81 protein-coding genes and 2 pseudogenes are annotated in these 106368 nt (G+C 38.1%); 20 read left to right on the top strand and 63 right to left on the bottom strand.

What is annotated here, in order from left to right:
* Positions 1-86 precede the first annotated feature (86 nt).
* The 16 genes from L3V42_RS13845 to L3V42_RS13920 all read right to left on the bottom strand — a co-directional run bounded on the left by L3V42_RS13845 (position 87) and on the right by L3V42_RS13920 (position 11667).
* Positions 87-581, bottom strand: coding sequence for a hypothetical protein (locus L3V42_RS13845; RefSeq protein WP_238472226.1), 495 nt, complete (start codon positions 579-581; stop codon positions 87-89).
* A complete protein-coding gene (locus tag L3V42_RS13850) occupies positions 571-762 on the bottom strand; it encodes a hypothetical protein (RefSeq protein ID WP_238472227.1) in 192 nt (63 codons plus the stop codon). Before L3V42_RS13850 ends, L3V42_RS13845 begins: the two co-directional genes overlap by 11 nt.
* A 71-nt stretch (positions 763-833) precedes the next feature.
* Entirely contained in the window at positions 834-1103 is a 270-nt protein-coding gene (locus L3V42_RS13855) for a hypothetical protein (protein ID WP_238472228.1), read from the bottom strand.
* A 55-nt stretch (positions 1104-1158) separates the two neighbouring features.
* The gene (locus L3V42_RS13860) at positions 1159-3516 is read right to left on the bottom strand and encodes an ATP-binding protein (RefSeq protein ID WP_305082626.1); all 2358 of its coding nucleotides are present in this window, start codon (positions 3514-3516) and stop codon (positions 1159-1161) included.
* A gap of 55 nt (positions 3517-3571) precedes the next feature.
* On the bottom strand, positions 3572-4093 hold the full coding sequence (locus L3V42_RS13865; protein ID WP_238472230.1) for a conjugal transfer protein: 522 nt from the start codon (positions 4091-4093) through the stop codon (positions 3572-3574).
* Between the two features lie 12 nt (positions 4094-4105).
* Entirely contained in the window at positions 4106-4357 is a 252-nt protein-coding gene (locus tag L3V42_RS13870; protein ID WP_238472231.1) for a TcpD family membrane protein, read from the bottom strand.
* A 13-nt stretch (positions 4358-4370) separates the two neighbouring features.
* Entirely contained in the window at positions 4371-5417 is a 1047-nt protein-coding gene (locus L3V42_RS13875) for a conjugal transfer protein (RefSeq protein WP_238472232.1), read from the bottom strand.
* A complete protein-coding gene (locus L3V42_RS13880) occupies positions 5417-5719 on the bottom strand; it encodes a hypothetical protein (RefSeq protein ID WP_238472233.1) in 303 nt (100 codons plus the stop codon). Before L3V42_RS13880 ends, L3V42_RS13875 begins: the two co-directional genes overlap by 1 nt.
* Positions 5720-6139: 420 nt before the next feature.
* Positions 6140-7186 (bottom strand): replication initiation factor domain-containing protein, encoded by a 1047-nt coding sequence (locus tag L3V42_RS13885; RefSeq protein WP_238472234.1) that lies wholly within the window; start codon positions 7184-7186, stop codon positions 6140-6142.
* A gap of 23 nt (positions 7187-7209) precedes the next feature.
* Positions 7210-8583: an FtsK/SpoIIIE domain-containing protein gene (locus L3V42_RS13890; RefSeq protein WP_238472235.1), complete on the bottom strand. Its 1374-nt coding sequence runs from the start codon at positions 8581-8583 to the stop codon at positions 7210-7212.
* Positions 8584-8710: 127 nt separating this feature from the next.
* Positions 8711-9103 carry a DUF961 family protein gene (locus tag L3V42_RS13895; RefSeq protein WP_238472236.1) on the bottom strand — a complete coding sequence of 131 codons (393 nt, stop codon included), beginning with the start codon at positions 9101-9103 and terminating at the stop codon, positions 8711-8713.
* Between the two features lie 80 nt (positions 9104-9183).
* A complete protein-coding gene (locus tag L3V42_RS13900) occupies positions 9184-9684 on the bottom strand; it encodes an antirestriction protein ArdA (RefSeq protein ID WP_238472237.1) in 501 nt (166 codons plus the stop codon).
* A 19-nt stretch (positions 9685-9703) separates the two neighbouring features.
* Positions 9704-10270 (bottom strand): hypothetical protein, encoded by a 567-nt coding sequence (locus L3V42_RS13905; RefSeq protein ID WP_238472238.1) that lies wholly within the window; start codon positions 10268-10270, stop codon positions 9704-9706.
* A 398-nt stretch (positions 10271-10668) separates the two neighbouring features.
* Positions 10669-10830 carry a hypothetical protein gene (locus L3V42_RS13910; protein ID WP_238472239.1) on the bottom strand — a complete coding sequence of 54 codons (162 nt, stop codon included), beginning with the start codon at positions 10828-10830 and terminating at the stop codon, positions 10669-10671.
* Positions 10831-11195: 365 nt separating this feature from the next.
* Positions 11196-11438 (bottom strand): hypothetical protein, encoded by a 243-nt coding sequence (locus L3V42_RS13915; protein WP_238472240.1) that lies wholly within the window; start codon positions 11436-11438, stop codon positions 11196-11198.
* Between the two features lie 67 nt (positions 11439-11505).
* Entirely contained in the window at positions 11506-11667 is a 162-nt protein-coding gene (locus L3V42_RS13920) for a helix-turn-helix transcriptional regulator (protein ID WP_238472241.1), read from the bottom strand.
* Positions 11668-11908: 241 nt separating this feature from the next.
* Between L3V42_RS13920 and L3V42_RS13925 the strand changes: the two genes are divergently transcribed.
* Positions 11909-12253: a helix-turn-helix domain-containing protein gene (locus L3V42_RS13925; protein WP_238472242.1), complete on the top strand. Its 345-nt coding sequence runs from the start codon at positions 11909-11911 to the stop codon at positions 12251-12253.
* A 67-nt stretch (positions 12254-12320) separates the two neighbouring features.
* Positions 12321-12803, top strand: coding sequence for an ImmA/IrrE family metallo-endopeptidase (locus L3V42_RS13930; RefSeq protein ID WP_238472243.1), 483 nt, complete (start codon positions 12321-12323; stop codon positions 12801-12803).
* Positions 12804-13079: 276 nt separating this feature from the next.
* Here the strand turns inward: L3V42_RS13930 and L3V42_RS13935 are convergent, their stop codons facing one another.
* The 8 genes from L3V42_RS13935 to sfsA form a co-directional block, all read right to left on the bottom strand.
* Positions 13080-15581, bottom strand: a complete 2502-nt coding sequence (locus L3V42_RS13935; protein ID WP_238472244.1) for an N-6 DNA methylase — start codon at positions 15579-15581, stop codon at positions 13080-13082.
* A 326-nt stretch (positions 15582-15907) separates the two neighbouring features.
* Positions 15908-16870 carry a glutamine-hydrolyzing GMP synthase gene (gene guaA, locus L3V42_RS13940; RefSeq protein ID WP_255770933.1) on the bottom strand — a complete coding sequence of 321 codons (963 nt, stop codon included), beginning with the start codon at positions 16868-16870 and terminating at the stop codon, positions 15908-15910.
* A 159-nt stretch (positions 16871-17029) separates the two neighbouring features.
* Positions 17030-19222: a transglutaminase TgpA family protein gene (locus tag L3V42_RS13945; protein ID WP_235762208.1), complete on the bottom strand. Its 2193-nt coding sequence runs from the start codon at positions 19220-19222 to the stop codon at positions 17030-17032.
* On the bottom strand, positions 19219-20478 hold the full coding sequence (locus tag L3V42_RS13950; protein WP_238472245.1) for a DUF58 domain-containing protein: 1260 nt from the start codon (positions 20476-20478) through the stop codon (positions 19219-19221). Before L3V42_RS13950 ends, L3V42_RS13945 begins: the two co-directional genes overlap by 4 nt.
* Positions 20478-21437 (bottom strand): AAA family ATPase, encoded by a 960-nt coding sequence (locus L3V42_RS13955; protein ID WP_235762210.1) that lies wholly within the window; start codon positions 21435-21437, stop codon positions 20478-20480. The genes L3V42_RS13950 and L3V42_RS13955 overlap by 1 nt, the downstream gene beginning before the upstream one ends.
* 408 nt (positions 21438-21845) lie before the next feature.
* Positions 21846-23345, bottom strand: coding sequence for an amidase (locus L3V42_RS13960; protein ID WP_238472246.1), 1500 nt, complete (start codon positions 23343-23345; stop codon positions 21846-21848).
* Between the two features lie 38 nt (positions 23346-23383).
* On the bottom strand, positions 23384-23683 hold the full coding sequence (locus L3V42_RS13965; RefSeq protein WP_235762212.1) for an AbrB/MazE/SpoVT family DNA-binding domain-containing protein: 300 nt from the start codon (positions 23681-23683) through the stop codon (positions 23384-23386).
* Positions 23684-23786: 103 nt separating this feature from the next.
* Complete coding sequence (sfsA, locus tag L3V42_RS13970; protein ID WP_238472247.1) at positions 23787-24470, bottom strand: DNA/RNA nuclease SfsA; 684 nt, start codon at positions 24468-24470, stop codon at positions 23787-23789.
* 196 nt (positions 24471-24666) lie between these two features.
* On the opposite strand from sfsA, the gene L3V42_RS13975 reads away from it, so the two are divergent.
* Positions 24667-25674: an MBL fold metallo-hydrolase gene (locus L3V42_RS13975; protein WP_238472248.1), complete on the top strand. Its 1008-nt coding sequence runs from the start codon at positions 24667-24669 to the stop codon at positions 25672-25674.
* A 1-nt stretch (position 25675) separates the two neighbouring features.
* On the top strand, positions 25676-27046 hold the full coding sequence (locus L3V42_RS13980; RefSeq protein WP_238472249.1) for an FAD-binding oxidoreductase: 1371 nt from the start codon (positions 25676-25678) through the stop codon (positions 27044-27046).
* A gap of 59 nt (positions 27047-27105) precedes the next feature.
* On the opposite strand, the gene L3V42_RS13985 is transcribed toward L3V42_RS13980, so the two are convergent.
* The 4 genes from L3V42_RS13985 to L3V42_RS14000 form a co-directional block, all read right to left on the bottom strand.
* Positions 27106-28293 (bottom strand): amidohydrolase, encoded by a 1188-nt coding sequence (locus L3V42_RS13985; protein ID WP_238472250.1) that lies wholly within the window; start codon positions 28291-28293, stop codon positions 27106-27108.
* Positions 28294-28331: 38 nt separating this feature from the next.
* Positions 28332-29753 (bottom strand): MFS transporter, encoded by a 1422-nt coding sequence (locus tag L3V42_RS13990; RefSeq protein WP_238472251.1) that lies wholly within the window; start codon positions 29751-29753, stop codon positions 28332-28334.
* A gap of 141 nt (positions 29754-29894) precedes the next feature.
* Positions 29895-30812: a chemotaxis protein gene (locus L3V42_RS13995; RefSeq protein WP_238472252.1), complete on the bottom strand. Its 918-nt coding sequence runs from the start codon at positions 30810-30812 to the stop codon at positions 29895-29897.
* Positions 30813-31471: 659 nt separating this feature from the next.
* Positions 31472-32443: a DMT family transporter gene (locus L3V42_RS14000; protein ID WP_235762219.1), complete on the bottom strand. Its 972-nt coding sequence runs from the start codon at positions 32441-32443 to the stop codon at positions 31472-31474.
* Positions 32444-32584: 141 nt separating this feature from the next.
* Here L3V42_RS14000 and L3V42_RS14005 point away from each other — a divergent pair, with 141 nt between their 5' ends.
* Positions 32585-33463, top strand: a complete 879-nt coding sequence (locus tag L3V42_RS14005; RefSeq protein WP_235762220.1) for a LysR family transcriptional regulator — start codon at positions 32585-32587, stop codon at positions 33461-33463.
* Positions 33464-33538: 75 nt separating this feature from the next.
* Here the strand turns inward: L3V42_RS14005 and pdxS are convergent, their stop codons facing one another.
* A complete protein-coding gene (pdxS, locus tag L3V42_RS14010; protein ID WP_438822751.1) occupies positions 33539-34423 on the bottom strand; it encodes a pyridoxal 5'-phosphate synthase lyase subunit PdxS in 885 nt (294 codons plus the stop codon).
* A 115-nt stretch (positions 34424-34538) separates the two neighbouring features.
* On the opposite strand from pdxS, the gene pdxR reads away from it, so the two are divergent.
* The 4 genes from pdxR to L3V42_RS14030 all read left to right on the top strand — a co-directional run bounded on the left by pdxR (position 34539) and on the right by L3V42_RS14030 (position 38260).
* Positions 34539-35933: a MocR-like pyridoxine biosynthesis transcription factor PdxR gene (pdxR, locus tag L3V42_RS14015; protein ID WP_238472253.1), complete on the top strand. Its 1395-nt coding sequence runs from the start codon at positions 34539-34541 to the stop codon at positions 35931-35933.
* 217 nt (positions 35934-36150) lie between these two features.
* A complete protein-coding gene (locus tag L3V42_RS14020; RefSeq protein WP_235762222.1) occupies positions 36151-36303 on the top strand; it encodes a hypothetical protein in 153 nt (50 codons plus the stop codon).
* A 270-nt stretch (positions 36304-36573) separates the two neighbouring features.
* On the top strand, positions 36574-36957 hold the full coding sequence (locus L3V42_RS14025) for a hypothetical protein (protein ID WP_238472254.1): 384 nt from the start codon (positions 36574-36576) through the stop codon (positions 36955-36957).
* Between the two features lie 19 nt (positions 36958-36976).
* Entirely contained in the window at positions 36977-38260 is a 1284-nt protein-coding gene (locus L3V42_RS14030; RefSeq protein WP_238472255.1) for a glycosyltransferase family 2 protein, read from the top strand.
* Between the two features lies 1 nt (position 38261).
* Here the strand turns inward: L3V42_RS14030 and L3V42_RS14035 are convergent, their stop codons facing one another.
* The 3 genes from L3V42_RS14035 to L3V42_RS18540 form a co-directional block, all read right to left on the bottom strand.
* Complete coding sequence (locus tag L3V42_RS14035) at positions 38262-39392, bottom strand: DegT/DnrJ/EryC1/StrS family aminotransferase (RefSeq protein WP_238472256.1); 1131 nt, start codon at positions 39390-39392, stop codon at positions 38262-38264.
* Positions 39355-40707 carry a nucleotide sugar dehydrogenase gene (locus tag L3V42_RS14040; RefSeq protein ID WP_235762226.1) on the bottom strand — a complete coding sequence of 451 codons (1353 nt, stop codon included), beginning with the start codon at positions 40705-40707 and terminating at the stop codon, positions 39355-39357. Before L3V42_RS14040 ends, L3V42_RS14035 begins: the two co-directional genes overlap by 38 nt.
* A 142-nt stretch (positions 40708-40849) precedes the next feature.
* Positions 40850-42079 carry a glycosyltransferase gene (locus L3V42_RS18540; protein WP_235762227.1) on the bottom strand — a complete coding sequence of 410 codons (1230 nt, stop codon included), beginning with the start codon at positions 42077-42079 and terminating at the stop codon, positions 40850-40852.
* A gap of 87 nt (positions 42080-42166) precedes the next feature.
* On the opposite strand from L3V42_RS18540, the gene wecB reads away from it, so the two are divergent.
* On the top strand, positions 42167-43249 hold the full coding sequence (wecB, locus tag L3V42_RS14050; protein ID WP_235762228.1) for a non-hydrolyzing UDP-N-acetylglucosamine 2-epimerase: 1083 nt from the start codon (positions 42167-42169) through the stop codon (positions 43247-43249).
* A 339-nt stretch (positions 43250-43588) separates the two neighbouring features.
* On the opposite strand, the gene L3V42_RS14055 is transcribed toward wecB, so the two are convergent.
* Genes L3V42_RS14055 through L3V42_RS14070 form a run of 4 tightly spaced genes read right to left on the bottom strand, consistent with a single transcriptional unit; the run spans position 43589 to position 47567 of the window.
* Positions 43589-44593: a glycosyltransferase family 4 protein gene (locus L3V42_RS14055; RefSeq protein WP_235762229.1), complete on the bottom strand. Its 1005-nt coding sequence runs from the start codon at positions 44591-44593 to the stop codon at positions 43589-43591.
* Between the two features lie 23 nt (positions 44594-44616).
* Positions 44617-45843, bottom strand: coding sequence for a glycosyltransferase (locus L3V42_RS14060; protein ID WP_238472257.1), 1227 nt, complete (start codon positions 45841-45843; stop codon positions 44617-44619).
* A 38-nt stretch (positions 45844-45881) separates the two neighbouring features.
* On the bottom strand, positions 45882-46553 hold the full coding sequence (locus tag L3V42_RS14065; RefSeq protein ID WP_235762302.1) for an N-acetyltransferase: 672 nt from the start codon (positions 46551-46553) through the stop codon (positions 45882-45884).
* Between the two features lie 27 nt (positions 46554-46580).
* Complete coding sequence (locus L3V42_RS14070; protein WP_235762231.1) at positions 46581-47567, bottom strand: glycosyltransferase; 987 nt, start codon at positions 47565-47567, stop codon at positions 46581-46583.
* A 197-nt stretch (positions 47568-47764) separates the two neighbouring features.
* On the opposite strand from L3V42_RS14070, the gene L3V42_RS14075 reads away from it, so the two are divergent.
* Complete coding sequence (locus L3V42_RS14075) at positions 47765-48724, top strand: Gfo/Idh/MocA family protein (RefSeq protein WP_255770958.1); 960 nt, start codon at positions 47765-47767, stop codon at positions 48722-48724.
* A gap of 417 nt (positions 48725-49141) precedes the next feature.
* Here L3V42_RS14075 and L3V42_RS14080 read toward each other — a convergent pair whose 3' ends face one another.
* The 9 genes from L3V42_RS14080 to L3V42_RS14120 all read right to left on the bottom strand — a co-directional run bounded on the left by L3V42_RS14080 (position 49142) and on the right by L3V42_RS14120 (position 53310).
* The gene (locus tag L3V42_RS14080) at positions 49142-49351 is read right to left on the bottom strand and encodes a hypothetical protein (protein ID WP_235762233.1); all 210 of its coding nucleotides are present in this window, start codon (positions 49349-49351) and stop codon (positions 49142-49144) included.
* A 13-nt stretch (positions 49352-49364) separates the two neighbouring features.
* A complete protein-coding gene (locus L3V42_RS18545; protein ID WP_235762234.1) occupies positions 49365-49634 on the bottom strand; it encodes a DUF2642 domain-containing protein in 270 nt (89 codons plus the stop codon).
* A gap of 146 nt (positions 49635-49780) precedes the next feature.
* Positions 49781-50215 (bottom strand): spore coat protein, encoded by a 435-nt coding sequence (locus L3V42_RS14090; RefSeq protein ID WP_235762235.1) that lies wholly within the window; start codon positions 50213-50215, stop codon positions 49781-49783.
* Positions 50216-50235: 20 nt separating this feature from the next.
* A complete protein-coding gene (locus tag L3V42_RS14095; RefSeq protein WP_235762236.1) occupies positions 50236-50799 on the bottom strand; it encodes a spore coat protein in 564 nt (187 codons plus the stop codon).
* A 122-nt stretch (positions 50800-50921) separates the two neighbouring features.
* Complete coding sequence (locus L3V42_RS14100; protein WP_235762237.1) at positions 50922-51128, bottom strand: spore coat protein; 207 nt, start codon at positions 51126-51128, stop codon at positions 50922-50924.
* Between the two features lie 301 nt (positions 51129-51429).
* Entirely contained in the window at positions 51430-51579 is a 150-nt protein-coding gene (locus L3V42_RS14105; RefSeq protein ID WP_238472258.1) for a hypothetical protein, read from the bottom strand.
* Positions 51580-51855: 276 nt separating this feature from the next.
* Entirely contained in the window at positions 51856-52134 is a 279-nt protein-coding gene (locus L3V42_RS14110) for a CD3324 family protein (protein ID WP_235762239.1), read from the bottom strand.
* 517 nt (positions 52135-52651) lie between these two features.
* Positions 52652-52885, bottom strand: coding sequence for a hypothetical protein (locus L3V42_RS14115; RefSeq protein ID WP_238472259.1), 234 nt, complete (start codon positions 52883-52885; stop codon positions 52652-52654).
* A gap of 32 nt (positions 52886-52917) precedes the next feature.
* Positions 52918-53310: a sensor histidine kinase gene (locus tag L3V42_RS14120; RefSeq protein ID WP_235762241.1), complete on the bottom strand. Its 393-nt coding sequence runs from the start codon at positions 53308-53310 to the stop codon at positions 52918-52920.
* Positions 53311-53366: 56 nt separating this feature from the next.
* On the opposite strand from L3V42_RS14120, the gene L3V42_RS14125 reads away from it, so the two are divergent.
* Complete coding sequence (locus L3V42_RS14125; RefSeq protein WP_238472260.1) at positions 53367-53654, top strand: nucleotidyltransferase family protein; 288 nt, start codon at positions 53367-53369, stop codon at positions 53652-53654.
* Between the two features lie 214 nt (positions 53655-53868).
* Here L3V42_RS14125 and L3V42_RS14130 read toward each other — a convergent pair whose 3' ends face one another.
* A complete protein-coding gene (locus L3V42_RS14130) occupies positions 53869-55554 on the bottom strand; it encodes a methyl-accepting chemotaxis protein (protein WP_235762243.1) in 1686 nt (561 codons plus the stop codon).
* A gap of 492 nt (positions 55555-56046) precedes the next feature.
* Between L3V42_RS14130 and L3V42_RS14135 the strand changes: the two genes are divergently transcribed.
* Positions 56047-57390, top strand: a complete 1344-nt coding sequence (locus L3V42_RS14135; RefSeq protein ID WP_238472261.1) for a right-handed parallel beta-helix repeat-containing protein — start codon at positions 56047-56049, stop codon at positions 57388-57390.
* Positions 57391-57858: 468 nt separating this feature from the next.
* On the opposite strand, the gene L3V42_RS14140 is transcribed toward L3V42_RS14135, so the two are convergent.
* From L3V42_RS14140 to proB, 4 genes are all read right to left on the bottom strand, one after another.
* The gene (locus tag L3V42_RS14140; protein WP_238472262.1) at positions 57859-58791 is read right to left on the bottom strand and encodes a bile acid:sodium symporter family protein; all 933 of its coding nucleotides are present in this window, start codon (positions 58789-58791) and stop codon (positions 57859-57861) included.
* Between the two features lie 286 nt (positions 58792-59077).
* Positions 59078-60073 carry a YeiH family protein gene (locus L3V42_RS14145; protein ID WP_369412907.1) on the bottom strand — a complete coding sequence of 332 codons (996 nt, stop codon included), beginning with the start codon at positions 60071-60073 and terminating at the stop codon, positions 59078-59080.
* Positions 60074-60169: 96 nt separating this feature from the next.
* Positions 60170-61417 carry a glutamate-5-semialdehyde dehydrogenase gene (locus tag L3V42_RS14150; RefSeq protein WP_235762252.1) on the bottom strand — a complete coding sequence of 416 codons (1248 nt, stop codon included), beginning with the start codon at positions 61415-61417 and terminating at the stop codon, positions 60170-60172.
* Complete coding sequence (gene proB, locus L3V42_RS14155) at positions 61414-62529, bottom strand: glutamate 5-kinase (RefSeq protein ID WP_238472264.1); 1116 nt, start codon at positions 62527-62529, stop codon at positions 61414-61416. Before proB ends, L3V42_RS14150 begins: the two co-directional genes overlap by 4 nt.
* 1134 nt (positions 62530-63663) lie before the next feature.
* Here proB and ahpC point away from each other — a divergent pair.
* Positions 63664-64230, top strand: a complete 567-nt coding sequence (gene ahpC / locus L3V42_RS14160) for an alkyl hydroperoxide reductase subunit C (RefSeq protein ID WP_235762254.1) — start codon at positions 63664-63666, stop codon at positions 64228-64230.
* 38 nt (positions 64231-64268) lie between these two features.
* Positions 64269-65801 carry an alkyl hydroperoxide reductase subunit F gene (gene ahpF, locus L3V42_RS14165; RefSeq protein WP_255783476.1) on the top strand — a complete coding sequence of 511 codons (1533 nt, stop codon included), beginning with the start codon at positions 64269-64271 and terminating at the stop codon, positions 65799-65801.
* A 74-nt stretch (positions 65802-65875) separates the two neighbouring features.
* On the opposite strand, the gene L3V42_RS14170 is transcribed toward ahpF, so the two are convergent.
* Positions 65876-67357 carry a methyl-accepting chemotaxis protein gene (locus tag L3V42_RS14170; RefSeq protein ID WP_235762255.1) on the bottom strand — a complete coding sequence of 494 codons (1482 nt, stop codon included), beginning with the start codon at positions 67355-67357 and terminating at the stop codon, positions 65876-65878.
* 173 nt (positions 67358-67530) lie between these two features.
* Here L3V42_RS14170 and L3V42_RS14175 point away from each other — a divergent pair, with 173 nt between their 5' ends.
* The 3 genes from L3V42_RS14175 to L3V42_RS14185 all read left to right on the top strand — a co-directional run bounded on the left by L3V42_RS14175 (position 67531) and on the right by L3V42_RS14185 (position 71120).
* Positions 67531-68559 (top strand): ketopantoate reductase family protein, encoded by a 1029-nt coding sequence (locus L3V42_RS14175; protein WP_238472265.1) that lies wholly within the window; start codon positions 67531-67533, stop codon positions 68557-68559.
* 145 nt (positions 68560-68704) lie between these two features.
* On the top strand, positions 68705-69496 hold the full coding sequence (locus L3V42_RS14180; protein WP_235762257.1) for an ABC transporter ATP-binding protein: 792 nt from the start codon (positions 68705-68707) through the stop codon (positions 69494-69496).
* Positions 69489-71120, top strand: a complete 1632-nt coding sequence (locus L3V42_RS14185) for a hypothetical protein (protein WP_235762258.1) — start codon at positions 69489-69491, stop codon at positions 71118-71120. Before L3V42_RS14180 ends, L3V42_RS14185 begins: the two co-directional genes overlap by 8 nt.
* A gap of 63 nt (positions 71121-71183) precedes the next feature.
* Here the strand turns inward: L3V42_RS14185 and L3V42_RS14190 are convergent, their stop codons facing one another.
* From L3V42_RS14190 to L3V42_RS14230, 9 genes are all read right to left on the bottom strand, one after another.
* A complete protein-coding gene (locus L3V42_RS14190; RefSeq protein ID WP_235762259.1) occupies positions 71184-72263 on the bottom strand; it encodes a M20 family metallopeptidase in 1080 nt (359 codons plus the stop codon).
* Positions 72264-72311: 48 nt separating this feature from the next.
* Positions 72312-73361 carry an ATP-grasp domain-containing protein gene (locus L3V42_RS14195; protein ID WP_235762260.1) on the bottom strand — a complete coding sequence of 350 codons (1050 nt, stop codon included), beginning with the start codon at positions 73359-73361 and terminating at the stop codon, positions 72312-72314.
* Between the two features lie 393 nt (positions 73362-73754).
* On the bottom strand, positions 73755-74456 hold the full coding sequence (locus L3V42_RS14200; RefSeq protein ID WP_235762261.1) for a 4'-phosphopantetheinyl transferase family protein: 702 nt from the start codon (positions 74454-74456) through the stop codon (positions 73755-73757).
* Positions 74457-74465: 9 nt separating this feature from the next.
* The gene (locus tag L3V42_RS14205) at positions 74466-75704 is read right to left on the bottom strand and encodes an MFS transporter (protein WP_235762262.1); all 1239 of its coding nucleotides are present in this window, start codon (positions 75702-75704) and stop codon (positions 74466-74468) included.
* A gap of 131 nt (positions 75705-75835) precedes the next feature.
* Positions 75836-84085 carry a non-ribosomal peptide synthetase gene (locus L3V42_RS14210; protein ID WP_238472266.1) on the bottom strand — a complete coding sequence of 2750 codons (8250 nt, stop codon included), beginning with the start codon at positions 84083-84085 and terminating at the stop codon, positions 75836-75838.
* A gap of 22 nt (positions 84086-84107) precedes the next feature.
* Positions 84108-87980 (bottom strand): non-ribosomal peptide synthetase, encoded by a 3873-nt coding sequence (locus tag L3V42_RS14215; protein WP_238472267.1) that lies wholly within the window; start codon positions 87978-87980, stop codon positions 84108-84110.
* A gap of 143 nt (positions 87981-88123) precedes the next feature.
* Positions 88124-98854: a non-ribosomal peptide synthetase gene (locus L3V42_RS14220; RefSeq protein WP_238472268.1), complete on the bottom strand. Its 10731-nt coding sequence runs from the start codon at positions 98852-98854 to the stop codon at positions 88124-88126.
* Between the two features lie 46 nt (positions 98855-98900).
* Positions 98901-99632 carry a thioesterase II family protein gene (locus tag L3V42_RS14225; protein WP_235762266.1) on the bottom strand — a complete coding sequence of 244 codons (732 nt, stop codon included), beginning with the start codon at positions 99630-99632 and terminating at the stop codon, positions 98901-98903.
* A gap of 20 nt (positions 99633-99652) precedes the next feature.
* Complete coding sequence (locus L3V42_RS14230) at positions 99653-100495, bottom strand: alpha/beta fold hydrolase (protein WP_235762267.1); 843 nt, start codon at positions 100493-100495, stop codon at positions 99653-99655.
* A 415-nt stretch (positions 100496-100910) separates the two neighbouring features.
* Between L3V42_RS14230 and L3V42_RS14235 the strand changes: the two genes are divergently transcribed.
* Complete coding sequence (locus L3V42_RS14235; protein WP_235762268.1) at positions 100911-101615, top strand: ABC transporter ATP-binding protein; 705 nt, start codon at positions 100911-100913, stop codon at positions 101613-101615.
* Position 101616: 1 nt separating this feature from the next.
* Complete coding sequence (locus tag L3V42_RS14240; RefSeq protein WP_238472269.1) at positions 101617-103920, top strand: ABC transporter permease family protein; 2304 nt, start codon at positions 101617-101619, stop codon at positions 103918-103920.
* A 55-nt stretch (positions 103921-103975) separates the two neighbouring features.
* Here the strand turns inward: L3V42_RS14240 and L3V42_RS14245 are convergent, their stop codons facing one another.
* The 3 genes and pseudogenes from L3V42_RS14245 to L3V42_RS18660 form a co-directional block, all read right to left on the bottom strand.
* Positions 103976-104350 carry a cell wall-binding repeat-containing protein gene (locus tag L3V42_RS14245; protein WP_238472270.1) on the bottom strand — a complete coding sequence of 125 codons (375 nt, stop codon included), beginning with the start codon at positions 104348-104350 and terminating at the stop codon, positions 103976-103978.
* 116 nt (positions 104351-104466) lie between these two features.
* Positions 104467-104604: pseudogene (locus L3V42_RS14250) on the bottom strand (RNA-guided endonuclease TnpB family protein); the annotation flags it as partial.
* A 355-nt stretch (positions 104605-104959) separates the two neighbouring features.
* Positions 104960-105194 (bottom strand): annotated as a pseudogene (locus L3V42_RS18660) (UPF0236 family transposase-like protein); the annotation flags it as partial.
* Between the last annotated feature and the right edge of the window lie 1174 nt (positions 105195-106368).

Below are 106368 nucleotides of genomic sequence, written 5' to 3' on the forward strand. Positions count from 1 at the left end.
CCTTCGACATACTCCGATTTAAGTATACCGAAAGGGATATGGAATTAGTAAACCGTTTAGTCTTAATTGGTGAAAACTGTTTACTCTTATTTGTGGAAAACTGTTGAGTCTAGTTTAGCAGTTACAATGCTACTTGAAATACTTTCTACATCATCCGCAAACTCATCCAATTTATCCAAAGTAAATAATTGTAAAGCACTATCCGTCACTTGAACCATATTTTGAATAATACCCATAAAAAAGTTATTGATAGCATATAAATTAAATCCAAAAATTCCACTTGTATCTTCATTATTCACCATATAGCGTTCCACTGGATACTTCTCTTTTTCTAATTGAACACCACCCTCATATCTTTCCTCTGGATCACTCATATACTCATACGGTTCATATTCCAAATCAAATATTTTTCCAAATAGTCTAAGAATAAACTCTCCTACCGGAAAATCCTCATCAATCAAATCGGAAAGATTTCCACTTGTATCAACTTCTTCATTATCTTCTGCAAAGACTGAGGATGATGTCATGAAACATAAGAACAATGTCACTAATACAACTAACAGCCATTTTTTATTTTTCATTGGCGTTCAAATCCTTTACAAAATTTAATATTTTTTCACAAGAATTAATACCACCTCTACAATAAGCTAAAAATTCCGTGTCCAATTCTCCTATTTCTCTGCTCTCTTCAAGTTTTTTCAACATCTTAAAGTTAGCTTTAACTCCACTAACATAAGTCATTAGAAAAGTTTCATTATCCATTTATTCTCACCAACCTTTCAAAAATAAAAGAGTGACTATCTTTTGATAGCCACCCTTGTTTCTTAAAATATTTAAACCTCCATGCAATAGTCATAGTAGAGATAACTATCGTCTTTTTCTTCTACTCGAAATAAAGTAAATAAAAAATCATAGGTTACATCATCTTTTTCTAAATGGTGTTTTCTAATTCCAAACGTTCCACTTCCATCACCCTTCAAATTATCATTCACATAATCTATTGCTTCTTGAATAATCTTTTCTTTTTCATTAGACAAATCTAATTCCACCAATTTTTCTTCCAACTCCACATAATTCTCTACTATTGAAACAATGTTACTCATTCTAACAACTCCCTTTTATATATTAAAAATGGCTACCATTTGATAGCTATTCCTTTTACAAATATTTTTCTTCTGCATATGCTACAGCCGATTTATTAATGGTTTCCAATGCTCCTTCCCATTCTTCAAAGAGGTTTTCAACCGTAATTTTTGAAGTTCTACCGAACATATCTTTCATTAAGCACTGACCTTGTAACATGTTATCCAACATTTCTTTATTTTCATCACTCGATTCCATGTTCATCCACTTTAATATATCATTACGTTCATTTTCTTCATCAAAGGCAAACGCTACACCAAAGTTCCCTGTTTCATTCTCTTTTTCTCGCAAAGCGTCCTTGGTAGATTGGGAGATAAAATATAAAGCATTATTATAACTACGCCCCACACGCTTCATTTGTTTTTCAACTTTCTTACCTTGCCGTGACGAAATGATAACCCATGCTTCATCAAAAAATTCTATCGTTTGTTCATCCTTATCCTGTTTTCCAAACAGTTCACAAAATTTACCGAGCGCCAGCATAATCGAGTTTGATTTTCGCTGACTATCTGTATACGAATCTATACTGGCAGTTGCTTCTGGTAAATCAATATTTTCAATTTCTATAATGCTTATTCTATCCGTTAATGATAATGCCGGCATAGAACCATCATGCACACAAAGCTTTAATATAGAATCGGCAACTACTTCATACAAAAAATCACCTGCTTTTTCTACCGATGGTACATTGCTATTTTGCATAATCTCAATGATATGCATAGAGCCTACTTGCTCCCCTTTTTGTTTTCTTTCCAGCACCTCTGATATTGCCCGTAAAAAAGCAGTGTGAATTTCATCTTTTCCTTTAAAATCATAGACTTCTGAAAAAATATCTTGAATCAATTCCTTTGCTTGAGAAGAAGGAAGAAACGCTACAGGGTCTAATACACCCCAATTATTCTTATCTTCAAAATCCAAGGTTACAAATTTATATTTCTCCAAGTGCTCAACAAATAATGGGAAATCACGTCTCACGGTGCTATCATTAATAACTTTATTTATCCATTTCCTTATTTCCTTTTTAGGGTCAATATAAAGTGTTTTTATATGGAGTAGTGTCACATAAATAAATATCAATTTTGCCAGATATGATTTTCCACTACCCGTATCTCCTGTAATCAATACATGCGGACTTCGATATTTACTGCCTTTAATATTTTGGTTTGCAAGCATTGGATGGAAAAATACTGGATCACGACTTGATAACTTAGCACTTTCTAAATCCTTATGTTTATGAAATCGGTCAACCCAGCCAATGAAGAAACCAATCTTATTTCCAATTTCGGAATTTACGCCAAACAAACTCTCTCCCAAGCCATCTTGTGTCGTTGACTGTAACCAATTTCTATTCGTTGCTTCTAACTTTTCACCAGGCAATGTACGGTAAAATAAGTTTAATTGGTCAGCTGTTGGAATCCGGCAAATGATATTTAATTGTTTGAAATAACGTACAACCTGTTTCGCACGAGATAAACATTCTTTTTTTGTCTTGCCTGTTACAGCTATTGTCGCAAGCCAATTCATCACAGATACATCATGACTCTTTATTTCCTGTTGTAAATTTCTCATTAAATAATGACTATCTACAACCGAATCGTCTACCGAATCACCAGTTTTTGCTTGTTCATTTGCTGATTCTTTTAACTCCCTACCTTTTAAATTTACCTTTATTTTTGATTTTCCTTTTCCTTCGGATTGAATTTTAAAATCTATCGATACCTCAAATGGCAACGATTGGGCTTCATAAAAAATATCACTCTCTGCCATATTGTCTGGAAATTCATCAATCACAACAAAACTTAAATAGCCTTCACCCTGTTCACTACTCAATTTCAAACAAGATGATTCCGTTGCGTCAATTATCGTATTGGTAATTGCCTTTATATTTCCGTTCTCTTCTTCTTCACTTACATCATGATTCAAACCAGCAATAAAATCATAGCGATTGACATAAATCAATTCATTTTCTTCTAACCTTGACCCATTTACACCTGCAACCATCTTATAAATCGTATCTTCCAATTCCTCAAATTGAGCGAAAAAAGAAGAGGGAACATTTTGTTCCCACCCCAAGTAATTCACAAACACATCTGTTACATTAGAAAAAACAGAATAGACATTGTCTTTTAGACGACCATCTACATTTACAAACGCATTCTTTAACTTAATGCCAATAATAAAATCATTCTTTGTCATATTTCCTAAACGAGAAGTTAAAATATTTCCTGTTTCTTCTAAATAATACCGTCCAACATGCTCACTATCCTTCGACAACCCTAAACTTAAATCTTCAAATCTTTCTTTTAAGCGAAACTCTTGAGGATACATTCTCAAATGAAAATCCTCATAATCTGTGATATCCTCAAAAAACATTTTCCAACTTCTTTTATAATTGGCTACCACTTTTTGATTTTGAATAGGAATCGATTCACTCTTTATACGATAATAAGCGAACACGTCTCCCATTCTCGTTAATAGCATATTGTTCTTTATTGTTTTCAACGCTGGCTTTAGTTTTACCATTCTTTTTATCCACCACCCAGACACATTCTTTAAATGTTATTTTTTTCTCATTCATCCATTCTACTTCTTTCCCATTACAATACTTTTTCTTAGGTATTTTTATTGTGAACAAATAATTTACATAATCATATATGAACCTATAAATATTTTTACCTTCTGGCTTTATTTTAGTTACCAACCATGTAAATAATAATGGAACACAAACTAAAAATATGAACCACGTATTGGAAAATGCATAGGGATAAAATTTTTTTATTATCCACCCTGTTAAAAACGTCAGGATTAGAAAGACCACAAAATTTAATGCAGGGATCAATTCGATTGTGAAAGGCAGATAATAATACTCAGTTATCTGCCTAATTTTCTTTGGCTCTCTTAAAGCCCTTCGATAGTTAAACACCACTCTACTTTCTTTTTTATCTGCCATACTATCACTCTCTTATAACGTATTCATAAAGGCTTCAATCCAACCAGCAACTGTATCCCAATTTCTCACCACAAAGTAAACAATTCCTCCAACGATACAACTCACAATAATCGCACCAAATTTAAATTTAGCTAGATGTTTTGTAACCAAGAAAATAATAATGATAACGATCGCCTGTTGAACAATTTCCAAAGCCCACTTTTCAACACCTCCAAAAGTAGGCAAACCAGCTTGAGCCAACACAAAATGATTAAAAAAATTCATTTTTCATTCCTCCCTATCGATAAATAAAATCTTCCACATAAAAATTTCTTCCATTTTTAGAAATAGTCATTTCAACTGGATTCACTTGCTCTATATTCGTCAATTCGTCTCTAAACACCACCTCCATCAATGCTTTGTAATGTTCACCATTTACATAAATCGTTAAATTCCTTATTTCTTCAAATAAAAAAGAACCATTTAACGTTTGTGGCTCATCCATCAGATAAGCCATTTCGTCAATTGATTCTGTAGCATACTTTTCAAAAAAAGTTATTAGAAATTCATTGATGTTGTCTATTTCATTTCCGTTATATTCTTCTAATTCAATCTCTGGCATTTCAACTTCTATATTTCCAGCCAAGGAAGGAACTTCTGTAAAATAAGGAACGGAGTGAACGCTAAACAAACCATTTTCATGAATAATAGGAACATTTAATAACAAAGTATTTATTTTTTCCTCTGTTTCAATTTCGAATTCAGTTTCCTTCTTTTTATTTTTCCCCTTTCCCTTCGTCACCTCTTTTTCTATCTCTGTCTCTAATTCATTTTTAAATGTCACCTTATATTGAAATAGATTTCGATTTCCTTCACCTTCTATATGGAAAAGATTAAAGGACTCTAACTGCCTTGAACCGTTTACTCCATCTAAGTTGTATAAAGGATTTTTCTCATTATTAAACGTGTCATTAAAAACCATGTATTCTTTTAGTTTATTGGCTCTTTCTTGTAAAGCTTCACTTTCATTAGGAACATTAATATATTCCTTGATAAAGTTTGATAGAAATTCATGTGCAGATTCAATAGGTATTTCTTCCTTCACTTCTTCTTTTTCATTCGCTGCTGCTAATCTATTTGTTTCATTTAAAGTAGATCGAGTGTTAATTGATAACAAGACAGATACGATAGCTAAAAAAAGCATTCCTAAAATTAATGACCAAATAAAAAAAGCTGTTCGCAGTGATGTATCTTTGCGGACATGGCTCTTCTCTTTTTTCGGTCTCTCAATTTGTTTAATTTTGCCGACAACCTTATTCTTTTTTAATTTATCTTTAATACTCATTACGAACTCCTCTCCATATAATTTATATATGATGTTACTCTTTGCAACACTTCTAGCGGTGAAGCATTTTCCAAATACACTTTCTCATTTATTTTCCTACCATTATCAATAAAAGTAGTTTTATAAAATGAGAAACGATAAGTTGAATATCCTCTTCTTCTAAATCCTTCAACAATCAAAGACGTATTTGCAGACAAATCTTTAATATACGCTTGATAATAATAATGATTTTTACCTTCAATCGTTTTTGGCACATCAGCAACAAAGCCTAGACTTCTTAATCGTTTTGTTAATCCAATCATTAATTATCATCCTTTTAAAAATTAATATTTAAAATGATAAGTTAACCTATATACGAGGTCACATGAAAGAATTTCTCCCTCATTTTCAACAATCTCAAATATTTATAACTATCCCCTTTCTGAAGTAACTAATCTACAAGCAAGGTTCGGGTAGTATTTTTTGAGAAAAAGCACTCAAAAAATCTCCACCACTTTTCCCCTTGCTTTCCGATTTTTTGTCGGTGCTTGACGGTCACCAAGTCAACTATACTCAAAAGGAAATTTGGATAAAGTTGACTTGTCTCTTGCTAGTGTACCGACAAAACCGTTTACTCTATCGTTCGTTAATATCTGCCTTTTGCAATATTTAATAACGTTAAGTTCTGTGGGGTTCCGCCCCCACACGACGTCCCAATATCACTGCCTCAAAAGGGGAAAACATCAAACAATCATTTCTTCCGGTCGTGCAAGGTAAACCATCATCATGTGTTCCTGTTTTTCATTCAGTTCTAATTCTTCCTCAAAGTTTTCTAAATCGGAAACCCCTTTTGTATCTTCCACTAGCTTTATCATTTTCCTCGTTCTTGCCGCTTGATTCATATACCACCTTTTTGACTTTTCATAAAAATCTTCTTGCGGTTTCGTGAAAATCTGCAATCTTTCCACATCATTTAAAAAAACCTCCCAAAAATGAGAAGTTTTCCAACGTGCTCTATTCAAATCATCTTCCTTTTCCACAAAGCGCAAATAGTTCTTAATTATGCCTTTACCAACATGCAACAGATTACCAGTTGACATTATCTCTGAAACAACACTATTCGCCCTATCATTTTTAAATCGCAATTCATATCGATTCCAGTCTCCAAATTCCTCTACAGGCTTATTATGTTTTTCAGCCTGTTCATAGTTTTTTTGATAAAAACAAAAATAAACTTCTGAATGCTTTTTCGAGCCAAAATAAAGTGTCGTGCCACCCTGTTCACCATCTTCTATCAACAACGAACCATTATAATCTGTCTTTTTAAATCGGGAAATTGCTTCGCCATTTCTTATCTTGTCAAAAAGCATAGGTATTTCAAAATATGTCTTCTTATCATCGATCGAAATATCTAATCTTGGAAATTTACCACCATTCTTCTTACAATCGTCAAAAAAGTCCATCCAAGTAATTTTCCTAGCTTTTAAAAAAATTTCATATTGACGGCAACCCCCTCCACTTAATTCAATAAGCGTTCCTCGAACATCTAATTCATGCGAATAAAACACTTTAATATTATCTAATTGATATGTGCCTATATAGCCATAAAAGCCACTTTCTTTATGCTCCATATATTCTTTTTTTAAATGAAGTACATCATTTAATATCAAATCGACATCATGCGTTTTAAAAGAAACCCTTAAATAGTCAACCATTGCTATTAAAGGGTTTTCGGTCTCTTTTGTATTTTGTACCCCCCTGTTAGAGTAGGGGGGGTTTTGGGTCGTCATTCGCTACGCTCACTCCTCCACGCCTACCACTCCGAGTGCTTTTCGCTGCCGCTAGCGACTGCCGTCGCTGGCGCACTCTCCACTACCGGCGTTGCTTTTCCTATTTCATGTAAAAAATCATAATCTTTTGGTACGAATGGCGTGTAAAATTCAGTAATTATTGAAGCACCGTAATCCGCATAGCCACGCCCTTTTATATGCTTATTTACAAACGTATTATCAACATCACCGAACATCATTCCATAGCCAGTTTCACTATTACGACCTAATGCTACACGGAAATTAAATTGGTCTCTTATTCCATCCGCCAAATATTTTGCATCTGGTCGTTGATTAGCCAAAATAAGAAACACACCAGCTTGACGCCCAAGCATAGTCAATTGCTTCATATTTTCTAGTACTTCTTGTTTTTCACGATGATCTAGCATTTCCATAAACGCTACATATTCATCAAAAATAATAAAATATGGCGGCAAACCTACACTTGCATAGTTTCCACCCGTTTTATAATTGGGCATTGTTTTCATCCTTTCACTACGCTTGTGCATTTCTTCAACAGCTATTCTTAAAGTCATTTCTATTCCATTTTTCTTACTAAAAACAGTCCCACGAGGCATGACATCCGCCAAATCGGCTAAATCAGCATTCTTTGGGTCTAATATACGTAATTCAGCACCAGCTTTTAATAATGCTTCAATCATGGTTAAAATGAAATACGTTTTCCCTCCACCAGTACCACCAGCAATTAACATATGAGGTAATTCATCAAACTTCCATTCAATATGTTTCATCAGTTTCATAGAACCATTTTGAACTGTTACATCATCAATAGAAATACGGTTTTGTTGAACATCATACATCAATTTATAACAGATAAAATTTTCCTCTAATTCTTTATCTGCTAAAGCACAATACAAACCGTTTTCCAATTGGTCTCCTAATCTAAGAAACCTATCTTGAAATCTACTCATATCCATTGCTACTCGAAACTCAATATAGCCTTTTTTTATTTTGTAATATGCTTTGGGAAAATAGGTTACTTTCGATTTCGTAACTGTCCTATCTGATAAACTCCATTTCGATTCAGTTGAATAGCTCTCTTTTTCCATGAATCGATTCGATATAAACATTCTTGCGATTTTTTGCCTGTGCCAAATCCGCCTATATTGTTCAAAGAAAATAAAATACGCTAACAATACAGTAATTGCACCAATTACCAAAGATATAAAAAATCCTTTTCCAATATAGCCCCAATTCCAATCCATAATATTTTTTATATAATCCCAATTGAACCATTGACTAACATTACTAATTCCAGTTTTATAGCAAATAAATAAAGACAATAAAAAAACAGGAATAAATAAACTTAATCCTGTCCTTAATACGCCATGCTCCATTTTAGGCGTTATTCGTATACCACGATATTTCCATAGCCTTTTTCTCAGAAATTCAATTTTAATTACCTCCTAAAACATTACAAGTAGCGTGCTAATTAAGCGATATAACTAGCACGCTATTAATCTATTATTTCTTTTCTCCACCTGCCCCTACTGGGTCTTTGTTAGACTCATTCTTTTTCACACCACCAGAACTTCCTACCTCAATAATATCTTCTGCTTCAACTGTCCAAATGACATTAGCAAAGTTCCCATTTGCTTGTGCCCTTGCTCGAATAACTGGATTTTTTAGGTTCACCTGTTTGTTGAAATCAATCTCTTTCAAATCGATATATTCCGGTAATGTCACCTCAATCTGTTCTTTTTGAGTAGATGAGGCAAGATTATAAATACGAGATTCTAACTGATCCGTACGTTGATTCTTCTCGCGATCATAAAACATTCTTTCACGTTTCAATCCCATAAAAAACAAATCACCAAAAGTTAGTTCATTAGGTATAATTCCTGTTTTAAATTCCATTAAAATCTCTCCCTTAATTGTTTTATCATATTTTGATTATCAATCTTTTTTTCACTATGACGAACCTGTATTCGGCAAATTTAACTCGGATATTCAAATACACCATGTGAAGTAACAAGGAAGTTTCCTTCTATTTCCATGTCACGCCCAAGTGCTTGATAGTCAATATAGTTCTGTAGATTAGTTGGTATTTCGCCAAGCTGTCCTGTTTCCTCCACATAATACCGTGCAACATCTTCCATAGAATCACAATCGGAATAACAAATAATGTCATCCACATTTTCCAGCAATTCCTCAAGGTTACTAAACCAATAACCTATCATTGCTTTTAATTCATGATAAATAGGTGTACCCTCAATTTCCTCAATCATGGCGCATAAACGATTAATTTCATTTATAGGTGTATATTCATCAATTTCAAATGGCAATTCGTAATCGTGAATCGCTATTTCCTCATAATCACCATTTAAGCTAATGCGTTCTTTTACTTCTTCCATATTAATCGGTGGCGTAAACCAATCACCAACCAGTTCACCCTCATTATACTTTCCGAGATTAGATATATAGACACGCATTTCCATCCCTTATCACCTCCACAATTCATTCAATCATTTCCAACATAATCGGATTTTCCGCAATTTGAATTCGTTCCTTTAATTCTTTCCCCATCAGATCATCATCTTTTGCATTATCAAAGCCTTTAATTGTAACCGCTGTATACAGATTACATTTTGCTATTAAATAATAAGGCAACGTACCATAAACATGTTTCCCTTTAATATCATCTGCTTTAACACGTTCTAAAACTGGTGCATCCTCTAAAAACGGAAACACACTTTTTAATACTTCAACGGTTCCCATGTGACGACTTGCAATGACAAAGTCATTTTTCATTTCCCATGGATAAATTTCTAAAGAAGTCAAACGATATTTAAATACATTTATATCAGCTTTGATAATATCTAGCCCAGTATTAAATATTTTATCTCTAGGCAATTCCAATCCATAATATTCATTTACTCCGTAACCAACTAAAAGGCTAGGTGCAAGTGTAGAGACAATAACGATGTTATCTGATTCTTTATTATCATATCGAATCAAATCTCTAACTGCCGGGAATCCAAACGCAACTATTTTATTTTCTTTTAATAGATCATTTAATCTCATTTATACCTACCTTCATATTCATATAATTTTTCATGAAGTAGCCTTTTATATAGAAGTAATCTTTGATGCCGAAAAGAATTTCTACGCTTACTTGGATGAATAGAACTATAATCAGCAACTTTTTTTGTATAATAAGCAATCCTTTTATCTAACAAAAGATCACCTCTTAACATTAATCGGACTAGGTAATAAACAACCTAAGTTATTCCTTAAATTTTTATCAATTTCATTTCCTTCACCCACAAATCTTTCGGACTTTTCAGAACCGCATATCGGACAAATTAAAACTGGCAAAACATTATTTAATGATTCTTCTACAAATGAAATGATAAATTCACTTTTGCATGAAGCACATCCAAACTTATATAGAATGTTAATCACCCTTTATCAATAATCTATCAATATTCCCCTTGAATAGTTTTAACAGCTTTAACCTGCTCATATTCTTTCAGTTCCTCTTGCTGCTTTTTTAATTTTTCATGAATCTTATAAAATTCTGGTGAACCCCACTCTACATTTTCTAAAGAAAACTTCTGAAGTTTAGTTTTTTTTAAATCCATGAAATCACCATCTTTATATTTAATAAAAGGAAATTAATCCGCTAGGCTCTGATTCCATCACGGCGCTTATCAGTCGCTCTCCCTTAGGTCATGGCAACATATAGTAGGTTATGTTTTATAACCATTAGCACCCTCATTTTGGACTGCTATAGCTTATTTAAAAGTGTTAGCTATTATCACTTAGATTACGGAAATGACAAATCTGACAAAACACGTTACAATAAAAGTGTCGAAGTTTTATTGTGGCGTGTATGATTCGTTCCGACTTATCATATGCGCTCTCTTTTTGTATAAAGTTTTCAAAGGACATCATTTCCTTTCATGCATCCGCTAACATTTCTTTAAGTGGTATAAACTCACACTTATCACATGTTCTCAAATGCCGAAATCGTCTTTCTTGGCATATCATAATTTTTGCAAATTCTACGATATGAAACATGATGCAGTAAAAGCTTTTGAATAATTTCCTTTGAAATAGGTTGTTGCATATAATAATCTGCTTTTACGGTTCGGAAAGCTAACTTCATTCTAGCCTGCCAGTCACCTTCCATTTCCTTTGCCAAGGGAACTGCCTTCTTCATTAAATCTTGCATTTCTTTAAAATTCATTTGTGTTTCACCCCCCAAAATAATATAATTTATTTACTATAATTATTTAATCACCCTTATAAATGCGTCACTTCGTGGCATTCATTTGTAAAAAAAGGTCTGGAAACAACTTCTTTTCGCTTACGCCAAAGTAGTTTGACATTTTCACCATAAGTTTAACAGTTGGATTTCGAGTACCTTTTTCAATCGCACTTAGGTATTGCCTTGATATACCAAGATCACTTGCCACAATTTGCTGAGAGCCAATTGATTTCCTAAAACCTATTAATACATGCCTTATCTGTGTAGTAACAAGTCAAACACCTCCGTCTATTTGCTTCAATTTGTAACATTGATTAATTAAATTATAATGCAACATTTTGTGTCTGTCAATACTTTTGTGACATTTTGTTGCACTTCTTTATTTGCTACATTATGTGTCGTATAATTGTAATTGCATCAATACGTCTCAATACAGATTGGAGATAAAAATGTTAGGTGAACGTTTAACAAAATTACGCAAAAATAAAAAATTGACTCAGCAAGAACTAGCAAAAGAATTACAAATCAGTCGTTCTTCCTTATCCCAATATGAAATAAACAAGAGACAACCTGATTACGAAACATTAAAATTAATTGCTGATTACTTTCATGTTTCTATTGACTACCTCATTACAGGTGATATGTATAGTGAATCTCCAGATGAAATGTGGAAAGAATTTTTAGACCCTAAAACACAAATTTTCTTTAAGGACTTACAAAACGCCCCAGAAGAAAAAATCGATGAATTAATACGTTTTTGGGAATTTATAAAAGAACGAGATAAAAAGAAATAAAACTCTAATATTAGGGCTTTTATTCATAATAAAAAGAGAACGTATATTCCTATGAGGAGGACAAGCCATGAAATACCAGACAACAATACTAGAAGATTCCGTAAAGTATCTTTATAAGGATTTAGGCATCTATTGTCCACATCAACTGGATATGATGGAAATAGCAGACTACTTAGGAATTAAGGTCTATTTTTTGGATATATCAAGTCGTGTTTATAAAAAAGAAATTATAATTGATTCTAGGTTATCCCCCGAACAACAATGGGAAGACTTTGGACATGAACTTTGCCATTTATTATTACAATACGGAAATCAAATATTGCACTTAAATAATCTCTTTCTAGAATACCAAGAACGCAAGGCAAATAACTTTGCATTACATTTTTGTGTACCAACATTTATATTACTAAAGTATGAAATCGTTAACATGAATGAAGGTATACATTTCATAACAAAAACATTTAACGTAACGGAAAGATTTGCACAAAAAAGATTGATTCATTTTAGAAATCAGTTACTGATGTCAAAATTGCAAGAACTCAATACATAATTCTATTTAGATTTTTAAAATAATTAAGAAGATACTATAAGGGCAAGTAAATTAAATGATTATTCATTTTTGTCCTTAGGAATCAAAACTAATCAACCACTTATTTGTAGACGATTATCGAGATTTGAAACTAAAAAAGAACCCGCGGATCCTTACTAACAGTTGACTTAAACCTAGATATATAAATGTTGTAAAAGACTTCTCCGACTTCTTTTAAGGACAAAAAGAAATAAGGATCATCATCTATTATCATGTGATCCTTATTTTACAAGTATCCTATAAAATAATCTCTATTTTTTGATGCGATTTGACCAACTGATCTTCTGCATCTTTTACTATTTCATAATATTCATTAAGCTCCCTCTCGAAAAGACTTGCCCTTCTATATCTTTCGCCTTCATCGGCTAAAGGAAAATCTATTTTTGCAAAGTCTTCTTCATTAAGCCTATATCTACTTGGTGTCCCTCCCCTTACTTTACTATACATATATCTCAACATTAGATCTGTTCTCAATACACCCTTGATATAATAGGAATCTTTAATATCTTTCGGACGAATCACAATAAACTCAGGAGAAGCAATAGTAAAATCAACCATTTGGTCAATTTTTGGAACCACTACAATTTTTCTATTTAACATGCTTGGTCCCAATCTAGCTAATAACACATCACCTTCCTTAACAATTTTTAAACTACCTTCAATTTCACTTCCTAAACAATAAATAATGTTATCTATTTTTACAGGGTTTTTTTGTACCTCATCCATTCTTATTAAAGCAAAATTCAGGAACTCATTAGTTTCAGATGACGGTGTTATTTTATCACTAATTAGGTCTGCTATATCAGTTATTTTACCTGTTTCATTTTTAAAAAATGGTTTCCAAATATACCTAGTTGCGTTTAAAGGGCCTTCTTCTTTTATCCGTGAAATTTTTAATGAGTAGCAATTATTTGTTCTTTTATAGTTAAATTTACTACTTTGATAAATATTCCATTGATTAAATATGGATTCAGGTTCATCAGAATAGAGTTCATTTTTTTCTTCTCTTCCTGTTGAATCTATACCTATCTGTTTAGCAACAGCCATAAATACTGGATAATCTCCAAGTACCTCATTATCATTTTTTCTTCTTAAAAATAATATCGATGATTTAATTCCTGCGCCAAAGTGGCTAAATGCTGATTCAGGTAAAGAAACAGAAGCCAGTATTTCACAATTTTCCATTATATAATCTCTAACATATTGCAAAGAATTATTTGTCATTACACCCTCTGGAACTACAATTGCAATTTTCCCACTACCTTTTTTCGCTAGTTTGACGCAACGTTCAATAAACAGTATCTCACTTTTTTGTGATTTTCTTTCCCTATTACCGGTAAATCCCAGCTCGAAATCTTTCATATAATTTACTTCTTTCGATTTTAAAGTAGATCCAAATGGAGGGTTTGAAAGGATTATATCAAATGAATTCTCTTTGAACTCATCATTAATCTTCTGCATTTCACTAAGACTTTCCAGTGCATCATGCCCAATTACATTTGTATGTCCATCATCGTGTATTATCATATTCATTTTACAAACTCTAGCTATTTGATCATTTATCTCGATTCCAAATAACTTTTTTTCTGCGAAAGAATGCCAATGGGTGAATGCTTCAAATTCGTCATAATTTCTCTCTGCAAATTGTCGCACCTCATCCATTGCATAGAGCAAGAAACCGCCACTTCCACAAGACGGATCAATAACTCTATCAGATTGTTTCGGTTTCATCATCTTCACACAAAATTCAACAACAGGGCGAGGTGTAAAATACTGACCCATCTTACCAATAAAAAAGTCCTTCATAAAGATTTCAAATGCTACACCTTTAGTATCTAGATCGGTTTTATTTAGTGATAAACTTTGTAAATGCTCAACGACATAGTATACTATTTCTGGAGATAAGTTTATACGATCTTGAAAGACCTGTGGATCATCTTGTTTAGCTTGGTCATATATATCCTGAATTCTATCGTAAACCTCCTGCGGGGTTTCATGAGAACCGACCTGAAAACTGTAATAATCATTTTTTGTAGTTCCTTTTTCATCTTTAAGCTTACAGAATAACAGCTTAGAAACCTCATCAAATGCAGTTGTAGGCGCTAATTTTCCTCCTTGCCAAACACTTCCGTGGGATTTTTTTAATGCACTTATTAAATCCTCTCTGTAAGCAACTCTTAAGTCTCTGCTGGGATCACCTTTTTTATACTTATATTTTGGTGCTTTCCCGTATTTAACAGGAATATCTGCAATTACATTTTTCTCTCTTTCACTAGACTCAAATCCAGCAACATTAAAAGCTGTTTTTGTATTACCTGCGACAACAATGGCATATTTTGCTCTTTTACTATTAGCATTACCAAATGCTTGTTCTATTGATTGCGAGAATTCTGAGTCAGTAATACCATCTCTTTTTGTTTCAACAATTAAATAAGGTGCTTTGAGTTCACTATCAGTATATACGACAATATCTGCTCGATCGTCAGGTATACGCCTTTCTACTTTCACCTCGATATCAATATTTTCTTTCGGATATCCGTAATCCATTACTAACTCTATGAAATAGGATGCACGTACTTTTTCTTCTGGATTTTTAAAGCTTGTTGAATATTTTCTAGAACAATTATAAATAATCCTATTATTAGTTTCGTCAAAACGGACAAGATTATTCTCTAATCCTCTTGTAATATTTTTATAAAAAATAGAGTCATTTATATTTTCAGTTATTATGTTACTCATGCTTATACGCCTCTTCCGTTGAAATTTCTTTTTAATCAAATGCCTTTTTAAAAAAATCAATGATTAGCTTACCTCTTATATTATCATATTTAGAATGGTATTAGTATGTAATGAATTCTGGTGACTTAATTATCCCTTAGGAGGCTGTAGCTATCAATTGATATTACAACGGATTTTGAATGCATTATTTTTTAAAAAAATCCCTACCAAAAATAAATTGGTAGGGATTTTGGTAGGGAACTATATCATTTTTAACTTATTTCATCCGTTTAGATTAGGTTAAACACTGTTCAATAGGCGTTCTCTCTTCAAATCAAGTTGTATTTTTATTCCCACTCTATCGTCGATGGCGGCTTACTCGTCACATCATAAACCACACGGTTAACCTCATCTATCTCCGTCACAATTCTACTCGAAATCTTCTCCAGCACGTCCCAAGGAATTCTCGCCCAGTCTGATGTCACACCATCAACCGAATTCACAGCGCGAATGCCGACCGTATGAACGTATGAGCGTCCACCGTCTTTCACCCCGACACTGCGGATATTAGGCAGGACGGTAAAATATTGCCAGATTTCACGGTCAAGGCCTGCTTTTGCAATTTCTTCTCTTAAGATTGCATCAGACTCCCTCACAATCTCAAGCTTCTCATCCGTCACTTCACCGAGAACACGGATACCAAGTCCTGGTCCTGGGAATGGCTGTCTCCAAACGATGTGGTCTGGGATGCCAAGGGCTGTTCCGACAGCGCGGACTTGCTGTTTGAATAATGTTTTAAGCGGTTCGATTAATTCGAATTCCATGTCTTCCGGCAGACCGCCAACGTTATGATGAGACTTGATTGTTTTCGAACCTTCCGTGCCGCTTTCCATAATATCGGTGTAAACCGTTCCTTGGGCAAGGAAACCGATATTCTTTAATTTCGCAGCTTCATCATCGAATACATAGATGAACTCATTTCCAATAATTTTTCGCTTCTGTTCAGGATCTGTGACGCCTGCTAATTTAGATAGGAAACGGTCTTTCGCATCGACTTTAATAATATTCATATGGAAATCTTCTGCGAAAACTTCCATCACTTCATCTGCTTCATTTTTACGCAATAAGCCATGATCGACGAAGATACATGTCAGCTGGTCGCCGATTGCTTTATGCACAAGTGCTGCAGCAACTGAGGAATCAACTCCGCCGCTTAAGGCACAAAGCACTCTCTGATCCCCAACTTGCTCTTTAATTTTTTGCACTTCTTGTGCGATAAACTCTTCTGCATTCAATTCATTTGGTTTCATTATGATTGCTCCTGTCTGCTATCTAATATTCTCATTTTACTAACCAATAGAATTCAGGTCAACCCATAAAGTAAAACTTCATACAGGGGGGTTCCTTCCCTCCCCCACCTTCACATTTTCGGGTTTTCCTCATATTTACAGTGGGGGATTTACAGACTGTTAATGCCTGATAATTGTTTTCAGCAACTTTTTCCAAATATTTTTCAATTTGTCCATTTTTTCCGGTTCGAATTCATTGCGGTAAAGCATCCGCTCATAATAGACTGTGAGCGTCCGCATTTCACCTGTTCCGTAATGGGCATCCACACGTTTCGCATATTCACGTAATGTCTGATCGTTTTTCCTTTCATTTCCTTCATGGTCCAGAACTTTAAGTAAGTGTAGATACGCCTCTTGAAATGCTTTCTGACTCTGATTATGATTAAGCTTCATGGCTAGGAGCTTCGTTTTTATACTGAAACGATACTTATACAGTACGTAGAAAATCAGTAAAATTACTAAAGCAATAAGTCCCCACTGCCACCAGGAAAGGTTGAAATTATTGTCGGAAGGGCTAGCCATTGCTGGAGTTGTTTCGTCTTCCTCCGGTTCCATTTCAGGTTCAGGCAGTTCTGTCTCTGGAGCATCAAGTACATCATCATAATCTTCGGTAGCTGTATCTGTACGGTCCACATGGAAATCTGTCAAGTTCGTGAACCCTTGTGTCGGTTCAAAGGGAACCCAGCCAGATTCAGGAAAGTACACTTCCACCCAAGAATGGGCATTGGAATTCGTCACTTCATAAATATGATGATTATCCCGGTTTCCTTCACCAATTATTTCTCCGCCGGTAAAACCTTTCACCCAGCGTGCTGGAATATCGAGGGTCCGCAGCAAGACGACCATAGATGTCGAGAAGTTATCACAATAGCCGACCTGTGTTTCAAAGAGAAACTGATCAACATAATCATCATCCTCTCCTGGAATGGCAACTCCTGTCGTCTGATACGTAAAGTCGTGGCTGCTGAAATAGCGTTCAATCGCACGCGCTTTCTCATACCGCGTCTCGTGACCAGCCGTTATCTCCTCCGCAAGCTCACCAACACGGTCTGGAAGTGTATCGGGAAGATGAAGATATTCCGCCATTTCCTCTCCATCGTTGCCCGGGTCTTCCCGTAATGCAGATAAAGAATAGGAAGTCCGGTCATAGGCTAGCTGATAATAATCAAGTTTCAATGTTTCCCCGTTTTCACGAGCTTCGATTGACTCGGTGATTTGGTCGAGGAATAAATCTGGTTTAGGCATTGGGGCTACGAATCGTTTTACCCCATAAGGATAAACGAACTTTTTAAAATTTTGTCCTTCTTGAAACTCAATCCGTGCTGTCGATTCTTCGGTCTCCACATTCCCATGGTACATATCCAGATGAATTTCTCCGCCCTGTTGTTCGATGTAATCATGATCAGCCGATGACTCCCAGCCCTTTCCAGTATAAATTTCCTTCGTTTCTATCCGCCAATACTGATCCCGGTCCGTTTCCACTTGGAATACCGGTATATCATCTTGAATGAAGGAGCCGCCAAGACGGGAATCATCCTCTCCGTAGCCAACTTTCTGTACAGTACTACCACCAGAACCGCCGACCTGTTCTGCAGCACTTTCAAGAAAAGGGACTGGGTCAGGCCACTGCGGATTGAGCTTCGGTGCAACAAGACCGAGCAGGACAGAGAATACAAGTGTGAGTAAAATAGGGAGTGTCCATTTCGTTTTCTGCTTTATCCGTTCAAGCGATATTTTCTCTTTTTCCAAGTCACGATTTAAATTCGTAACCGCCAAAGCAACTAATGAAATAATAAAGATTCTAATAATCGCGAAAGTCGCATCATACAAAGTGAAAGTATCTAACACCGTAATATAAACGAATGTTAAGAAGATGAATAAGAAAATCCGTTTCATCTGCACAAACCAGTAATGGAGCAGGTAGCTCATTAACCAGATTAGCAGCAGGAAGAGAAAACTCCGGAATAACGGGCTTAAATAATACCAATCCTGACTAATGAATATCTTTGTGTTCATCGTAAATTCCAACAGAAAATAATTCAGCCACTCCCTGCTCAGGAAGCTCATGTCAAAATAAAGTCCATTCAAAATGAATAATAACCCAAAGCCTTTCAATAAGAAGCTTGCCCACCATTTCAGCTGCAGAAGCGAAATGAAAAAACAAAATATAGTATAGATCACAAAAATCGAGATACTGCTTGTGTCTGTCACCTGCTCAATCGGATAAAGCCATTCCAGAAAAAGGACGAGCCCGCCAAGATAAAGGATGACATTATAAAAGTTTGATCGTGTCACTTTCTGTTGTGTGCTCATCGAATACTCACCTCAAGTGGGTTTGTAACCATTTCTTTTTCCGTTAAAACATGAATTGCTACTCCCGACTTTTTCATCTGGGCGACGATTTCCTGTTCTTTCTCCAAGATGAATTCTGAACCTTGCACATAAAAAATAACAATTTGGGCGATCCGCTGTCTCAACTCGTGAATCGTTTGCCAGAAGAAATCATCTACGGACGTCGTGATAATCACAAGTCGCTCCATTCTCTTTTTGGTCAGCAGCAATTCTCTTAAAGCTCCTGAGAATGGAATTTCCCCGTCTGGCTGAATCTTTGTCAGGTAATAACGGATATCACCTTTCCCCTGATTGGATTCACCTAGGGAAAATTCCTTCGTTTCTCTCCCGACGGTTAATAATTCAATATCTGTCGTGTTTTTTTCAAGTTTAGTAACTAAGGATAACGTTAGTTCGACACTCGCCTCAAAGGCAAGCGGGTTCTTTCTTTTAGGCAAGCAAGCATCGAGAATCACATAGAGATTGTTGCTTCTCTCCTGTTCGAATTCCTTTGTCATGACCGTTTGATTTTTTGCGGTCTGTTTCCAATGAATCCATGAAAAGCGGTCCCCCGGGGCATATTCCCGTACGCCTGTCGCAACATTCGTATTTTCCAATTGGAACAGATTAACGACTTGCTGCCCTTGTTCAAAGCTGACAGCACGGTCTGAAATTCTTATATCTCGTGTATTTGGCTGTACAATTAACTCGTCTTGTACAGGATAAATATATTCCTTTTTTACGAAGCCAAAGACATCGCTAATTAATACCCGCACGCCCTGAAGCTCATGCTCTCCCCGTGGGAGCTTGTCTAAACGGTACGAAATTTCCAGTTGCTTTTTATATCCAATCATTTTCATCTTTTTCATCGTGCGATCGATCGTTACATGATCCGGTTCATTTAAAAATGCATAATCATAATGTAATCTATTCCAAGAAGCTGGCATGATTTCTTCTACCATCCCGTAATAAAGCGGTAGCGGAAATTTTCTTTCGAGGTGAATCGTTACATCAATCGAATCACCTGCCTGTATAATTCGTTTCGAGAGCGTCCGGCTCACTTTCCAATTATTCAAAGGATAAAATAAGAGACCTAAATGATAGAGCAGGATTGGAAGGAAGCTGTAGAATAGGAACCAGCTGACGAATCCGCCTTGAAACATAGCATAGGAAAATAAAACAGCGAGCAGGATGAGAATAAATAGCAAATTACCGATGAATCTGAGTCTGATTTTCATCAGTCAAATTCCCTTCGAACCGGAATATGTGTTGCTTGTAAAATTGTTTCCATAATTTTTTCGCTGGTTTCACCGTTGAATTTCGCCTCTGACGTGATGATAATCCGGTGTCCGAGCACAAACGGGGCCAAATATTTCACGTCATCTGGAAGTACATAATCACGGTCGTGAATGAATGCATGCGCTTTCGCAGCTTTCATCAGCGCAATTGATCCACGGGGACTGACCCCGAGATAGGTCGACGGATGCTCTCTCGTTCCATTCACGATATTCACAATATACGTATGAAGCGAACGGTCGACATACACTTCATCCACTTCCGCTTGGAGGGTCGTTAGTTCTGCTTGGGACATGACGGCTTGAATCGTTTCAATCGGGTGATGCAGCGACGTTTTTTCCAACAAATCAATTTCTTCTACAAAGGTTGGGTAACCCATTTTCAACTTTAGAATGAAACGATCCAACTGGGCTTCTGGCAGCGGATACGTTCCTTCATACTCAATTGGATTCTGAGTCGCCATCACAAAGAACGGTTGGTTGAGTGTAATTGTACGCCCATCTACACTGACACTTTGCTCTTCCATTGCCTCCAGAAGTGCGGACTGGGTTTTCGGAGAGGTCCGGTTAATCTCATCCGCCAAAATAATATTCCCGAATATTGGTCCACCACGGAATTCAAATTCCATTTCTTTCGGATTATAAATGGAAATTCCAGTAACGTCAGACGGAAGTAAATCCGGGGTAAATTGAATTCGTTTAAAATCACAATCCAATGATTTTGCCAGTGTCCGGACAAGCATTGTTTTGCCAACCCCAGGCACATCTTCAAGTAACACATGACCTTTCGCCAGCAACGCAACTAAACTAAGGATAATGACTTCTTCTTTTCCAATAATAACCCGGTTCATATTCTGAATAACAGGATTAATCTTCTCATTATAAGCAACCACTTCTGCCATCTTATCCAACCCTCTCTCAACTTCTATATATCAAGCTATTGTTCTAGCATTTAGTATGTAACAGATTATTAGTAATTATACTATCACTATACAAAAAAAGGGTAGTGTTGTAAAAGGAAGATTGCTGGATTTGAAGTGGTTGCCAGGGAGATTAAAAAAACAGTAAATGACTAAATGATTGGAGGTTATGAGATGATGGGCGTTGAGAGGGCTTATAAACTACCAATAGAGCGGGGCCCGGGAAAGAACGGGCGTTGAGAAAACTTATAAACTGCCGTTCAAGTAGATTTTATCGGAAACAGGCATTTAATAGCCATTAAATTGCTAAATAGTCCCCTATCCATACCATTTTCAGTATTAACCAAGAGAAAAAGCAGTGAGCCTATCCGCGGCCCACTGCTCCCTCACTTACTTTGTAAAATACGGATTCCCATTCAACCCAATCCATTCATCCGTTTGCTCAAGATCGTAGGCAAGCTGCAATAAACGATGCTCCTCACCCTTCGAAGCAATCACTTGTACACCAAGCGGTAATCCTTTTTCCGATACGTAAACAGGCATAGACATCGCCGGCTGACCAGTTAGATTCGCGAGCATGCCAAATGGCGTATACGTCAGACTTGGCAGGAACATATCGTAAACGAGCTGCTGTTGGTCATCCTTCGTTCCTTTGTGAATATCACGCAAGAATGCTTCTTTCTTCTCTTCTGTCACTTCAAGCTGTCCAATTTCCGGAGCGACATCTGCTGTCGCTGGAGTAATATAGAAATCATACGTTTCATGCAGTGCCGCCATCTGAGCAGCTGCCGTGTCCCAGGAAGCAAGACTCGCGGAAAAGTCTGCTCCGGAAATCGACTTTCCAGCGACATGCATCATCCAGCCTTCAAGCTCAATGTCATTCTCTGTCAACTCCCGGCCGAGAGCCTGCTCTAGACCCTGGACCGTCATATTCATTTCACCGCTGTTCATAATGTAATAGTCTTTCATCAATTGGATACCATCTACTCCATTGGTACGCTCTACCACTTCATGCCCTTCCGACTCAAGCCATTTCACAACTTTCATAACGGCATTTCTTGCATCATCTGACACTGGTGTGCCAACCGGGGACTCCGTTGTAAATGCGATGCGGAGCGGCCTTTTCTGACCACCCTTTAAACTATTCAAATAACTATCAACAAAAACAGGGGCATGGAAAGCTGCTTCCGGCTGGAACGTCTGCAGCTGATCCATCATTGCTGCTGCGTCACGCACGGTTTTCGTCAGCATAAAATTGATCGATGCACCTTGCCAGTCACGTCCTGTACCAGGTCCAACCGGCATTCTTCCCCTAGTCGGCTTCAGACCAAATAACCCGGAGAAAGACGCCGGGATTCGAATCGATCCCCCACCGTCACTTGCCCCAGCAACTGGTACGACTCCAGAGGCAATTGCGGCTGCCGCTCCCCCGCTTGATCCGCCCGGAGAATATTCCGGATTCCACGGGTTACGGGTTGGTCCGTGTAATTTAGGTTCGGTAATATTTTTTAATGCAAATTCGGGTGTATTCGTATGTCCTAAAAATACAAACCCAGCTTCTCTTAGTTTTCTTACAAAATGGGATTCTACTTCCGCAACATAATTCACAAGCAATTTCGATCCGGAACTTAAAATTTCTCCTGGTAGTGATTGGGATACATTTTTAAGCATGGTCGGTACACCGGAAAAGGGCGCTTTCTCTACTTCTATCAATTCCGCCTCTCCTAACGCTTTACCTTTCCGGATGCTTGTTGCGAGATTCAAGTCTGGCTGGACTTCTTCTAAGCGATCCAGTGCTATTTCTGTTAATTCTTTCGGTGACATTTCTTTTTTCTTCAATAATTCAGCTAAGCCTACTGCATCATAATGTACATATTCTTCTGTTTTCACTTCATCACCTCAAGTAAGTATTTTTTTCATATCGTAATCTAATCTTTTTTTAATATAAAAGTCTCTTTCTCTTTGTCAATATAAAGAGAAAGGGGCGTTGGTTCCGTGATACCTAATAATCTTCTAAACTCAGCGGGTATCGTAATTGAACCTTTCGTGGAGACGTATCGCTGATTTTTCTTGTCATCGTGATTGGTTTGATAAATCCAAATTTCCTTTCCTTTCAGATGGACTTCAAGTAATGTCCCCGGTTCAAAACCGAGCTCTGTCCGTTCCTTTTTAGGCAAATTAATAATACCCAGTTTGTCGGATGCTTTCACGTTTTTTAGGAAAATCATGTTGCTCACTCCTATGCTCCTTGGATTCTCTACGATTCCAGCATGAAAAAATGTTTCTCATTTATTCCAAAAGAAGGCACAGGAAAAGAAATTTGTTAATAGATTAAATCATGGGGATTGGACGATCGAGTTGAATCGTGGATTCTGTTACATAACATTCGTAAGCTAGTATGCGTACTCCGAGATGTTCCGCCTCTTGTAAAGCTTCGTGAAAAGCAGGGTCCATGGCGTAATGAGGTGTGAATGAGTGACAGCCCTTCATTTGAATGACAAATAAAACGGTCGCTTCATATCCTGCTTGCATCGCTTCAATTAATGTTTCCACATGCTTCCTCCCTCTTATTGTCGGTGCATCGGGAAACATTGCAAGTCCATCTCGTTCCAATGTGACACCTTTCACTTCGATAAAACCACCGCGTGCACCCCGGTAATAAAAAAGATCAAACCGGCTATTCCCGAAGGTAGCCTCCCGTTTTAAATCTCTTATTCCATGAAATTCTTGGATGTTACCTGCGACGAGTGCATCGTAAACAAGCTGATTCGAGATTTGTGAATCGATATTAATCCAACGTGCACCCTTACGTGCCGCAATGATAGAATAACGGGTTTTCCGGTTTGGATTATCTGAGGTTTCTAAAGCAAGCACAGCACCAGGCTGCAAAATTTCGGTCAAGCGACCTGTATTTTTAATATGAACTTTTTCAAGTTCCCCAGCAATATATACTTCAGCGACAAAGCGGTTTAACTTCTTCGCAAAAATTCCTTCCACGACTTTCCTGTACTGCATCTTCTCACATCCAATCCACTTGTGTTCCTCTGATGCATTTCTATTCCATCAACCTTAAGCATATCATGTTCCACGCTTTATATAAATTTTCATGGAGCAAGTATTTGTATTTAGCGATTTTTACGCTTATGATAGTACTAAGTATTTTCTGTAAAACTCTGACAACTCCCGTGAGAGATTGGAGGAATCCATCTAGATGTGCTATACGATTGAAAAAACAAACACAAAAATTATTCCGCTGGAAGTGCCAGCGCCTAATATGTTAAAGAGCATTAACTTTTATTTACTTCAAAAAAATGACGGTACATTTCTAATCGATGCTGGTCTTGATAAAGATACGTATTGGGAATACTTACTACAGTCCATGCAAGCAAACGGGATCCGGCTCCGTGACCTGACAGCAATTTTATTAACGCATCATCACTTCGATCACGTTGGACTCGTCCACCGGATTTCTAAAAAATATGAGATTCCGGTCTATATCCACCCGTACGCTCTGCCAAAGATAAAAGGCGACCCGGAATTTCTATATAAAAGCTATTCATTCTTTGCTGATTTACTGAATAAATTAAATACCGGGGATTTCGGAAAAGAACAGGTGAGGGCAAAGTACAAACGGCAAATGAATAATCCGAAAACAGCTCTGAATTGGAATGTAAAAGCGATTGAATCAAATACATTATTCGGCTTTGAAGTGATTGAAATTCCCGGACATGCACCCGACCAAGTAGCTTTTTCCTTACCGGAAGAAAATATAATTTTTATCGGCGATTTATTAATCGATCATTTAAGGAGTAACGCCTTTGTCGAACCAGCCTTAGATGGAAGCCGAATTCCAGCTCTCGCGCAGCATGTAGCTTCACTTGAAAAGATTATTGAACTGAATCCGGAGATTGCCCTGTCCGGACATGGGAAGGTCATCTATGAACCTGCTAAACTAGCGAAAAGAAGACTTGAGGCGATTAAAACAAAAGCAAAAAGTATTAAGGCCGTCATCGAAGCAGGATTCACCACCGGAAGCGAGATTGTGAAAAAGCGACACCCTAACAAATATGAGGATATCTTCCTCACCCTTATGTCCGACACATTAAGCTTCCTTGACTACCTCGAAGCAAAAGACGAGCTAACCAAAAAAGAAATAAACGGAATCTGGTACTGGGACAAGGGGTCAGAGCACTTGTCCCACAAAGAGAGGAGTCCATAAATTGGAACAACTATTACAGAGGTTAAAAGAAAACTTAACGGAAGATCAAGTAACGACGAATAAAACCGTGAGAGAATTACATGGCCGCGATGAAACATATCTGGCAGAGAGTCTGCCTGATGTTGTCGTCTATCCGAAATCAACTGCCGATGTCGTACATATTATCCAGGTCGCACAAAAATTTAATACACCTGTCACCCCTTTTGGAGTCGGCTCCAGTCTAGAAGGTCATATTATTCCGTACAAAAATGGAATTACGATCGACTTCTCTTTAATGGATAAAATTTTAGAAATTAAAGCAGAAGACTTACTCGTGAAAGTGCAGCCCGGCGTGACGAGGGAGCAGCTCAATAAAGAACTAAAGAAACACGGATTGTTCTTCACGGTTGACCCAGGGGCAAATGCGACACTTGGAGGGATGGCAGCGACAAATGCAAGCGGTACAACCTCTGTTAAATATGGTGTCATGAGAGATCAAGTTAGGGATATGGAAGTCGTGCTTGCTGATGGGAGTATTATCCACACAGGAAGCTTAGCAACGAAATCATCTTCCGGTTATCATCTGAACGGACTTTTTGTTGGCTCGGAAGGTACACTTGGCTGTTTCACGGAATTAACATTGCAAGTATACGGGATTCCAGAACATACTGTGGCAGCTCGTGCAGTATTTCCAAATCTCTCCGATGCTTTCCAGGCTGTAACATCCATTTTACATGCTGGTATTCCAATGGCACGCGTAGAATTTGTTGATGAAGCTTCAATTGTTCAATTAAATAAATTTAGTGATACGGATTATCCAGCGGTCCCTACCCTTTTCCTTGAATTCCATGGGAATGAAGAAGGACTCAAAGCCGATCTCGACTTTGCAAAAGAGATTATGGAGGATCATGGCTGTCAGGAATTTATTTCTGAATCGGATACAGCAGCACGCAATCATTTATGGGAAGCTCGTCATAACTTGGCCTATGCTTTTGCTCATGACTATCCCGGCAAGAAAATGATGCTCACAGATGTAGCTGTACCTATTTCAGAACTCGCCGGCGCAGCAATTTATGCGCGAAAAGAAGTTGATAAGCTAGGTATACCAGGCGGGATTGCTGGACATGTCGGTGACGGGAATTTCCATTCCATCCTAATGGTTGATTTAAATAACGAAGAGGAGATCCAGAAAGCTAAAGCATTCAACAAAAATATCGTATTATATGCTCTTGAACGTGGCGGAACGTGTACTGGAGAACATGGTGTCGGTGTCGGAAAGAAGCCTTATCAGGAGCAGGAACACGGTGCTTCACTTGAGGTCATAAAGCAAATCAAAAAGTCACTTGATCCAAATAATATATTAAATCCAACGAAGATTGTGGACATCGATTAAGAGTTCGAAAAAAATCGCATGGCTTCAAGTCCATGTCTTAAATCCATGCGATTCCCCTCTTAATTTTCTTCAAAATAACTACACACCACATGCCCCACAGCTTTTGCTGCAACGAGGATTGCATCTTCATCAATATCAAATTTTGGATGGTGGTTGAAATATGGTTCTTTTACCCCTTTTGGCGTACAGCCGATAAAGAAATAGCAACCAGGGATTTTCTCAAGATAATAAGCAAAATCCTCAGACGGCGCTAATGGCGGGTATTCTTTCACTTCTTTAATATCCTTGTCATCTACTGCCTTTAATGCTTCTGCAACAAATGTCGTAAAGCCTGGATCATTGTAAAGTGGCGGATAATCCGGCTTATACTCCAGCGTACATCCCACACCAAATTCCACTTCAATTCCATCCGTGATCCGCTTCATTTCCCGGGCAATGACTTCCTCGGTCTCGTCGCTCATATAGCGAATATCGCCTTCAATTTCGATGCTGTCTTTAATGACGTTAAATGTCCCTTTCCCGTCGAAAGAACCAATTGTAATGACACCAACATCCATCGGGTTGATTCTCCGGCTGACGATTGTTTGAACAGCAGTTACAAAATGCGCACCTGCAACAATTGAGTCATTCGCTTTATGCGGGGAGGAACCATGGCCGCCTTGACCTTGAATTTTCAATTTGAAATACGATCTGCCATTAAAAGAATAACCGCTATGATACCCGACAACTCCTGCTTCATCGAGCGGTAAAATATGAATGCCGAAGATTGCATCTAAATCAGCCAATTTACCTGATTGCACGATACTTTTCGCCCCACCAGGCGGTAGTTCTTCTGCATGCTGATGGATTATTTTTATTGTACCGTTCAACTCATCTTTCAATTCAATCAAGCAATCCGCAAGCACGAGCATATATGCCGTATGAGCATCGTGACCACAAGCATGCATGACACCTTCATTTTTCGATTTGAACGGTACGTCCGCTTCTTCTGTAATAGGTAACGCATCAAAGTCTGCCCGGAGTCCAATTGTTTTTCCTGGCTTTCCCCCGGGAATGGTTACGATAATGCCGTATCCATTCCCGACATTCGTCTCCACCTGGACATCTTTACCTTGATAAAAGTCAGCAATATACTTAGCTGTGTTTTCTTCCTCGAAGGACAGCTCGGGATTTTCGTGCAGATAGCGACGAATCTCGATCATCTCATCTTTCCGCGCTTCCAACATTTCGACTAATTTACTTCTCATTTCTCAAATCAACTCCTTTGTTCTAACGATGATTAACCCTAACTTTGTTTTGCAGGATTAACACGCACGGAAGGCCGGACATTCGGTGACGATCCTGAATCTTTCGGAACAAAGAACATGATGGATAGCAAAGAAAGTATCGCAAAAATGACGTTTGTAATGATTCCAGCTGTTGCAGCAACTTCCACACTGAAATAAAGCATGACCGTACTGTATACAGTAGCCGATATTGCGACACCGAACGCATTCCCAAGAGAGCTCGCCATTTTATATACACCTGACGCTTCACCGACTTTATTTTCCGGTGCATGGGAAACCGCTGTGTCTGTCGATGGTGTTGCATACATTCCAAGACCAAGACCGAAAAGAATAAACCCGCCGAATACGGTAATCGTGTAAAGTAAATCCGGCAAGAAGGTGAGTCCCATTACAGCTACTCCAATCAATGTTAGCGTTGTACCCCAAAGCATCGGATTTCTTGCGCCTGTCCGTTGCATAATTTTCTCACCGACCCGAATCATCCCGAGCACGGCAGCAAGGTATCCTAATGTAAGCATACCAGATTGGAATGAACTAAAGCCACGGCCAATTTGTACATACGTATTGGCAACGATTAAGGTACCGGCAACAGCATTCAACAAAAAGTTTGATATCGTCGCACCTGTATATGGCTTGTTTTTAAACATTTTAAAATCGATAAGTGCATGCTCCCGATTATTTTCGTATTTAATGAATCCATAAATCCCAATAATAGTAACGACAGCAAGTGTAATCGTAAGCGGGCTCGTCCAACCAAAATCAGCACCTTGTGTAATGAAGACGTTAAGCGCAAGCATCGTAATAATGAATATCCCTAAACCACCATAATCAAACTTGAACTTGCCTTCTGTTTGCGCTCTGCTTTCAGGTGTGTCTTTCATGAGCCACATAGCAAGTAAGGTAAATACAATCGATATAACAAAAATCCACTTCCATCCAATCGATGTTGCGATAACTCCGCCAAAGAATGAACATAAACCGGAGCCACCCCAGGAACCGATTGACCAATAGCTAAGTGCACGTTGCCTTTCAGCCCCTTCAAAATATTCTTTCATTAATGCAATTGTTGCTGGCATAATTGCAGCAGCAGACAAGCCTTGCAGAATCCGCCCCGCTACTAAAAGGACAGATCCATTTGCTAATACGAGACATAAAGACCCAATCACACTTAAAATTAATCCGACATAGGTGACTTTTTTCCTTCCCATTCTGTCAGCGAGTCCACCTGCCACGACGATGAACATCCCGGAAAATAATGCAGTCAGACTGATTGCCACGTTTAATATACTAAGTGAAACACCTAAATCTGTTTGGACCGCTGGAACGATATTTACCATCGATTGGGCAAACAACCAGAATGTAATAACTCCAAATACAATCCCGATAATTAATTTATTTGTGCCTTTATATTCCGTTTCCATTAGACTTCCTCCTTCTTTTCCCCTTTTGTTTCTATTGTTTCCTGGAGCAGGAATAAAATAATTGGTTAATCCTGCTTATATAGGAAATAAAAAAAAGCCATTCAAGAACGAATTTATCCTTAAATGACTTTCTTCTCTAACCTATAAAATATATTGATCAATTTCTTTCACAAGATCGACAAGCTGGGGCTTACTTACTTGCGCACTTGCTCCGACCTTTTCTCCTTTATGATACAAATCATCCGTTATGAGCGAGGAGAAAATAACGACCGGAATACCTTTCAAGCGATTATTTTGCTTAATCCGGTGGGTCAGATGATGCCCGTCCATCTGGGGCATTTCAATATCTGTCAGTACGAGCTGGACGAGTTCTTCCGGATGAACCGATTTGTCATTCGCAAGTATTTCCAAGTACTCCCAAGCTTCCTTCCCGTTTTGGAAAACCGTTACATTATCATAGCCCGCTTTTTCTAATGTATCCTTCAGAAGTGCACGTAAAACACCAGAGTCTTCTGCGAGAATGATTTTTTTCGTCGTTCGCTCCCGAGGACCTAAGGCTTTAATACTTTCAGCATTCCCGCCTAGTTCGGGATTAATTTCGACAATGATCTTCTCAATATCAAGGAAGACGGCGAGTTTGCCATTATCGAGCTTAATTAGACCTGTTGCATACGGCTGATTGCCAGTGGCTAGTTCACTTGGTTTCTCAATTTGCTCCCAAGAAATCCGGTTGATACGGTTCACTTTATGTACGCGAAACGCGATCTTAATTTGGTTTAGTTCAGCGATAATAAAATGATCTTGTTCCGGATTTGCGGATTCCTTTTTATTTATAATTTCTGAAAGCTTGATGACTGGGATGATCTCTCCTCTTAAATGGATGACACCTTCCACATATTCCGGGGCTTTCGGGATACCTGTTATCGGTAGCGGAGTGATGATCTCTCTTGTTTTTAATACGTTAATGGCGAAGGTTTCATCCCCTAGTTCGAACAAAATAATTTCCAGTTCATTCGTGCCGCTTTCCAATAAAATTCCATTGTTTTTACTTTTTGTCATACCGATTCTCCTATCTCCTCAATGTGAGATACTTTAACTATAGTCTACGGTGTCTCGTCTATATTTTCAATCGATATCGGCATTTCAACTTTTTATTATGGGATAACCGTCTATAAAAATTTCACTTTTATCCAAATTCCTCACTTCAATTGGTAGCGATTGCTTCAAGGCTTCACGATGCTTTTCATATTGAGGTGGCAATTTGAGTTCCGTCCCAAGTTCGAAAGCACAATAAGTGTTTTTTTACACATTCCAATGACGAAAGAGTTCCAAAAGTTAGATCTTGCAATAACCAGATCGTTGGTGTTGATTTAGGAATTAATTTTCTTGCGACTACTTAATGATAATCAAGGGAGAACTACTGGGTAGGAATAAGCGTAATTGCACTCTATGAAGATAGAGGCACTGTAAAAATTTGACAGACGTAAGCCCCTACTTCAAACAATCCGTAAGAGTGTTCAGCGGTGGGTTGTTGACAACATCACCCATATCCTCTTTTTGGATTTAAAATAATTAAGCATCACAATTCATTGTTGTATACTTTTTCCTATCGTACCAGTACGTCAATTTCTTGACTAGCGAAATATCAATAATAATAATATAAAAGCTACTCCTATTTCAACGAATAGAAGTAGCTTTTCACATGCATTCATTTTTCATTAAGAGAGATGTTTCGCAAGACGTGAATCGGTGCTTTCTTTCATTTGCTTTTTCCGTACGGTCATTCTTAAATAAATGTTATTACCGAGTAAGGAGACGATAATGAACAATGTACCGATATAATCATAGGCAGTAAGGCTAGTGCCTTGGATAAATGAAATGACAAGTGTTGTGATTGGTACAAAGTTAATGAATAACAGCGCATTAATCGGTGACAAGATCGTTACCCCAACATTCCAGCCTACAAGTGCAATAACTCCGGGGAATATCGTCATAAACGCCAGGTGCGGACTTGTCACAGCTAGCGTCTCAACCGTTGGAACCGATACATAGCCAGTTAGTGTTAAAACGGCGACAATAACTACCGCAGTACCTGTTCCAAGCAAACAACTTAACGTCGAATAACGTAAAGCAGACCAACCAGCAAATTGCGGTCCGCCCATCGTATAGACAACCCAGCCGATCACAGCAATAAAAATCAAGAAGGATGGGAACATATTGCTCGTTGCACCGAGGAAGGATTGGATATCTCCCTTTGTAATCACCATGATTGCTCCGACAAAAGCTAGCACGACGAATCCTAAAGTAAGGCTTTTCGGTAATCTTTTATATAGTAAGGAGACAATCACGATGGAAATCATCGGCATTAATGCTTCCATGACCGATGCAACCATGATTCCAGGCTCCCCTAATAAATCTTCTCCCCAGAAAATCAGTAAATTATAAACGGTAAATGCCATTGTACCGAAGAACCATAATTGCTTTCCTTTCCCTTCCAAACGGAAAGCCTGTTTTCCTTCTCTCCATAATAAAGACGCCACTAAAATGACGCTCACACCTACATAACGAATAATCGTAAAATAAAATGGATCGATATGTCGAAACGCCGAATGGGCCACCGGGAACATCGCACCCCAGGAAGCCGCAGCGATAAAACAAAGAATCGCTCCATACCACAAACTATTTCTCATTCCTGCCCTTTCCCCTCTCTATATCTAGTCTGCTCTTAGTTTCTAATATTTTAGGTATCTTGTAAAACGAATTAAAATGATGACATCCATCATTTTTGGTGATACCATAAAATTATATATAGACATAAGGGGGGGAATGCAATGGAGCTGAAGGATTTGGAAATATTCCAAGTCGTCGCTGAAAAGGGGACGATTACAGCTGCGGCGAAAGAACTTCGCTACGTCCAATCCAATATCACATCCCGGATTCAAAAATTGGAAGAAGAATTGAATACTCCATTATTTAATCGGCACCGGCGTGGTATGACGCTGACACCAGAAGGGAAAAAGCTTTTGACATATGGTGAGGAAATTACATTACTCGCAAAGGAAATGAAGAAAGCGGTGCAAAGTAAAGAAGAGCCTGCCGGGAGACTCGAAATTGGCACCATCGAAACGGTCTTCCAACTGCCAAATATCCTTGCTGCATTCGATAAAAAATATAAAAATGTCGATTTATCTCTGTATTCCGGAGTGACTGGCCAATTGGAGAAGCAAGTATTGGAGCAACAGTTAGATGGGGCTTTTGTGACAGCAGGGAACTTTTCTCCAGAAATTGCGGCTCACGAGGTGATTGAAGAAGAACTCGTACTTATTGCCCATTATGAAGCAGATTTGACTGATGCGATCCATGAAGAACCCGTTCTTTGTTTTTCAAAAGGCTGTGGGTACCGCTCCCGTTTGGAATCTTGGTATGAGGATCAAAGCATGCATCCGAAGAAAATGATGGAGTTCGGAACATTGGAGACGATTCTACGTAGTGTCGTCGTTGGGCTCGGCATTGCTTTTGTCCCGCGGTCATCGGTTACGCACTTGGAAGAAAGCGGGCTTATCTCCTGTTATTCTTTGCCGGACGAGTACAGTAAAGTAAAAACAATGTTCATCCGGAGAAAGGATACATTTTTCACCAATACCTTGCAAAAGTTCATTGAAACAATTGAAACGAATAAAGATATGGAGATCCATTCACTTAAATATTGAAGGAAATGGAACATGGGGTCAGAGCATTTGTCCCAGTTTTGGGACAAATGCTCTGACCCCAGTGTCCCGCTTCAATTATTTGCCGCGTTCTTGCATTCTTTCGTGTTCGTTTAGTGTGGAGATGTCGATTCCTTTCATGGCGGAACCTAATTCTTTGGAAAGTTGGCCGATTAATTCATAGTCCTGGTAATTTGCTGTTGCTTGAACGATTGCTTTGGCGAATTTTTCTGGGTTTTCCGATTTGAAAATTCCTGAACCGACAAATACACCATCTGCACCGAGTTCCATCATTAATGCTGCGTCAGACGGAGTTGCAACCCCTCCTGCTGCATAGTTCGCTACCGGTAATCTGCCTGCTTCTTTTATTTGTTTTAAAATTTCATAAGGAGCACCAAGAATCTTTGCTTCAGTCATTAGTTCATCATCATTCATTACCGAAACTTTCCGCACTTGCGCTTGCACTTGGCGCATATGACGAACAGCTTCCACAATGTTTCCTGTTCCAGGTTCACCTTTCGTACGAATCATTAAAGCACCTTCCCCGATTCGGCGAGCAGCTTCCCCTAAATCTCTTGCACCACAAACAAATGGTACGGTAAAATCACTTTTCAGCAAATGGAATTCTTCATCTGCAGGTGTGAGCACTTCACTTTCATCAATGAAATCTGCTCCAAGCCCTTCCAGCACACGTGCTTCAACAATATGGCCGATCCGCGCCTTTGCCATGACCGGAATATTTACTGCTTGAATTACTTCCTCAACAATGCGTGGATCTGCCATCCGCGCTACTCCACCCGCTTTTCGGATATCTGAAGGCACACGTTCTAATGCCATGACAGCAATTGCACCACTTTCTTCCGCAATCTTTGCCTGCTCCGCATTAACGACGTCCATGATGACTCCGCCTGTTTTAATTTTCTCCAATACTTCCGCGTGTTTTGTCAGTCCCTGAATTGCCAACTGGACCACTCCTTTGATTTATTTAGATTTTAGTTTATTATAAAGATATAGTGATACCATTAAAAGAATCAGATTATCACCTTTTGACAGGGTCAGATTACAAGGAGGTCCCTAAATGGATATGTTAACTTGTCATTTAGAGCGTGAAAGCGAGATCCCGCTCTATGAGCAATTATATAATTTTATAAAAAAAGAAATTATGGAAGGAAGAATTACGTATGGCTCGAAGCTACCATCGAAACGTAAACTTGCGGATTTCTTAAAGATAAGTCAGAACACGATTGAACAAGCATACGACCAATTAGTCGCGGAAGGTTATCTTGAGGCAAAACCAAGAAGAGGCTATTTCGTCCTCGCCTCGGAAGACCTCGAATATATACAGCCAGCGCGAACGATTCAAGAATATCAAACCAAACAAAAACAATTCCGTTATGATTTCCATCCAAGCTGGATTGATACCGAGCATTTTCCCTTTGCCAAATGGCGGAAATACGCGAAAGATATTATAACGAAGGACAATCAAAAATTACTTCTCATGGGAGATCCACAGGGAGAGCTTAGTCTAAGAGAAGAAATCGCAACTTATATTTACCAAGCCCGCGGGGTACAATGCTCCCCCGACGACATTATTCTCGGAGCCGGTATTGAGACGCTATTGCAGCAATTTATCCTACTTATGGGGAATACGACGACTTATGGTGTGGAAGACCCCGGTTATCACGTCATGTCACGGATGCTCAAGCACTATCCGAATAAAGTGTATCCTTTACAAGTCGATAACGACGGCGTCAAGATTCAGAAACTAGAGCGGACACCGATTGATATCATGTACGTCACCCCGTCACGGCAATTCCCTTTTGGTTCCGTCCTTTCAGCGAACCGCAGGATTAAATTACTGAACTGGGCAACGGAGATGGATGATCGCTATATCATTGAAGATGATTATGACAGTGAATTCCGCTATACTGGAAAATCGATTCCCTCCCTGCAAAGCTTAGACCAGAATGAAAAAGTCGTCTATCTTGGCACCTTTTCCAAATCACTGATCCCGTCCATTCGAATCAGCTATATGGTGCTGCCGAAGCATTTGATGAAGCTTTACCGAAAAAAATTATCTTATTTCCAGTGCTCCGTTTCCCGAATTGACCAGCATATTCTCACGCAATTTATGCGGGAAGGCGATTTTGAAAGACATCTCAATCGGATGCGGAATGTGTACCGGAGGAAAATGGAATTGACAATAGATACACTTGCTTCTTTTAAGAACTTTGTCGAAGTGATCGGGGACTTATCCGGATTCCATGTCGTATTGAAGATAAAAAACGGCATGTCGGATGCAGAGCTTGTTGAAAAAGCTTCCGAAGCCGATTTAAAAATTTACCCACTGTCCTATTATGTGATGGAAAAGCAATTCGGTGTAGAACCGATTATTTTACTTGGATTTGCAAGTATCCCGGAAGCGGAATTGGAGGAAGCGATTCAGTTGTTGATGGGGTGTTGGGATAAGTAGAAATAAGCCTTTGTTTCACTAAAATTTATGAGTGGGAGGGATTGCTTGATGGATAAGGAATCGTGCAAACGTCTAAACCACATATTGACATCTACGTGATAATGTAAAGCACTACTAAATTGTCACGTTATTTTCTCAAAAACCATTTTCTTCACATCTCCTTCCCTTACCGGTACAATTGAAGAACCAAATAAAATAAACTTAGGAGGTATCCACCATGCGCTGCGGCGAAAAGTGTTTTCACGTAACAATCGAGAAAGAAAATGATACAAAAAATATCCCCGTTTATGCCAGAACTCAAATCGAGGCAAGGAAGGCGATCCGCCGAAAATACGGCAAAGAAGTTGAAATTCGTACCATCACAAGATAGATACTCGATCTAGCGATTAAACTTTCAGATAACGTTATCATACTTACTCCCCGCTGTTAGCTCTTTTTTCCCAGTTCATAATCTGCCCCTTCCCTATATTTGAGCATGAAGCACCTTTCAGATTCGATCGTATCATTAAAAACGAATTTATCTAGAGAAAGGGGGCTTGGATGCTGAAGTAAATACTGGCGACGTGTTTTATGGTCTAGTGAATGCTTCAGACTATGGTGATGGAGAAATTCAAGTTGTTTTTTCCATGAAGAAGACGGAATGCAGGAAGAACTGACAGAGATCGTCGAGATTGACCACGTGTATGATGAACACGATGTAACACTTGATTTGGTCAATCATCGTCTCTTTATTAAAATGGAAAATGGTACAATGGCTTACGATGCAACTACATATGAGCTTCTTTGGACAGATGCTTATGGAACAATTTCTGACAGAGAAACCGAAGAAGATAATCATACATATACAATGTATAACGTGTATACGGATGACTATATCTATGCATATACCGATGGATTAGGTAGTGTAAGTACACCTTCGAAGCATCTGTTTAGTGTCATTGATGCAGCAACTGGGGAAGTGCTCGAACACTACAATCTTAGAAGGGTTATAAAAATCCAATCCTCTCATATATATAATGGATAACCAGAATGGAGGTATCCATATGAAAGCAATCAGTGCTATTCTAATGGACTATCCGAATTCCGCACACCTGCACCGGGCATTAAACTCACTGCATAACCTTGCTTCCAAGCTGCACTCCATCACTATCCTGCAAGAAAAAAATGTACTGCTCCCGGCACCCGCGAATCCAAGTCTTTTTCCGAATATAACGATTCATATCTACCAGCCGAATGGGTTTGGAAAGCTGTTAAATAAAATAATCGCGCAACAAAAAAGCGAATACATTCTTTTTCTAAAACAATCCGAGTATCTTTCCCCTACAATTAAAGATGACTCACTCCAATTGAAGTCGTCCCAGAATGTAATGAATCATATCTATTCAGTAAAAACTCTTTCAATCCCTTCCCCCTTCTTAGCCCGGACAACTTATTTACAGAAACAGCCATTTTTACTCGATCATCAACTCCCATTCAAAGAAGCCATTTTTTCCACATGGCTTTCCACCATCGATGATACTTTGAAAACAAATAAAAAAAATCTAGTTAACCGAGCGAAAGAAAATACAAGCCGGGACCGGATGGAAAAACTTCGATTACTTGAAAAGTATCACTACAAGAAAACCTCCACAGAACACCCCAGTCTCACCATACTGATGGCAAATTATAATATGGAAAATTATGTGGAAACCGCTGTTACCTCTTGCCTTTTTCAAACCGAAAGACCAGAACAAATTTGCATTATGGATGATGGTTCTACCGACAATTCTTACAATCAACTAAAAAACTGGCAGCGTGAACCGGACATCCAATTATTCACGAAACAGAATGAAGGAAAAGCGAGGGCGTTGAATGATTTATTACCATATGTTACTTCTGATTTTATTTTGGAATTGGATGCGGATGACTGGCTCGATGCGGATGCCATCTCTGTTATCAAAAGTCATCTCCTTCATTTACCTGAGGATGTCGCCGTCTTATATGGAAATTTCCGGAGATGGAAGCAACGGGAAGGTAATATTCTTTTCCAGAACATAGCGACAGGCAGACCAGTCCATGGAAGAAAAGCTTTATTATCCTACCCCTTTCCGCTTGGTCCACGAATCTACCGGACATCCGCATTGAAAGCAGTTGGCGGGTTTCCCGTCATTCCTTTTAAAAATGGCAGATTGTTTGAGGATGTAAGTGTGTTGCACCGTTTGCTAAAAACATACCGTTTTCAATATAAAAACTTTACCGTTTATAATATCCGAAAACATGAGGAAAGTATTACAAGGAAAAATGAAAATCTCTGGAATCAATTTTTAAATCATTTATATAGACTGTAGTTTACTTGTCCTTCTCGCCTTCTAGGAACTTCTTTATCGTTGAAATAATATAGTCTTGCTGCTCGTAAGTCATCATCGGATAAATCGGGAGGGCTAGAATACGACTTGCTGCCCGTTCTGCAATTGGGAAATCGCCTTTTTTATAATTCAAATAGCGGAAAGCTTCCTGTACATGTAAGGGCTTCGGATAATAAACCCCAGAGGCAATATGATTTTTATCCAGCTCAGCTGCCAATTTATCACGCTCATCCAGTTCTATACAATATTGATGGAAAGTATGCTCCCGACTACTCGAAACGTTCGGTTTCCGCAAAAATTCAGGTAAAGATTCCGTGTATCTTCTCGCAACTTCTTTTCGCTTATGCAAGAAAATATCTAAATAATATAATTTGACGAGTAAAATAGCTGCTTGCATCTCATCTAATCTGCTGTTCATACCAATTAATGAATGATGGTATTTTTTATCGCTCCCATGATTGCGAAGCTTCAACATCGTGTCGTGGAGCGTTTTTTGATTTGTCGTAACTAGACCTGCATCCCCGAAAGCACCAAGGTTTTTCGATGGAAAAAAAGAAAAACAACCAATATCTCCAATTGCACCTACCCGTTTCCCTTCAAACTCCGTGCCAATTGCCTGACAAGCATCTTCTATGATTCGCAGATTGTATTTTCTGGCTAAAGACAGGATTTCCTTCATATTTGCTGCCTTTCCGTATAAGTGGACAACAATGATTGCTTTTGTTTTCGGGGTAATAGCTGCTTCGATTTTAGAGGGATCTAAGTTATAAGTATCTGCTTCAATATCGATAAATACAGGTCGTGCCCCTACTTCAGCAATTGCCTCCGCCGTGGCAAAAAAGGTAAATGGTGTTGTAATTACTTCATCACCAGATCCGATATCCAATGCTTTTAACGCTAGGACTAACGCATCCGTACCATTCGCTACCCCGAGAGCATGTTTCGCTCCTACATAATCTGCAACCAATTTTTCAAGCGTTTCACCTTTTTTCCCAAGTACATAGTTCCCGCTGTCCAACACTTCTGTTATCATTTCAAGGATGGGATTGCGTAATAAATTCAATTCTGCCTGTAAATCAACCATTGGAATTGGATCCATTGTTTCTTCCTTCATTGGAGTCCCTCCTGCCATTTCCGATTCCGATATGCGTCATATTTAATGTAGTTATTTTATCTTTCTTTATTTTATTTCGCCCATCCATAACAAGCTTGCAATTAGTGAATGCTTTAAAATCCAGATTTTCATACTCTTTATGAAAGGCTTGAATAATAACAGCGTCCATCTCTTCAACCAACGCATCTTCCAACTGTAAAGGACGGACAGCATATTGTTCAATTTCATTTGCTGTAAACTGAGGATCATGGACAAATATATTTGCCTTTTCTTCTTTCAGTTTTTCGATGAGCAAGAGTGTTGTGGATTTTGTAGGTTCTTTCACATTTTCCCGGTAGGAAAGTCCGAGAATTAGAATGTTTTTATTTCGAAAACTACCGAGTACGCGTTCCATCTTCATGAGGGAATAGTCTGCCATTTGGTCATTAATCGTTCGTGCTAAGGGGGTTAAACCACTTGTTAGTCCTTTATTAATAAAAAAGTAAGGATAAATCGGGATACAATGACCACCAACACCAATGCCGGGATGGTGAATATGTGAAAAAGGCTGACTATTACTTGCTGTAATCACTTCACTCATATCAACATTCTTTTCATCTGCAAACATAGCTAATTCATTTGCAAGGGCTATGTTCACATCCCGATAAACACATTCTGCAACTTTAGAAAACTCGGCTGTTTCGAGAGTACTGACAGCTATCAACTCGCAACCTAGTGCCTTTGTGTAAAATTGCTTTGCTAATGCTAGACTTTTCTCATCCAATCCGCCAACGACTTTAGGGTAGCTCTCTAGATCTTGAATAATACGATTCGAATAAACTCTTTCTGGACTATAGGCAAGAGAGAAATCTTTCCCCATTTTCAATCCGGAAACTTCTTCTATTTTTGTACCGAATCTATTGCGCGTATCGCCGGGGCTAAGTGTTGTTTCAAATATGATAAGAGAGCCTTTCTTTAATCCTTTTGCTATTTCCAGCACTGCTTGATCAATGAATTGATAGTCTGTATGATTTTCATCATCAACGAGAACGGGGACGATTACGATAATGATATTCGATTGTTTAACTGCCTCCGAAGTTTGCTTCGTTGCAGACAACATATTATTTTGATGAGCTTGCGCGACTAATTTTTCCAGACCCGGCTCATTCGTTATATGGGAGATTCCTTGATTAATCGACGATACAACTGCTTCATTAATATCTGCACCACGTACATGAAATCCATTATTAGCGAACACTGCTGCTAATGTCAGTCCAATTTTGCCAAGTCCGACTACAGCTATTGATTCGGTAGACGTCTGAGGATTGTCTGCCATACCATTCCCTCATTTCTTCATTAGTATGTGATACTTTATGTCTGATATTGTTGCATCGATTGTACGAATGATTAGAAACATGGAATATGGTTTATCCTCATCATTCAGTCGCCCTGGTTCAGCCCTTCATAATAGTGAAACTTCATTCAGTGGGAGGATTACAGACCGTTAATCCGTGATAAATAGATAGAAGCCGTTTTTCCATCTGTTCCCAACTGAACCTCTCCTCCATCACCTTCCTTGCTTGTCGACTCATCATATGAATAGATGATCGGTTTGCATGGAGCTCGCACAAGCTTTCAGCATAATCTTCCGCAGTTGCTTCACGGCCTTTCACGATATAACCGCAATCATATTTCTTAATAAATTCCTCCATATCGTCACATTGATTCACAATTACTGGAAGGCCATGATTTAAATAGCTGAAGAATTTATTCGGCATAGCATATCGATTGTTCAATGAACCGTTCGCATTTAAATCCACCCAGCCCAAATCTGCTCCTTTCATCTTTTCCGGTATTTCTTTATAATCGACCCAGCCGGTCAGGATAATCTTATCCTTTAAATGAGAAGGGATTTGGAGTGGGCTCTCTGATTTTTTATTTCCTCCAATCAAAATGGCTTGAAGCGGAAAATGTTCATTGCACAATTCTATTATCTTCATTAATTTGCGGAAGTTACCTCTTTTTTCATTCATCACGCCTTCATACACGAGAATGAGCTGTTCATTTTTTCCTTGGCCTGGATGATAATCCTTACTAAGCGGAGGTGCGTTATAAATAATCTCTACTGGCAATGTGGCGTTCATCGAGAGGAAGTCTCGTTTAATCGATTCAGATACAGTGATTACAAAGTCTGTCTCCTTTAACATTTCCTTTAACATGTCGCGCTTGATTTGCTTTCTCCGTCTTGCTTGCTGCATGAGTGGATCTGGATCGATTTCATGACTATCATATATTAATTTAATTTGCTTCCCTAATAAAGAAAGTTTCCGCTTCACTTGGACACCAGCATATAAAGAGTAAAATTCATGGGCATGGTAAATATCCGCCTGTACAGCAATTGCCAATTGGATGAATCGGTCAGGATCAGGAGCGACTTTACTTTTTCGGATTGTTGTGTATCGTTTTTTCAACTGTTTTTCATGGTGGATTTGTTCATATGTTATGATTTTGATACCTTCATAAAAGAATTGTTCCTCCCTGAAATGCTCGTTAAACCGCGTCCCGTCCACATCGAATAAATAGCCATTCCTCCGAGGCACAATCATCGTCACTTGAAATCCAGCTTTTACGAGACTCTTAGCTTCCTTTTTAAAGATTCTCGCATCTAAAAAAGGATGTTCCGACACTAATATACATATATGTTTCACGATTATCCCCCCTATTTCACGAACGCCTGAACAACTGAAAACTTCAAGAATAAACTATAGAAATTGCCTGAGAAAGGAAAATAGCTGATGAAAGTTTTGACGATTGTAGGTGCTAGACCCCAGTTTATTAAAGCATGTATGTTGTCTAAAACGTTTAAACAACATCCTTCCATCGAAGAAATTATTGTTCATACGGGACAACATTATGACTATAATATGTCTGATATTTTTTTTAAGCAGTTGAATCTTCCGGAAGCGGATTATAATCTGCATGTCGGTTCCGGACCCCATGGTGAACAAACGGCGAACATGCTGCAGAAATTGGAGAAGTTAATGATGACAATACAACCGGATATCGTGATTGTGTATGGTGACACAAACTCTACTGTTGCCGGGAGCCTCGCAGCAGCGAAACTCCATATCCCCATTGCCCATATCGAAGCCGGTCTGCGCAGTTTTAATAAAAAGATGCCGGAAGAAATCAATCGAATCATAACCGACCACTTATCTGATTATTTGTTTTGCCCGACGGATGGTGCCGTGAAGAATTTATTTAATGAAGGGATTCATAAGGGAGTTTATCAGACCGGAGATATCATGTACGACACCGTCACGCATTTTAAACCTCTTGCCATGAAGCATTCATCTATAGTAGCGGATTTAAAATTAAAGGTAAAAGATTATTATTTAGCGACGGTACACCGAGCAGAGAACACAGATGACCCAGCCCGCTTACAAGCAATATTCGAGGCCTTTCGCCAGCTGGATAAAGTTGTCGTCCTCCCCTTACACCCTAGGACAAAGAGTAAAATCAAAGCATTCCACTTGAATGATGTCACCCGTTCCCCCAATATTAAACTCGTTGACCCATTAAATTATTTTGATATGCTCGCATTAGCTGCATACGGGAGGATTATCCTTACCGATTCAGGAGGCTTGCAGAAAGAAGCTTGTATGCTCCAGGTTCCTTGCATCACGCTTCGAGAAGAAACCGAGTGGCTGGAGACAGTGGAAGGCGGTTGGAACAAACTAGCTGGTGCAGAGACACGAGCAATACTAGATGCCGTGGAAAATATACAGCCGCCTCCAGCAAATCAAACCCTCTACCAAAGCGGTACAGCCCAGCAAATCACCAATATACTCATGAAGGAAATTGCAATGGATGGTTAAAGAGGTGGCATTTCGCTCACCTCTTTTATTTTAGCATGAGAAACTATAAAGCAAAATTGCTGTGGATAACTTGAATTCCCAGCAATAGCCACATCCGGCTCTAGCGCCCTGCAATTGACAAACTTCACACTCCTCCAATGATTGGCTTCAGCCAGAGGCTTAGTCGCACTTATACCCTTGTGGTGAAAGTCAACTTCAGCTCCTTACGTCGCCGTGTTTTCTTTATCTCCCCCTCGGAGTGCTCCAGTTTGTACATTGCTACGACGCACAGGATGTGCTAGTACAGGCGTTGCGACAGGACGTCGCGTGCTTAGCCTGTAAGGGCGCTTGCGCCTTTGTTTATAACTTCTTATAAATATCTATATATTGTTGAACGACATTTGCTGCACTGTGATATTTTTTCACATAAGCCCTGCCTTGAACACCTAATGCTTTCCAGCGTGCTGGGTTATGAAGCAAATTTCCCAGTACCTCAGCAATATTATCCGGGTTAGCATTCACAACCGGAAATTCTTCTGGATATTTACGTACAAGATCTTCCCTTATATAACAGATAACCGGTTTCCCCAAGGCCATTGCTTCTGCGGTAAGATATCCTGCTGCTCCAATTCGTAGCTGGTCAATCACAATGTCTGCTTCAGATAACAGCTTCATCGTTTCCGCGTGATTCAAGCCTTCAATTAGCTTAAAGTCAAAAGACACACCTTCGTTCTTCAACTTCTGAACAGCGTCCAGAACAAACTCTGTCCCCTTTAAATTCCGCTTGGTCGGAGCGTGCACGATGAGGGGAGTTTCTTTAATGGCAGGGTAATTGGGTTTCAGCTTATGGATATCAATGATGTGGGGAATAACATGGGTATGCTCATAATAATCTTTTATATAAGTTTCTATTTCATAATCAAGCGCAATTGCGTGATCAACGTATTTCGAAAGCTTCGTCAAATTCTCCCCTATTCTTTCTTCTGTCCATTCAGGCTTCACACGGACATATGGGTTTTTCTCCTTTGCAACTGAAAGGATACGGGCATCCGATCCCCGGTGATGGACTACCAGCTTCTTTCCCACATTATGGAGCATTTCCAAATCGCGCTTATCCGGGAAGAATGTCCCACCAAAATGAAAATGAAAAACATCATAATTTTTTATAGCTGTCTGAAAGAATTTTTGAATCTGATCCATCCGTTTATGTTTTGGAATATCTTGCAGATTTAAGCAAATATCTGATTCAAACTGGTAACGATTCGCATAAAAATGACATGCAGTCGCATCAATACCATGCGTGCGCAACGAGCGGCATAGATTGATCATCGGTAAACCGCCCTCCGGAATATGCAACACGCGCATAGACCTCACCTCGTTTCCTATTATTACGGCGTTGGAAAGAGTTTTGTGTACACACGAGCTAGACGTTTCTCCATTTCCTCCCATGAATAAATCTTCTCCAGTACCTTCCGTCCATTCTTACTCATCTTCGCTAACTTTTCCGGATTGCGCTTGAGATAAAGAAATGCGTTCGCAAAATCTGTTGCATCCGCTTGCTGCTTTTGAATGACATAACCGCACTTATGCTTCCGGATGAAATTCTCCATCTCCTGACATTTATTCACAACAACCGGGACCCCGTTATTCAGATAACTGAAGAATTTATTCGGCAAGGCATAATCACTATTGAGTGAATAATGCACTTCTTCCAAGTCAATCCACCCAATATCGATAGCTTGCATATGATCTGGTATCGAATGGTAATCCACCCAACCGGTTTGCTTGATGATTGGTGCAAGATGCTGCGGAATTTTAAGTGGATTCCCAAACTGGCTGCCGCCGATAATTTTAAATTGGAAATTTAATCTTTTAGAACAAATTTCTGAAATACCGAAAATCTTTTCCTTGTTCCCTTTGTGCTGTGCAATATTTCCTTCATAACCAACCGTCAACTGATTTCCATCGTAAGCTTTCGGTTCAACGTCTTGTAGAAGTGGTGGTGAATTATAAATCACCTCCATCGGTAAATCTGGCATTCGCGCGAGATACCAGTCTTTGATTGAATCGGAAACAGTAATCAAATAATCTACTTCTTTCAGCATAATTAACAATTTCTCTTCTAAGGTTTTCCTTTTCATTTCAGAAGTTCTTGGATGAATTGGATCAGGTGTTAATTCATGGCTATCGTATATTAATTTAACTTTCTTCCCCTTCTCCTGCAGCATCCGCCGCTTAATACCAACCCCTGCAAAAAGAGATAAATATTCATGGGTATGATAAATATCTGCATCTTCAGCCAGCGCCAGATTTGTTAGCGGGTTATTGAAGCCTTCCGTTTCCCAGACTTCTTCACTGCTCAACACTTTATTCAATGATTTTCTTGTATTTTCATTGTGGTAGGTTACTATTTTTATCCCTTCATGGGTAAATACCTTATTTTTGTAGCTTTTCTTAAATGGCGTGCCATCGATATCAAATAAATTCCCATTTTTCCTCGGAACAATCATTGACACATCGTAGCCCATTTTTTGCAGACTTTTTGCTTCTTTTTTAAATATCCTTGCATCTAAAAATGGATGATAGGCAACAACCATACAAACTTTTTTGGACAATTTAATTCATCCTTTCCATCAAGAAGAGGCATGTCGTGTTATGCATCGATTTTCTTAGCCGGCACACCCGCAACAATTGTATTTGCACCAATATCTTTCGTAACGACAGCACCTGCCCCGACAATCGCATGTGATCCAATCGTTATTCCAGGCAACAAGGAAGCATTATTACCAATCTTTGCTCCTTGTTTAATGATCGGGCCCTTTAAAGAATAAGCTTGTGCTCCCATATATTTATCATTGGACATGGATACGCACGGACCGATAAAAACATTGTCCTCTAGCGTTGTGTCACCTGTTACATAGGCCTGAGTCTGGACTGTGCAATTCTTTCCAATCGTTGTATTCAACTCAATTATCGCAGCTCTGCCAATGACTGAAGCTTCTTCAATTTGCACATTTTCCCTAATACTTGCATGATCTCCTATAAAAACAGTTTCCCCAATCGTGCTGCCTGCATAAAGTGAAACGAGATTCCCAATTTTCGTACCGGCTTCAATAACAAGATTGCGCTCTGCATCGGAATCTTTTCGCATTCTCTCATTTGCAGCCGGTTGTATACCAACGACACAATTGCTGCCAATCGTGACATGATCCCTGATTTGTGTTCCTTGTAAAATCACGCTATGGTGACCAATCACCACATGCTCACCAATCGACACCCCGTCTTCAATGACAACATGTCGTCCTAAACGGGTACTTTGAGGCATATGAGGCAAACCAACTCCTCCTTTCTCTTACTTGTCTTCTAGAATACTTTCCATTTTTTCCACAAGTTGTTTCGCTCGGATACTCACCGTATGCTTTTCCTGAATAAACTCATATCCTTGCTCAGTAATCCGTTGCCTTTCTTTATCATGCACCAAATAATACGCGGCTCTTTCTTTAAAATTACTTTCATCAATCGCGATGAAATGTTTCCCTGGGATAAATCCCAAGTCTTCCAGTTCATTGAATGTTGGTGCTAGCAGGAGTGTTTTGCAGGCTAAAGCTTCATAATATTTCATTACAGGGTAGTTGTAGCTCGAGGGACAGGTGAAGAAAATCTTCGTCCGATTCAGTTCTTTGGCATAACTTACACCTATCCATTTTTCGTTCTCCTCTTTCTGGCTGAAATCACGATATCCGGGGTGGTGGTAATAGACAAAACGGGAATCATCGGAATAGGCATTTACTATTTTCTCCCGAAGCGGGTAATTCTTATTAACAGCACCTATCAAAAGGAGCTCCGTATCCTTTTCTAATAAATAGTCTTTATATATTCCTGGATGAATAAAGTGAGGGAGCCATTCTAGTTTATGTTTAAGCTGTGGATATGTTTGGACGGATTGCTCTCGTCCGATTGTAAAAATATAATCAATTTTATTTTTAATGATATAGTTTTCCCTTATTTTAACGAGCCGATGAACATCTGTCACAAATAGACCGATCGGTATCGTACAATTCCTTAATCCTTTAATCATCGGGGACAAGTGTTGCCCCATATCATTCAGGATTAAAATAAAATCCGGCTTTGTCTTCAGTTTATTTATAATAGAACCGATATTGCCGGCTTTCCTCCAAATGGTGAGGTGAACATGTTTAGCCAATTCCTTTTCCAAATAATAAAAATTTCTATTCAGAAAGCGGGAGGTGTCTTCTCCAATAAATAAGACATGCAGCATCGTTTCATAAACTCCTTTCTCACGCATTAACGGACTGTAATACCCCCACCATCTAAGCATAAGGGGAATCCTAATATGTGGTGGGGGATAAAAAATCCCTGATTCTGTTCAACTAACATTCAGTGGGGGAGATAAGGCCCCCACTGAATGAAGTTTCACTTTATATTATCTCGTAGACAAGAGCCAAATTTAGATTTTTCATTATGGCAGTCTATCTCGTTTCGAGTCCCTTGCATAGAATGACAGTAAACATTGATATGATTAGTGAGGAGATTTTATCTATGAAAGTCGGTGTGATTGGAACAGGAAAAATGGGAGAATATCATGTGAAAACATATCTAGCATTACAAGATCATTGCGAGCTTGTCGGTATATTTGATAGGGATGAAGATAGATGTAGAGAAATTGCCAAGAAATATCAAGTGAAACATTTTCTCTCCTTAGATGAACTTCTCCAAACTGTAGATGCAGTAAGCATTGCCGTCCCTACCGAATACCATTATGATATCGGTCTAGCATGCATCCGAAATAAAACGCATCTGTTGATCGAAAAGCCGATTACAAGCACCACCTGGCAAGCTGATGATTTAATAGAAAAAGCGAAAGCAGCCGGAGTGAAGCTGCAGGTAGGACATATTGAACTATTCAATCCACTCATCCCAATCTTGAAGAACGAGTTGGAAAACGAAAAAGTAATCGGCATCTCGTTTTTAAGATTGAATCCATACGATGAAAGAATGAAGGATAGTGATGTCGTAAAAGATTTGATGATCCATGACCTCTATATTTTGGATGAACTGCTGCAACAAAAATTAGTGGAATTCTATGCTTTAGGAAATATTATAGGTCATTCAACGAAACATGCGTCTGTGATTCTCGAATCAGCACAAGGCGTGACCGTGGAACTGATTGCGAGTTTCAAATCAAAAAGGAAGATCCGGACGATCCAAGTGTTTACAGAAGATGCGTTGATTGAAGCTGATTTGCTGAACAGCACGATAACAGTAACAAGAACAGCAACACCCTTATCACCGAAAATTGCAGTTCCTTTGACAAAAACACTCACAATCGACAAGAGCATTCAGCCGTTAGATTTTCAATTAATAGCGTTTCTCGATTGCATCACATTTGATAAAACACCTGCTGTATCAGGCGAACAAGGAAAACGAGCATTGGAGCTCGTGAATAAAATCAGCGAATCGATTCATCCATCCTAAACCGTGCGACACCAATTATCTATATGTTCATTCCTCATCATTTATTTTGTACTCGATTTTCGCAATCTGACATCATTAGTTCTTACCTTTGATTTAATAAAATCAACTGTTCATTATTGTTCCGATTTCCCAATCCCCCTCTCCAGGGTAACAATAAAACTACTGTTTACTTTCATTCAGCGTAAGTGTTTTGGCCCGTTCATTAATTTTGGAACTCTACCGCCGTTCAGTTTCCCGGCGAACGGATGCTTTCCGGTCGCTCAGCAGGTGCGAGAGGTGTCTGGACTGCGGACCTCCAGAAGTGAGTTTCGGTTTCGGATACTTACACTGAGTGAAAGTGATCGTCCGTTTGGAATAAATAAAACAGCCCTGTCTGATGGAGGCAGGGCTGTTTTGATTTGGAATAGTCTAAGTTAATTAGGCTGCAGTGGGGAAGCGTGTGTAATTGATCGCATCAACGGATACATATTGTTTGAGATTATCGTAACCATTGTCAACTTCGATAACAAGCACGAGGTCAGCAGTAACAGTGGATAAAATCCCTTCAATTAAATTATTGTCAGTTACTACCTCAACAGTTGATCCGATACGTTTAGCCATTTCAGCAGCAAAAGTTGCTTCAAACATGTAAAACCCTCCTTTATTGTTCACTGACTAGTTCAATTGCTTCCATTCGGACCAAAACTTGTGCCCCGTCTTCAACAAGCACGATATAGTCATCTCTAACAGCAAGCAGTAATCCAGCTACATTTCCAAAAGGAGTAGCAACTTCGATTTGTTCGTTTACTAGAGTCATTAATAATTCTCTCATTGTTGTTGGAGTTGTTGGTACTGTTGGATCATCTCCTGCTGGTGGTGTTCCAGTAGAAGGTGTTGTAGATATACCACCCAGATCAATGTTGAGATCCACCGAAGGGAAATCCACCCCAAAACCAGGTCTACTCTCAAGGACAGTGCTTGTGTTTTGGGACAGCTGATTAATTAAGTTCAACAAATTTCTTTGCCTATTCGTTAGTGACGGCAAGATGATTCATTCCTTTCTTTCCTTATTTGGCATTAAAGGATATCAAGCGAAACGATAACCGCAAGCAGTAATTGAATGAGCAATTGCAAGTTAATTGCAATATCCGTATCAATTGTTGTGATATTGACATCTTTTGATTTTTCGACGATTGTCTTTTGACGGTTGCTTTGTCTTGTTTTTGTAATTTGGTTAAAGTCTTGTAAAATATCTTCCACTCGGCCATCATCCGCAATTGCTATGCGGAGTACAATAGCAAGTGCCGCTTCGATTCCGATTTGTAATGATGCTGCAGCTTGCGTATCCGTCGTCTCTACATGGACATATTCCGAGTCTTTAATAACAATCCATTCTTCTGATTGCTGTTTTGTAATATTTGTTTGATTCGCATCTTGCTCTTCGATAGCTTGTGACTTATTTCTTTTATCATCGCAATGGTCTAATGCTCGCCATTCTTTCACTTTCGACATCAAATCCACCTCTTTTCATTTTATAGAATTTCAACCAATAGCAGCAAGGCAACAAGTACTTGAAGCATTAACTGGAGATTGAGCGCTAGGTCTGTATCTCTAGTCGTTACAACAGCATCTTTCGTGTTATAGATAAAGATTTTCTGCTTGTTTTTCTGCGCCATATTAAAGTTTTGCGTCAGCTCTTGGGAAACTGCATCACGTTGCGTACCATCAGCAATCGATATATTTAGAACGAGTGCAATGGCAAGCTGTAGAGCCGCTTGTAGGGATACTCCAATTTGGGTATCTGTTGAGCTTACTGTGATATTACATGATTCTTTCACCCAAATTAGTTCTGCTGATTCCTGATCCATGAAGGATAATTCTGTGCCCTCTTGCATTTCAAACGCATTGTTGTTACTCGTGAAGTCGGATTCTGCCCGCGTATCCGTTGGGCGATTACTAGATTCGTTAGAACACTTCCCGCTACAGCTATGGCCACAGCTGCAGCTTCTTAATGGTTCTTCCATAAAGTAGGAATATCTATCTCCCTTTCCTCTGCTTAAATCGAAATCATATTCCGAATGTCTATAAATCGTCATTTTGACACTCCTTTCTTATTGGCTATATGATATTGTTATGGTTTTTTCCTCTAGAAGATTGTACAGATTCACTACGTCTCATAAAAATAGCAAAAGCACCTAGCTGCAGGTGCTTTCACTGTTTATTCACTCTTATCTTTTGCTTGATTTTGCTGGAAGTCCTCAACCTGCTTCTTTAGGTCTTCTACCATTTCTTTAATCATCTGTTTCTGCTCTTCCGGTATATTATTCTTCACTTCGTCAGGCTGCACGCCATTTTTCCTCAATATGGTTTTAACCATAACTTCTACCACCTTATTATTTAGCGGCTGCTGCTTTGAATCACTCATATAAGTTCCCCCTCCCTGTTCACATGTCTATGTTAGACTATGATACCGTTCTGCCCGCTGACTATGCTGTTGTCTATATCTTTACAGTAAGGGTAACTTGCTCATGTACAATCATACATTTAAGCAGAATTGCACCAATGTCTCTAGCAAAAATATCGGAAATGCATGTTATATAGTAAGGAAGGTACGCTCCTTCCTGAATGCTGTCGAATGACGTCCATGTTTATAATTCTCTTTCCACAACCCTTTTTATATTTTAAAAGCCACTACCCGGAGTTGGATAGTGGCTCTTTTTTTCAATCTATAAAAAAACGTTCAACATTATTAATTTCATTTTTAAATGAGCGTTTCTCGCTTGCTCATAGAAACATTTTTTGCCATACGTTTCTTTTTTTACTTTTTCCAGCCGTTCATCGACCATACATTTATATACAGCAATATCAATATGCACGATTGTTCCTCCCTTAATCATTTCGCTGAAGATGAGGAAGGCTGCTTGTTTTCGGCATGTACCTGAAATTTGGTAATGACTAGAATAGAGCCACCTCACGTATTGTTATGAACATCCCCATTACCTCCCTTTCAGAATAATCAATTGCTATACTCTTATTAATGCATGAATTTGACCGGCGCAACAAGTGATAGAATGGTTATAATCAAACTCTCCCAATACTTCTTCAAAAAATTCGGCGCGAAGTTCCTGATTAGGACTCCGCGCCGTTACTGTTTATTTATAATTATTTCGCATTTTATAAATGATTTTCCGAATCGTATCAAAGGATAAATGATATTTCTGCTCCAATTCTTCAAATGATTTGCCTTCCTTATATAACTGAAATATTTCTTCATTTCGTTTCGCGATCAATTCTCTTGATCCACTCACTTCTCCCCAAGCTGCTCGCTCTTTTTTCGCTTTCGGGATATAAATTAAATCTCCCTGGATATATTTCTGCATTTCTTTAAGCAAACTAGGGGGAAGCACCTCTTTTGCATTTTTGTACTGCATGTTTAACTTCCTCCTTGAAAATGTGGAAATCTAAATAACCGTTCTTTGTTAAAATGTCCATTTTCATCCTACTCCTTTCTTGTTAAATTTATCACGCATTAACGGTCTGTAATACCCCCACCTCCGAACATGAGGGAAACTCAATATATGAAGTCGGGGGATAGACAGTCCGTAAATCCCTGATTCTGTTCAACTAAACTTTATGACCTGTTTCTTTCATTACTTACCATTGATTATAATCGATTTTCTAGACGATGGAAAGATGTTAATTTTCTCAAAATTAATTTTAAATAATTAGGGACCGCGCTGAGGCGGTCCCATGCTGGTGATTCCCGCTAAGCGGAAATCACCTCACTAACTGTAATCAATATTATCAGCCTCCTTCCCGAAAGAGTCTATCGGTCCGACACCTTTATTTACTCATATTTTCAGGTTGATTTACAAGGGTAAGAATAGTTATAATTGATTTTCTCCTTGTTCCTTACGACTTTATAACTTAATTGCTGCACTTCTTGATCTAAATGGTTGGATCAGTCAGCAAGTTTCCGTGCACCTTCCGCAACGCGTTCCATCGATTGATTCGATTCTTCCGTTGTATCTGAAATTTCTTCAATACCAGCAGCGAACTCTTCGGAGATACTTGCTGGGCCAGGCTTCCTACTTCATTCGTAACTACGGTGAATCCTTTTCTATTCTCTCCAGCTTGTGCTGCTTCGAATTTCTTTTCCTTCCTTATTCGCGCCCTCCACATGCTCAACAAATTCCGTCATCATTACAGCTAATTCACTCGCCCCATCTCCGGTTACTCGCCTGAACAGGTTCTGCTAGATTTCCAATTGATAACCGCTCCATACTTTGCGTAATATATTTTATTGGACGGGAAATGCTTCCGCTGAAACGAATCGCTACAAATAGAACAATAAGCAGTGTGACAACTGTAATCGCCCAAACAATCCAAGCTATTTGTGCATTTATATCATGAATGATGGACATATCCTGATCAATGCCAATCATCCCGATCACTTCCTGTTGGATGGGATCGTACATTGGAAGATAAGATGTTAAAAAATCACCAGACTCCTCTGATATCGAATCCCCATTTCTTACAGAGGTTAAAATTACTTCATCCTCTATGGAAGTCCCTACATTTTCCACATTTGAAGAAATAGTAATCATTCCATCACCATTGTATAAATCAATCGTTGAGTAATTAAGAATGTGAGGGATGCTTCGTGTTATATGATAATCTTCCAGAAAAGCGTGATATGATTTTGAAAGTAGCAGATGAACACGGTATTCAAAATGTACGGGTTTTTGGTTCTGTTGCAAGACTTGAAGATGGACCTGAAAGCGATTTTGACTTACTTGTAGAATTTGAAAAAGGAAGAAGTTTATTTGATATGATTCGCTTTAAAGAAGAAGTTGAAGATTTGCTTGATGTTAACGTTGATATCGTAACAGAAAACTCGATTCATTGGAGTATGAAAGAAGATGTGTTAAACGGAGCTGTTCGACTATGAAGAACGACAAAGTCTATTTACGTCATATTTTAGAGTGTATAAATAATATTGAATCATATACCCCAATGGAGAAAGTGGTATTTTAAGTAAACTTATAATTATCTACTTAAAACAAAAACCTCTATACTAAACAGTTTAAATACAATTAACCATTTAGTATAGAGGCATATTAAATTCAAATGTATATGAATATTATTTAGAGCTTTTTAAAAAATCACAACTTAAACTCATTCACCAACCCATTCAATTCCTCCGCCAACTTCGCCAGTTCATCGGAGCTTGCGGCAACTTCAACCATTGCAGAACTTGTCTGTTCAATCGATGCAGAGGTTTCCTCCACCCCTGCAGCAGATTCTTCCGAGATGGCTGCAATTTCCTGAATCGCCCGGTTCATCTGTTCATTATTTTCTGTTACTTCCTGCAGATTTCGAGATACTTCGGTAATATTATTAACAACATTCGTCACAGATGCTGTAATTCTTCCAAACGTTTCACCTGTCGTCGTAATCTGCTCCGTACCTTGGGTGACATCTGCGTACCCTGCTTTGAGCGACTCAACGACTATGCTGGATTCACTTTGGATACGATCGACAATAGCTGTGATACTCGTTACAGATTGGGAGGATTGTTCAGCAAGCTTTCGTACCTCATCAGCAACAACCGCAAATCCTTGACCATGCTCTCCTGCTCTCGCTGCTTCAATTGCCGCGTTTAAAGCGAGCAAATTCGTCTGCTCCGCGATATTATGAATCACTACAACTAGTTCAGAAATTTCCTGAGCATGGGTATCCAGCCCTTCTACTTTCAATACAGCTTCCTGGACGACCTGGTCAATTTTGGACATTTGTTGCATGGAGGATTCCATTAACCCGGAACCTTCATTTGTCATATTTAATACTTCAGATGCTGTCTGTTGAATCGCTTCACCATCTTGACTTGTCTCTTGCAATTTCGATGTAAATACTGCCATATTACCGGATAAATCTGATGCATTATTCGCTTGGGATTCGGAACCCGCAGCAATCTCTTCCATTGTTGCAGCCACCTGCTCCGAGCTCTCCGTTACTTCATTGGACGATTGGGTGAGCTCTTCACTTTGACTCGTGACTGTTTCAGATACAGTATTGATCCGTTGCAATAAATCACGCATATTTTTATTCATCAAATTCGTCGCTTCCGTTAATTGTCCTGTTTCATCTTCCGCCTTCACTTCTAGCGGTTCCTGACTTAAATCGCCAGACGCAATTTGATTCATCCGTTCCATTACTGTTTTAATCGGATTTGCAATCATGCGGGCAAACAAGATGGCAATGCCTATACTAAGGATTATTGCTACGACCGAAATTACCAGTGTAACGACTAATGTTCGTTCACCTTCTGCAATTGTATCCTCTGCACCACTTAGAATCGTTTCCTCCCTATTGTCTGCCATTTCCTGATAACCTTCCATCAGGCCTTCCCCCATCGGGACAGCATTCTCTCTAAATATTTGCAGGGCATCTTCTTCATTCCCTTGGTCATATTGAGGAAATACATCATTGATGATAATTTCACGCCATTCAATAGCTCCATTAACGAGCTGCTGCATTTCTTCAGAATTATTTCTTTCCAAAATGAAATCCTGATAACCAACCGCTTCTTCCGTAAGATGATCAAAAGTTTCCTTAAATTCATTATCTCCGGTCAACAAATAACCGCGAACACTAGCCACACGATTGATGAAATTCGTCGTCAAGCTTTCATCCGCTATGAGCATAGGCAAGTGTTCATTTGCAACGTTCCTTAACGTATTATTATTTTGCGTTATAGAGGTGAACCCCATTATTGCAAGTCCAATAACAAAAGCAATAACAATGAAAAACCCTACTAATGTTCTAGCGCGTATACTTTTAAATTTCAATTTAAAGATTCGCTTCCCTTCTATTTTAAATATTTGTGCTGGATATATTTTCTAAAAATAATCTGTAATGTAAGCTACTCTACTTATATCGGATGGAGTTGAATCTTTTGAAGGGTACTTTTTGTGAGATAGTGAACTTTCGGTGAATGATTACAACTTAATCATCTCATCGTACGTACTCTGCCTTGTTCCATTACTTAAAATCGAAAAATCTACTTCCTGCAAAAGAGCTAGGGACATATTATAGAAAGTTATCTTTTTCGTGGTCTTACTATCCATTTATATTAGATTATTTATTTACTTGGCAGGGTATATAGCCTAAGAATAAGAAAACTAACTTTCTAAGTGAATGGATTTCATAATTACCAGAATCGGCTTTTCCATCACCGTATGTAGTTGGGAACGAATCAACTCAACTACATATGGTGATGGTGAAGCATTAAATACGTATTTTAAATATGAATAAACATTACAAGAAGGAGCACAGGTACCATGCAAAAGGTTTTATTGATTTTATCTTTATTGACTTTATGGATAATCCTCCCCACCCAAGCAGTCGAAACGAAAGCAGAGACTTATACGATTAGTCCGAGCAGCGATCCATTTAATGAAAACTTTATGAACGACTCCACATACAACAAGAAAACAAAACATTATTATTTACTTCGTTCCTACCTTGAACAGCTGGAAGAAACAGATGGTGGCGCACTTATATTGGAGAAAGGGACTTATCTCATATCAAATGTATTATTCGTTCCTTCAAATGTAACGATTAAGCTAGAAAACGGTGTGAAGATTGTAAACGGGAATGATACGGGTATAGCCAATGTCGAGGCAGATCAATCCATTTTTCAACTTATCCGTCCTTCTCGTGGTAAGAAAGAAGGTGTCTACGGCGAATACGGTGGTGAAAAAAATATTTCCATCATTGGTTATGGGTCAGCTACGATCGATTTAAACTTTGAAAAGGATGCAATTGCTATTATCGCCGGTCATAACCAGAATATCCGAATCGAAAATATTCATTTTCAAAACATGTATTCCGGCCATTTCATTGAGATTGATGCGACAAAGAATGCTGTTATAACCAACAATAAATTCATAAATTCAAAACAATCACCAACTGAAATCAAAGAAGCGATTAATATTGATACCCCTGACAAGCTGACACAAGGATGGAGTTCGAAGTGGAGTACGTTCGATAAAACACCTAACTCCAATCTAACAATAGAAGATAATCTATTCTATAATCTCGACCGGGCAATCGGTACACATAAATATTCCGGCGGGAAATATCATGAGCAAATTATAATCAGGGATAATAAAATAGAGAAAATGCGCCAAGATGCCATTCGCGTGTTAAATTGGCGTAATTCAACAATAGAAAACAATCTAGTTAAAAACGTTGAACCCGGTGAAAATAATGCGAATAGAGGGATTATGGCAAGTGGCGCCATCAATCCTACTTTCCAACATAATGTGTTTGAAAACATACCTCGCCCGATGCAATTTATAGCCTGGAAAAACAGTGATCCAGGTTCTGAGTATGCTATAACCTATAATGAATTAAGTGAGGAAAATAAATTTGCATTAGCTACGAACACCATTGTTAATGATGAGGAGGATTTCATCCGGATTAATCCTAAATATAAAAAATACGATAAAGAACATACGGAATTTATCCCAATCAAAACGGCAAAGGAGACAGGACAAATGGATTTATTAAATCACCGTACAAATAAAACATGCGCTGGACAATCATCTAATTCCTATAACTATTATTCTAAAATCGTACGGTTACACGTCCCGATGGCCTGGAAGGTGCCCTGCCTTTAATTGGAAGTAATATGGAAAAAACACCTGTAGTCAGCGACTCCCCCTAAAAAATATCTAGTTTTCTTAACCGAAAAATGTTATACTTACGTAGCGATGAGCTGATTCGTATAAGTCGAGGAACAGGTTAAACATGTGATGTGAACACATAGTTCTCTCGCCACGAATAATCGTTAGCGTCTATATAAATATAGGCGCTTTTTTGTTTTACTTCGATAAGGTAAACTCACCTATCATAATGATAAAGTGAAACTTCATTCAATGGGGATTTCCTTAACTTCCCAACCTTCACATGTTGGGTTTCCTTCATCTATAGAGGCGGGGGTAGCACAGATCGTTAATGCGAGATAAATTTGATAAAATAAGGCATCTCAAGGGCTTGATAAACCTTTGAGATGCCTCTGTTAATTTGATAACTTCTTTTCTTCTAAAGCTGCATCGTTTGGTTGTTCTTCAACGCTCGTGTCTCGTTCATTCGGAACTCCGCTTTTCCCCCCACTTGGAAGCAAGTATCGTACCGGTAATCAACTGCCAAGCTGAGGCAAATGCACTTGGCAACGCTGCTAATGGCGTGAAATAGACGGAAGCTAAAGCAACACCAAGACCTGAGTTCTGCATTCCGACTTCAATCGAAATCGCACGTTGATCTTGCACAGGTAATCTACATAACTTTCCTGCATAGAATCCTAATAATAGTCCAAATCCATTATGGAGCAACACGGAGACGAATACTAGAATTCCTGCACTCGCAATGTTTTCTTTATTATTTGCAACGATAGATGAAACAATAATTGTAATTGCAACAATCGATATTAAAGGCAGAATGGATGCCCCTTTTTCCGTTGTTTTCGGGAAGTATTTATTAACCAATAATCCTAAGATGATTGGAATAACGATTACTTGTACAATCGACATAAACATCGACATTGGATTAACCGGTAACCATTGCCCCGCGAATATTAATAATAAAAGCGGTGTCATGATTGGAGCGAGCAATGTAGAAACACTCGTCATGATAATGGAGAGCGGCAGATTTCCTTTCGCCAAAAACACCATTACATTGGATGCCGTCCCGCCCGGAACACTTCCTAATAATACAAGACCGGCTGCAATTTCTGCCGGCAATTGTAATAAATAAGCGATGACAAATGCCACCGTGGGCATGATTGAAAATTGTGCAACGACCCCAATTAAAACAGGTATCGGTTTCGTAAAAACCAATTTAAAATCAGAAGCTTTTAATGTCAGCCCCATCCCGAACATGACGACCCCAAGCAGAATTGGGATATACGCGCCAAATGAAGAAAACCACTCCGGAACCATGAATGCAATGACTGAAAAAATGATGATGATAAGCGCAAAATATTTACCGGCTATGTTGCTTATCCTGTTGATTACTTCCATGAAAGACTCCCCTTTTGTGTATTCTATGTTGTTAGATCCCCTTTGTATAATTGAAATTGATAGTATCACTTTATTTAATTGTTGTAAAGTGAATGTTTAGATAAATTGAATACTTACGGTACTAGAAAAATACCTGATATGGGTAGCAGGAGTGGAATGGGCGGTATGATGTAACAGTCCACGAGATGAATCAATAGAGATTTTATATTCTTAGCAATACTTTTCATCTATAGGTCTTAATCTCAATACCCACATAACGAAAATAATGAAATTTAAGGTAGCCATTCTAAACCGTAATAAGCCCACCAAACAAAAAGATTAACACAAAACTTACAGCTCCCACTGCAATTGCTGCAGCAAATCCAATATAAAAAGGTTTAATCCCTATCCCTTTAAACATTTTAAAGTTCGTGGACAATCCAACCCCAGCCATCGCCATACCAAGCAGGTATGTAGTACCAAATGAACTAAGATTTGTATAAAGTCCCTCCCAAGTATTTGAAGAAATTAAACCAAAAGCAGCCCCATTATTCTCCATTGTTAGATCCCCAATTGTTCGGACAAAAGAAAGGATTAAGAAGCCGATAACAAACAAAGGAATGAAAGTATACCATTTCGGCAGCGCCTTCTCCATATTGCCGTTCTCATGGCCTCTCCTATCCGAACTTTTGAAAAATAAATAAGAAACAAAAGGAGTGATTGCGATAATAAATAGATTTCTTGTTAATTTAGTTACAGTTGCAATTTCAACAACTTCCTGTGTTTGAAAAAATTGATCATATATTAAAGCCGCTCCCGTAACTTGAGCAGTATCATGAATTGCTGTTCCCAGAAATAACCCCGCTTTAATAGGGTCCGCTGCAAACATAAAATTAGCTAAAAAGGGATAAAGGACCATTCCGGTTAAACCAAAGATGGTAATATTAGCTACCGCATAAGAGATTTCGTCCTCTTTCGCTTTAATGACAGGAGAAGTTGCCATAATCGCTGTCACACCACAGATTCCTGTTCCAGTTGCGATTAATGTTCCAAGGCGCATTGATTGTTTCATTTTATTCGTTAAATATAATGTAATAAATAACCCAGCCGAAATACATGCGACAATCAAAGGAATACCAATCGCACCAAGCTTTAATGCTTCTAGCAGGCTAAGTCTTAGACCAAGCAAAATAATTCCGGCACGGAGCACATATTTCATGGAAAATGAAATACCATAGAAAAAACTGTTCGATAACCGGAATGTATTTCGCAAAACTCTAAGTATACATACCTTTGAACGCACTAGACAGAAAATGGCCAAAGAAACAGTGAGCCTGCCCCTTTGGCCTATATACTTCAAGAGATGGCGGAACAAATCTTTTCCAGTATCTCTTAAATATTAACTTCTAACTTGCCCGTCCCCTGTAATTTGTACTTTACTCGACGTCAATGCTTTCAGTCCCATTGGCCCTCTTGCATGTAACTTCTGCGTACTTATCCCGATTTCAGCTCCATATCCAAACTCGAATCCATCCGTAAAACGAGTCGATACATTATGATAAACGGCAGCAGCATCGACATGCTGTAAGAACATATCTGCATGCTGACTGTCCTCCGTAATAATCGCTTCAGAATGCTTTGTTCCATATTGATTAATATGTTCGATTGCTTCCTCCGTTGAATCTACTACTTTAACACTCATGGCATGTCCAAGGTATTCATTCGCCCAGTCTTCTTCCGTTGCTTCTTGTGCCGCGGGGAAGCTTTCGCGAACGCGCTCATCAGCATAAATCTGGACATCGTTCGCTTTCAACTTCTCTAAAAGCTCCTCGCCATGGTTCTCGAACCAGGTAGCATCGATTAAAAGCGACTCGATCGCATTACAAACGGATGGGCGTTGCAGTTTTGCATTCAGAACAATCTCTTCTGCCATCGGTTGCGTTGCTGTTTGATCGATAAATACGTGACAATTTCCGGCACCCGTTTCAATTACCGGTACGGTAGCTTCTCGAACGACTGTATCAATCAGATTTTTACCGCCGCGAGGTATCAATACGTCTAAATAATCATTTAGCCGAAATAATTCGCTGGCTGTCTCTCTGCTTGTATCCTCAATTAACTGCACAGCATCAACTGGTAGCGTACTTTTTTCTAATGCACGGTGAATCGAGTTGACGAGTGCCAGATTGGAATTTTTAGCAGAAGAGCTTCCTCTTAAAATGACTGCATTTCCGGTTTTCAGTGTCAATGTTGCCGCATCGACCGTAACATTCGGTCTAGCCTCATAAATCATCGCCACAACCCCAAGAGGAACACGTCTTTCCTCGATTTTCATCCCATTGTCTTTACGGATCGTTTCAAGGACCTCGCCGATTGGATCGTTCAGCTCGATAATTTGCTCAATGGCAGCAGCAATCCCTTCCAGTCTTTCCTGATTCAACATGATTCGGTCCAACACTGACGAAATGAGACCATTTTCTTTTCCAGCAGTAAGGTCCTTTTCATTTTCTCTAAGAATCATCTTTTGGTCTTTACGTAACTGTTCCGCAATCAAGGCTAATGCTTCGTTTTTCTCCTCTGTTGTTGCACTTGACATGGCATAACTTGCTTTCTTGGCTGCTTTTCCTTTTTGAATCACTTCACTCATGGTAATGCCTCCCCTATTTTTTCTACACTAACCCAACCGTCACGATGGATTACTTCGATAGATGGTGTGACTTTTTCTCTATCGCTATGGTTTTTGATCGTCTGCTCGAGTTCATCAGATGAACAGCTTATTTCTCCTTTTCCAAGTAAATCATGCATTCCATACACATGGACAACATCACCCTTTTCAAAGGTCCCGCTTATTTTTAATATTCCTGCTGAAAGTAAACTGCTTCCTTGATTGGATATTGCTTCTTCTGCTCCTTTATCCACATAAATTCTCCCCATTGCTTCAGAATGGAGCGCAATCCATTGTTTTCTCGTATTGATTGGAGCTTTGGAATGGCTCGCAATATACGTGCCATCGCCATTTCCTTGTAAAACTTGGATGAGTTTATCATGGCCTTTCCCGTGCCCGATAAAGACAGGAACGCCGAGCATCGTTGCGGTTTTGGCTGCGATTAGCTTTGATTTCATTCCTCCAGTGCCTACCTTCGATCCAGTCGAATCTGTATCTTGAATCATCTCTTCTGTTATTCCATCTAAGTAGTCATATTTTACTGCGGCGGGGTTCGTTCGCGGATTTCCATTATAAATTCCATTAATATCTGTTAATATAATGAGCTGATCGGCATGGATAAAGCCACTGACCAAAGCGGATAGCATATCATTATCACCAAATGTCAATTCTTCAACTGATACAGTGTCATTTTCATTGATGATTGGTATTGCGCCTCTTTCCAACAGTTCTGTCATCGTTGCATAAACATTTCGGTAGCGCTCCCGGTCTGAAAAGTCATCCCTAGTTAACAATAATAAGGCTACCGTTATATCGAAGGAACTAAATTTCTCAATATATGTCTGAATCAGCATGCTTTGTCCGATTGCCGCGGCTGCTTGTTTACCTTTTAGGGTTACCGGTCTTGAAGAATAACCAAGTCCGCGGAAACCTGCCGCAACTGCACCTGAAGATACCAGGATTACTTCATGGTTAGCTTCCTTTAGCGCAACAAGTGCACGAACATGTTCATCCAGTTTTTGCTGATCTATTTCACCCTTTTCGTTCGTAAGTGAACTACTGCCGATTTTGACTACAATTCGCTGTCTACGCATTTGCTGTTTCCTCCGTTTACTCGATTAACTCATTACTTTGCAGAATAAAGTGATAAAGTGAAACTTCATTCAGTGGGGATTCCTTTCCTTCCCCACTGCGTGTTAGTTGAACAGAATCAGGGATTTACGGACTGTTTATCCCCCACCTTCACATTTTGGGTTTCCCTCATGGTTAGAGGTGCGGGTATTACAGACCGTTAATCCGTAATAATCTCGTTATAATCTATCAAAAAAAGCTCCCTCATCCTATATTATAAGGACGAAAGAGCTTGCTTCCGCGGTACCACCATTACTTGAATGTATTCACATTCCACTTATCAATAACGCTTGATCTCGCGCCCATGTGTGTGCATGGGACTCAAAAGGCAGGTTCTGCAGGTTGTCTACGGCGGAATCTTTCAGCTTATAAATTCCGTTCTCTTTCATAGCAAGTACTACATACTAATCCTTTGTCACCGTTCGAATATATGGATATTATTATGACTTGGAAAGGTTAAAATGTCAATAGGTAAAGTGATTTATTTACTGGACCTTCATCTATATAAGTCGAAAAATGTAATTACCAAAGGTTGTCCTGGCAATCATAATTTGATTGAAAGCACCCTATGGGACATAAATCGGCTCGGGACATGTGAAGCTGTCTTATAGAAGCGTTCTACTAGACAGAATCTGCTTTAAGTTACTGAAATTGTCTCATAGAAAGAGGCTATAAGACAAAAATAGATGGAAATCTAATAGAATGTCTCATAGACGAGCTCTATCGGACACAATCGGATGGAAATCCCATAAAATTGTCTCATACAAGTGTTCTATCAGACAAAAACAGCTATAAAGTCGTGAATATGTCTTACAAAGGAGTACTGTCGGACAAAAACGAATCTAAATATATTTTTTTGTTCCATAAGCTTCGACAAAATCGTAAGTAGGAATCGGATAGAATGAAAAGTTACTCATTTATTCAAAATACTTCCTCCTCATCATTGTGCACATTTTAACATTCTAACACACTTAAAATGTATTAAATTCACCCTATAAATAAACTAATTCCTTGTTAATGTTGACAATTACATGATATATATTATAATTAGTATGTGAATATATTCACTATGTATATATTTTAAAGGAGGAATATATATGTCATTAGTAGGAAAAGAAATATTACCATTTAAAGCCCAAGCTTATAAAGCTGGAGAAGATTTCTTTGAAGTAACGGAAGAGAAGTTGAAAGGTCATTGGAGTATCGTTGTGTTTTATCCTGCAGACTTTTCTTTCGTTTGTCCAACTGAACTGGAAGATGTTCAAGATCAACTACCTGAATTACAGAAACTTGGTGTAGAAGTATTTTCCGTTTCCACGGATACTCACTTTGTTCATAAAGCGTGGCATGACCATTCCGATGCAATTAGTAAAATCACTTATACGATGATTGGCGACCCATCACAGCAAATCTCCCGCAACTTTAATGTTCTGGATGAAGAAGCTGGATTGGCCCAACGCGGAACATTCATTATCGACCCCGATGGAGTTATTCAAGCAGTTGAAATTAATGCAGACGGAATTGGCCGTGATGCAAGTACGCTGATTGATAAAATCAAGGCTGCACAATACGTGCGTAAAAATCCAGGCGAAGTTTGTCCGGCAAATTGGAAGGAAGATGAGGAAACATTGAAGCCTAGCCTTGACTTAGTAGGTAAGATTTAAATCTTTCTACACTTGAGCTTATATAAGGAGGGTTTTTATTGTTAGATGCAGATATTAAGCAACAATTGAAACAATATATGGGGCTTATGGAAAATGATGTCGTTCTTAAATTGAGCGCAGGTTCGGATGATTTGTCCACTCAAATGACAGAATTGGTTCATGAGCTGGAAGCACTATCTTCAAAAATTAAAGTGGAAAAAACGAAGCTTGAACGAACACCTAGTTTCAGCATTAACCGTCCAGACGAAAATACCGGCATTGCATTTGCCGGTATTCCGCTTGGCGAAGAATTCACTTCCCTCGTCCTTGCTCTTCTTCAAGTTAGTGGACGGGCTCCAAAAGTGGATGAGAAACTAATTGATCGTATTAAAAAGCTCGATGGAGATTACCACTTTGAAACATATGTTAGCCTTAGCTGCCATAACTGCCCAGTTGTAGTACAGGCATTAAACGTAATGGCAGTCTTAAACCCTGGCATTACTCACACGATGATTGAAGGCGGCGCTTTTAAAGAAGAAGTCGAAAGCAAAAATATCATGGCTGTTCCTACCGTCCACCTCAATGGCGAAGAATGGGGCGGCGGACGTATGGAGCTTGAGGAAATCCTAAATCAATTAGGAAGCACAGCCGACCAATCCGAGTTCGAGGATAAGGAACCTTATGATGTGCTCGTTGTCGGGGGAGGACCAGCAGGCGGCAGTGCTGCCATCTATGCTGCAAGAAAAGGCATCCGCACTGGGATGGTTACAGACCGGTTCGGCGGACAAATTCTCGATACAAGCTCGATTGAAAACTTTATCAGTGTAAAAGAAACGACTGGTGACTCGCTCGCTGCCAGCATTAGACAGCATGTCGATGAATACAATATCGATATCATGAATACACAACGCGTGAAAGATATTGAGAAAAAAGATGACTTCATTGAAGTGGAACTGGAAAATGGTGCAGTTTTACAAAGTAAGACAGCTATTATTACTACCGGTGCCCGTTGGCGAAACGTCAATGTACCTGGTGAAGAAGAATACAAAACAAAAGGTGTAGCATATTGCCCACACTGTGACGCTCCTTTATTTGAAGGTAAAGATGTTGCCGTAATTGGTGGCGGAAACTCCGGTATTGAAGCAGCAATCGATCTGGCCGGAGTCGTGAAACATGTTACAGTGCTTGAATTTATGGACGAACTGAAAGCCGACTCCGTATTGCAGGAGCGCTTGCACAGCCTGCCCAACGTAACAGTAATTACCAGTGCTGCGACAAAAGAAATTCATGGCGATGGCTCGAAAGTTACCGGTCTTACCTACACAGACCGCGCGGCAAATGAGGACAAACATATTGAATTAGATGGTGTCTTTGTTCAAATCGGTCTTGTGCCGAATACAGAATGGATGAATGATTCCATCGAGAAAACGGGAATAGGCGAAATTATCGTGGATAAACAAGGTGCAACAAACATTCCAGGAATTTTCGCTGCCGGTGACTGTACAGACAGCGCCTATAAACAAATCATCATTTCTATGGGAGCTGGCGCAACAGCTGCGTTAGGTGCCTTTGATTATTTGATCAGAAATTAAAAAATTGGAGTCGAGAGGTTGCCTTTCGACTCCAGTTTTTTATCATTCACCCCATTGATGAAAAATCCTTCTCTCTAGTCCTCAACCACAATCCGGTTCAGCTCCCCACTCAACTTCGTAATCTCCTCAATCGACTCATTAATATTCGCAATCAATTCATGTTCACTTTCAATCGTAGCAACAATTTCCTCCGTAGCTGATGCATTCTCTTCAGAGATGTTTGCTACACTTTCTATTTGAGCTTGGATATCTTTAAAGTTTCTTGTCGATGATTGTATTTCTTCCATCCCTGTAGCGAGCTCTTCATTTGTATATTGGAAAGAATCTCTTATCTCTGCAAAATAAGAAGAAATTTCTTCTACTATTTTTTCCCCTTCTTTAATGGCAGATTCACCTTTTAGTGATCGATCATGCGCATTTCGCGATTTATCGAAGAGTTCAGTCGTTACCTTTTCAATATCAACGGTGATATTGGCGCTTTGTTCCGCTAATCTCCGAACCTCATCCGCTACAATCGCAAAACCTCTTCCATGTTCACCAGCACGAGCCGATTCAATCGCAGCATTCAGCGCTAGTAGGTTCGTCTGATCTGCAATATCTTTTATCCCCTGTAAGAGCGAATTCACGGTTTCTAGACTTGTCTGCAGATCATTTACCGTGACAGCAGTCGTGCTAATCGCAGTATTGACGGTGGACATATGATTATTCAGCTGGTTGATCTTCTGCCAGCCTTCTTGCACGTTTTCGTTCATCGCCTCTGATTTATTTGCAATATCTTGAGAGATAGAAATCGACCGATTGGCACGTTCCACCGAATCACCCATCGATTCACTAATGGAACTGATACTACTTGCTTCTTCTTGGATACCAGCGGCCATTTCTTCCACTGAATGGTTTATTTGGTAACTGGAATCGTAAATCGTTGTAATATTTGTGTTTAAATGATCGATATTTTCATCCAATGTATTCGTATTTTCCTCAATCATATGCATCGTTGCTTGTAATCGCTCTGTCAAGCGCTGGGCTTCCATTTCCTTGCGATACGATTCATCGATTAGTTCTCTTCCCCATTTCGTCAAGAGATAGAGAGCAACCATGATCCCATTAATTAACGCAAGTACCGTAATAAATCCTTTAAAATCACTATCGATTCCGAGCAGCTCTTCCGATTTGCTCAAGTAAGTTACGATAAAAGCAAGATTAACAACTCCAATAAATATAAGTAGAAGGCCTTCTTTAAAATAGAGTGTCACCATCGCGATAGACAATAAAATAATGTAATGCTTATTTAAGGCGAAACCATCTAAATAAAACATTGCAGTTGCAACAACTAATGGCAGTAAAGCGAAGATTAATCCTTTTACATAAGGTGGAAACCGTAGAAAATAGTTAGCAACTGATAAAACAATAACTAATACTCCCGCTATGATAATACTAACCGTATCCTCCACGCCTCGTGAAGAAACAATTGGTACTACTAAAAGTAAAACGATTGCTATCATCAGAAATAAATTAACCTTATGAACGCGTTGTGTGTTATATGTATCTTGTTTCATGCCAATCTCCTTTTTCTAATTTTTCATATATCACGCTTTTATTATCGGTTATCTGGGGATCAAAGTTAAATCAAACTATAAATATACGTATCTATTCCTCACGCATGATTTTTCCAAAAAAATACAGTATACTATCCTATGGTAACACAACTTAAGAACTAGGAGGAAATAATATGAAAATCGCGATTATGGGTGCAGGATCCTTAGGAACAATTATTGGTGCCTACCTTTCTAAGCGCAATGAACTAGTCGAGTTAATCGATGTCAATCAGGCGCATGTGGATGTCTTGAATCAGTCGGGTGCTACAATTACTGGTACGATAAATGAAACAATCGCTGTAAAGGCAATTACACCGGACAAAATGGAAGGGCATTATGATTTAGTACTTTTATTAACGAAACAAATGTATAATACAGAGGTTTTAGAAAACCTTGAACCCCACTTAGATGAGGACAGTATCGTTCTTTCATTACAAAATGGGGTCCCAGAGGATTCGTTAGCAACTGTTCTAGGGAGGAAACGAATAGTAGGCGGATCAGTTGAATTTGGTGCAACATGGGTCGAGCCTGGAGTATCAGAATTAACGACAGCTGCGGAGGCATTCCAAGCAAATGCTTTTCAAATCGGTGAGTTAGATGGAACAACTACAGAGCGCATTCAGCAAATTAAAGGAATCCTTGAGGGTGTAGGTAACACAACAATTTCTGCAAATCTAATTGGAACAAAGTGGGCTAAATTATTAGTAAACGTTGCGATGAGTGGTATGTCTGCTGTATTAGGCTGCGCATATGGGGATGTATTAAAGAATGAAATAGCAGTAATGAGTGCCGTCATGTTAGCCGATGAAACGATTAAAGTTGGTACTGCATCCGGTGTCGAGTTTGACGAACTTGCCGGATTTAATTTAAATATCTTTAATATTGCTACAGACAAAGCGAATCTCCCGCAAGCTATTGGCTTTACGAAAAAAGCATTTGCTCCACAAGCTTTACTGAAAGCTAGTATGCTGCAAGACCTTGAGAAGAAACAAAAAACGGAGATTGATTATATAAATGGGTTCGTATCTGCAAAAGGAAAGGAAGTGAACATCAGCACTCCGTTTAATGATTTGCTCGTGCGATTGGTGAAGAAAGCGGAGGAAGAAAAAACGCTTCCTGATTTTGAAGAAAATCTTGCTTACTTTGAAGCATTGCTATCCTAATTATCAATATGCATTAACAAGAATAGTGCCAAATCCTTTATATATATGTCTATATTCATACCTCTAGACACCATTGCATTCCGCTTCTCACCTTGTTATGTTAGAAGAAGAAAATACAGACAAGGGGAAAGCGAGGTATAAAGGGATGAAAGAGAAAGTATTATCACTGCAGAATCTCAGAATGAGTTATCCCGACAAAGACGTTTTGAACGGGATTAATCTAGAAGTCTACCGGGGACAAATCATCGGATATATCGGCCCAAACGGTGCAGGAAAAAGTACGACATTAAAAATCATGCTCGGATTAGTCGATGGTTATGGCGGTGTCGTCGAAATATTTGGTAATAATATTGCATCAAGTGATCCTACATATAAACAAAAAATTGGTTATGTACCCGAAAATGCGGAGATTTACGATAATCTGACAGCTGCTGAATATCTCACATTTATCGGTGAAATGTATGGTATGAACAGGGAAGTTGCGGAAACGAAAGCATTGAGTCTTCTCGAAGAATTTGATATGGGAGAAGTTTTCCATTCGAGAATCTCCTCTTTCTCTAAGGGAATGAGGCAAAAGGTTCTGATCATCTCCAGCCTATTGCATAATCCGGATTTGATTTTTCTGGATGAGCCATTGAGCGGATTGGATGCAAACAGTGTGATGGTTATTAAAGATATGCTGGAAGCCTTAGCTAACCAGGGTAAAACGATTTTTTATTCGTCTCATATTATGGATGTGGTTGAGAAGATAAGTAATCGCATTGTTCTCTTAGTGAACGGTAAAATTGCTGCGGATGGTTCTTTTGATGAACTGAAAGAGCAAAGTGAGGCAGGTTCGCTTGAAGCGATTTTTAATCAATTAACGGGATTTGATGAACATCAAGAAACAGCGAAAAAAATTGTCTCTATTGTAACAGAGGATGAGCAAGATGAGTGAAATCCGTATTTTAAATGTGCTTGATATTTTCCAATCGGTTTTCCGCAAATTAAATATTAATTATGATGTTATGCGAAAAATCCTTGAAATAAAACTCACCATGGATGGTCGCCGGGTTCCAACCATTCTCAATAATGCAAAGAAAAAGGAAGGGAATCAGTTTCTTAAATCATTATGGATTTATGGGATATATGGTGTTCTCCTTCTTCCATTTGGATTTTTGGGTGATAATTATTTTTTCCAGGTAAGTATCATAGCGGGAGTTGCCATGTTCATCCTTGCGACGTCACTAATCTCAGACTTTTCTTCTGTACTTCTGGATATCCGTGATAAAGTGATTTTGAATACAAAGCCGGTGGATAATCGGACGATTCATGCAGCTAAATTTTTTCATGTTGCAATTTACTTGACGCTGCTTACTGGGGCATTCATCTCTATACCAGCAATCGTATTTCTTTTTACAAAAGGTTTTATTTACTTTCTTCTATTTTTTATAATCATTCTATTAATCGACCTTTTAGTACTAGCTTTCACTGCATTAATCTATATGCTAGTACTACGATTTTTCGATGGGGAAAAATTGAAAGATATTATTAACTACATGCAAATATTACTTGCTGTGGGAGTTGTGGTCGGCTATCAAATCATTATAAGGTTATTCGATGTTGTAGATTTCGAGTATGTATATGACTTTAGCTGGTGGCATGTATTGATCCCGCCAATATGGTTCAGTGCACCATTTGAACTCGTGTTAAATCACAATTATACGAGAGAGATTATCATTCTTTCTGTTTTAGCCATATTAGGACCGCTCCTATCGATTTTCTTCTATTATTTGTCTATGCCGGCTTTCGAACGGAATTTGCAGAAGCTGATGGAAGAATCAAGTACGAAGAAGAAGAAAAAATGGACACCAAATGATCTGTTCGAAAAGTTAATTTGTTTTAGCAAAGAGGAAAAAGCATTTTACCGCTTTGCTTCGATTATGATAAGCAGGGAAAGAGATTTTAAATTAAAAGTTTACCCTTCATTGGGAATGGCACTTGTATTCCCATTAATCTTCCTTTTTAACAATTTGAGCTTTCAGACACTGGAGGAATTAGGGCAAGGAAAATCCTTTTTAACGATTTATTTCTCCATTATTATTATTGGGACCGTTGTTCATATGCTGCAGTATTCCGCGAAATATAAAGCTGCATGGATTTTCCGCACAACACCGATCCAAAAGCATGCTATCGTCTATCGTGCGGCTTTAAAAGCAATGTTTGTGAAACTGTACTTACCGATTATCTTTGTGCTGTCGATTCTTTATATCTGGATATTTTCCATTCGTATCCTGCCTGATTTAGCAGTTGTTTTTATCATCGCTTTATTGCAGATGCTTATCGCTTATAGGCTATTTAATAATGGAAAGTATCCGTTTACCGAGCCGATTGAAACGACCCAGCAAGGCGGTGGTACTGCGGGTATCGTTATCCTGTTAATGATTTTTATTGGGATATTTGCGCTTTTACATTTCTTAATCTCCCTTTTACCTTTTGCAATTTATGGTTATTTAGCGGTTCTTATCGTAGTTACGGCGATTTTATGGAACGTGACGTTTAGGGAGAAGTTAGCAAAATAAAGGACAGTCCTAAACCGTTTTAATCGGTAAGTGGACTGTCCTTTTTCTTCTGCTTATCGGCTTCTATCGCAAGTTATCCTCCAGATTTAAAATAAAATCCACCAGCACGTCCTGATATTCTCTCACTGAATCGACATAAACCATTTCGTTCTCCCCATGCCAATCACTGCCGATGGGGCCAAATTCTACAGCGGCGCCTCCGTACTCGGTAAAGTACTGCCCATCACTGGAGCCATGCTGACCGAATAAATTAACTTTTTCCAGATGCGTAATTCGTTTAATTGATTCGCCCAATGCTTCCACATAAGGATTGTCTTCTTTTGTCTTGATTGGGTTATTGCGATTATGAATAGAAAGGCTGCAGTCTGTAATTTCCTTAATCTGATGAACGATATCTTCCAGAGATTGATGCGGCAGATATCTGATATCCAGTGACATCTCACACTTTTCCGGGACTTTATTATAAACGGTTCCTCCTTTGATCTTTGCGAGATTGATAGAGGGCTTCGTAAACATGGATGAACTTTCTTGTGCAAAAGGCAGCTCTAAAATTTCTTCAAAAAGATCTATCGCTTTCGTGATTGCATTCGCACCTTCCCAAGGACGGCTTCCATGTGCGGGTTTTCCCGGAACAGTAATATCAAGCTGGAGCACTCCTTTAGATTGAATGCCAATCCCAAGGTTTGTTGGTTCACCACAAATAATAAAGTCTCCCAAATAACCTTTTTCTGTTAAATACTTGGTGCCGTTCCTGCCACCGGTCTCCTCATCCGGGACGATCTGAAGCATAACGTTGGATGTTAATTCCATATCCTTCAATTGAGCAGCCGCAACCATTGAAGCGGCCACTCCTGCTTTCATATCGGCTGTACCACGACCATACATTTTCCCTTCTTCCGTATAAGGCTGAAATTGCCTGTCCTCTGCTTCGATAACGTCGATGTGTCCGTTTAAAACAATCGTAGAATCACCTTGTCCTAGTTCACTAACAAGCATATGAAACCCGTGGTTTTCTAATTTTTTAACCGGGACGCCTTGGTTTTCCAGCCATTGTTCACAATAAGCAATTGCCTTGTTTGCCCCTGCTTTTGTCGAACTGTCTATTTTAATTAGGTCTTTTAATAAGGGAATTGGGTCACCCATTTTATCCCTCCTACTACTAAAATTTCAACGAATGTTTTACAATACATGCTATTCTTCAAGTGCCTTCATGACTTTTCGTTTATTTATGGGTACAACGATGTCATGGCGTGCCAGCTCGATGTTAGGCTTTTGATGCAGCCACTCTTCTTGTATCTCTTCTCCTGCAGTTAAAGCAAGGATTGCAGATGGAATATCGGCTCCTGCTAAATGGGTAAATGCATAGCCGCCGCCAAATCGGGGATTAATGTCAATCACGTAATAATCTGTCCCATTAAAATAAACATCCGTGTTCATATAGCCTGCATGGCCAAATCCTTTACCCAGCTGCTCGGCAATATCCCTTAATTCCGGTATATTTACGGTAATACATCGGTCAATATCCCCGCCCCTCATCCCTAATTGCTTCCTAGCAAAAGATGTTAGGAACTGACCGTTTAAATCGTTAAACATATCGACACTGAATTTATCCCCTTCAATCACTTCTTGAATAATGATATTATCTTCCGATTTTCTCGAAGTATCTCCAGCAAGGGGACTTTCTTTAATTTCTTGAATAGCGTGCTGGTAAGCAAATTCCATATCCTCGACATTATCAATGATTTCAATGCCTATTGAAGCAGAACCATTACGGGGCTTCATGATTAATGGAAAGAATACCTCCTGTTTTTCCAATGCTTTCTTTGCATCTTCTACATGAAAGTAGGAAAGCGGAGATTTAACATCGAACGGTTCCAGCAGTTCCTTGTACTTTCCCTTATCCCGAACCTTTTCTACAACAGTGGAATTCGGTGCAAATACGGATACACCTAATTTCTCGAGTTCTTTTTTATGCTCCGATATTTCCGGCACTTCCCAATCATTCAATGGGACTAGACAGTCCACATCATGTTTCTTACAAATCTCGATAATAGCTTCCATATAATTGGTATCCGTTTGTTCAGGTATTACATAGTTTTCGTCCCCCGCTTGGAGCGACGGGGCATTGTACTCAGGATCAGCAACAATTACTTTCCCTTCGATTTCTGCTTTTTTTAAAGCGTCTTTAAAAAAACCTACCAAGTCTATCCTTCTTGCTGTTGATGTCAATAAGATGTTCAACTTGTTCAGCTCCTCGTTGTTTATATCATTTTTTCAGAAACAAGATATTAATATTTACCCAGCATGGTAAACTTTAATCTTTCCCTTTATTCTTAATACTCACAACTCAGGAGCCTTTACATTTCCTATCTTATATTGCAGTGATTAGCGGGAACAGCAATAAACTATAACTACTATATTGAAATAGACAATTTTCGCTATATGAGAAGGGTACATAGAGAGGTTTTTGTGTTTGCGGAAGAGCTAATGATTTTAATAGCAATACCCCCACCTCTAAATAGAAGGGTAATTCAAAATGTGCAGTTGGAGGATAAACAGTCCGTAAATCCCTGATTCTGTTCAACTAACACTTAGTGGGGAAGAAAGAAACCCTCCACTAAGTGAAGTTTCACTTTATGTCTTCAGATTCAATCTAACAGGCTTATCAATGTAATCCACAATTTCCTCTATCGTCAGTTCTTGAATCCTACTATTAAATTTATTGGTTTCTGACACAACTGAAATTAAATAATCATCTTTTTTTGAACTAAAATAATGCGCAGACGGAAAGTTATTTCTTGATTCATCTGATACAATTTGTTGATCCAAATCAATTTCAATTTGATTTAATGGTAAATGTAATCCCATTCCTAACAGCTTGACATAGCCTTCTTTGATCGTCCACAGTTTATAAAAACGGTCTAGTTGCTTCATTTTTATCCCATTCACTACATAGTTCCTTTCCTTATTTGTAAATATCATTTCACTCAATTCAAGAAAAGAGTCGATTGGGATAATTTTTTCAGCATCAATTCCGATTGGATGATTATCGAAAGCTACAAATACACCTTTTTCAGAATGAGAACAATTAAAATGGCAATCCACCACATCAATAGATGGTTTTCTATAAGCATTATAAACATAATTGATTTCTTGAAAAGGAATAGCATATTTTCTGCTAATAACTGTTCTGGTTATCATATCCCCAAGCAAAGATTGTTTCTTCTGGAGATTATCTTTTATCTTTTTCACTCGTTCTTTTTTTGTGATCTGGAGCCACTTTTCGATTATACGATCCGTCATCGTACCGTCAATCTTGCAGTAATAAATTTCCATGTTTATTTTTCACCCACTCATAGGTTTCCATTTGAAGTATAGAAAGAAAAGCAAGCTAATCATCATCAAGATTCCTGCATATATCATCACGACTGTATAAGCAGCAAACTGTTCAAACATGAATCCAATTAAAAATTGTCCTAGTGGAATAACAGCTGTCACAAGGGCAATTACAACAGAATTTACTCGCCCCAGCAAATGCCTCGGTGTCATTTTTTGAATCACAGCGTTTAAATTTACGTTTAAAATGCCGAAAATCGCACCAATTCCTAGTAATACACCACATAAAAGTAGCAGGACATAAATCGTTTGTTCAATATAACCAGCGGAAAAAATGGTAAGCCCCTTTCCTGCGACAGAAATTCCAGCTAGAAAGAGTGCAGCGATAATAAACTTTCTTAAGCTATGCTTCTCGAAACTATTCGCTAAGACTGCTCCGACAATCAGCCCTAGAATAATAGAAGCTTCACTGATACCAAATTGAATATCTGTAAAGTGTAAAACTTCCTTTGTGATATAAGGAATACCTATCGTATAAAGCGGCATGATAATCAAATTCACCAATAAAGACACAATGGCGATGACCAACACGAGATTCTCGTTTTTCAAAAATTCGAGACCGGATTTAAAATCGATAAAAAACTGCTTCCACGTTTTTTTATGCTCCTCTGGCTTATCCATCACAATGAAGCATTCAAAAAATGCCGCAATGAAAAAGATGCAAGTTACGATGGATAAAATAAACTCTAAACCAAAAAAACCATAAATAATCCCAACAATTAAGGGGGAGAATAAGTTTCCAAATGTTGTCGCCAATGTGTTCACCGAGTTTGCTTTTACAATTTGCTCCTCTTCTACAAGTAAAGGAATCGATGAACTCACTAATGGAGTGTACATACCACTAATTACTGAATATAGTAATAAAATTACTGTGACGGATAAAACATCCATTTGTCCCTGAAGCACCATGTAGATTCCGATAAATCCTAGCAGTCCACTACATACGTCGTAAATCACCATTAAATATTTCTTATTAAACCAATCCGAGAATACGCCCGATGTTGGAGTGAGAACAACAGACGGGATATAGGCAATCGCAATAATTGAAGCGAAAAGTACTTCTGATTGTGTCATTTCTAGCAAATATAATGCAAACGAATAGCGCAATATCAAGGTAGCCATTAAAGAAGCAACTTGGCCGCCGACTAAGAGTACAAAATTCTTATTTCCTGCTAAACTATTCTGCACCTGTCTCCTCCATTCCTTTCACAGCTTGAAAGAATGGGATCACTGCTTTGCATAACAGAAATCCCTGATTCTGTTCAACTAACATTCAGTGAGGGAGGTAGTAAGCAAGCCCCACTGAATGAAGTTTCACTTTATCGATTACGATGAGCAATGATATCCTTTAAAATCGAGGAAACAATGCTAGCATTTTTCGATAAAAATTCACCAGTCAGCATATCTTCATGTTCCCCGACAGATGGGTATTCATAATACCCTCTAACAGTAAGTTCTTCCCATTTCCCTCTTGTATCTTTCAAATGTCCTACTTTTCCCTCAACCTTTAGCAAATGCAGATTCGAGTCTAATGGAGATGGGAGATTAACGATGTCTTTCGTATACTGGTAATAATTAATAAAACTATTAACAATATCTTTTCTCATCTCCTCATCTAAAGACATATAGATACTAAAGTCCCCAGTTACTTCTGCATCAACACTTGATTCAATAGCTTCCATACTAATATGATTAAAGCTGTCTTCTTCTACAACATAGCTATCTATTAAGATAATATCGTCTACCTGATATCCCCTTGCCTCAAGTATGCGAGCTACTTCCATGGCGATTGTGCCGCCAAATGAATAGCCAAGCAACGTGTATGGTCCTTCTTTTTGTAAAGCAATTACTTGATCTGCATAGTAATTTAGAATATCCTCATTCGCCACAAAGTTAAACATATAGAACGAATGCGTCTCGAGATAGAGTGACAGATTCTTATATAAAATGCTGTAGCCGATTTGCGGCATATGAGGTGGGAAAACAAATACATGCTGTTCTTTTTTCTCATTAAGTAATACGACTGATGGCTGATTATATACTGCTTCTATCTTCTGCTTTCCAATTGTTTGATATTCATTTGCCTGTTTTGCCTGATTCGTCAGTTCCACTAGTTTTTCTACATACGTATTTCCAATTGTCTCTAACAGTTTATCGTCTATTTCCAGTTTATCCGCTCCGAAATTTATTCTCAATTTATGATTGATTACGAGAGCATTTATATCTAAAGAAGACAACGAAAGGATTTCCTCGCCAACTTCTGAACCACCCGAATAACTGGAATGTCCAAACTCACCATGCTCCACATCCGAATCGATTTGTCCCAAGTAATTAAAGCTTATTTGTGGTTGCTCATCATTAGTAAATTCATCTTGAGAGTTAGATAATAATCCCCAGCCAATGCCACCGTTTGGTACTTGATCAATGATTTCCTTCGTGTTGAAAATCGTTTCTGTCAAAGTTTCACCAGCCTGTAACGGTAGATTAATTGGATAGCTAATGGTAAACCAGCCAACGGTCCTTGATAGATCAAGGTTGAATAGATCTGCATTCCTTCCATGCCCTTCTAATAATACAGGTATCGTGCCTTCAAGAGAAAATACTTCTTGGACCGCTAATCGTAAAGCTGCAAGTAATAAATCGTTCATTCTTGCATCAAATACTTTCGGAGCAAGATATAACAAGGTTTCCGTTTGATCCTCGGTTAATTCTTTAGAATTGACACGACGACTTTTCCATTTTCTCTCTCGCACATTTCGTAGTGGAATCTGTACGGTTTCCTCTTCTGCTATCTTCTCCCAGTATGCATATTCATTCTGCAGTTCTTCTGAGTTACGATGTTTTTGCAAGTGGTCTACCCATGCTTTCACCGAGTGGGTTTTCTCTTCCAAAATGATTTGTGAACGTCCTTCTATCACTTGATGGTAAGCTGTATAGAAATCTTCTAAAATAATTCTCCAAGATACACCGTCAACAACGAGATGGTGAATCACAATCAACAGGTGATCTCCCTCGTCCATTTGAAACAGAACTGCTCTCACCAATGGACCGGTTGCTAGGTTCATAGACTGCTGTGTCCGTTCCGTAATGACATTTATTTCTTCTTCACTATTTGTTTGTACGACTTCAAAATTATAATTATTATCTACCGGTTGAATCATTAATTCATTCGATTGTTGACCTTTATACGTTATCCGCAAGGCATCATGGTGCTCGATAATAGCCCGGAGTGCTTTTTCCGTTGCTGTTTCGTCTATTCCTTCTTTGTTAAAGAGAAATACAGATTGATTAAAATGATGGAAGTCTTCGTTCAATGACGTATATTGTCTTTGAATCGGCGTCATGGGAACAGGCCCAGTTATCTCCTTTTGGCTGATGATATCAACATCTTTTGTAAAACAACTGATCTCAGCAATGGTTGGATATTTAATCAAATCGCTAATTTCAATTTTAATGCCAACCTTCCTTAACTTACCTATCATTTGGATCCCTTTAATCGAGTCTCCGCCAACTTCAAAGAAGTTAGCTTCTCTTGAATCAATCTTCTGCCCTAATACTTCTGACCAAATGACAGCAATCACTTCTTCTTTCTCATTTTCAAATGTCGCTGGTTCAGTATTCTCATGGAGTACTGGTTTAGGAAGTTGCCTTTTGTCTAGTTTCCCATTAATATTCAACGGGAACTGGGCCATTTCAATAAAGTATCGCGGCATCATATATTCCGTTAAATAAGGACGAGCCAATTCTCGTATATTGCCAGACTGTTTCTCATTTAAAATATAATAAGCAATTAATTGTTTCTCTTCCTTGTCAAAAATAATAGCAATATTCTCGATTTCTTTTATATTTTTTAAGAGTGTCTTTTCAATTTCACCTACTTCAATACGATAGCCTCGTATTTTCACTTGATCATCAGTCCGGCCTGTAAATTCGATATTTCCATCCACTTTCAAGCGTCCCATATCACCTGTCTGATATAGTTTTTGATTCGTTATATGTTTAAGATGCACAAACTTCTCTCTTGTCATCTCTGGTTCATTCAAATAATGTGATGCGAGACCGTCTCCCCCAACATAAATTTCACCCCAGGCACCAATTGGAGCAAGTTCGCCATGCTTGTCCAAAATATAAGCCGTCGAATTTGAAATCGGCTTACCAAGCGGAACACTGACATCCTCTTTTAATGTTTTTTTGATTGGATAAGTTAAAGAAAATGTCGTGTTTTCTGTCGGTCCATAGCCATTAATAATAGTGAGGCTTGGAGCATATTCTCTCGCTCGGTTCACAAATTTTGGTGATACGACATCTCCACCGGTAAGCAAATACGATAATGGCCTAAATATCTCTGGGTCTTCCTGACATAATTGATGGAATAGTGAAGCTGTAAGCCACATCACCGTCACTTGATTGTCTTTTAAATAGTGCTTCAGAGATTCACTATTTAAAATTATATCTTTCTTTTCAATACATAAAGTTATTCCATTTAATAACGAACCCCAAATTTCAAATGTATGGCTATCAAAAGCAAGCGACCCTGTCAATAACAATTTATCTTCACGTTTCCATTGCACGATATTGCTGTTTAATACTAATCTTGCCGCACTCTTATGTTTAATGACCACTCCTTTTGGTTTACCTGTGCTACCCGAAGTATAAGAAATATATAAAGGGGAGTCCCCGTTCACTTCTTGACGTTGTTTGAACACTTTATTATATCGTTGCCAATCCGGTAAGGGAATCCCTTTCGTATTTGACCATTCGAATAAATCGGCGCCACTTAAATTAATGATTAAGCTCGGATTCGCATCCTCTACAATGGTCGCTAGTCGTGAAACTGGATTATCCATGTCAAGTGGTAAATAAGTAGCACCGCACTTTACAATTGCCAAAATGGAAATGATTGCGTCAGCGGACCTATCTGCTGTTAATCCCACTACATCCTGCTTCATCACCCCAGCTTCTTGTAGATAATTTGCCATTTGATTACTTTGCCGATCTAACTCCTCATACGTTATTTCTTTATCATCATGTTGAATTGCAACTTTATGAGGGCTTTGCTTCACTATATTATTGAAAACTTGAATGATAGAGTTTTCCTTTTCATACGTACGGTTCGTGTCGTTAAAATCATCATAAATAAAGTCAATTTCATTTTTCGTAAGGACAGAAATATTAGCTAACTTCACATACTTATACTCTAGTAAATGAGAGAGGAGGTTGACATAGTTTTCTAATAAAAGCTGCATTTGTTCATCTGAAAATAATTCATCACTATAAGAAAGCGATAGTAGTAACTCCCCGTCTTCTTCAGCAGATTGCAGTGTCATATCAAACTTCTCAATTGGCTGTTCGATCAGATAATCCTCAATAATCAATCCATCCATCTGAATTGTTCCGATGTCTGAATTTTGCATGACAAACATGACGTCAAACAAAGGATTTCTTCCTGATTCTCTTGGTATATTCAGTTCGGATACAAGTTCATCAAATTGATAATGGCTTCGTTCATAATCTTGCAGGAAATTTTGATGTACTCCCTTTAAGAAATCATGAAATACTTGATTTCCGTTCACATTATTTTTCAATGCCAACGTATTTACGAACATCCCGACCATTTCAGTAAGATCTTCATGATCTCTTCCTTCTACACTTGTTCCAACTACTATATTTTCTTCTCCTGTATACTTTTCGAGTAAGACATAGTAGGAAGCAAGGAGAACCGAATATAAAGAAACATTACTTTCTTTTGCATAACCTTTTAGATCCTGCAGGAGTGTATGATCTAAACGCTTCGTTATTGCCTTTCCAGAATAAGAATGTTTATTCGTTCGACTTGCGTCTAGTGGGAAGTCAAGTTTAGGAATATCATCGGAAAATCTATCTAACCAGTATTGACGATCCGTTTTATGGACTTCTGATTCGCTTTGCTGTAATTGCCATTCGGAGTAATCCTTGTATTGTAAGGGATGCCATTCAAGTGCTTCTCCGTTATATAACTTGGAAAATTGACGGATTAGGATCCCAATGGAAGTTCCATCTGCAATAATATGGTGTAAATCAAAAACAAGAATATGCTCATTCTGTTCTTTCTCAAATAAATATGCTCGGAATAATGGTCCTTCTTCTAAATCATAAGGTTGAATGATCTGCACAATTTCCTCGTCTACACTGTGATACATGATGGATCTTTCTTGAAGGGGAACCTCCATTTGTTCATGAATCTGCTTTTTCGGAATGTCATCTACTAGATGGAACGTTGTCCGTAATGCTTCATGTCCTTCCACTAATTTTTGCAGCACGCTTTGAATACGTTGTTTATTTATATCTCCTTTAAGTGTAAAAGCACTGGAAATATTGTAAACTGTACTGTCCCTATCCATATTCCACATCGTATACATTCTTTGTTCCGCAAACGACAAGTCATAATAAGCTTTTTCCTCTGATTTTGGAATGCTCATAAACAATTGCTTATCCAGACTCTGTATCATTCCAACCATCTCTTCTAAAATTGGATGATTATAAATATCTTTAATCCCTAATTGCACATCCCACTTCTTACGGATTTTAGAGATGAGGCTAGTTGCCTTTAACGAATGACCGCCAATTTCAAAAAAATGATCATAAACGTTAATTTGTTGGAGTCCAAGTACCTCTTTCCATAGATCGATCATCTCTTTTTCGAGTTCACTCACAGAATGATCTACTTCCGCCGTCTGGATATCACGTGCTTGTGGAAGCCTTGATTTATCAATTTTCCCATTTTTATTTAACGGTAATTTCTCAAGCATTACAATTTGTTCCGGTACCATATAATACGGCAGTAAACCTATTAGCTGCTGTCGTTTAATTTCCTTGCTTCCCACTACATAAGCAACTAATCGCTGCACATTTCCGTTTTCATCACGCTCGGGCAATACAATCGCTTCTTTAGCATCAAGTCGATGAACAATTTTTTCTTCTATTTCTCCAAGTTCAATTCGAAAACCACGTAATTTCACTTGATGGTCAACTCGATCAAGGAAAATAATATTTCCCTTCCGGTCCATCGTCACTAAATCCCCTGTTCGGTACAATCTCTCACTCGACAACTCTGGGATTATTACAAAAGCTTCTTTCGTTAATTCTTCTTTATTCAAATAACCGGCAGCAAGTCCTTCTCCCGAAATATACAGTTCTCCAACTCCTCCAAGAGGAACAGGCAGTTGCTGCCGATCCAATAGGAATACTTGGGTGTTTGTAATCGGCTTTCCAATCGGAACTGCTTGCTGATTCGTTAAATCGTTAATCGGATAAAAAGTAGTAAATACCGTGCTTTCTGTCGGTCCATATACATGTATTAATTTATCTTTCCCTAAATAATCAAGTGCTTTTTGAATATGGTTAACAGATGCACGTTCTCCGCCAAATAATATCTTCCGAAATCCCGCTAAAGCATCAATTTTATTGTCAACAACGGTGTTAAATAAGGCTGTTGTCATAAAGCTAACTGTTACATTATTTTTTTTAATAATATTTGTTAACGTCCCGAAATCAAGGAAATCATCTGTATTTATCAAACATAAAGTTGCTCCGTTCAAAAGGGCACCATAAATGTCAAACACTGCCCCGTCAAAGGAATAATCAGATAACTGCAATAGAACGTCTTCTCCAGTAATATCAATATAATTCGTATTTGATACAACTCGTAAAATACTCTTTTGTTTAATGAGAACACCCTTTGGATTACCGGTTGAGCCAGATGTATACATAATATATGCCGGATCTTCTAAATGTACCTCCCGAGTCTGTTCTTCTACCGTTACTTCCAGACTCCAAGCATCATTCACATCGACTATAGCAACCGATGCATCTTTCCGCAGAACTTCTGAGCGATTTGTCAAAAGCAGTTGTGTCCGAGAATCTTCCAATATATAATTCATCCGCTCCTGATTGTCTTTCACATTTATCGGTACATAGATTGCTCCTAATTTAATTACTGCAAGCATTGTTGCAATCATTTCCATGGATTTATCCATGTTTAATGCAATAACATCTCCAGCTTTTGCTCCATTCTGTTGCAATAAACTGTAAATCTTATTAATCCGTTCTACTAAATTTTTATATGTATAATTTTCTTTTCCTAAAACAAGTGCTAATTTATCTGGATTTACAGCTGTAATTTTTTCAAAGACATCGATTATCGACTCCTCATGATACGAAGTCTTTGTTTCATTCATGCTTTCTAGTATTTTTTTCTCTGCTTCAGTAATAATAGAGATATCATGGAGTGCAATGTCTCTTTCGGTACTGAAATGCGCCAGTAATAAGTGCATTTGCTCTCCAAGTTGTTTAATTAATGACTCGGAATAAACATCCGCATTATATTTAATCGTGAATTTCATCTCAATTCCAGGATTGACAATGATATTTAAATCATAATTCGTCGCTTCCTCCACCTGAATATTCTCAATGATAAACCCTAGATCATTCTGGTCATTTAACCTGTCCATTTCATCACTGATTGGATAGTTTTCAAGAACAAGAATACTGTGAATAAGATTTTCCTTTTGTTCTGTCAGATTTTGAATATCTGCTAATGATCCATATTCATATTCTTTACCGTTCAAGTTATTGCTTTGAACATTCCGAACCAATTCATCAATAGTTGTCACATTTCTTGAACTTACCCGGACTGGAATGGTGTTAATAAATAACCCAACCATTTCCTCAATCCCAGGAACAGCAGGCGGTCGACCAGAAACAACCGAACCGAAGACAACATCATCTGAATCATTATATCGCTGTAATAGGAGCGCCCACATCGTTTGCAGCACACTATTAAGCGTTACACGATTCTCCTTTGCATAGTTCTCTAATTGCTCTGAAAAATCGGATGAAAGATGAAATGTGTAATCGATTAAGTTGCGCTTACCTGTAGATGGATAATCGACTGGCAGCATTGCTTGACCATCGTATTTGTATAAGTATTCATCCCAATATCGCAACCATTGTTCCTTATTCTGTCCAGTAAGCCAGTCAATATATTGAACGTATGAATGAATAGTCCCTACAGGAAGCGAATGACCATGAAGGAGACTTTCATATTTATCGAGCAAATCTTTCAGTAATAAACTAAAACTCCAACCATCCATAATAATATGATGAAAGCTCAATAGAATCTTATATTTTTTTTGTGAGAGCCCATAAACACTAGCACGGATTAATAAATCCTTTTCCAGATTAAAAGATTGATTTTTCTCCTTCTGAATCAGCTCTTCGACTAACTGCTCTTGCTCTACTTTAGGTAGATACGTTAAATCATGGAAGTCTATGTTCATTTCCCGATCATTTAAAATAACTTGTAATGGCTGCTTCGAATTTCGGTATGTAAATACGGCACGCAATATTTCATGTTCTTTCAGTAATTGTTGGAAGCTATCTTGAAATATAGCTTGGTCAAATTCCCCGTTGATATCAATAATGAAATGCTCGTGATACAGTTGAGACTTTTCATCATTTAAATAGTGAAACAACATTCCTTCCTGCATTGGTGATAATGGACAGATATCTTTAATTTGAGTTGTAGACAAGTTCCTTCCACCCCTTTAATTACTAGTTATTAAGTTGAGCTGAAATACCTTCTAATTCCTCCAGCGATAGCCCCTTATATGAAAAATCTGTAGCTGTTTGCTGTTGACTTTCCTGATTTAAGCAATGATCAATGCACAGTTCAATCTTTTCAAGCAGAACGTTAGCAAATGCAATTATTGTTTCCTCGTTGAAGCGACGTTGTGCATAACCGATATTCACTCGTAATTGCTCATGGATAATGAAACAATTGATATCTAGTTCATATGGCGATACGATACTTCCCCCTGAAGTCTCTCCAAATGAAATATCCGATAATGTAAATAAATCAGTATTCACTTCCCGATCAAACTGTCCTAAATAATTAAAGCTAATAGCCGGTCGGCCGTTATATTTCGGATTGACCTTTCTTTCAGGATTTAAATGCTTTTGGTTTAAATAGTCATTACTGTTTGGTGTAATCCGTCGTAAATTATCCTTATTTTCAATGATGGATGATTCGATATTATTTTGATCTGTCACAAGCTGGAACGGAAATATACTTGTAAACCAACCAATCGTTCTACTTACATCGATCCCATTTAAGCTGTTGTCTCTTCCATGACTCTCTAGAGCTATTATTATATCCTCTTCTCCAAAGTGAGCTTCGGCAGCAAGCCCTAGTGCTGTCATTAAAATCTCGTTCGGTTTTGTATTGAAAGCAGAATTTGCTTCATTTAGGAGTAGTCCTGTTTTCTCCTTTTCCAATTCGAAACCCTTTCTTCCCACTTCTACGTGCTTTCCTGTATTGTTCTTACCTGGCCATTTCATATTCTCCCAATAGGCAGTCGCAGGATTATCTACGTCTTCCTGGGCAATACGCGATATCTCGTTAGACCACTCAGCAAACGACGCGGTTCGTCTTGGCAATAAAACTTCTTGATTATTTAACTTTTTATCATATACAAAATAGAAATCCTCCAGCAAAATCCGGAACGATAAGCCATCGATGATTAAATGATGAATAGCAAATAGTAAATGATCCCCATCATCCGTTTTGAATAAGGCTACCCGTACCAATGGACCGTCGTAAATATTTAAGGAAGCTTGCAATTGATTTGATGTCTCGGTTATTTTTCCTTCTACATTTTGTATTCCAGTGAATTCATAAACATCGAAATCGTACTGTCCTTCCTCAAAAGCTCTAATGGTTGCCTGAATTGCTTGATCATCTTTTTTAAAAATGGTGCGTAAATTATCATGATGTTCCATAATTTTTTCAAATGATTGTTCAATCAAAGTCTGCTCGAAACCGTCCTTGCTATAGATCATAATTGCTTGATTATAATGATGTGGTTCATTTCCCTCCAAGAACTCTTGGAAAAATTCGTGTTGAATCGGAGTTAAAGCGTAACTTCCTTCCCGCATACCTACATCATCTATAGTCTCACTCTTATGAACGTAATCTTTAAAGACTTCAATTGTTGGATAGCTTAATAGATGTTGCACATTTGCTTCATAACCACGGTTCCTTAATTGCGAAATAATTTGAATCGCTTTAATCGAGTCGCCACCTATTTCATAGAAGTTATCATCTATATTGATAGTTTCTTTATGAAGAACATCCTGCCAAGTTGTGATCAATAAGTTTCCTAGATCATCTTCTGCTTTCCTTCCGGATTGATTCCCTTCTTTAAGGGTCTCCTTGAGCTTATGTTTATCGACCTTTCCATTATGGTTAAGCGGGATTGAATCCACTGCTTTGAAGATGGAAGGAACCATGTAAGTTGGGAGCATTCGTGCCAATTCTTTTCGCAAACGATTATTAGATATTGAGCTATCCGCGACATAATAGGCGATAATACTTTTTTCGTCATCTTCATTTGCATCGACCTCTATGATAGACTCTTCCACACCTGAAATACGATTCAATTGTGACTGGATTTCACCTAATTCAATCCGGTATCCCCTTACGCTTACTTGAAAGTCTTTTCTCCCGATATATTCCAGTTCGCCATTTAGCAAATATCGTCCCAAGTCACCAGATTTATAAACCTTTCCGATATACTTGTCATTCGTATGTACAAATTTCTCGTTCGTTAATACTTCATTATTTAAATAACCTCTTGCCAAGCCGCTTCCACTGACACAGATTTCTCCAACTACACCTGGCGGAACCGGTTCATTTTCTTCATTTAAAATAAATACGTTTAACGTAGATATTGGTACACCAATATTTGAATACCCATTTTCCATATCTTCCATTGTAAGAGGCTTATAGGTAACATGAACAGTTGTCTCCGTAATCCCATACATATTAACTAGCTTTACTTCTGGGTATTTCTGATGGAAGGAAATCAGCTTTTCAGGTGATAATGCCTCCCCACCAAAAATAATATATCGTAGTGAATTCATCCGCTTATTGATAAAACGATCCTCTTTTATAAATTGATAGAATGAATGCGGTGTCTGATTAAATACAGTTACTTGATGCTTGTTCAAGTAATACCATAAGTCTTTGTGGTTTATGGTCATTTCCTTAGGGATGATTACCAATTCGGCTCCATTTACAAGCGCACCAAAGACTTCCCATACCGAGAAATCAAAGCAATGGGAATGGAACATGGACCATACATCATTCGCATGAAAGTCAAATTCAAATCGGTCATTGGAAAGTAACCGAACGACATTTCGATGTTCAATCATGACACCTTTTGGCTTCCCTGTAGACCCGGAAGTAAACATCACATAAGCTAAATCATCAGGTTGTAGCTTGACATCTAAGTCAGTTTCTAATTGGCCTGAGACGGAATTTGAAGCAAGGTTAATGATCTCAGCAGCAGTTGATAGATTCGAATTGTTAGTTGCAATTAAAAAGCGCATATCACTTTCTTCACAAATGAGCCCGGTTCGCTCGGCAGGATGCGTTGGATCTAGCGGTACATATGCAGCTCCTGCTTTCAGTACTCCTAAAATGCTAATCATTAACTCTATAGATCGATCCATGTAGATTCCGACTAATTCATCTGTCTTTACCTCTTTTTCCTTTAAGTAATGAGCTAATTGATTCGATTTCTGATTTAATTCCTCGTACGTTATTCTTTCACCCCCATCAATAATTGCATTTTTATTGGGATATTTTTCTACAGCATTCAAAAAGAGATCAGGTATTGTCGATTGTTTATTATAATTCGCATCCAAACGCTGCATATTATATACTATCTCTTTCTCTGCTTCACCTAATAAATCAATTTCGCTAATTAACAGATCCGGCTTTTCGAGTGCTGCAGCTAACACCTTTTTAAAATAGCCGGTGATTAGCCGTACTTGCGGTTCTTTAAGGGAAGAGTCATAGGTAAGATTGATTTCAATCTCCGGATGAAAAGATAAGGTAAATAAATAGCCAATCCTGCTATTACGATAGAGAATATTCATATGATGATCCAAGGTACAGGCAATATTCGAAATACGCCCCAGCATTTCATCGATTTCTTCCCCAAATAAATCCTTGAACGGAAACTCCCCATTTTGATATACATGTTTTAGTTCCGTTTTAGCTCGATTTAACAAATCACGAAAAGAATCACTGTGATCTATATCCAAAATAAAAGGGATATTGCAACCGGCTTTATCCGGGATAATTGTTGTATGTACTTTCTTTTGCTGATACTTAAATAACAACGTGTGAACGACCGTAAGCACGACGACATAAGCTGCCAATTCGTTATTATTACTCACACGCTTTAACTGATTTTTTTCTTGTTCAGATAAATCTACAGTCAATCGATTTCGCTGAGTCGATGGCTGATGCGGATAATAGTCAAAACTAGTAAAGTCTTCGATTATTGCTAGTTTTTCTTTCCAAAAACGAAATCCTTTCTCGTGTTCTGGATGTTTTATAAGAAAATTGGTGTTCAAATTCCTTCCTGCCTCCTGTCTCCATCAATCGGAATTAAATTTCTTTTGTCTCGATGTTTCTAGTGAAACAACTAAGATTATTGTCTGCCCCTACTAAAGTTATACAGTAGTAGGAGCGGACAATTGATATTACAAGAATGTGGTTAAAATTCAAATGATAGATCTATTTCTTCTTTTTTCTCTTCTTTTTTCTCTTCTTTTTCCTTCATTAAAGCGAGATCCATCATAGCAATATCTTCTGGTTGCAACATCTGTTCCAAGATGGTTAAATATTGTTCGACAAGTACTTCAATTGTCGATTCATTAAATAAATCTCTCCTGTACTCAAAAATAAGTTCTGTTAATTGCTTATTTCGATTTTCAATAGCTGCAATTGTTAGATTGAATTTTGCTGTATTGGTTTGAACTGGTGCAACCTCTGATGTGAAATCCCCTATTTGTAAAGTCACATCCTGCTCATTCTGGTAAACAAACATGACTTCAAATAAATTATGATTTTGTAATGGTTGTCTTATTTCCGGATGATTGATTAATTCCTCATACGGATAATCCGAATTCTCGATAGAAGTTAAAAACTTCTCTTTTACACGCTTAACATATTGTGTAGCTGTTTCTTCTCTAATGGGCTTCATTTGAATAGCGAGCGTGTTAATAAACAATCCAAGCATGCCATTCGTATCTGGATGATTTCTTCCTGAAACAGGAGTACCAATAACTGGAGTACCGGTTACGGAATACTTATCCAATAGTGCAGACATAGCTGCAAGCAAGACGATATACTTCGTCGTACCATATTCCTGTGTAAACTCCGTCAGCTGTTGATTCAGTAGTGCCGGGACACGTACTTTCAACTGCTCGCCATTTGGAGTGTTTGGTATGATCGAGGCTTCATCCTTGTCATATGGCAAACTTTTAACTAAATGAATATCTTTGAATTCATGTAACCAATATGCTTCCTGCCTCTGAAGAATTGGAGAAGCTAGCAACTCATTTTGCCATGCTATAAAATCTATATAATCCAAGTCTTTCAGATGATTGGTTGGTTGCCTCGTCTCGTTTAAGTGATAAAGATTTACAAACTCTTTCACGAACTGATTCATAGAAATACCATCCAAAATAATATGTGGCATATCTAAAAACAGATAATCAGATCCATTTTTATTTTTGATAATTATTGCTCGTAATAAAGGCTCTTCACTTAAATCAAATGGCTGAACCAACTGTTGAATTTCAAAATCCTCTTGATTTGTTGCATCAATAATTGGTACTTCTAATGGTACTGAATCTTCGACCTTCAACCATACTTCCCCATCTTCTAACTTGAAATTACTTCTTAAAATCCGATGTCTTCCCCACTGTTTATTCAATGTCTCTTTAACTTTTATTGGATCTATCCCGTTCCAATTCAAAGTAATCGGCATATTATACGTAATGCCCACCGGATTTGTAGCATGGTTTACATACATTCTCTTTTGCGATGACGATGCTACATGCCATTCTTGCTGTGCTACTTTTGGAATTGGTTGATAGATTTTATTGCTTTTTTGTTTCTTAATTTCATTCGCGATCCCTTGTAACGTTTGTTGTCTAAAGATATCTGCTACTTCCAATTTCACACCAAATTTCTTTGCAATTTCATTCAATAAATAAATAGAGAGTAATGAATTTCCGCCAATTGCAAAAAAGTTCTGCCTTATAGAGATGTGATCCAATTTCAGCACTTTTCTTACAAGGTGAAGCAATAACTCTTCTTCATCGGTTAAATCAAAATCTATATCGGTCATGTCCTTATGGTCAATATCTCCCATACTCCGTAACCTCTTCCGATCTACCTTCCCATTATTTGTTAGTGGGATATGATCGACAAATATATAAACGGATGGGATCATGTATGCTGGTAGATAGATTGACAATTGTGCTTTCATGTCTTCTATTTCTATCTCTTCCTCACTGACGATATAAGCAACAAGATCAACTGCTCCGCTTGAAAAGCTCTGAACCAATACTACTGCATCTTTCACCTGAAGCATTTCGAGCAATTGAGATTCGATTTCTTCCAACTCAATTCGGTAACCTCTAACTTTCACTTGTGTATCTTTTCTTCCTAAATATTCAAATGCTCCGTTCCCATTCACTCTTCCGTAATCACCGGTCCGGTATAATTCGATATCTAATCGTTCATTGTAAATAAAGCTTTCTTTTGTTTTTTCCGGATTGTTTAAATAACCATCCGCAACTTGAATTCCTCCAATATAAATCTCGCCAATTGCTCCTGCAGGCAGAATATTTTTATATTCATCGAGAATATATATCTTCGTATTTTGAATTGGATATCCAATTTGGACCGTGCTTTTCGTTTCATCAGCTTCCCCATATTGATGGACAATACAACCGATTGTAGCTTCCGTAGGACCATACTCATTAAAAATTCGAATCCCCGGATACTTTTCACTTATACTTTGACAGAGCGCAGCCGGTAATGCTTCTCCACCAACGATTATGCTGTGAATATGATTCGTAAATTTAGGGTATTGATTTAAAATCCGCAAATGGGCAGGAGTTAATTTCACAATATCTAATCGCTCATTCTCAAATATTTTACGAACAAATTCATCATCAGATTCTGGATAAATGGTTAAACTACTACCTGTTAACAATGGGATAAATACGGATGTTATCGTTAAATCAAAAGAAATAGAAGTGAATAACGACATATTCCATTTTGGACCATATTGTTTAATTGACCAATCGAGATAGTTAATTAGCCCACTCTCTTTAATCTTTACTCCTTTCGGATTCCCAGTTGACCCAGATGTGTATAGAATATAAACTAATTCATCCAATTCGCGCCTTGTCGCGACAAGTTTTCTTCCTGCATATTCCTTCAAATCGACAATGTCCATAGCAATTGTCTGTTCGGTTGAAAGCCACGCTTCATTATATTCCGATTTCGTAATAACGAAAGAGGCATCACTATCATGAATCATGTAGGTTTTCCGCTCTTTTGGATAACTAACATCTATCGGAATGAAGATAGCTCCCAATTTCAAGACACTTAATACGGAGACGATGTAATCAATCGAACGCCCCAATACGATGGCTATTTTCGTTCCTTTCTCAACGCCTTTAGATTGCAGCATGTTTGATACATTCTCTACTTTGCTCCAAAGTTCTCGATACGTTAGTTCGACATTTCCTTCAACCAGTGCCATTTGTTCAGGTGTATTCTTAACTTGTCTTTTCAAGCGTTCAATAATTGATAATTCCTCTATTTTCGTAGCTGTTGCATTTAATTGATCTAACACATTAGCAGGACTTGATGTCATCGTCAGCTCTGACAGACGGTTCACATAACTTAATTGCTGTCCTATGGCTATAAAACTTGATAAGAAGTAAGACATTGTTTGTTCAGCAAATAAGTCAGCAGCATAGGTCAAGATAAGTTCACCATTTCCATCTGCAGAATAGTTCATTTCCAGTGTCATGTCGAACTTTTCTGTTTGATGGTCAACCAATACTTGTGTTGATTCTAAATCATTAAATTTGATTGAATCATAGTTCGTATAGTTCATAGCAAACATGACATCAAAAAGCGGATTCCTTTCATTTTCCCTCGTCAGTTGTAATTGACTTACAATTTCTTCAAAGGGATAATTCTGATGATCAATCGCACGCGTTATTTTCTGTTTCGTCTGTGATAGATACTGTTCAGTTTTTTGATTCCAATCCACATCTAGCTTGATTGGTAATGTATTTACGAACATACCCGCCACATCACTTAAGGCTGTTTGGAACCTGCCATCCGCTGGTGTTCCGATTACAATTTCGTTTTGATTAGCAAATTTACTTAAGGTCATTCCAAAAATACTCATCATCACCATATAGAGTGTAGAATCGGTTTGGACAGCCAAATTATTTAATTGTTTCAGTAATAATTCTTCTAACTGGATGCTAATTTTCTTTCCTCGGTAGCTTTTCTCACTACTTCTTTCGTAATCCGTCGGGAAGTTCAAAACAGCTTGACTTCCATCAAACTCATTCAGCCAATAAGCCTCATCCTTAAGCCAATTTTCTGATTGGGCATAGGTTTGTTGCCATTCGGCGTAATCTTTGTATTGATAACGAGATAACTCAAGTACTTCTCCGTTATACATCGATGCTAATTCTTCGTAGAGTAGCTGAATCGTCTTCCCATCCGATGCAATATGATGCGCTTCAATAAACAGTACATATTGATCATCAGCTTCTTTGAACAACTTCGCTCGAATGACTTCTCCACCACCTAAGTCAAATGGTTCCATCCATTGCTCCAATGAATCAACCTGTTTTTCTAACATTTCTATCTGTTCAAAACGAACTGCATGTCGACCCTTTTTAATCACTTTATACGGTCCATCGTCACTCAAATGATAGGATGTCTGCAATGCTTCATGGCGCTCTATAAATTTCTTAAACGCACTCTGCAATGCTTCAATATCCACTTGACCTTTCAAACGAATCGCAGTTGGTATATTGTAAGCAACCTCTGACGGATTAGCGAGCCACAGGAGATACATGCTTTTTTCCGCATATGACAATGAATATTGGTTTTTCTCCTCAGCCTTATTCAACACCCATTGCTGTTCCTTATTTTTCTTTTCTAGAATTCTAGCACTCATTTCTTTCAAAACTGGATTTTCTAATATGTCTTTTATTGTAAACTCTACATTCCAGTCGTTGCTGATCTGTTCAGCTAAGATTGCTGCTTTTAAAGAATGACCACCCGCCTGGAAATAATGGTCATCTCTTGTTATCGAAGGAACACTTAAATTCTCTTCCCACATACGAGCAAGCAGCTCTTCCTCCCGCGATTCAAAGCCGACTTTTAAGTCATCTAAAGACTCTGGTGATACGTTTTTCGGAAGTTTGGATGTATCTATTTTTCCATTTTGGTTTAATGGCAATTTATCTAAGAAATGGATAGAGCCTGGTATCATATAAGACGGCAAGTGATGAGCAAGTTCTCTTGTCATAAACCTTCTATCTGCAACAACATATGCAGCAAGTTGAACATCATTTTTATTCCCATCTTTTAACGAGGTGACATACACTTCCCGAACGCCATCTATATTAGCGATAACTTGTTCAATTTCTGAAAGTTCAATCCGGTAGCCACGGATTTTTACTTGCTTATCAATCCGATCAAGAAAGACTAGATCTCCCTCTGAATTAATAACTACCAAATCCCCTGTTCGATATAATTTCTCATCGGAATGAAATGGACTTTGGACAAAAACCTGCTCATTCATATCTGCCAGATTTACATATCCTTGGGCAAGCCCATCACCACCGACATACAACTCACCTGGTATTGTTGGAGGGCATAGTTGATAGTCCTCATTTAATACATATAGCTGCGTATTAGAAATTGCCTTCCCAATCGGTACAGTAAAGGAGCTTCTTAGTTCATGATTCACAGGATAATAGCTACTGTATACCGTTCCTTCTGTTGGTCCGTATACATGAATTAAGCGATCTCGTCCTAGAGATTGGAATGCTTTATCCACATGCCTTAAAGATACCCTTTCTCCCCCGAACAGAATTTTGTTTGTAATACTTCCCAAAATATCTATTCTTGTTTCTACAATCGTATTAAATAAGGCCGTTGTCATAAAAGAGATGGTGACACCATTATTCCGAATGACTTCTGCTAATTTTTTTAAATGGATTGTATCCTCTTTAGTTATTAATGTTAGCGCTGCTCCATTCAATAAAGCTCCATAAATATCGAATACTGAACCATCAAATGCATAGTTTGAGAGTTGCAATAAATTATCCTCAGGCGTAATATCGATAAAATTTTGATTCCTTACAAGCCGGTTCACATTATAGTGAGAGATGATGACACCTTTTGGTTTACCTGTAGATCCAGACGTATACATGATATAAATTGGCTGATTAGCATTAAGTTGCTCTGCTTGTTTTTTTAGTAATGGTGCTGGAGAGTTTGAATAATCCTCATCAATTGAGATGAATGGTATCCCCGTCTGTACTGCGGTTTGCTCTTGATTACCATCCGTAAGTATTAACTCACAATTTGCATCTTTTAATATGTACCTCCTTCTTTCGTTCGGTAGCTCAGGATCAATTGGCACATATGTACATCCCGCTTTCAATGTACCTATTAAAGAGGCAATCATTGTTATAGATTCCTCCATGCAGACGGCTACTCTTGCTCCTATTGGAATATTCCTTTCTACAATCTCCGCACCAATATGATTCGCGTAATTATTCAATTCCTGGTAAGTAATTTTTCTCCCAGACTCATGGATCGCAATTTTATCAGGGTGAAGCTGAACTTGCTGTTCAAATATTACTTCTGTTCGAGTGCTATTCGGGTAATCTGAAGGAACATCATTTAGAATGTCCTTAAATGCTACTGGTGATTGTTTTAAAGCAATGTCTTTCACCTGGACTTTTTCATCGCTAAGAACAGATACAACAATATTGCTATAGATTTCAAGTAAATAATCAATCGTTCGCTCATCATATAATGCGTCTGAATAAGAAATTTCAAATTCCAATTCGTCTTCTAATTCATTCACTTGAAACGTTAATTGGAAGCGTTCAACAGCATGCTCAAGCGGAACATCATGAATTACAGTTTTCTTCAATTGCAGATGACTCTTCGCGTTTTCATTCCAGACAAACACGGTATCAATAAGCGGTGTTCCATTATTTTGTCCGCTTAAGTTTAGATCTCTTACCAGTTCATCAAATGAATAATCTTTATGATTTAGCGATTCTAATAGGCGCCCTTTCACAGATTGAAGAAGCTCCATAAATTCCATCTTATTGTATACAGCATCTCGATGTACAAGCGTGTTGACAAACATACCCGTCATTTCTTGCGTCTCTGGCAGACTCCTTCCATTTACTGGTATACCAACAACTACTTCTTCTTCATTCGCCCATTTGGATAATAAAACCTCATAGCAAGTTAATAAATACATATACATAGATACATCTAATGAACTTGCAGTTGATTTAAGTTTTTCGTATTGGGAGCGATTCAGTGTAATCTTTCTACTATCTCCTGAGAAATCTTCTCGTCCTGCACGATGGTAATCCACAGGTAATTTAAATATCGGCAATTTGTCTTGAAATTCATTCAACCAATATGTCTTTTGCCTTTGATATTCATCCGATTGTTTAAACTGTTCTTCCCACACCGCATAATCTTGATATTGAAGCTCTAATTTTTCGGTAAACTCATCATTATAAATTGCTGACAACTCTATCAATAATTGCTCTACGGTGAATGCATCCGAAATAATATGATGCATATCCATCAATAAAACATTTTCGGTCTCGCTCATTTTTAACACATAGATCCGCATCAACGATTCCTTGTGTAAATCAAACGGCTCAACGAGTGACGCAAGCAGTTCATCGGTTAACTCTTCTTTTTTTATTTCAAATAATTTTATATTCACCTTTTGCTCAGATGGATCTGCAATTTTCCTTTTTAGTTCCCCATCGATAATTTGATAGGTAGAACGTAATATATCATGCCGTGCTGCCAAGTGTTGTAAACTCATTCTCAATTGTTCAAGATTGAACTCACCTTCGATTCGGAAAGCCCCCGGCATATTGTAAGCTACCGATTGTTTGTCAAACTCCCAAAGCGTGAACATTCTTTGCTCTGCAGAAGTAACTGGATAATACATTTTCTTCTCGGTAGGTTGAATGATCTGCTGAGTTGCTGCGTCTAAGTCTAAGGTTTCGATAAACTTCGCAAGCAACTCAATGGTTGGGAAATTAAAAATATCACGTATTGTTAAATTTATTCCTAATATACGATTAATTTGGACGGTAAGATAAGAGGCATTCAAGGAATGACCACCAATATCGAAGAAGTTATCATCAATATCTACCGTAGTTAATTTTAGTTCTTGCTTCCAAATATCTGCCAACTTCTCTTCTAAGACATTCATTGACTTGCTTATACTTTCCGCTTGATTATTCTCTGTTTCCACCCTTATTTGTGCAAGAACTTCCCTGTCCACCTTACCATTAGAGGTAAGTGGAACTTCATCAATTGCGACATATCGAGCTGGAATCATGTATTCTGGTAGTCGTTCAGCAAGTTGTTTCCGGATTTCAAACGGATTGATCTCCTGATTCGATATAACATAGGCACATAAACTATTGTTTTCACTTTTATCTAAGTAGTTAAGAACGACACAATCCTTCATGAATTCCAACCGCAGTATTTCTCTTTCTATCTCCCCGAGTTCTACACGATAGCCTCTTATTTTCACTTGAAAATCTTTTCTTCCGATATATTCTATATCTCCACTTGGGAGAATTCTTCCTAAGTCTCCAGAACGATACATCTTTTGCCCAATCTTGAATGGATTCGGTACAAAAACAGCTTCAGTTAATTCCGGTTTATTTAAGTATCCTTTTGCGACTCCTGCCCCGGTCACACAAATTTCTCCAATAATTCCTTGTGGCTGCATTTGCAACTGATTATTCATAATATAAACGTCTAGTGGGGGTAGAGGTTCCCCAGCATTGGAAATATTTCGTTCAATATCCTCCATTGTTAATTGCTTATAAGTTACATGTACCGTCGTCTCGGTAATTCCATACATATTGATTAATTCAATATTCGGATATTTTTGCTTCCATGCTTTCAGTTTAATTGGTTTCAGTGCTTCCCCACCGAAAACAACATATCTTAACTGATAGTCTTTGCTGCCACCTGTCTGGTCTTCACGCATTAAATTGTAGAAGGCTGATGGCGTTTGACTAAGAACCGTCACCTTTTTATTGACTAACAATTCGATGAATCCAGCTGGGTCAACTGTAGCTTCTTCTGGTATAATTACTAATTTTCCACCGTACAAGAAGGCGCCATACATTTCCCAAACGGAGAAATCAAAACTATAAGAATGAAACATCGTCCATACATCCTGATTTGTTATCGTGAATGGATGTGGCTGATGCATCATCAACTGGACGACATTTTCGTGGGAAATCATAACCCCTTTCGGATTTCCTGTGGAACCAGAGGTATAAATGATGTAAGCGAGGTCACTCGTTCTATTCCTGGATACAATATTTTCCGTATCCAAATGCTGAATGTGGTCATCATGGATATTCAGTATTTCACCAGAAAATTCGACATTCGCTTGCATCCAGGACAAGTTATCTGCTGTTGCAAGCATATACCTTGTCGCACTATCTTCAAGCATGTAATTTATTCGCTCAATCGGGAAAGATGTATGAATCGGTAAATAAGCAGCTCCCACTTTCAATACAGCTAATATGGAGACAATCATTTCAGTTGATGGTTCCATGTAGAGCGATATAATATCATTCTTTTTCACTTGTTTCATTCGTAAATAACTCGCTAATTGGTTAGCCCGTTCATTCAATTCTTGATATGTAATTTCTTGTCCATCTGCTTCAATTGCAATAGAAGCAGGATATGTGCTTACTTGCTCTTCGAATATTTCATGGATCAACTTATTTGGATAATAAGTATCGTGATTGTCTTTCGTTAATTTTTTAATTTCGTTTTCATTTAAAATATCTATTCTTTCGAGACGTTCTGCTTCATTGTTCAATAGATTCTCAATCATTTGTCCGAGGTAATTATTCATTTTTTCAATATCATCTGTTGTAAAAACCTCTGTCAAATAATCGTAATCTATTTCAATTTCACCTGTGTTTTCTCGATCATTTATATGTAATGCCAATGTATTGATTGACTGACCATTAAAAAGCCATTCCGGTTCATAATACGGAAATGCTGCATTATCTAATGATGAGTTTTGATAAGAAACCATCACATCATATAATTTCTCTGGTGTATCATTCTTTTTATGTATGTCATTCATTAATAAATGATGGGGATATTTTTGGTGACGCAACAAAGATAAAAACTTCTTATGCATCGAATTATTTAAATTTAGAAAAGTTGTTTCTTCCTCTAATTGAACCCGAATAGGAATTGAATTAATAAACATCCCAACCATATTTTTTTCCCGTTTAGAAGTTCGATTCAAGATTGCCGTACCGAGCATAAAATCTTGATTGGATGTAAGCTTATATAAATAAGTGGAAATACTTGAAATGAAAAATGTAAGTACGGATACTTCTGCCTTTTCACAAAACTGATGGATTTGATTCGTCATCTCTTTACTGAGCGTAAAGGATGAGCGCTTCGCATCTGCGTTCCCTTGTTGCTTCTTTCCCATTCCATCGAATAATTTTACCTTTGGTAGATCGGATAGTTCTCCCATCCAGAAATCCTTATCTTTCTGAAATCGTTTGGATTCTAAATACTTTTTTTCCCTTTCCAAAAACTCCACATAAGAAGTCTCTGGTACGGAATAATTCTCGTTATTCATTAAATCGATGTAATTACTTTGCACATGATTAACGATTAATGTCATTGTCCAAGCATCCGATATGATATGGTTTAGGCGGAAATAATAGCCATTTCTTCCATCTGGATGCGTATATATTGCAAACAAATATAAAGGGTCGTCTAAGATATCCAGATTCTCTTCATTCATTTCTTTCAGCCAAGCATTATAGCCCGTTTCATTATGAAGGAAATTCTTCGTAATGATATGGGGGTTGTGATCTTCTTCTATGTACTGAAAAACTTCATTATCTTTTTGAATTAACTTTAGATGGAATGCATCCTGTTCTTCAATCAATTGTTCAATTGCCTGATGTAACATAATTGGATTCATTTCGGAATGAAAGATAACATTTCCGATTATATTATTTACCGAACTTTTTTCGTAAAAGTTTTGAATATCATAAATATCCTTTTGCGGATAGGATAAAGTATATAATTCGTTATTGGTCATTGATTCTTCAATCCTCTTTTCCTCTATCGCTGCACGATGATATTAGTTAAGAAAAAGTAATCTCGGTGTTCCGTTTTTCATATTGCGCTAAGGTATGTTCCATATATGCTACTAACTCCTGCATATTTTGATTTAAATAAAAATGATCTCCTGAATAATAATGGATAGCCGCGGAGCGATCCGTGTAATTTCTCCATTGTTCGATCTCCCCTAGGTCAAAACGGTCGTCCTTCCCATTTAAAATACTGATCGGACAAGCTACTTTTGTTCCCTTTTCTTTAAACTCGTACTCTTCCACAATTTTAAAATCACTACGAATGATCGGTAGGAAATAATCTAACAGTTCTTTATTATCCACTAACTCTTGGGGCGTCCCCCCAAGGTTCACTACTTCTTCCATTAATTCTTCATCAGTTAGTTGTGTAATATTTCGTCGCTTCCTTTCCAAATGAGGTGGTTTCACCCCGGAAAGGAAGAGATGTACTGGTGGTTTCTCGTTATTTTCAAGTAATTTGTAGTAAAGTTCATAAGCAATCAAACCGCCCATACTATGGCCAAAAAAAGCATAAGGGCTATCTGTAGATACTTGGTCAACTCGAAGTAATTCATAAATATCCTGAACCGCCTCACTTATACTGCTGTATAATGGTTCCGCAATCCTTCTTCCTCTTCCAGATAACTCTATTGGCTCCACTTCAACCTGTGAGTTAAACCTCTGTTTCCAGGACATGTAATAATTTGAATTTCCGCCTGCAAACGGGAATAGATATAATTTCATCTTTCTCTCCTCCTTCTAAACTATTTTTGTATTAACTGCCTGATTTCCTCAATAATTAATTCAGGTTCCTCATGATGAACCGAATGATTACTCGTTTCCACCCATATTTGTTTTGCATTGCCGGACCATTCTGGTAGCGTTTCTTGAGATTCAACCCATCCATCCATTGGATTATCTTTAGCAGATATAACAACTAGTGGAATGTTTCCTAAGTGATTCCCTTCGCTTACAAGCTCACCATTCGCCGAGATTTTTTCTCGTTCCGCAATCATCGTATCGTTCCACATTTTATTTAATGAGAAATCTAATGCCATATCGTTAAGCTCCTCTGGTAAATCTTTCGGTTGAACAAAGTTAGCTTTAACAGAATCGACGTTACTTAAAAGCCTAAATAATCCAGAACGATTCAACAATTTGGTAACTGATATCGAGAAAGGGACAGCGTTTTCCATCTGTGCCGCATATTCGGGATGAACGCCGTCTATTAACACAACACCATCTACTTTTTCAGGATGCTTCTCAGCAAAATGAAAGATTTCAAGAGCCGCTATGGAATGCCCAACAAGAATAAACGATTGATTTGACGTAGCTTCTGATAGCACTTTGCTCATTTCTGTTGTGATGTTTTCAACTGAGCGCTCGCTATCCGGTGAATCTGACCAGCCATAGCCCGGCCGTTCATAAACAATCGTTTCCGTGAAAGCACTCAACTCATTTTGTAAATGATACATATCTATGTATGGAGAAGTTGTTCCATTTCCTGCACTGAATAAAACTGTTTGTTCCCCTGCTCCCTTTTTTACGTAATGAATCTTTACTCCCTCATGGTTCACAAAGTCTCCGACGGGCTCATAATTTTCCATTGCATCACCTCTTGCATTTTCATTTATAAATCCAAACAATAAAAGTAAGATAAATAATCCAATAAATATACTTATGACTTTAATAAATTTACTTTTAAAAATAGGCTGCACCTCTTTTTTAGAAATCATTTCCAAATTTCAGTTCAATTATAGGAGTAAGTAGATTCACGTGTCAACATCTTTTTATTAATTTTCTGTAAATTTTTAATTAAATAGTATTTTCAGCTTACAAAAAACAAATGTTAAAAATTGAATTGAAAATAAACAACCAGTACTTTAGTCATTATTATTCCATAATTATAATTTTTAGGAAAAATTAATAGTCAGAGGAAGTTGCTTATGATAACATGAATCTTGCATTTAGAAACATGCTCATATTCCGTTCATTAGTTATATTCTGTTGGGAGGATCATCCATGTCAAAACCAATCATTGCAGTTAATAACTTGGTAAAAACCTTTGGATTAGGTGATGTTAAATTCCAGGCAATTAAAAATTTGAATTTCACAATTAACCGTAACGACTTCATCGTCATGGTAGGGCCTAGTGGAAGTGGAAAATCGACCTTGCTCAATATATTAAGCGGGCTTGAAGTTGCAGATGAAGGAAATGTACGCTACGAGGAAACGGATATTAACCACCTTTCTAGCGCGAACCGAACGAAATTCAGAAAGAATAACATTGGATACGTTTTTCAAAAGTACTTATTACTGTCTAATTTAACAGCAGCAGAAAATATCGCTGTAGGAGTAAATAATAAAGAGGATTTGGATAAGATTCCCGATTTATTGGAGAGATTCGGTTTAGAAGAACATCAACATAAACTCCCCTCTGAATTATCAGGAGGTCAGCAGCAAAGGGTTTCAATTCTTCGAGCGTTAATTAAAAAGCCGAAAGTGTTAATTTGCGATGAACCAACCGGTGCACTTGACCAACATTCAAGTAAAGAAGTTCTCAAAGTAATTCAGCAATTTCATGAAGAAACAGATATGACAATCATTATGGTAACCCATGATAACAAAATCCCTCTTATCGGTAATCGTATAATAGAAATAAAAGATGGAGAAATAAAAAATGTTATAGAACAACAACCAAAAAAAGTGAAAGAGATTGATTGGTAAGATGAAGATAATTAGGAAACAAATACGGAAATCAATACTAGCCAAAAAATTCCAACTGCTCTCTGTTTTTTTATTAACCATCTTACTTGCTACGGTATTTAACTATCTTATTGGCGGGATGACCGTTGTACAGGAAACATATGAGAATCAAATGAAGCATTCTCAAGTAGAGGACTTTCGAATGCTGCCAACCCTAGAATTAGAAGATCATGCGGAGGAGATAATCGAAGAGTACCAAATCAGCTCAGAAGATCTCGAAAGCCATTCTTTGATGGAGTTAATCGATGAATACCAGGTTTCACTTGCTGATTATGATAAACCAATCATGGACTCACTTGCACAACAATATGGATTTGACTACCAGCTTTATGAAGAAAGCATCATCAAAGAAAATGACATACTTTATTTCTTCACTCCATATCAAGAAGACATTAGCAATTTCACGATTGTAGAAGGGGCTTCTCCTAATAAACGCGAGGTATCCTTAACGTTTCAGTATGCTGAACAAGAAAATATTAATATCAGCGACACAATTGATATTTTAGGCTCTACTTATACGGTCAGTGGATTGCACACAGGTCCATTACATAATTTCTTATATTCTAATCAATATTCCGATAGTATCATGCTTACTTCTAACTTAGGTGTCCTTATGAATGAGGATGATTTCGAGAATTTGGACAGCCGGAATAAATCATATGTCTATTTAGGTAAGTTATATGATGCAGTAGTCGGGGAGGATACTTTACAAACAATCGAAAATGATCCAGAAACCGATCAATTCCTCTATCCTGAAGATGTAGCTAGCATTAGTAATATTGAGAATGACATTAGCACTAACACGTATCTTGGTATTGTTGCTGTTACTATTCTATTTATTACAATCATCGTCATTCTCATCATCCTGATTCGAAATTTACTCGACCAATTAGATCCTGATTTCGGAATCCTGCTAGCTATCGGTAAACAGAGAAGAACGATCATTTTCGGATTTGACTTTTATATTTTATTATTACTGTTCGCTATTATGATCGGCTCATTCCTTGGTATTCAACTACAGCAGCAGACGTTCACGCAAATGCAATTAACATACAATCTGCAGCAATTTCTTCCTTATGATTTAATATATGCTTTGTTATTTGGAGTCCTATTTATCGTGATAATGACAGGAACCATCCTATTATTTGTTATAAGGAAGTTGAATGTAAATCCATTAGAAATGATCAACAGTGTCAGTACAAAGAAACAGCATACTGCTGTTTTAAAAACAATCAAAAAGTGGAATGCCTTCCGCCCATTCACTCAACGATTCAAATTGTCATTCACTTATAAAAATATATACTTTTTATTTACGCTCGTATTCTCTATTCTTATCGTATTTAATTTATTCTTACTCGGTTTAAATTTAATTACATCGAACCAAACGAGTTATGAAACATATCAAGACAGCATTCATTATGACACAATGGATATTCAGGCGAGTATACAGCGAGATGACAATGATTTAAATCATATCGGCTATAGTGGAAACTATTCCCTGGAATCGACCGACAATGACACGACTGAAGAAGCGATTCAAATTCTAGCGGTAAAAGATAATAATCCTTATTTTGATTCTATCGAACAAGGAGCAATTATTTTAAATAAAAAATTGGCACATGATTTCGGCATTGAAACCGACGATTCGGTAACGATAAATTTCAATGGGAATGAAGTTACTTTTCATGACATTATCATTAATGATCAAGCGCTTGATTCAAATAATTATATGAATTTAGAGCAGTTGTGGGAAGTTGAATCAGACCTAGAGGAAGGATCTTATAATCTCACTTTCAATGAGCCAACTGGATCAGAGGTATTGTATTCTACGGAAAAAGAAGATGAAATTCATTTTCTGGATGAGAGCATTATGCAAATGAATGTATTGATTGTGGTTTTATTTATAGCAACTACTCTCATTTCCTTTATTCTATTAATATTGATTGCCAATTTAATGGTGAATGAGAATACGGAGGCGATCCAAACTCTGCATTTATTAGGGTACAATTTCCGCCGCATCTTTCATTTATCAACCGATGTATTCAAGTTACCTATTGTATTGTCCGTAGTCTTAGCATTAGCAATACATCCATGGATCATTCAATTAATGGAACGAATTATCAATATGAATAACTCGACTATTTTCATTGAGATTAATACTTCAATTTCCACGATTATTATAAGTGTCATTATCATTTTAGTAATCTATTACATCGCTTTTATATGGAATTATCTTTTCCATATTAATAAAATAAAGAAATCATAAAGATAGACGGCAATAATCCCAGAAGCAAGGTCTTATTGCCGTCTATTTTTACATCTTATTTCACCAATTTCTCTAAATCCTTCGCGACTTTGTCACTAACCGCTCCCTTACCACCAAAGATGGACAAATTTGAAAGCTTCTTACTTGTAATAAAATTAGCTACTACATCAGGTACCCGCTGATGAACGAGCAAAATAGATGAGTTGTTTTTTGCCGCAAGTACAGCACCGGTTAAAGCATCGGCGTAGTTCGTACCAGTAGCTACATATATGTTCTTCGTATCAATATTAGATTGTTTATTAATAGCTATATTTGTTTCGTAACGATCCTTCCCACTCCAGCGGGTTGAATTTGGTAGCTGGCCTTTCACTTTTTCTGATACTACGGCCTGACCGCCCACTACAATCGTACGTTTAGTACCTACTCCCACCACCACTTCCCCCCCTTACAGATCGCTTGAAGTGGGGGCTTCTCGACTTATCGTTGCTTTTAACAGCCAACGAAAACGGACCGAGCTATCCCTCTTGTTCCAAGAGTTTTTATTGCTTATGATAACGCTAATAAACGTATCCCTTCATTTTTGATATTGATTGCCACATTACAGTCACGAACTGCCACATAGCCGCAGGAACAACGGTAGGTGCGTTCAGATAGTTTCATCAATTTTTCTGCACCACTGATTGAGTCAAGTACTTGTGGGAGTTTTTTAAGTCCCTTATTTTATACTGTTTTCGTCCAGTGCTTTGTTAGCGTTATCAAGCCTATATTGCTTTAAAATGTTTGAGTTCTTCTATTTTTTAAATTCCGCGCAAGCCTTTCAATGCTGCCGTAATCGGCTTCCCAATCGCTTGGTTAAGGTAACCTAAGTTACTGCGTGTTGCTTCCGCAGCGCTGTCTCTGAGCTTCTCAACGAAGTGTTTTGGCGGTTTTTCCGCCTTAGGTTCCTGCTTCAGTTCTTGTGTCTGTTCCAGGATGCCGTGCAGTGTTTTAATTGCCAAGTTGTCTTTCAGGGCGACCATCACATTGATGAATTTACCAAGCCCTTCCTTACTCCAACTGCGACCATTCTTCAGTCTTTTGGCAAACACACTCATGGTTCCCTCTGCACTTCCCATTGGACGGAAGTACGTTGTATCTATGCCTTTTTTCTCCAGCTTTTTGCGATAATCTCCTAATGCCTCTGGATACTGGGAAAGTTGTGCGATTAACTCTTCCAACCGTTCTTCTTTCTTTTCATTTACAAGCGTACCTACCGCACTATTTAATTCCGCCATAAAACCCTCCAAATCGTATGCTGCCAACTTTTTTCGAACCGACGGTATCTGGAGTGTTCACGGAAAATGCGCTGCACATCACGCGCCACATGAAAAGACAACTTGGAAATTAAAACACTGCACGGCATCCTGGGACAGACACAAGAACGGAAAAAAATAAACTGCGAAGTAAGAGTCGTACGCTCTCTCACTTACACAGTTGTAACTGCTAAACTAGACTCAACAGTTTATTTTACACTCCCTAATGATAATGATTTCCTTTACATAAAGGACAGTTTTGGATTAAAGTACATAAACCCAATTGCTAGCCAAGAAGACTTAATAAATTATAAAAATTCATTATATTTATAACTTCCTAACACTATGTCTAAAACCAATCCACGTTCACGTTGTTCTTACCACCTCAATCTCTACTAAAGCTACTATTATTTACCCTCTCCATAGTTATTTTTCATCAAGTATTTTTTCTCTAAGTACTGACCCCGGACTACTATTGTAGGTAATTTATTTATTCATCAACAATTAATTACAAGCCTAACGTAGCCTTTAACTCCCCCCTTAAGTGTGTGTTCAAAAAGAATCTGCCTAAATTAATTCATAACCAAACTTTTTAAAAATGGGTATCCCATTAACGGGGAATTGCTTTTTTGCGCTTTTTTAGCAAATAATCCCATTTTTTTATAAAAGTATTAAGTATAAATGACCTATCACTTGGTTCAGCCGATTATCCTAATTTCAAATACAACGGTACCACTGGACAGTGATTAATAACGTAATCCTAGTTTACTCAATAAGTGAGAAACAAAAGAAGATTCGTATTAGGGCTTGTTATTCTGATATGACTGGTTTTGCTTTACAAACCTTTTACGGTGAATATGATCCTTTATTAACTAATTAAGGAACACAAGGAAGGTAGAGGTCACTGAAAAAGCCTGTTCACAGAGAAGAGGCTGGGACATAACTAGCCAAAAATAATAAAAAAAAGAATCCAAGTCATTAAAATGCGGCTTGGATTCTTTTTTGATAGAGATTTATCATCGTTATTTATTTTTTGGAGTTTTTGGCGGTGAACTTCCTCAAGTTCACCGCCATTAATGCAAAGGCTAATTCATTTGTCGCCTTTTGTTTTCCTCGAACGGAAAAACGAGTGAAACCTAAATTAGCCTTCAAAAAT

This window comes from Oceanobacillus alkalisoli, assembly GCF_022213125.1.
GTDB classification, from domain to species: domain Bacteria; phylum Bacillota; class Bacilli; order Bacillales; family Amphibacillaceae; genus Oceanobacillus; species Oceanobacillus alkalisoli.

Excerpts from the sequence above, each read along its gene's own strand:
- L3V42_RS13995 (WP_238472252.1), bottom strand. The coding sequence starts at position 30,812 with ATGACAAAAAGTAAAAACAATGGAATTTTATTGGAAAGCGGCACGAAT.
- L3V42_RS14065 (WP_235762302.1), bottom strand. The coding sequence starts at position 46,553 with ATGCCTCAAAGTACCCGTTTAGGACGACATGTTGTCATTGAAGACGGG.
- L3V42_RS14040 (WP_235762226.1), bottom strand. The coding sequence starts at position 40,707 with ATGGCAGACAATCCTCAGACGTCTACCGAATCAATAGCTGTAGTCGGA.
- proB (WP_238472264.1), bottom strand. The coding sequence starts at position 62,529 with ATGCGTAGACAGCGAATTGTAGTCAAAATCGGCAGTAGTTCACTTACG.
- L3V42_RS13890 (WP_238472235.1), bottom strand. The coding sequence starts at position 8,583 with ATGGAGCATGGCGTATTAAGGACAGGATTAAGTTTATTTATTCCTGTT.
- L3V42_RS14140 (WP_238472262.1), bottom strand. The coding sequence starts at position 58,791 with ATGGAAGTAATCAACAGGATAAGCAACATAGCCGGTAAATATTTTGCG.
- L3V42_RS13905 (WP_238472238.1), bottom strand. The coding sequence starts at position 10,270 with ATGAGATTAAATGATCTATTAAAAGAAAATAAAATAGTTGCGTTTGGA.
- L3V42_RS14070 (WP_235762231.1), bottom strand. The coding sequence starts at position 47,567 with ATGCTTAGATGGTGGGGGTATTACAGTCCGTTAATGCGTGAGAAAGGA.
- L3V42_RS14220 (WP_238472268.1), bottom strand. The coding sequence starts at position 98,854 with ATGACCAATAACGAATTATATACTTTATCCTATCCGCAAAAGGATATT.
- L3V42_RS13845 (WP_238472226.1), bottom strand. The coding sequence starts at position 581 with ATGAAAAATAAAAAATGGCTGTTAGTTGTATTAGTGACATTGTTCTTA.
- L3V42_RS13975 (WP_238472248.1), top strand. The coding sequence starts at position 24,667 with ATGTGCTATACGATTGAAAAAACAAACACAAAAATTATTCCGCTGGAA.
- L3V42_RS13985 (WP_238472250.1), bottom strand. The coding sequence starts at position 28,293 with ATGAGAAGTAAATTAGTCGAAATGTTGGAAGCGCGGAAAGATGAGATG.
- L3V42_RS13850 (WP_238472227.1), bottom strand. The coding sequence starts at position 762 with ATGGATAATGAAACTTTTCTAATGACTTATGTTAGTGGAGTTAAAGCT.
- L3V42_RS14035 (WP_238472256.1), bottom strand. The coding sequence starts at position 39,392 with ATGAAGGAAGAAACAATGGATCCAATTCCAATGGTTGATTTACAGGCA.
- L3V42_RS14000 (WP_235762219.1), bottom strand. The coding sequence starts at position 32,443 with ATGAGAAATAGTTTGTGGTATGGAGCGATTCTTTGTTTTATCGCTGCG.
- L3V42_RS14055 (WP_235762229.1), bottom strand. The coding sequence starts at position 44,593 with ATGCGCGTGTTGCATATTCCGGAGGGCGGTTTACCGATGATCAATCTA.
- L3V42_RS14200 (WP_235762261.1), bottom strand. The coding sequence starts at position 74,456 with ATGGAAATTTATTACTGCAAGATTGACGGTACGATGACGGATCGTATA.
- L3V42_RS14005 (WP_235762220.1), top strand. The coding sequence starts at position 32,585 with ATGGAGCTGAAGGATTTGGAAATATTCCAAGTCGTCGCTGAAAAGGGG.
- L3V42_RS13950 (WP_238472245.1), bottom strand. The coding sequence starts at position 20,478 with ATGAAAATCAGACTCAGATTCATCGGTAATTTGCTATTTATTCTCATC.
- ahpC (WP_235762254.1), top strand. The coding sequence starts at position 63,664 with ATGTCATTAGTAGGAAAAGAAATATTACCATTTAAAGCCCAAGCTTAT.
- L3V42_RS14030 (WP_238472255.1), top strand. The coding sequence starts at position 36,977 with ATGAAAGCAATCAGTGCTATTCTAATGGACTATCCGAATTCCGCACAC.
- L3V42_RS14020 (WP_235762222.1), top strand. The coding sequence starts at position 36,151 with ATGCGCTGCGGCGAAAAGTGTTTTCACGTAACAATCGAGAAAGAAAAT.
- L3V42_RS14100 (WP_235762237.1), bottom strand. The coding sequence starts at position 51,128 with ATGAGTGATTCAAAGCAGCAGCCGCTAAATAATAAGGTGGTAGAAGTT.
- L3V42_RS14025 (WP_238472254.1), top strand. The coding sequence starts at position 36,574 with ATGCAGGAAGAACTGACAGAGATCGTCGAGATTGACCACGTGTATGAT.
- L3V42_RS14240 (WP_238472269.1), top strand. The coding sequence starts at position 101,617 with ATGAAGATAATTAGGAAACAAATACGGAAATCAATACTAGCCAAAAAA.
- L3V42_RS13885 (WP_238472234.1), bottom strand. The coding sequence starts at position 7,186 with ATGACGACCCAAAACCCCCCCTACTCTAACAGGGGGGTACAAAATACA.
- guaA (WP_255770933.1), bottom strand. The coding sequence starts at position 16,870 with ATGAAACCAAATGAATTGAATGCAGAAGAGTTTATCGCACAAGAAGTG.
- L3V42_RS14235 (WP_235762268.1), top strand. The coding sequence starts at position 100,911 with ATGTCAAAACCAATCATTGCAGTTAATAACTTGGTAAAAACCTTTGGA.
- L3V42_RS14095 (WP_235762236.1), bottom strand. The coding sequence starts at position 50,799 with ATGACGATTTATAGACATTCGGAATATGATTTCGATTTAAGCAGAGGA.
- L3V42_RS14150 (WP_235762252.1), bottom strand. The coding sequence starts at position 61,417 with ATGAGTGAAGTGATTCAAAAAGGAAAAGCAGCCAAGAAAGCAAGTTAT.
- L3V42_RS13880 (WP_238472233.1), bottom strand. The coding sequence starts at position 5,719 with ATGATTGGATTAACAAAACGATTAAGAAGTCTAGGCTTTGTTGCTGAT.
- L3V42_RS14090 (WP_235762235.1), bottom strand. The coding sequence starts at position 50,215 with ATGTCGAAAGTGAAAGAATGGCGAGCATTAGACCATTGCGATGATAAA.
- L3V42_RS13855 (WP_238472228.1), bottom strand. The coding sequence starts at position 1,103 with ATGAGTAACATTGTTTCAATAGTAGAGAATTATGTGGAGTTGGAAGAA.
- L3V42_RS14225 (WP_235762266.1), bottom strand. The coding sequence starts at position 99,632 with ATGAAATTATATCTATTCCCGTTTGCAGGCGGAAATTCAAATTATTAC.
- L3V42_RS14185 (WP_235762258.1), top strand. The coding sequence starts at position 69,489 with ATGAGTGAAATCCGTATTTTAAATGTGCTTGATATTTTCCAATCGGTT.
- L3V42_RS14230 (WP_235762267.1), bottom strand. The coding sequence starts at position 100,495 with ATGGAAAATTATGAGCCCGTCGGAGACTTTGTGAACCATGAGGGAGTA.
- L3V42_RS13900 (WP_238472237.1), bottom strand. The coding sequence starts at position 9,684 with ATGGAAATGCGTGTCTATATATCTAATCTCGGAAAGTATAATGAGGGT.
- L3V42_RS13865 (WP_238472230.1), bottom strand. The coding sequence starts at position 4,093 with ATGGCAGATAAAAAAGAAAGTAGAGTGGTGTTTAACTATCGAAGGGCT.
- L3V42_RS14080 (WP_235762233.1), bottom strand. The coding sequence starts at position 49,351 with ATGTTTGAAGCAACTTTTGCTGCTGAAATGGCTAAACGTATCGGATCA.
- L3V42_RS14075 (WP_255770958.1), top strand. The coding sequence starts at position 47,765 with ATGATTAGTGAGGAGATTTTATCTATGAAAGTCGGTGTGATTGGAACA.
- L3V42_RS13990 (WP_238472251.1), bottom strand. The coding sequence starts at position 29,753 with ATGGAAACGGAATATAAAGGCACAAATAAATTAATTATCGGGATTGTA.
- L3V42_RS14180 (WP_235762257.1), top strand. The coding sequence starts at position 68,705 with ATGAAAGAGAAAGTATTATCACTGCAGAATCTCAGAATGAGTTATCCC.
- L3V42_RS13895 (WP_238472236.1), bottom strand. The coding sequence starts at position 9,103 with ATGGAATTTAAAACAGGAATTATACCTAATGAACTAACTTTTGGTGAT.
- L3V42_RS13915 (WP_238472240.1), bottom strand. The coding sequence starts at position 11,438 with ATGAATTTTAAAGAAATGCAAGATTTAATGAAGAAGGCAGTTCCCTTG.
- L3V42_RS14110 (WP_235762239.1), bottom strand. The coding sequence starts at position 52,134 with ATGCAGTACAAAAATGCAAAAGAGGTGCTTCCCCCTAGTTTGCTTAAA.
- L3V42_RS13870 (WP_238472231.1), bottom strand. The coding sequence starts at position 4,357 with ATGAATTTTTTTAATCATTTTGTGTTGGCTCAAGCTGGTTTGCCTACT.
- L3V42_RS13875 (WP_238472232.1), bottom strand. The coding sequence starts at position 5,417 with ATGAGTATTAAAGATAAATTAAAAAAGAATAAGGTTGTCGGCAAAATT.
- wecB (WP_235762228.1), top strand. The coding sequence starts at position 42,167 with ATGAAAGTTTTGACGATTGTAGGTGCTAGACCCCAGTTTATTAAAGCA.
- L3V42_RS14120 (WP_235762241.1), bottom strand. The coding sequence starts at position 53,310 with ATGATTACTATTTCTTCAAATGTGGAAAATGTAGGGACTTCCATAGAG.
- L3V42_RS14190 (WP_235762259.1), bottom strand. The coding sequence starts at position 72,263 with ATGGGTGACCCAATTCCCTTATTAAAAGACCTAATTAAAATAGACAGT.
- L3V42_RS14170 (WP_235762255.1), bottom strand. The coding sequence starts at position 67,357 with ATGAAACAAGATACATATAACACACAACGCGTTCATAAGGTTAATTTA.
- L3V42_RS13965 (WP_235762212.1), bottom strand. The coding sequence starts at position 23,683 with ATGATTTTCCTAAAAAACGTGAAAGCATCCGACAAACTGGGTATTATT.
- L3V42_RS14115 (WP_238472259.1), bottom strand. The coding sequence starts at position 52,885 with ATGTGGAGGGCGCGAATAAGGAAGGAAAAGAAATTCGAAGCAGCACAA.
- pdxR (WP_238472253.1), top strand. The coding sequence starts at position 34,539 with ATGGATATGTTAACTTGTCATTTAGAGCGTGAAAGCGAGATCCCGCTC.
- L3V42_RS14135 (WP_238472261.1), top strand. The coding sequence starts at position 56,047 with ATGCAAAAGGTTTTATTGATTTTATCTTTATTGACTTTATGGATAATC.
- L3V42_RS13925 (WP_238472242.1), top strand. The coding sequence starts at position 11,909 with ATGTTAGGTGAACGTTTAACAAAATTACGCAAAAATAAAAAATTGACT.
- L3V42_RS13860 (WP_305082626.1), bottom strand. The coding sequence starts at position 3,516 with ATGTTTTTTGAGGATATCACAGATTATGAGGATTTTCATTTGAGAATG.
- L3V42_RS13935 (WP_238472244.1), bottom strand. The coding sequence starts at position 15,581 with ATGAGTAACATAATAACTGAAAATATAAATGACTCTATTTTTTATAAA.
- L3V42_RS13910 (WP_238472239.1), bottom strand. The coding sequence starts at position 10,830 with ATGGATTTAAAAAAAACTAAACTTCAGAAGTTTTCTTTAGAAAATGTA.
- sfsA (WP_238472247.1), bottom strand. The coding sequence starts at position 24,470 with ATGCAGTACAGGAAAGTCGTGGAAGGAATTTTTGCGAAGAAGTTAAAC.
- L3V42_RS13955 (WP_235762210.1), bottom strand. The coding sequence starts at position 21,437 with ATGGCAGAAGTGGTTGCTTATAATGAGAAGATTAATCCTGTTATTCAG.
- L3V42_RS14175 (WP_238472265.1), top strand. The coding sequence starts at position 67,531 with ATGAAAATCGCGATTATGGGTGCAGGATCCTTAGGAACAATTATTGGT.
- L3V42_RS13930 (WP_238472243.1), top strand. The coding sequence starts at position 12,321 with ATGAAATACCAGACAACAATACTAGAAGATTCCGTAAAGTATCTTTAT.
- L3V42_RS13945 (WP_235762208.1), bottom strand. The coding sequence starts at position 19,222 with ATGAGCACACAACAGAAAGTGACACGATCAAACTTTTATAATGTCATC.